Below are 115,343 nucleotides of genomic sequence, written 5' to 3' on the forward strand. Positions count from 1 at the left end.
TACAAAATGATAGATGCGGTTTATTTTTACACCACAAAGAAATTGCTTAATAATTAAAATTGAATATTAGAATTTGGAGGTTTATTGATCTCTTTTTTGTTGTGCAAAAAAATAAAAAAACCAATAATGATTAACCATAATTTTATAATTATTATTGGTTTTTTTATAAAATCATTAGAAAAGAGGATGTCTTTTTTAATGATTAAATTAATCATTTTGAGACATCCTCATCTTTTTTTATGAATTTTATTTAGCTTCAGCCTCACTCATGTTTACACGATCTTTAAGAGGCTTTGAGATAACCTTTGTAGGGCACTTTGTAGCGCAGATGCCACAGTTAGTACATTTATCAAAGTCTATTGTAGCTAAGTTATTAACCATGACAATTGCTTGCTCAGGACAAGCTCTTACGCACATTGTGCAAGCAATACATCCAACTTCGCAATTATCTTTTACTGATTTACCTTTTGATTTTGAGTTACATTCAATAAGTACTTCTTGAGAAGCTGGTACCATCTCTATTAGATCCTTAGGGCAGACCTTAACACAGGCACTACAAGCTACGCAGTTATCAGGATATACTACAGCCACTCCATCTATGATATGAAGAGCATTAAACTCACAAGCTCTTACGCAACTTGCAAAACCCATACAACCATCTATGCAAGCCTTAGGGCCACCACCAGGAGCAATGATTGCTTGACGGCAATCCATTATACCATCATATTCATACTTCTCTTTAGCAACACTGCAAGTTCCTTTACATTTAACAAAAGCAACTTGACGATTTGCTGTTTCAACACATACTCCAAGTATTTCTCCGATTGCATCTGCAGAAGCACTTCCACCAGGAGCACAAGCATTTAGTGGTGCAGTTCCTTCAACTATAGCAGCTGCATAGGCATCACAACCTGCATATCCACAGGCACCACAGTTAGCACTAGGTAATGCAGCTCTAACTAGTGGTATTTTTGGATCAACAGGTACGTAGAACTTTTTATTAGCATATCCAAGTACCACTCCAAATACAAGTCCCATACCACCGATACTTAATACTGGGTAAAGTAAGTTAGTTATATCCATTTAAATACCTCCCAATTTTAAACCACTGAAGCCTAAAAATGCGATAGCCATAAGTCCAGCTGTAACTAATGATATAGGCAATCCTTTGAAGGCTAGTGGCATCTTATCATTTTCTTCCATTCTCTCTCTTAGACCTGAAAGAAGAACAATGGCAAGCATATATCCAGCAGCAGCACCAAGGGCATTAACTAAAGATTCCACTAATGTATATTTCTCACCTATGTTTATAACAGCCATACCAAGTACAGCACAGTTAGTTGTTATTAATGGAAGAAATATTCCAAGTGCCTTGTAAAGGCTTGGTTGAGTTTTCTTTATAACCATTTCAACAAATTGAACTAATGCTGCAATAACTAGAACAAAAGCTAAAGTCGATAAGTAAGTTATATTTAAAGCAACTAAAATCTTGTAAACTATAAAAGTCATAAATGATGCTAAGAACATAACAAATACAACTGCTAGTCCCATACCTTTTGCAGTTTCAGTCTTCTTAGAAACTCCTAGAAATGAACATATTCCTAGGAATTTAGCTAATACAAAGTTATTTACTAAAAATGCACTTATAAAAATTGAAAAAAGTCTCATTTTTATCCACCTTTCTTAATAATGTTAAACAAAATTATTTTTTACAACTGTGAGCGCAAGATCCACATCCAGTACATGCACCAGTTTCTGGATCAATTTCATGGAAATGTGCAATCTTATTGTTTACTTCATTTGTTTTATTGATCGATCTTTGATTTAATATAGCCATTAAAATTCCTAGAGTGATAAAAGCTCCAGGTGCTAAAACCATAATTATAGCAGGCTCAAATGAACTTCCAAATACTTTGAATCCATATATAGAACCAGCGCCAAGTAATTCTCTTATAGCACCAAGTACTGCTAATGCTATGGTAAAACCAAGGCCCATTCCAATAGCATCAAAGATTGAAGGAATTGGTTTATTTTTCGCTGCATAAGCCTCAGCTCTTCCAAGAATTACACAGTTAACAACTATAAGTGGAATAAAAATCCCCAGTGAGTTATATAAAGCTGGAACAAAACCTTGCAATAAAAACTGTATCAATGTTACGAAGGAAGCTATTATGGTAATATAAGCTGGTATACGTACCTTATCAGGAATTACTTTTCTTAATACAGATATGAAAAGGTTTGAACCAATCAACACCACTGTTGAAGCAAGTCCCATGCCTATTCCATTTTCCACACTACTAGTAACTGCTAGGGTAGGGCACATAGCTAATACTTGTACAAATATTGGATTTTCTGTTACTATACCGTTTTTTATTCTTTCAGAAAGTATGCTCATTATTTTTTATCTCCTTTCAATGAAGAGTTATAAAAATCAACAGCATCGTTAACACCAAGAGTTACAGCTTTAGAAGTAATAGTAGAGCCAGTAATTGCTTGGATTTCAGTTTCCTTTGTAGGAGCTATTTTTACAACTTCTAATTTATTGTCTATTGGTTTGTCTTTAAATTGACCTGAAAATTCAGGTTTTGGAGCATTAGCGCCAAGACCAGGAGTTTCTGTGTGTGATAAAATTTTAATGCCAGAAACCTTGCCTTCAGTAGATATTCCAACCATTATATCTATAATTCCACCATATCCTTTTGGTGAAACCTTTATAGCATATCCTGCTATATCAGTACCAGCCATACCAATGTTAACTTCTTTGATTTTTTCATTTCCTTCTATATTTACATCAGAAACGTCGAATTTATCCGCTTTAGGTAATATTTCTTTCATAGCAGCTTGTTTATTCGCAATAACTTGCTTTTCTATAGGGGCTTTTGTTATTTCATAGGCACCTCCTATTAAAAAACCTGCAATGCCTGTAATCAAAAGTAAAATCAAACCTAGTTTTATATTTTCTTTCAATTATTTCACCTCCCCAAAAATACGTGGAGCAGTAAACTTATCTATGAATGGAACAAATAAGCTCATTATTAATATAGCGTAGGATACGCCTTCTGAATAACCACCATATAAGCGTATTATTGTAGTTAAAACTCCACAGGATAGTCCAAAAATAAGTTGTCCTTTTTTTGTCATTGGAGAAGTAGTGTAATCTGTTGCCATAAAGAAAGCACCCAGCATTAAACCACCTGCAAAAATTTCATATAGTGCATTTCCAGTCATAAAACCATCTCTGCCTAATACAAAGGTTAAAACAAATACAGTGGCAATGTAAGTAATTGGAGTGTGCCAACTTATAACTCTTTTATATAGTAAATAAGCTGCACCAATTAGTAATGCGATTACTGAAGTTTCGCCAATACAACCACCTACGTTACCAATAAAGATATTCATTAAACTTGGTAATTGACCGCCTTCTCCACCTTTAAGTACTGCAAGGGCTGTAGCAGCTGAAACACCATCAACTGTAAAGTTAGTCATATGAACTGGCCAAGAAGCAAGTAAAAATGCTCTTGCAGCTAAAGCTGGGTTCATTATGTTTTGTCCAATTCCACCGAAAAATTGTTTTACAATAATTATTGCGAAAAATCCACCAATTGCAGGTAGCCAAAGGGGAACATTTGCTGGCATATTAAATGCTATAAGTAAACCAGTTACAACTGCACTAAGATCTCCAATGGTAATTTTTCTATGTGCAAATTTTTGCCATAACGCTTCTGCTGCAATACATGATAGCACCGATACTAATGTAACTAATAATGCTTTCATTCCAAAAAAATATATTCCAGCAAAGGTAGCAGGGATTAATGCTATTATTACATCTCTCATTATGCCCTGCACAGAATCATTAGATTTTATGTGTGGGGACGAAGATACTGTATACATAAAAGTCACCTCTATCTATTTTTTTCTTCTATTAATAAGTATTGTTCTTTTGCCTTCACGGCAAGTTTGGGTTAAATGACGCTTTGCAGGGCATACGTAAGAGCAACAAGCACACTCAATACAATCCATGCCATGAATTTTCTCAAAATCTTCGTAATTGCCTCTTAAAACTAAAGAATTAAGTTTTGTAGGATTTAAAAACATAGGACAAACGCTCATGCATTTTCCACATCGTATACAACTAGATTCTTCTTCAAGTCTGGCTTGCTCTTTTGTTAAGCAAAGTACACCTGAGGTTCCTTTGAGTACAGGAGTATCTAGAGAACTTAAAGTTGTACCCATTAAAGGGCCACCTGAAATCACCTTTACTGGTGTTTCCTTAAATCCGCCAGCAGCTTCTACAACTTCATTTATTGAAGTTCCAAATTTTACTCTTAAATTCAGAGGGTTTTGAATTGCTTCGCCAGTTACAGTTAAAACTCTCTCTGTAAGTGGTTTGCCATTTACTACAGCGTTGTATATTTCAAACACAGTATCAACATTTTGAACTATGCAGGAAACATCTGCAGGAAGTTTTCCAGAAGGTAACTCTCTTCCAGTGATTGCATAAATCAACTGTTTTTCTGCTCCCTGAGGGTATTTTGTCTGAAGTGGAGTAACTTGTACATTACTTTGATTTGCTGTAGCTTTTTTCATAGCTTCAATTGCATCAGGCTTATTATGTTCTATTCCAATATAACCTTTTACGCCGGGGAACATTTGAAGAATAATTTTTAAACCTTCAGCAATTTCGTTGGATTTTTCTAGCATCATTCTGTGATCACAAGTTAAATATGGCTCACACTCTGCAGCATTTACTATAATACTGTCAATATTGGTTCCTTCTGGTGGTGTAAGTTTAATATGTGTTGGAAAACCTGCCCCGCCCATACCTACGATACCAGCTTCTTTAATGATAGCTACTAGCTCAGGTTTTGACAGTTTCTCATAATCTTTATGTGGAACCATAGTTTGTAATTCCTCATAAATGTTATCGTTTTCTACTATGATTGATGTTACCATGGTTCCATTACTGTGAAGCTTTGGTGCTACATCTAGTACTGTTCCAGATACACTTGAATATATTGGTGCAGATACAAAAGCAGGGGATTCGCCTATCTTTTGTCCTACAAGTACCCTGTCACCTTTCTTTACTAAAGGTTCGCAAGGTGCTCCTATGTGTTGTTGCATAGGAAATACTAAGTTGCCTTTTGGAAGCAAATCTTGGATTGCTTTGTGCATACTTAAATTTTTCCTGTCGCTCGGGTGAATACCTTTTTTGAAAGTCAAAAGTCCCATAATAAACCTCCTTGTAGTTCTCTCACTGGAATGCAAATTATCTTTTTTATTCCATGAGCTTTAAATTAAGTAGTTAACAACAATTAATTGAAATCTACCTTTTCAGAATTTTAGTTAAACTAATGCAAAAAGCATTAGAATATGCTTAATAATGCAAGATAAGTATAAAATTATCACTAATTTGCATATATAATGAACCAACATATATATACTACACCATTTGTGTGTATAAAAGAATGCTTTTTTAAAAAAAACTACTTAAAATATGAATAAAAATATTCCACAAAATTATATTAATATAAAATGGTAACTTTTAAAAATATTAAAATGAAAAATAATAGCTTAGTATGATATAATTAAAATGGATAAAAGAAACTATATTTACGAGAAAAAACAATTAAAAGGGTAAGGTGAATATGGAGAAGAATAGCTTAAATAATTTGGAGATTCATAGTTTAAACTTAGACATCAATGAAGATATCATAAGTAGCTTAAAAGTAGAGATTTACAAAAGAAGCAAGTTTCAATATAATTCAAATATTGTCACCTTGCCAATATATTTTTATAGATTTATAGGTATAAAAAATTATGAGGAAGAATATCAAGAAAACTTGAGTAAACTAGATAAGGAATTAAAGAAGAGTGGCTCATGGTATAAAAGATTTAGTGAGGGGCTTAATAAAAACTTTAGTATAAGACAACAAAATATATTAAATGATATTTGGATGAGTACATCTAAAATGGAAGTTATAGATGTATCCTTAATCATAAATTTAATAAGTGACAATGGACTTTTTCCTGATTTATCTAATAAGGTTCTATTGCAACAAATTAAAAATAATTTTAAGGGCTTAATGGAATATTACATCAAAAGTAATGAAATGATGGATATAAATGATATTAAAGTTATTATAAATTATATGGTCTATTGGATTAATATATATTCAAAAGAGTTATTTGAGAAGTTTGATTATATGGGTATTAATCCTAAAATATTGTTTTATGGTGACATTTCAAAAGAAGAGGTTCTTTATTTAATATTATTATCAACATTAGGTTGTGATATCCTATATTTTAATCCAAAAGATTCAGGGGCATTTCATGAAATTGATAAGTATAATACTTTTTCCAAGGAAATTGTTTATAACAGAAGAGGAGAAATAAAACCTTTCCCATGTAGTTCGGAAGACAGGATTAAGACCACAGCGTATAGTGCTAAAGAAGAACTTGATAAAACTTTGTTTGCAGATGATTCTGGGTTTTACAGGGCATGGCAATTTGCAGATTATAACTTGCAGAATGTAACACTTAATACCACTTATGAAGAAATATATATATGGATTAAGGAAAAAGCGCATATAAGAGAAGGATTTAAGATTAAGGGTTCAACAGTAATTATACCTAATATGTTCGCAAAGGTTTGTGGTACCCATGATAATGTTGATATTTATTGGGAGGAAATTGATAAGGTAATATGTCAAAGGTTTACTAAGTTTTATAAAGAACTACCTATAATGGATATTGTGCATTTAGAATATGGGAAGTTTAATGAGGTATACCCTAATAACACCTTTTCAGAATTTAATATTGATAAAATGATTAATTCATCTTGGTGGAAGTATAAGGAGCTAAGATCGGGACTTCAAAAGGTTATGGCTGAGAAAATTAAAGATTTATGTTTAAATCCTATAATAATAAATGTTGAGCAAGAGGATTTAAGAGATTTTCAAGTAGATATTTTCTCAGTACTTATAAATTTAGATGTAGCAATACTGGAACTCTTACAAGCATATGATTACCCAGAAGAGGTTCCTAAAATTATAGTTTATAATAATGAAGGAAATGGGAACCTATCTTTTGAGGATTGCATAATGTTAGCATTTATGAATTCTATGGGGGTAGATATAGTTATATATAATCCTTCAGGATATAACGACATTGAGAATTTTATAGATAATGATAAGTATGATATTCATAGATTAGAGAATGTGAGCTTTGAACTGACCTTTAAAAAGCACGTGCAAAAGAAAAAAGGATTTTTTGAAGGGTTGTTTGGTAGTTAATACTTATAGATATAATGGTAGAGATAATAAAGCTTGATTTTTATGCTATGTATAAAAATCTTAAAATAAGTTTTTATAATAGATAAGGGGAGTGCAAAACATGGAAAAAAACAATGGAATACTTATAATTCAAGATGAAAATATGGAAAATCAAAATGTAGGACAAAAGGCTTTGAGCATAAGCGAGCAGCTTAAAACTTCACCGCAAGTAATGCAAATTGCATCCAATATAAACATTAAGGATGCAAATGCAATATTAGAATTTGGAAATGAACCAGCTGCACAAATATCCAAGTTTGCTGATCAAATATTAAATTCTATTAAAAGTAACAGCATTGAAAATTCAGGAGTTATGATAAAAGAACTTACCAGTATAATGAAGAAGTTTGATAAACAAGATTTTGAAGAAAGCAAAACTAGTTTTTTTGGAAAGCTTTTTAGTAAACCAAGTAATGCTATAGATAAAATGATGGGTAAATATAAAACTATTGGTGGAGAAATAGATAAGATATATACTCAGCTTAGTGGATATAAAGTTGAAATAAATAACTCTAACCTGCAGCTTGAAAACTTATACAATCAAAATTTTGAGTACTATGGAGAATTAGAGAAATATATTGTTGCAGGAAACATGATTGTTGAAAAAAATGAAAGTCAAGAGCTACCTAGACTTGAAGCTTTAGCAGCCAATGGAGAACAAATAAATGCAATAAATTATGAAAATGCCAAAGCTACTATTGAAATGTTAAAACAAAGAATTTATGATTTAGAAATGGCTAAAATGGTATCGCTTCAAACTGCCCCTCAGATTAAAATGATTCAAAGAGGAAATTATAAGTTGATATCTAAAGTGCATTCTGCCTTTATAATAACTATACCTGTATTTAAAAATGGAATAATCCAAGCTATTGCCTTGAAAAAGCAAAAATTAGTATCAGATTCATTATCAGAACTTGATAGAACAACTAATGAATTATTAATGAAAAATGCTGAAAACATAAGAAGCCAAAGTGTTGACATTGCAAAACTTGCTGGAGGTACAAGTGTTAAAATTGAAACTTTAGAGAAGACTTGGACTACTATTATGCAAGGTATTGAAGAAACAAAGAGTATAGAAGATGAAAATAAAAAAGCAAGAGAAGCTGGAATAGTTAAACTACATGAGATGACAGAAAAACTAAAACAAAAATCTTTAAGTTAATGATCGTATAGATTATAAAGAACGAATAAGATAAGCAAAATGAAAGACCTAAAGGTGAATATATGGATATTTTTGAACTGCAACAGGAAAAAAACTTACGAAAAGATGCGCCTTTGGCTGAAAGGTTAAAACCAGAAAAGTTAGAGGACTATGTTGGTCAAGAGCATATTTTAGGCAAGGGAAAGCTTTTGCATAGAGCTATTAGTGCAGATAAGATAACATCATTAATACTCTATGGTCCACCAGGAACAGGAAAAACTAGCTTGGCTAAGGTTATTGCAAATTCCACAAAATCAAATTTTGTACGGCTTAATGCAGTAACTGATGGGTTAAAAGAGCTTAGAGAAGTGGTGGCTACGGCAAAAAATGATTTAGGTATGTACAATGTTAAAACTATATTATTTATAGATGAAATTCATAGGTTCAATAAAGCTCAGCAAGATGCATTATTGCCATTTGTGGAAAAGGGCACTGTAGTTTTAATAGGAGCAACCACTGAAAATCCATATTTTGAAGTTAACAATGCACTAATATCTAGATCTATGTTATTTAAATTGGAACCGCTAAAGGAAAATGATATTGAAAAGATAATTACTAGGGCGCTAGAAGATAAGAAGGTAGGTCTTGGTAATATAAATATTTGTATGGAAAAAGAAGCTATTAGTTATCTTGCAAATATGGCAAATGGAGATGCTAGGAGTGCACTTAATGCTTTGGAATTGTCAGTATTAACTACGGATAGAGATGAAGATGGTAAAATAAATATAACACTAGAGGTTGCACAGGAGTGTCTTCAAAAAAAACATATAAAGTATGATAAAAATAGAGATGAGCATTATGATGTGATTTCTGCATTTATTAAGAGTATGAGAGGCTCTGACCCTGATGCTACAGTGCATTACCTTGCCAGAATGATATATGCTGGGGAGGACCCTAAGTTTATTGCTAGGAGGATTGTTATAGCTGCTGCTGAGGATGTAGGAAATGCAGATCCTATTGCCCTTTTAGTTGCAAACAATGCAGCAGAGGCAGTTCATTTTGTAGGCATGCCAGAAGCAAGAATTATTTTAGCGCAAGCTGCTATTTATATAGCCTCTGCGCCTAAAAGCAATGCAGCTTATAATGCCATTAATAAAGCACTTAAAGATGTAGAAGAAAAAAATATAGGGAGTGTACCAGTGCACTTAAAGGATCAAAGCTATAGTGGTGCAAAGAAATTAGGACATGGCACAGGATACTTATATCCGCATTCTTATGAAGGAAATTATGTTAAGCAACAATACTTGCCTAGTGAACTAATTGGAACAGTATATTACGAAGTAAGTAATAATGGATATGAAAAAAAAGTTAATGAACGATTTAAGATATTAAGGGAAAAATCTAAATAGTTATATAAGGTATGTAAAAAGATATAGGATGGATAGTTATACTAAACTATCCATCCTATATTTTTAATCATACATTCAATTTTCTAGACTGCTATTTAGTTGAAAATATCTTTTTTATAATAGTTAGAATGTCTGCTATATATACTAAGTATCTTTGAAAAGATTCAGTAGCACCTAAAGCACTTGCAGTGGTTTTAACCACAACTTCAGTAACATCCTTAACATTGTCCGTTATTTCATAAAAATTGTTTAAAGTTTTTGGCAAAGAAGTTAAAACTTCGTCAATATTAGATTCATTTTTATTGATAATTAAATTTATACTTGATATAGTTTTAATAAGTTTGACAAGTGCTATTATAAGTACAATTAATAATACTATCCCAAGAATAATTAATAAAGCTTGTCCTAGGTGCCAAAAGTTTATATACATAGGTACCACCACTATTCCTTTAATATTTTTTTATTTTTTTTCTATTTCAGCTTCTACTAAAATTGAAGCCAAATCTTCATTATTAATTGTAGTATCTGATGATTCGCAAATAGTTTTTGAGGCTTTTTTGTCATTTAGGTATTCAGAGATTTTCGTTTTAGCATCTGATACATTATTTTTAGTCTCAGAAACTTTATTGTCAATTGTCCCTTTAATTTCTGCAGTCTTACTTTTAATATTATTTGTGATATCTTTAGAAGTGCTTGCAATGTCTTCTCTAGTTTCTTTGCCAGACTTTGGTGAAAAAAGTAAACCACCTAGTAAACCACTAAGACTTCCAGCTACAGTACCAACAAATATTTTTTTTGCAGTTTGAATTTTTAATTTTCTTAGTTTTTCTTTTCTTTTCTTTTCATACAACTTTGAAAGTATCATAATTTTTTCCTCCTTTAAATATAAAGAAACTTTTCTTATTATAATATACAATAATAGATTTATTGTCAATGTATGCATAAAAATGTAATAATACATATACAAATGTATGTGAATTATTATAAAAGATATATCAATTTTTTGAAATGTTTGATAAAATCAAATGTATGTTTATGTGTAGTTAATATAAAAAAATAGACTAAAATATTTGATTTGATATTTGTTTCAAATGATTTATAAAAAACTATAATGGGGGAATTTAATGATAAAGTTACTATGGTATTTGTACTTTTCAATATATTTAAGTGTATCATCACTTAGTTTAATTAAAATAAAGTTTATGCAGAAAAGGTCACCTAAAGATGCGAAAGCATATGCATATGAAAGAGCACAACACATTTCAAGATATGTTTTGAAGGTGACTAAGACTAATATGGAGGTTAGCGGTACTGAGAATATACCAAAGGAAAATTGCGTGTTTATATCAAACCACCAAGCTATCTTTGATGGATTTGCGTTAGTAGCTTATATTAATAAACCCTTTGGGTTTATTGCTAAGATTGAAATAAAAAGAATACCTTTGATTGGTAGATGGATAAGCTCTATAGGGTCAATTTATATGAATAGGCAAAACCCTAGGGAAGCAATTAAAAGCATTCAAGAAGGTGTAGAAATGATAAAAGAAGGACATTCTATTTTAATTTTTCCAGAGGGAACAAGAAGCCTTTCATCTAAAATGAATTCTTTTAAAAAAGGTAGCATGAAACTGGCAACAAACTCCAATGTTGCAATAGTTCCTATAACAATTGATGGTACTTATAACGTGTTAGAAGTTGGCAAAAAAGTAACGGGGAACAAAGTAAAAATGGTGATACACAAACCTATTTACGTAGATTTACTAAATAAAGAGGAAATACAGAATTTATCTAAAACTGTACAAGACATAATAGAGGAAGAGTTAAATAGTATATGCAAGTTAAGAGAACTATCAATGTAAATTATGTTGTAGGAGGGGAAAATGGATACAATAAATTCAAATATGTTAATGTACATTGGGTTAGCAATAATAGTTATTTTTATAATAATTTCAATTATAAAAAAAGCTGTAAAGGTATTAATATTTTTAATAATGGTATTACTCTTATTCTTTGCTTACAATGTCTTTGTTAAAGGTGCATCACCAGTTGAAGAGACTAAAGGATACATAAGTGATGTTAAGTATGCCAAGGATATTGCAGAATATTCAAGTAAGATAAATATATCTGTAAATAATATAGAGAAGGCAATTTCATCAAAAGAAAAGGGACAAAACACACTAGACTTACTAAAAGCTGAAAGTTCAAATTTGAATAAGCTTTATGTGGAAGTTAAGAATTTGGAACATAGAGAAAAATTTAATTCCTTTCATGATAAATATTGCTTATATTTGAAAGGTATAGTTGGAAGTACTGATGGGATTATAAAGCTAGGTAGTTTAACAGAGGAAAAGAATTACAAAGTAGCAGAGGATGCGGTAAAAAAAATCAGATTAAGCTTTGAAGAGTTGTCAAAAACAATAGATTTATCAAATTTAAAAGAAGTGATAATTGAATCTACGAAAAAAGATTAGGATATGGTGTTAACTATATCCCAATCTTTTTTTATATTTGATGTTGTAGATACAAAGATTATCATTAGCATGGCAGATGATGATTTAGTTGAAATTAACCACCATTTGCGCAATATTGTTTGAATGATCACCAACTCTTTCAAGATTGGTCAATAGTTCTAAATATACAGAGCTACCAGCTGGTGTACATTCTTGATTACTTAATCTAGTTATATGTTCAGTTTTAAGTTGTTTTTCCATTGTATCTATTTTGTATTCTGCATCTATAGTCTTTTGAGCAGATTCTACGCTGAAATTTTCCAAAGCTAATATAGAATTGTCAACAGCATATTTTACCGTATCAAACATATAGGTAACATCAGCAATTGCCTTTTCTGAAAAGTTAATTTTATTCTCCATCTTATATTTAGCAAGTTCGCCTAAATTGTCAGCGTGATCACCAATTCTCTCTATATCATTAACTACATGGAACAAAGAAGTAATGATTTCTGATTGGTGTTCTGATAGAGATGTATTTGAAAGAGACACCATGTAACCAGTTATTTCCCTTTCAAGATAATTTATAGTAGCTTCATGTTCAATAACTGAATTCATGCTTTTTTCGTCAGAAGTCAAGAAGGCATTCATAGCAGAAGAAAGATTCTCAGAAGAAAGTTTTCCCATTCTAGTAACTTCTTTAATAACCTGACCAACTGCTATAGAAGGTGTTTCCAGTAATCTTACATCTAAATATTCAAGGACTAAGTCAGATGATTTTGCATCCTCACCAGGCACTAATTTGTTAACAATCTTAACCAAAAGCCCAATAAACCAGACTTGAACAAATACATTTGTTAAATTAAACATTGTGTGAGCATTTGCAATTTGCCGTTGAATATCCCCACCAAACATTGGAATAATTTTCAATACTGGTTTGAAAGCTAACATAAACAGTATGGTTCCTGTAGTATTAAAAATCAAATGTATAAGAGCAGCTCTTTTGGCATTTCTTGTAGTTCCAATACTTGCTAAAAGTGCAGTAGCACAGGTTCCAATATTATCTCCGAAAAGTATAGGTAGCGCAATAGCTAGTGTTATGCTACTATTTGCAGCAAGGGCCATTAATATTCCAATTGTTGCACTACTACTTTGAACAGTTGCTGTCATACCAAGACCAACAAGAACTCCCATGAAGGGGTGTTTTCCTAAAATTAGAATAAGGTTTCTAAAGCTATCTAGTTCACTTAAAGGTCTCATAGCGCGTTCCATCATTGTCATACCAACGAATAATATACCAAAACCTAAAATAATTTCACCGATATCTCTAGTTTTTTTCTTCTTGCTAAACATTACTAAAACAGCACCTATTGCAAGAATAAATGGAGCTATGTCTGTAAGCTTAAAAGCTATAAGTTGAGCAGTCATAGTTGTACCAATATTTGCTCCCATAATAATCCCAGCAGCTTGAAATAAATTCAAAAGGCCTGCATTTACAAAACCTACAGTCATTACTGTAGTTGCACTACTACTTTGAATAATTGCGGTAACTCCTGCACCCACCAGTACAGCAAAGAATTTATTGCCAGTTAGAATTTCAAGCATTCTTTTTAATTTCTCACCAGCAGCTTTCTGAAGACCATCCCCCATAAGTTTCATTCCGTATACAAATAGTCCGAGTCCACCTAAAAGTTGAAAAATCATCTTATAATCCATTTTAACTCTCCTTTAGTAAAAAAATATTCTTTAAAAAATCTTATCATAGTAATGTTAAGCTGACGTTAAGTTTTCTATAATTTATGTTAATTATTTTATTATTTGCAATACACAAACAAAATACAACAAGAAAATATAAATATCGTCATAAATCTATAGTAAAAGATAAATAAATATACAATAATACAAAAAATATTGACAAGTTTCTGAATATTATATAATATTAGGATATATATAGTATTCAGAAAAGTACGAATACAACTATGTAGGTCATATAAGGGGGTTTAACAATGAAAAAGGCGAAAACTACCAAACCAAGATCTGGTGTAAAAATGGGAATAAAGTTCAAATTAATATCAATGTTTATCATTTTAATTACTATACCAGTGTTTATTTCAGGGGCAGCTTCTTATTTAAAGGCTACTGATATTTTGAAAGAAAATTTAAAAGTTTCTACCTTGGAAACAATCAATCAAACAAAACAATCAATAGAGAATTATGTTACTGCATTTGAGCAAAGTACTATTCAAATGTCACAGGACCCTAACGTGCAACAGGTAAGCAATCATCCTGAATACTTGCCATGGATGATGTCAGGATTTAAGGCTTTTATAGAATCACATAAAGATGTACAAGCAGTTTATCTTGGAACAAAAGATAAGAAAATGCTTATATATCCACAGCAAGACTTACCATCAGACTTTGACCCAACTTCAAGACCTTGGTATAAGTTAGCTGTAGAAAAGAATGAGGTTGTTTGGACAGAAGCATATATTGACACAGCTACAGGAAAACCCGTTATATCAGTTGCAGTTCCTGTAAAGAATAGTTTTAATAATAATGAGTTTGGTGGAGTACTAGCAATTGATATTTCATTAGAGGTGTTAGCAAAAAATACTAGTGGTATTGTTATTGGTAAGAGTGGATATGTAACTATTTTAGATGGTAAGAAAAATACATTGACCCATAAAGATAAAGAGCAAATTGGAAAGCCAATGCCAATAGAGGTAATAACTAAAGCAATTGATGAAAACAAAGAAGGAACTGTTGAATACACATGGGAAGAATCTGGCGTTAACCAAGATAAATTTGCAGCGTTTACTAAAATTGAAAAACTAGATTGGACTATAATGGCAACAATGTACATGAATGAAATTCAAGCTGATACTAAGTCAATGATAACTAGCAATTTAGTAATTGGATTTGGGTCATTAGTGATTGTTGTACTTATTTCAGTATTATTTTCTAATAGCATAATTAAACCAATAAAGGCACTACTTGATTATATGGAAAAAATTAAAAATGGCGATTTTTCCGTTAGGATCAAAATGAAATCTAAAGATGAAATAGGTGAACTTGCATCTGGATTTAATACAATGATAGAAGATGTTGGTAACTTAATTAAAAATATTCAAGTAGTATCTGACCAGGTTAATGAATCATCTGGAACATTAGCCGCTACTTCCGAAGAAACAACTGCGTCTAGCGAAAGTGTAACAAAAGCAGTTGAAGAAATTGCCATTGGTGCATCAGAGCAAGCATCTGAAGCTCAAAAGGGAGCAGGACTTACAATAAAGCTATCAGATAAGATTAATGCTCTTCAAGCTAACACAGTTAAAATGTTATCAACTACTGAAGAAGTTGATAAAGTAAATTTAAATGGTGTCAAAGTAATAAGTGAATTAAAAGGAAAAAATGAATTGAATGAGACATCTATTTTAAAAATTGAAGGTGCCATACTAGAACTAAATAATAAAGCAAAGAATATAACAAATATGCTAGGCACTATATCTTCTATTGCGGAACAAACTAATTTATTAGCCTTAAACGCATCTATTGAAGCAGCTAGAGCCGGGGAAGCTGGAAGAGGATTTGCAGTAGTAGCAGATGAGATAAGAAAGTTAGCAGAAGGCTCAAGTGATGCAACTAAAGAAATAAACGAAATCGTAAACGGTATACAAAGTGAAAGTAGTAAAACAGTTGAAATAATGAAGGAAGTAAAAGATATCTCAAATCAACAGTCATATGCTGTAGATGAAGTGAATCAGTCCTTTAAGCACATATCCTCTGCTATAAACGATATAACTGAAAATATTAAAACTTTTAGCCAGTTCGTTGATGAGGTAAATAATGATAAGGATTCTATTGTAGATGCAATAAACAATATATCCTCGGTGTCACAAGAAACAGCAGCAGCGTCGGAAGAGGTAACAGCATCAATGGAGCAACAAGGATTAGCTATGCAAGAAGTATCAAATTCAGCTGAAAAACTTAATTATCAAGTGCTTAAACTTAATGATGAGCTAGGGAAATTTAAAATATAATGTATTCGTAATTCTAATATTGCAGCAAATAAAAGACATCCATTTTTCTAGGATGTCTTTTTATTGTGATTTATAGAAAATTCTAAGATTTATTAGTTAAACATTTAAATACAAAAAAAATAAAAAGTATTATTGTGTAACATTTGTTACCGACTTTGATATTATCCTAAAGTATAATAAAGGAGGTCAAGCAATAACAAACAAATTGTTAATGCTAAAATTAATTACTTAAATAAATAATTTTAAATATATGGAAGATAGTTATAAAATTATTATCTATCCAAAAACAATAGGGGGAATATACAATGAGTATGTTTTGTTATCAATGTCAAGAAGCTTCAAAAGGAACAGGTTGTACAGTAAGAGGAGTCTGTGGTAAAACAGATGACGTAGCTAATATGCAGGATTTATTAATCTATGTTTTAAAAGGAATTTCAATTTACGCTACAAGAGCAAGAGAATTAGGAGTTGAAAATCAAGAAGTTAATAAATTTGTAGTAGATGGATTATTTATGACTATAACAAATGCTAACTTTGATAAAGCTAGATTTACAGAAAAAATAACAAAAGCATTAGAACTTCGTGAAGTAATTAAAGCAGAGTTAGTTAAAGCTGGTGGAGTAATTGATGCCAATTTGCCAGAGTGTACAACATGGGTAGGAACTGCTGATACATTTGAGGCTAAAGCAGTAGATGCTTCTATTCTTAAAACAGAAAACGAAGATGTAAGATCTTTAAGAGAACTTGTAATTTATGGTATCAAAGGAATGGCTGCTTATGCTGAGCATTCTTTTAACCTAGGATATGAAAAAAATGAAATATATGCATTTATACAAAAAGCATTAGCACAAACTACAAATGATAACTTAGAAGTTAGTGAGCTAGTTGCACTTGTACTTGAGTGTGGTAAATTTGGAGTAGATGCTATGGCATTACTAGATCAAGCAAATACTACTACTTACGGAAATCCTGAAATTTCAAAAGTAAACATAGGAGTTAGAAGTAACCCTGGTATATTAATTAGTGGACATGATTTAAAAGACATGGAAGAACTATTAAAGCAAACAGAAGGCACAGGAGTGGACGTATATACTCATAGTGAAATGTTACCAGCTAACTATTACCCTTCATTCAAGAAATATAGTAACCTTGTAGGTAACTACGGAAATGCTTGGTGGAAGCAAGATTCAGAATTTGAAAGCTTTAATGGACCAATACTAATGACTACAAACTGTATTACTCCTCCAAAAGCTTCTTATAAAGATAGAGTTTACACTACAGGAGCATCAGGATTTGATGGATTAAAGCACATAGCAGATAGAGTAGACGGAAATGTAAAAGATTTTTCAGCTATAATAGAGCATGCTAAAAAATGCGCTGCGCCAATTGAAATTGAAAGAGGAGAAATAGTTGGAGGCTTTGCTCATAATCAAGTATTTGCATTAGCTGATAAAGTTGTAGATGCTGTTAAAACTGGGGCAATCAAAAGATTCTTCGTAATGGCTGGTTGTGATGGAAGAATGAAAGGCCGTGAATATTACACTGAGTTTGCAAAAGAATTACCAAATGATACAGTTATTTTAACTGCAGGTTGTGCAAAATATAGATACAACAAGTTGGAACTAGGAGACATAGGTGGAATTCCTAGAGTTCTAGATGCAGGACAATGTAACGATTCATATTCATTAGTTGTTATTGCAATGAAACTAAAAGAAATATTTGAATTAAATGATATTAATGAATTACCGATAACATACAATATTGCATGGTATGAGCAAAAAGCTGTAATAGTATTATTAGCATTATTACACCTTGGAGTTAAAAATATTCACTTAGGACCAACATTACCAGCATTCTTATCTCCAAATGTTGTAAATGTATTAGTTGAAAACTTTGGAATAGCTGGAATCGGAACTGTAGAAGACGATATAAAAATGTTTATGGCTTAGAAACTTTTAAACACCCTAATTATTGTTAGGGTGTTTAAACTTATAACAAAATACTATAAATTAACACTAATATTAAAAATATTTTAAATATATTTTAAAAAACTATTGAATAATTTTAAAATGTGTTTTAGACTATAGAAGAGTTAATGTTTAAAGTATATTAAATGAACAATAATAGATTGTAACAATCAAATTTTAAAAACATAGTTTGTAATGTTAGGTGTGTTACTGATTAGATCAGGCATGAACCAAATAAAATGCTTTCAAAGCATATTATTAGTTCATGTCTTTTGTTTTAAAAATATTTTGTAAATAAATTGGTGATTAGAGAAAGGTAGGAAGATAAAAATGTTTAGTTTATTTAAAAAAGATAAGGAAAACACTAGTATAATTTTAAAGTCTCCAGTTGTAGGAAGATGCTTTGATATATCAGAAATACCAGATGAAGTTTTCTCTACGAAAATGTTAGGTAATGGGATAGGATTTGAATCTACAGAAGGAATATTATATGCTCCAATTGATGGCGAGGTTCTTCAAGTGTTCCCAACAAAACATGCTTTGATTTTAAAGAGTAAAGAAGGTATAGAAATACTACTTCATATAGGTGTTGATACAGTAAATATGAAGGGCGAAGGATTCGAAACTTTTGTAGAAAAGTCACAGCAAGTTAAGGTTGGAGATAAATTGATAGCTTTTAACAATGAATTAATAAAAGCTAAGGTCAAATCTAATTTAAGTGTGTTAGTACTTACAGATAATGAAATAATGAAATCAGTAAGATTTAATCTAGGTAATGTAGACAAAAACAATGAAGTAATAATAATAGAATTAAAAAAATAGGGGTGATTATATTATGATAGAAAAAAAAGCCATAGTTAAAAGTGAAACTGGAATACATGCTAGACCAGCATTGGCAGTAGTTAAAGAGGCTGCTAAGTTTAAATCAGAAGTGATTATAGTAAAAGATGGCAATGAATATAATGCGAAAAGCATAGTAGCGATTATGTGCATGGCAGCTATTAAAAATGACGAAATAATAATAAAAACTATTGGTGAAGATGAGGAAATTGCGGCAGTATCTATGGTAAAACTTATTGAAGAAGGTCTTGAGTAGTAAGAGGAAAGTAATTGATAATTATTTTCTCCACATGAAATACTACAAGGGGGTATAAACTATGTTAAAGGCAATAGGAGCATCCTTAGGAATAGCTATAGGTAGAGCATTAGTTATAAGAGAAGAAGTTCTAGAAGTTAAGAAAAGCAAGATTCAGGATTCAGAATCGGAACTAGCTAGATTTGATAATGCCTTACAAGAAGCAATAAATCAGCTTGAAAAAATAAATAAAGATGTAAAGGAAAGACTAGGAAGTGAAAAGGCGGAAATATTCGAGGCGCATTTATTTATGCTTCAAGATCCAGAACTAATAGGTTCTGTTAAAAAGAAAATTCTTGAGGAGAAGTTCAATGCTGAATATTCACTTCAAACTGTAGCAGAAGAGACAGCAACAATTTTTGAAGTTATGGGAAATGAATATATGACTGAGAGAGCAGCCGATATTAGAGATGTGAGTAAAAGGGTTCTAAATATATTAATGGGATTAAAAGTGACTTCAATTGCAGAAATTCAAGAGCAATGTATATTAATAGCTAAAGATCTTACTCCATCAGATACAGCACAACTTGATAAGTCAAAGGTATTAGCTTTTATCACTGAAATAGGCGGTAAAACATCTCATACGGCGATTATTGCACGGTCGTTAGAGTTACCGGCAGTTGTAGGTGTAGGTAGTGATATTTGTGAAGTTAAAAATGGTGATTTAATTATTGTAGATGGAGAAGAAGGACTAATTATTATTAATCCTGATGAAAAGGTTTTAGGTGACTATGAAATTCGCAGAAGAGAATTTTTTGAACTTAAAAATCAACTACTTAAATATGTATCAATGAAATCTACTACTTTAGATGGTAAGAAAATCGAGCTTGCTGCAAATATAGGGTCAGTAGAAGATTTAGAATCCGTTTTGAAAAATGGTGCAGAAGCCATAGGATTATTTAGAACAGAGTTTTTATATATGTCAAAAGATGAGCTTCCAACTGAAGAAGAACAGTTTGATGCATATAAATCAGTTCTTGAAAAGATGAGTGGAAAACCTGTTATTATAAGAACCTTAGATATTGGTGGAGATAAGGAACTTAAGTATTTACCTATGAGCAAAGAAATGAATCCATTTTTGGGATACAGGGCTATAAGAATTTGCCTTGATAGGACGGATATATTTATAACTCAATTGAGAGCTTTACTTCGTGCATCTTCCTACGGCAAGCTTAAAATTATGTTTCCTATGATATCAAATCTTCAGGAACTTAGAATGGCTAAGAAGATATTAGAGCAGTGTAAACATGATCTTAAGTCAGAGGGTGTATTATTTGATGAGAATCTAGAAGTTGGTATTATGATAGAAATACCTTCAGCTGCATTAATATCAGATATATTGGCTAAAGAGGTGGATTTCTTTAGCATAGGTACCAATGACTTAATTCAGTATACTATAGCAGTGGATAGAATGAATGAGAAGATATCATATTTATATGATTACTATCATCCAGGAGTTTTAAGACTTATTAAAACCGTAATAGATAACGGACATAGAGCAGGAATAATGGTAGGTATGTGTGGTGAAATGGCTGGAGACACAAAACTTATTCCAGTGCTACTTGGATTTGGATTAGATGAACTTAGCATGAGTGCTTCTTCAATATTAAGAGCGCGTAAAATTGTTACAAGTTCCAATTATGAAGAATGCACAAAACTATCTAAGCCAATATTAGAATTTGGGGATTCAGATGAAATAAGAGAATTTATTGAAGCTAACACTAAATAATAAGATTTACGTATTAACATAAGGAATATAATAAAAAGCAATCTGTTCTTTTATTAAGGATAGGTTGCTTTTCTGTGTTGAAGTTTTTATAATTAGTTAAGTGCAAAATATTAATTATTACTATTGAGAAAACCAAATGTAATACCTAGTATTATATTTTCGTAATATGTCTTATATAAAGGATGAGATTAAATGTCTAAATTTAAGGAGAAACTTATATTTCATATAGACGTTAATTCAGCTTTTCTTTCTTGGAGCGCTGCAGATAAACTTAAGAAAGGTGAAAACATTGACTTAAGAGACATAGCTTCCGTAATCGGAGGAGACGAGCAGTCACGAAGAGGAGTAGTGTTAGCTAAATCTATGCTAGCTAAAAAAAGTGGAATTGTAACAGGAGAAAGCTTGTTTGCTGCAAGAAAGAAATGTGCAAATCTTGTTGTAGCATCACCTGATTTTAGAATATACGAAAGATGTAGCAGAGATATGAAGAGTATTTTTATGGACTATACACCTTTTGTAGAAAAGGTTTCTATAGATGAGTGTTTTTTAGATGTGACAAGTTACAATACTTCAAGAGAAGCTGCACTATCGCTAGCATATGACATTAAGGATAGAATAAAGGCAGAACTAGGATTTACAGTGAATGTAGGAATATCGGATGTTAAACTTCTTGCTAAGATGGCATCTGATTTTGAAAAGCCAGATAAAATACATACTCTTTTTAAAAGTGAAATAAGAAAGAAATTGTGGGAACTGCCAGTGGGAGAGCTTTTCATGGTGGGGTCAAAGACTGTTCCGAGGCTTAATAATTTAAATATATTTACCATAGGAGATTTAGCTCAGTATGATGTTGAGTTTTTAAGATATCACTTTAAAAGTAGTGGCACCATGATGTGGAACTATGCTAATGGAATAGATGATAGAGAGGTAAAATCAAGCAAAGACGAGTTAAAAGGGATAAGTAATTCCACTACATTATCTGATGATATTAAAGATAAAGAGGATGCATATAAAGTGTTACTCAGCTTAGTAGAACATACCTCTACTAGATTACGGGACATTAAAAAGTGTTGTTACTGTATTTGTGTAACTATAAGAAATCATGAGTTTATTGATTACTCGCGGAGTAAGACGTTATCAAGTCCAACAGATTCCACGCAGGAAATACTAAAAACAGTAAAGCGCATATTTGACGAATCATGGAAGGGAGAGCCAATTAGACTTTTAGGGGTTTCTTTAAATAATTTATGTGAGGATAATTTTAAACAAATATCAATTTTTGATGTAGATACAGCTCGTGATAAAAAACAAAGAGCCATAGACAAAACTATGGATAGTCTCAGAGGAAGATATGGGGAAGATATAGTTATGAAATCAGTATTTCTAAAAAAATAGCCAGTGAGTATTTTTTAAGATGATAAGTTTTCAGGTAGTTTCATTGCATGTTGTTCTAAACCTTAAAGATGTGATGTAAACTAGGTAATAAGTATAATTTTAGCATGGAGATGCTGCACAGTTGCTAAGGTGACAATCTAATGGGGGTATGCCTTAAAATGGACAATAGAGCATTGATACCACTATACCTTAATGGTGATATGATAAATAATTTATTTACTATTGTAATACAAGAATTTGCCGAAATTAAAAGCGAGAATACTAAAAAGCAGTTGACGATTAGTACAAATACACCCTTATATGAACTTACTTGTGGTAAAATAATGCAAGGCGATTTAAATGTTCAACTTCTAAGTGAAGTCTCCTCACAGAGAATTGAAGAGAGAATTTCAATTGTAATAACAATACTATCAAGATTAAGAAATATATTAAAGGATCAAAGTATGCTAAAGGTTATAAATAGCGACAATGATGTAAAGAATATGAAAGAATTTGATTTTGTTCAGTTTACAGGAGAGTTGTATAAGAACCCGGTTATAGAGTATATAGAGAATATAATCAAGGTTATGGAGATGCAATTGGCCTTTTCTCCTGAAGATCCTGAGAATGGGGATGAAAGCCAAGAACATAAAGTTAAAAGGCAAGTTTTAAAAGTCCTTAAAGATGATATGGAAAATTGTAAAAGAGAAAAGTGCCTAAAATATATTAGTAGTAGTATAGGAAATAGCAACACAAAAGTTGTAGTTCCCATAGAGATAAAATATATGGCTGATAATCTGGATTATATTGAAGGTGCAAAGATCACAGTACTTGGCAAAGTAGTACGAATTTCAAAGGAAAATGAAAATAATAGTAATAGTTTATTAAGTGGAACATACTTTGATTATCTGAATGAGGAGTATTTTCAAGAATTCAAAAACAGATTTTTAAAAAACACAAACTTAATTAGAGATTACGATGAAAGTCAATTGGAAATTAATGAACCTATTATTGAAATCATACCTATAGCAATGTATATTTAGGATTAAGTTCAATGATTAATTATAATATTTGGAGGAGTTATGTTTATACCTAATGATGTAAAAGTAATATTAGATACATTAAAAAATAATGGATGTGAAGCTTATATAGTTGGAGGAAGTATACGTGATTTTATAACTGGAACATATGAGCCTAAGGATTATGATATAGCCACAAATGCCCTGCCAGAAGCAATCATTAAGTTTTTTCGGAAAACTATACCTACAGGCATAAAGCACGGTACTATTACTGTTATGATTAATGGAGAGGGGTATGAAGTTACAACTTACAGAATTGATGGTGAATACCTAGACAATAGAAGACCGGAGGATGTAACTTTTGTTTCAAACTTAAAAGAAGACTTAGCTAGAAGAGATTTTACGGTAAATGCATTAGCTTTTAATGAGGATAACGGTATCATAGATTACTTTGGCGGTATAAAAGATTTAGATAATAAAATAATAAAAGCTGTAGGGGAACCTAATAAGAGGTTTGAAGAAGATGCATTAAGAATGCTTAGAGCTATCCGATTTGCAGCATCCTTAGATTTTGAAATAGAAGAAAGAACTTTTCAGGCTATTAAAACAAATTCTAACCGTATATTGAATGTAAGCAACGAGAGAATTAGAGATGAGCTATGCAAAATGTTAGTAACTAAAAATGCTGCAAAAGCTTTGAGATTACTTGAAAAAACTAGACTGTTAGAGTTTATACTACCAGAACTTCAAAAAACCGTAGGATTCAATCAACAAAATCCTCACCATAACAAAGACATATTTGAACATACTTTAGCTGTTGTGGAAAACTGTCCACAGGAACTGAATTTAAGAATGGCAGCATTACTACATGATATTGCTAAGCCCCTTTGTTTTACTATTGATAAGAATGATATAGGTCATTTTTATGGTCATGATAAAAAAGGTGATAGACTAAGTTCTCAAATACTTAGACGTCTTAAATTTGATAATGAAAGTATAGGTGAGATTAGCCTTCTAGTAAAGGAACATATGAATGTGCTTGAAAAGCCAACAGATGCTTCTGTAAAGCGCCTTATTAATAGAGTTGGCATAGGCTTAGTACCTAACCTTTTCGCCTTACAAAGGGCAGATGCACTAGGTTCAAGCTCTCCCAAACTTCGTTTGGAAGAAATCCAAAGAGTAGAAGAAAAAACAAGGGAAATTTTAGAAGCTAAAGTTCCACTATCCATAAGTGAACTTAAAGTAAGTGGTAACGATTTAATCCAAGAGTTTTCCATTAAACCAAGTGCGGAGATAGGTAATATGCTTAAGTTTTTATTAGATAAAGTATTAGAAAATCCACAGGTTAACAGTAGAGAGAAGCTTTTAACTATAATTAATGATGAATATGAGTTTATGCAAAAATAGTTAATAATTTCAAATATGAAATAGTACAATAGAACTTTAAATAAATTATATTAATTAAGTAAATAGTATTTTTTTAAAAAAGGTATTGATTATACATAAAGTTCGGTGTATGATTATATCATAGAAATTTTTAATTGGCGTGTAATCGATTAAATTCGAGCAATAGCTGAAATGGATAATATTATTTATCCGTTTCGGCTTTTTTTATTAAAAAAATTTATTATGTATTTGAGGATACAAAAATCCTTAAAATAAATTTAAAAAATGGGGGGAACTTTATTATGATGAAGTATCTACAAAGATTAGGTAAATCCTTAATGCTTCCAGTAGCTGCATTACCTGTTGCAAGTATTTTAATGGGTATTGGTTATTGGATTGACCCTACTGGATGGGGAGCAAATAACGTAGCAGCAGCTTTCCTACTAAAAGCAGGGGGTTCACTAATTGATAACATGGGAATATTATTTGCAATTGGTGTAGCTGTTGGAATGTCAGATGATAATGACGGTACAGCTGGTCTTGCAGGTCTAGTTTCATGGCTTATGATTACAACTTTATTAGCTCCAGGTGCTGTAGCGATGTTTAAAGGCATTGATGTTAAAGAAGTAGCAGCGGCATTTAGTAAAACTCAAACACAATTTATTGGTATTTTAGCAGGTTTAATTGGTGCTTATTGTTATAACAAATTTAAAGGAACTAAATTACCGGACGCTTTAGGCTTTTTTAGTGGTAAAAGATGTGTTGCTATAGTAACAGCAGCAATGTCAATTTTAGCAGCTCTTATATTATTCTTTGTATGGCCTATTATTTATTCTGGATTGGTAACCTTCGGTAAATCTATAATAGCTACTGGTGCTATTGGATCTGGTATCTATGCATTCCTTAATAGATTATTAATACCAACAGGTCTTCACCATGCACTTAATTCTGTATTCTGGTTTGATGTAGCTGGAGTTAATGACCTCGGTAACTTCTGGTCAGGAAAAGGAGTACTAGGAGAAACAGGTATGTATATGACTGGATTCTTCCCAGTAATGATGTTTGGATTACCAGCAGCTGCACTAGCTATGTATCACACAGCTAAAGACAATAAGAAAAAAGCAGTGTATGGTTTATTATTAGCAGGAGCATTATCTTCTTTTTTCACTGGTGTTACAGAACCATTAGAATTCGCATTCATGTTCTTAGCTCCAGGATTATATTTAATTCATGCTCTTTTAACAGGACTTTCAGCAGTTATTTGTACAGTATTACCAATAAGAGCTGGATTTAACTTTAGTGCAGGTTTTGTAGACTGGTTCTTAAGTTTTAAAGCTCCTATGGCTGAAAATCCAATTATGTTAATTCTAGTTGGTTTAGCATTCGGTGTTATTTATTATGTTGTATTCCGTTTTGCAATTACAAAATTTAATTTAAAAACACCAGGTAGAGAAGATGATGATGAAAAGGCAGAAATGAATGTAAGACTTTCAAATAATGACTTTACACAAATAGCATCTATTATATTAAATGGTGTTGGTGGAAAAGAAAACGTAGTATCTATTGATAATTGTGTAACTAGATTACGTTTAGAAATTAAGGATCAGACAAAGGTAAATGAAAAAATCATTAAATCTGCAGGTGTAGCAGGTGTAATTAGACCTAGCAAAACAAGTCTACAAGTTATTGTAGGTACACAAGTACAATTTGTAGCAGATGAATTTAAAAAATTATGTAGATAAAAATTATAAAATGACATAATAATATTTTAATAACCTCCATAAGTAAATTTAGTTAAAAGCTAAAGATACTTATGGGGGTTATTTTTATGTATTAAATAAACTATAAACTGGGCATAATAAAAACGTTAAATCATCATTAAAGGAGTAGATGTGAGTATGAAAGCTAATGAAACAATTACTGTATTAAATGAATTTGGCAAGAAAATAGATTTGGAATTGATTGACTCCCTTAAAGTAGATGGAGATCAATATGTGATTGTTGGACCTAAGGATTCAAATGAGGCCTATGCTTATAAATCAGTTGTAAAAAACGGTGAAACAGAATACTTTTCCATAGGGAAAGGCGAGGAATTTAAAAGAGTATTAGATAAGTATAATCAGCAGTAATATTAATAATAGCAAATAGGAGGTTTTTTATATGAAGAACCGAGAAGAAGTTAAGAAAGAAAATCTAAAAAATTGGATTAAGAAGGATACAAAATCGCAAAACCAGCCTGCTAGGAATCAAGTCATTCAAACAATTGAAGAAAGTGCATATAATGATAGCGTCTATAGTACTCATAAAAGTGAATACTATGGAACTAAGTCAGAATAACTAGAACATAGATGCAATAACAAAAGCAGATGTTTATTATCAAAGCTATGATAATAAACACCTGCTATTTTTGTTATACTATTATTATAAGGTACTATATAAATAAGAATAACAAAAGAAAGGAATAAATATATGATAAAAGTGTTTGAAGAATTTGAAAGACACCTAATGGAAGATGATAAGCCTTCTATATATTTTGAAAAGATAGTAAATAATAAGAGTATTTTTGATGAATATCCTTTTAGATTATTAGGTAGGTTAGTAGACACTCCCCAATCTCCAATGCACCATCCAGAGGGCAGTGTATGGAACCATACGTTATTAGTTGTAGATAATGCTGCAAAATCAAAAGATTTAAGTGAAAATCCTAGGGCATTTATGTGGGGTGCATTGCTACATGATTTAGGGAAAGCCCCTACTACAAAAATTCGTAAAGGTAAAATTACATCTTATGACCATGACAAGGTGGGGGCAGAACTCTGTAGCGATTTTCTCCATGTGTTTACAGAGGACGCAGAATTTATTAAACAAGTTACTGCTTTGGTTAGGTGGCATATGCAAACTCTCTTTGTAATAAAAGATTTACCCTTTGGTGATGTAAAAAGCATGGCCTCAGAAATATCTATTAAAGAAATTGCATTGTTATCACAAGCAGATAGACTGGGTAGAGGTGAAATGAATGAAAGCAAAATAAAAGAGGAGAAGGAGAATATTAAAATTTTCATTCGCAAATGTGAAGAGTATTTATCACGTTAAAAATGATTTAAATAACAAAAAGTATATGTTGTTACAACAGCATTCACATCGCTAAGTAATTCTAAAATTTATTTTATTTACAGATACTAAAAAATGCAAACTCGCTTACGCTCAAACATGCATTTTTTTATACGTAGCTGTAAATAAAATAAATTAAGAATTACTAAGCTTGTTCAAATGCTGTTTACACAACCTATACTTTTATGAATTAAATCTCAAATTTCAAGTGACTCTTAAGTTAAATTCGTAGTATTACGAAAAGAGTAAATTCATCTTATATAAGTGATGGAGGGTTCAAAAGAGAGAACCTGTGATATAATAATAGAGTAATTAGTAAAGGGTATTTAAGCAATACAAAAGAAGCTCATAGCGTTGTGTATGGCAGTATGAGAGCGCAGGAGATGAATTATGATGAGATATGAAGGAGCAGTATATAGACCGCCCAGTGAAGCATATAGTCTTATAGTACAAGTTACTATTGGCTGTTCGCATAATGGGTGCAGTTTTTGCAATATGTACAAAGAGAAAAAGTTTAGAATACGTGATTTAAAAGATATTATGGAAGACTTAGAGCAGGCTAAATTAACCTACGGACTAGTTAAAAAGGTGTTTCTAGCGGATGGAGATGCGTTAGTATTAGAAACTAGTAAATTAAAATTAATACTATCAAAAATAAGAGAGTTATTTCCACAGTGCGAAAGAGTTGGAATTTATGCTACTCCTAAGGATATTTTAAGAAAGTCTTTAGAGGAGCTTAGGCAGTTAAAGGATTTTGGTATTGGAATTGTATACCTAGGTGTAGAATCGGGAAGTACTGATATATTAACAAGCATAAATAAGGGAGTAACAGTAAGTGAGATGATTATGGCAGGGTCTAGGATTAAGGAAAGTGGAATAAAACTATCTACTACCTTGATTTCAGGAATAGGTGGTAGAGAAAGGATTAGTGAGCATGCTATAGAGTCAGCAAAAGTCATTAGCGCTATTGATCCGGATTATGTAGGGATTTTAACCTTAATGGTAGAAAGAGCAACCCCATTATATGAAGAGGTTCAAAAGGGTGATTTTGATCTACTAACCCCGGAACAAGTAATGCAGGAGACCAAAGAGTTCTTGCAAAATATTCAGGTTACTAACTGTATTTTTAGAAGCAATCATGCTTCAAATTATATGGCACTTTCAGGAACATTGCCACAAGATAAAAATCTGTTGTTGAAAGACATTGATCTTGCATTAAAAGGTGAACATAAGTACAAACAGGAAGAATATAGAAGATTATAGGCTGTTCTTTCTAAAACCGGGTAAATCGTAAAAAGGGCGTGGATATTGTGAAAAATAAAGTTCTTAGAATACTTAAAGATAGTGGGAATGAGTTTATATCTGGAGAAAAGATTAGCGAAGATTTAGGCGTTACCCGTGCTTCAATATGGAAATATATAAATGCAATCAAAGAGGACGGCTATGAGATTGAGGCGATTTCAAGAAAAGGCTATCGAATAATATCTGCTCCAGATATACTTACCTTTGAAGAAATTGAAGAATTTTTAAATACGCAGCAAATAGGTAAGAATATTATTTATTGCGACTCCATAGGTTCGACCAACTCTAAAGCTAAGGAACTGGCGGAAGCAGGGCAAGAACATGGCACTGTTGTAATAAGTGAGGAACAAACGTCAGGGCGTGGAAGGCTGGGACGAAACTGGGTATCGCCTAAACATAAGGGCATATGGATGTCGATAATACTTAGACCAAATATAATTACAGAAAACATAGCACAGATAACCTTACTTGGAGCAGCAGCTGCTTCAAAGGCTATTATGGAAATGGGATTCAAGACTGGAATTAAGTGGCCTAATGATATAGTACTTAATAATAAAAAGGTATGTGGTATATTAACTGAAATGAGTGGTGAAATAGACCATATTAATTACATAGTAATGGGAATTGGCATAAATGTGAACTTAGAAGAAGAAGACGTACCTTTGGAACTAAAAGATATGGCTACTTCATTAAAACTTCAGAGTGGTATGCATGTGAATAGGAAGCTTTTGCTTGCAAAGGTATTGAATATATTTGAAGAACTATACAATGATTTTGTTCAGAGTGGTGATATAAAAGATATTATAGACGTTTGTAGAAAAAACTCCATACTTATAGGTAAGGAAATACAATTAATTTATAGAGGGAAAGAAACAATAGCTCAGGCGGTAGATATAAGTGATGAGGGAGAATTAGTTATCAAGAATCAGCAAGGAATAGTAGAATATATTGTTTCAGGGGAAGTCTCTATAAGAGGAATTTATGGATATTGCAAATGAAAAAATAATAAACTATGATGTATTATTATTTAGATATAATGTAAAATAACTTATGCGAATAATATTATTGAAATCTACATTTACATATAGACATATTAGCTAGATTAACGGTATAATGTGGTTATAAAGTTTGAAAGGAGAATTGTTATGGAAGAAAATAAGATTATAACAATGATTGATGAAGATGGAGAAAAGGTTGATTTTGAATTAATCGAAATCATTGAATTAGATGAAAATAAATATGCATTATTAGCTCCAATAGGAGATGAAGATGATGCTTATGTTTATAAAATCGAAGAAGTAGATGGAAAACCACAATATCTTGCAGTAGAGGATGAAGAAGAATTTGAAAGAGTACTAGAAGAGTACGAATCAACTTTTGACGAGTAAATAAAAATCAATAGATCCTTAAGCAACATATATCCTATAAAGTAGATAAAGAAGAATATCTACTTTGTAGGGTATTTTTATTCTAAATATGTAAAAGATATTATTAGTTGCAACCCATTGGATGGGAATAGCAAGATGAGATAGAGTTAGAGAGGGGATGAAGTTTTGAATTTACTAGAGGTTAATATGGAAGCACTCATGGAAACAATTTCACTTGAAGATGAGGAGTTAGGGAAAAGCTTTTTAGATACACATACAGGGGAAGTTATATATATTCCTACGGAAGTAAGTTTAGCCTTAGAAAATAAAACTTTAAAAAAAGATGATTTTGATGCTTGGCTACAAGAATTTGTTAATATAGCAATACTTATTAGTAAAGATGAGATTAATAGATATATGGCTATTCCAACTATAGATGAAGCTTTTTATGTAGGTAACATGGAAAGGTATGCTAGCGACATAATTGATAATTCAGAGCTAAAACTAGAATTACATAAAGCGTTAAATAGTACGCAGCCTATAAAAGAGTTTAAACATGTTTTATTAGAAAAACAAGATGAAATAGATCATTGGTATAAATATGAAGATAAATGTTTAGAAGAGTTTGTTATGGAGTGGCTAAAATCAAATGGTATTGAGGTAAAATATTTAAACTAAATCAATAAAAGAGCCCTTATCATATGATAAGGGCTCTTTTAGGCTAACAAATCTATCTTCTAGATTTAGCAACCTCAATATTTACTTTTCTTTTGTTTAATTTCTTACCAGAGCTATTAGTTAAGATAGCATCAACTAAGTTTTCAGGTACATCTAAGAAAGAAAACTTATCAAGGATATCAATACGGCCAAGCTCAGTCTTGTTTACATTAGCAGTTTCACATAGGAAAGTTATAATATCTTTAGTCATAACTTCATCCATTCTTCCAATTGATAAGAATAGTCTAACATTATCTGCTGTTCCTACAGAATCGTCTGCATAGTTGTAGTTAACTTCTTTATCAAAGATAATCTTTATAAGAGAAGCAGCTACGTCATCAGCACCATATTCTTTTGTAAGAGTTTTCGCTAAAGGAATAAAGTTCTCGTATAAGTTTTCTTCTAAAGTTAATTTTATAGATTTGATTATAGTTTCTGATTTTGCTGCGAAAATATCAGTTATAGTAGGTACAGTTTTTTTAGTGATTACACTTTTAGTATCACGCTCAATCTGTCTTATAGCAGATGCTTCTCGTCTTGTAATAAGACTATAAGCTGTACCTTCTTTACCAGCTCTACCAGTTCTTCCGATTCTATGTATATATGATTCGCTATCTTGTGGTAAATCATAATTTATTACATGAGTAACATCTTCAACATCAATTCCTCTTGCAGCTACGTCAGTTGCAATTAAGAAATTTAAGTTACCATCTTTGAATTTTTTTAGTGTATTCATTCTTTGGCTTTGTTTCATGTCTCCGTGCATACCTTCAACTGTATATCCTCTAGGTTGTAATGCATCTACAAGCTCATCTACGCCTTTTTTAGTTTTACAGAATAGAATACAAGTTTTAGGAGCATCAACATCAAGAATTCTACAAAGTGATTCAAATTTATTTTTTGAATTTACTTCATAATAGTGTTGGTGAATTTTAGAAACAGTCATAGATTTCTTTTCAATTGCAATAGTTTTTGTATCAGGTTTCATATATTTTTTTGATAATATCTTAATAGCTCTTGGCATAGTAGCAGAGAAAAGTAAAGTCTGTCTATCTTCGCTTAAGTTACTTAAAATACTTTCAATATCTTCAATAAAGCCCATATTTAACATTTCGTCAGCTTCATCTAAAACAAGGAACTTTGCATTTGATAATTTTAAAGTACCTTTTCTTATATGATCAAGTATACGTCCTGGAGTTCCAACTACAATGTCTACTCCTCTTTTTAAAGAAGAAATCTGTCTATCAATAGACTGGCCACCATATATTGGTAATATTTTGATTCTTTCATATTTTGCGATACGTTCTAGTTCTTCGCCAACTTGGATAGCAAGTTCTCTTGTTGGAGCTAAAATTATTGCTTGTACTTTTCCAGTTGATTTTTCCATTCTGCTTAAAATAGGTGCACCAAAAGCTAATGTTTTACCAGTACCTGTTTGAGCCTGACCTATCATATCAAAGCCTTCTAGTGAAACTGGAATACTTTTCTCTTGGATATCAGATGGGTATTCAAATTTCAAATCCTGTATGGAGTGTAGTACGCTTTCTTTTAGTCCTAGTTCTTCAAATTTAATTTTGTTCATTCAAATTCCTCTTTCTTTTCATAAAGTATCAAATACATCTCATATTAATATAGTATGTGCAGAATAATAAATATTAAATCAAAAAAGCAAATTCAAGTTGCTTTTTTTTATTATTTGAAAAAATTCCTCAAAATTGGGTTCTTTTCAATAACATAAATAAGAGGCAATCCAATTCCATAACAACAGACAAATTCTCCCCATGCAACCTGTAGCATACAAAGTGAAAGGGGCATGGTCTTAAAATATAAAACCCTTAACAATATGCCTATAATAATAGCGTTAATTATTACTGCTGGCAAAGGAGCAAGTACTCTTTTAAAGTGTAGTTTGCTTTTACCAATATAGTAAGTTGAAATCGCGGCTATAAGTGTTGCAATGGAACCGAAAACCATATCCATAATACCTAGTGGACTTATAATGTTAGAAACTATACAACCAATTACCAGACCAGGAATTGAAAAGGATGCAAAGTAAGGTAAAATAGTAAGTCCTTCAGCTATACGATATTGAACAACTCCAAAGCTGAAAAACGACAAGCTCAGAGTTAAAGCCGCATATATTGCAGCCACCATTGCTGCAAAAACAATTCTTCTTATTTTTACAGACATGTTTCCTTCATTTAATTTAATATTCATTTTGCGCCTCCGTAGTTTTATTTTGAGACAGGATGGTTACGAACTGTCTATGAGTATTCGACCCGAACCTATATAATAATATACATTAGGGGAATAGTCAAATGTATTTTGCGAATAAATTTAAAAAAACTAAATTATTAATGAGAGTATTGCTTAAGAATTAGTCTAAAATATATAAAAGTATGATATAGTTAATCTATATATAGTTTTTATTTTTTGTATTTCTAATCTAATTAAAAAACTATAAAATTTTAATAACACAGTTTTTGGTTAAAGGAGATTAATATGAGCAAAGAAATTTTTAATACAAGACAAACGGAATTAAGTAATGGTATTAAACTTATTAGTATAAAAAAAGATAGTCAAATTGCAGCACTTCATGTTGGGATTAACATAGGCTCACTTTTTGAGGAAAAAAAGGAAAAGGGAATAGCTCACTTTATTGAACATATGCTTTTTAAAGGGACTACCAATAGAAACAATGAAAAACTAAATAGTGACTTGGAAAACTTAGGTGGAGAATATAATGCTTACACAGATTTTAATTGCACAGTATATAGCGCTACAATTTTAGGCGAAGAGTTAGAAAACGCAGTAACACTACTAGGAGACATGCTCTTAAATTCAACTTTCCCAATTGAGGAAATTGAAAAAGAAAGAGGTGTTATATTAGCAGAAATTAGATCAAGTAAGGATGATATAGAAGATTTAAGCTTTAAGAGAGTTAATGAGATTGCTTTTAAACATAGCCCACTAAAAGAAGATACTATTGGAACTGAAAATATCATAAAAAAAATCAATAGAAATCAACTGGTTAATTTTTATAAAAAATATTATCTGCCCAATAATGCATTTATATCTATTGTATCTCCATTTGAACATGAGGATATAATAAATATGGTAAATAAGTATTTTGGTAATTGGACTAAGAAGGAGTTTGAAAAGAAAGAAATAGCTTATGAACATCATAGATTTGTAAAAGAAATTTCTTATAAAAAAGAAATTGAGCAAAGTACAATACTCTATCTATATACCTTTAATGGGCTATCTAAAGAGGAAGAATTAGCGCTTAGGATACTTAACCATAAGTTTGGAGAAAGCTCTAATTCCATATTGTTTAGAGAACTTCGCGAAGAACGTGGGTTATCATATGATGTTTATACTCATTTAGATACTTCCTACAATGTTAAATCCTTATATATTTATACATCGGTATCAGAAGAAAGTGTGGATGAGGCAATCCATGTAATTGATGCTGCTATTAAAGACATTGAAAATGAAAAAATAGTTTTTGATGATAGCACTATAACTCTTATGAAAAAAGTATTTAAAACTGCAATAGCGTCTACATTAGAGGATTCCACTGACCTTGGTAATTATGTAATTCACCAAGCCATGGATAATGAAGATATATATGAATTTCTTGAGGATATGAAGAACATGGAAAATGTTAAAAGTAACCACCTGTATGACATTGCTAGAAAGGTATTACAAAAACCAACAATTCACATATTTTTACCAGAAAAGAGAGTGTAGTATTGAGTAGTATAATAACAAAAATTGAAGCTCAAAAGAAAAATAAAGATAGGGTTAATATCTATATTAATAATGAATTTGCCTTTGCTTGTGGAGCAGAATTTATTTACATTCACAGTATAACAAAAGGCAAAAGCATGGAAAAATCAGATTTAGAAGATATAATATGTGAAGATAATTACCTAAAGGGAAAAAACTGCGCGCTTCATTTTTTAGAAAGGTCATTTAAGTCGTATAAGCAAGTAGTAGATAAGTTAACAGAAAAAGAATTTGATATAAAGACTATAGATAGGGTAATGGAATTTTTAAAACAGTATGATTTTATTGATGATAAGCGGTTTGTAGAACTTTTTATAAAAGAGAAAATTAGATCTAGTGGTAAAAATAAGATTAAGTTTGCACTGCTTAAAAAGGGCCTTTCAGAAGAGTTAATTAAAGAGGAGCTTAATGAAGTAACTAATGAGCAACAACTTGAGATAGCCATGAAATTAGCAGAAAAGAAAATTGGAATATTGTCTAAAAGTGAAAAGGACATAAAAAAACTTTATAAAAAAACTTCAGATTATTTAGTTCGAAACGGATATGATTTTGCGCTGGTCAGTGAGGTTTTAGGCAAAATCACTAAAGATATGGATGGTGAAGAGGATAAAGAAAAAGATTTCTCGGAGGATACTTCTAAGGATGATTACGAAAAACTATATAATCTTGCAAGTAAAAGATATAATGTACTAATTAAGTCAGAACATTTAAAAATAAAGTTGTATAAAAAGCTAGGAGACTATCTCTTAAGAAGAGGTTTTCAATGGGATCAAATTAAAAAAGTGTTAGCAGATTTAATTAGCGACGTAGAAGAAGTTTAGAAATGTAGAAAATATCAATTATACTTTTGCATTTCTGAAAATGAGGCAGGTGATAGAATTGTTCAAAGAACCAGTAACTTTGGCATTAATATTATTATTTATATATCCAATAATTAAAGGGTTTATATTCAAATTTTCATCGCAGCATCTAAAACAAGCCATTAAGGGAGTCTTAAACAGTGTTTGTTTTTTAGTCTCTTTAGGTTTTGGTATATATTACACTAAAAAGATTCTTATTCAGCATGACGAAGGCGTGTATAAAAACATATATGAAGCAATACCTTTAAAAGCTATTGAATTTGTAAATAATAACCCACTAGTGATTTATGTATTACTTATGCCTATTGTGGTATTAATAATTTATAGCATTATAACCTCTATAGTTAATGCTGTTAGTCATATTACTTTTTATCCGATGCTTGATAGTATAGATAATAGTTTAAGGAACAAGAGCAATACATTTAAAAGAATTGCAGGTGCCATATTTCAAGTACCAAAGGCAATATGCTATGTAGTTGTTATTGTGTTTATACTGAACTTTTTATCATTTCTAAAGATAACAGATGAATACAACAAGTATTTAGAAGAATCACAATTATATAGTTATATATCTAAAGAAGCAGTTATACCGTTGTCTAATTCAAAGCTTGCAAAAAAGCTACCTAATATTGTTAATAATTCCTTTAAGATTGTGGTAAAAGAAGCCACTAATTTAGATCCTAATTTAAAAAACAATAAAAGGATTACAATTTATTATAATGGTGTTACGTTAGAACAAGGAATTAAATCAAATGATGAAATTGACAAGTTCGCAATTAACATGGTAAAGGATAAAAATGAAACGAGAGAAAAAGCAAAGTTTATTTATAAATGGGTAGGTAATGCTGTAGTTTATGATGATGAAAAAGCAAATAGAGTACTAAATAATGATATGCAAGTGAAGTCTGGAGCTATACCAACTTTTTATTCTAAAAAAGGAATATGTTTCGATTATGCATGTCTATATGCAGCTATGTGTAAAGCTAATAACATAAAGGTAAGAATTATAACTGGGCAGGGATTTAACGGCAGTAATTGGGTTAATCATGCTTGGAATCAAGTATATATAGAGCAGGAAAATAAGTGGGTCAATGTAGACTCTACATTTTTAATTGGTGGGGACTATTTTGATAGTAAAAGATTTGTCTTAGATCATAAAGAAGAAGATGTAGCAGGTGAATGGTAGAATTCATCTAATATATATTAGCGGTGTAATATAGAATAGCCCCTAAGATTAGGGGGCTATTCTATAACTTTTTAATAACAAGTTAATAGCTTTTTCACAATCCTCATCTTCATTATTTAAAGACCAAGCAGTATTGAAGTAGTATAATGCTTTTGATTTATTAAGGCACATAGCATAACAATAAGCTAGGTTAAAAAAGTACTTGCTTTCCCTGCGTAAAGATATAGCTGAATGAAGTAAGGGTATTGCCTTTTCATATGCTTTTAGGTGAATAAAACAGACTGCTGTGTTATAAAGGGCACCGGCTTCGTTATCTTTCATTTCTGCAGCTTTTTTGTATAAAGCTATTGCCCTATTATAATCCTTTGTATTGTATATGTCGTTGGCTTTTTGAAAGTAATCCATGATTTTCCTCCTCATAGTTTTTTAAGAGATATAAACTTAGCAAGTTGTAATTTGTTTTGCTATTTTAAATAATCATATTACTATTTTGTATTTAATATTCCATATAAATACTATCCAAGGCTTTTAATTATATTCAATAAAAGACAAATTTTATTTATTTTTGTGTACAACTTTCCTTTCAAAAAATGCAACTGCTTCATACATGAAATAAGCCAAGATAGAAAGTATTACAATACTCATCATTACCATATCTAATTGAGAGATTTGGCCACCGAATATTATTAAAAATCCCAAGCCTTCTCTTGCCACTAAAAATTCACCCATGATTACGCCAACCCAAGAAAGTCCTACATTGATTTTAAGTGCAGAAATAAAAGCTCCAGTAGATGCAGGGATAATTAGATTAATTAGTATTTGTAGTTTAGAAGCTCCAAAGGTTTTTAAAAGTTTAATTTTATCTTTATCAACTTCTCTAAATCCATTTAGTATACTTATTATAGTTACAACTATTGATATTAAAAGAGCAATTACTATAATTGCCTTTATTCCATTGCCCACCCAAAATATAATAATAGGTGCAAGAGCTACCTTAGGCAAAGCATTTAAAACTATTAAGTATGGGTCCAAAACTTTTGAGACAAAATCGGACCACCATAGGAGGATTGCAATAAAGGCTCCGAGTAGTGTCCCAAGCAAAAAACCTATAATAGTTTCAAAACAAGTTACGAATATATGAGAAAACAAGGTACCTTCAGCGTATATCTGTTTAAAGGAATTAAACATCTTTGATGGTGTACTTGTTAAAAAAGGATCAATCCATTTAAGTCTGCCAGCTATTTCCCACAAACCAAAAAAAGCAATGAGTATTACTATTCTTGTAAAAATAACAGTGTATTTTTCCCTCTTTATATTTTTAATGTAATCTTGGTGTTCTTTACTTTGAATCAGCATTATTATTCAACTCCTTCCAAATTTCATTAAAGTAAACCCTAAAGTTTGGAGAGTCTCTACGTTTTAGAGGACAAGAAAAGTTTTCTCCAAACTCAAGGGATATATCCTTAACAACTATAGCAGGACGATTTGAAAGAATAACAACTTTATCTGACATAGAAATAGCTTCAGAAATATCGTGTGTCACCATTATAGTAGTCTTTTCTTCTTTCTTTATAATTTCAAAAACCTCATTGCTTATATTTAATCTAGTTTGGTAGTCTAAGGCTGAGAAGGGTTCATCTAAGAGAAGCACATCAGGACTTAAAGCTAAGGTGCGAATTAAAGCAACTCTTTGACGCATGCCTCCAGATAATTCCCTAGGATGATGATTTCTAAATTCCCAAAGATTATAATTTATTAAAAGATTTTTCACCATATTTTTATTTTCGTCTGTAATGCAATGGTTAATTTTAAGACCTAAAAGCACATTATCCCATATATTTAGCCAGTCAAATAATTGATCTTTTTGAAACATATAGCCTATTTTTAAAAAGCTTGAGTTATTATTAGAACGGTTAATTACTATTTTTCCACTTGATGGAGTAATTAAACCTGCTATTATATTTAATAATGTAGATTTGCCGCAGCCAGATGGGCCTACAATGCTTAGAAAACTCCCTTCTTGCACATTAAAGGATACATCCTTTAATGCAGGGGTTTCTGCAGTTAAAGAATGATAGTTCATGCATATATTATTAATCTCAACTTTAATCACTTTATCATCTCCCACATAGTTATATTTTAGTATATGAGGTTTGATGAGATATTGTTAAAGACATTTAACTTTAAAGAAAATGATTAATGATATTTTGGTGTTGTTATAGTTATCATTTATGCCTTATAAAGTAAGGAATAACCTATAAAGTAATAAGGAACACATGCATTGATATATTATATTTATTGAGTTATAATGTCATATAATTGTATGTTGATTTTCTGTAAATGTAGTTTAATATTAAATAATATATGGATAATATGTAATTGATAGAGAAGATAGAGATGGTAGTGAGGAGGGGCGTAGTAAAGAGAATAAATTTAGATTTTAAAGAATAAAGATATGATATAGATTAATATAAATATATATAATTAAAGTTTAGGATATGAATAATTAAATAAATCCAAACTTGTGGGGGAAGAGACGATAACTATGAAAAAGATATTACATGTGGGATTAGATGTAGGGTCTACTACTGTTAAAATAGTAGTGTTGGATCATCAAGAAGAAATTATATATAGTAAGTACCAAAGGCATTTTTCTGATATAAAGAGTACAATAGCTGAACTTTTATATGAGGCTTATAATAAATTTAAAGAATGCGATATTACTATAGTAGCGACGGGATCTGGTGGACTAGCTCTATCTAGGTGGCTTAACATCCCATTTATTCAAGAAGTAGTAGCTAGTACTTATGCAATAGAAAACATTATACCAGGAACTAATGTAGCTATAGAACTAGGTGGAGAAGATGCAAAGATTATATATTTTGATGGAGGAATTGATCAAAGAATGAATGGTACTTGCGCGGGTGGTACTGGTGCATTTATTGATCAGATGGCATCTCTTCTTCAAACAGATGCAACAGGGCTTAATGAACTTGCAAAGTCATACAAGACAATATACCCAATTGCAGCCAGGTGTGGGGTTTTTGCAAAAACTGATATTCAGCCTTTACTAAATGAAGGCGCTGCAAAGGAAGACATTGCTGTATCAGTTTTTCAGTCCGTAGTTAACCAAACCATTAGCGGGCTTGCTTGTGGTAGACCCATTAGAGGAAATGTTGCATTTTTAGGTGGGCCATTATATTTCTTATCCGAACTAAGGGCAAGATTCATTGAAACTTTAAATCTAAGAGAAGATCAAATTATTTTTCCAGCACAGTCTCAATTATTTGTTGCGCTAGGAGCTGCCATGTCATCAAAGGATGGCAAAGTTATAGCATTTGAAGAATTGAAAAATCAACTTCCAAAATTAAAGGAAGTGTCTAGTCAAGAAGTTCAAAGGCTTAGGCCGTTATTTATAGATGATGCGCAGTTGCAAGCTTTTAAAGAAAGACAAAGTAAGTATACTGTTGCAAGAAGAGAACTTGCGGATTTTAAAGGTAATTGTTTTTTAGGAATAGATGCTGGGTCTACAACTACTAAAGTTACATTAATAGATGAGCAGGGAGCTCTTCTATACTCCTACTATGGAAGCAATCAAGGCAATCCATTAACTTTAGTTAAAAAAGTATTAAAACACATATACACTATTTTACCAAAAGAAGCAGTTATTCTAAATTCGGCAATAACTGGATATGGTGAGAGACTAATAATGGAAGCCCTAAGGGTAGATATTGGAGAAATTGAAACTATAGCCCATTACAAGGCAGCAGAATTCTTTTTGCCAGGGGTAGACTTTATATTAGACATTGGTGGACAAGACATGAAATGTCTAAAAATTAAAGATGGCGTAATTGATAGTATAATGCTAAATGAAGCTTGTTCTTCTGGTTGTGGGTCCTTTATAGAAACCTTTGCACAATCGTTAAACATGGAAATATCAGATTTTGCAAATGTTGCATTATCTGCTAAAAACCCAGTGGATCTGGGTTCAAGATGCACTGTATTTATGAATTCAAGGGTTAAACAAGCTCAAAAGGAAGGTGCTACTGTAGGAGATATATCTGCAGGACTTTCTTACTCAGTTATAAAAAACGCATTATTAAAAGTAATTAAAATAAGAGATCCAAAGGACATGGGCAAAAAAATAATCGTCCAGGGTGGAACTTTTTATAATGATGCAGTTCTTAGAGCATTTGAAATTGTTTCGGAAAGAGAAGCAGTAAGGCCAGATATTGCGGGACTGATGGGTGCTTTTGGAGCTGCAATTATTGCAAAAGAAAGATCAGTTAAGGGGAATACTTCCACATTATTATCTTTTGAAAAGTTAACGGATTTTAAGGTGGAAACATCTATGGGTAGATGCACACAATGTGCAAATAAGTGTGTTCTTACAATTAATAAATTTGATAAGCTAAGATCTTTTATATCTGGGAATCGTTGTGAAAAAGCAATAGGAAATAGCAATAGAAAAGAAGAAATTCCAAATGTATATGATTATAAGTATAAGAGAATGTTTGATTATACCCCACTAAATAAGGAAGAAGCTTTTAGGGGTGTAATAGGTATTCCAAGAGTACTTAATATATATGAAAATTATCCATTTTGGTTTACTTTTTTTACATCCTTAGGCTTTAGAGTAGAAGTTTCTAAAAGGTCAACTAAGAAGGTATATGAGATGGGAATAGAAACTATACCCTCAGAGTCAGCTTGTTATCCTGCTAAAATAGCACATGGGCATATAATGAGTCTTATAAATGATGGAATAGATACTATCTTCTATCCTTGCATTCCATATGAGAAAAGAGAACAGCAAGAAGCTGAAAATCACTATAACTGTCCAATAGTTACTTCATATCCTGAGGTAATAAAAAATAATATGGATATTTTAAAGGAGAGAGAGATTAAGTTCTTGAACCCTTTTATATCTTTAGACAATAGAAAAGCGTTGATTACAAGGCTAACTGATGAAATGGATATTTTTAGCATTAATAAAAAAGAAATTTCCATTGCGGTTGAAAAGGCATGGGTAGAAACTGAAAAGGTAAAGTTAGATATTCAAAATAAAGGCGAAGAAGTAGTGGAATATATAAGGAGAACTGGAAAGAAGGGTATCGTTTTAGCTGGTAGGCCTTATCATATAGATCCAGAGATTAATCATGGTATACCAAGTTTAATTACGGATTATGACATGCCGGTATTAACGGAGGATTCTGTTGCTCACCTAGGAATTATTGAAAGACCATTAAAAATAGTAGATCAGTGGGTATATCATTCCAGGTTATATGCAGCTGCACATTTTGTTGCAAAAGAACCTAATATTGAACTAATTCAGCTAAACTCCTTTGGGTGTGGGCTTGATGCAGTTACCTCAGATCAAGTTCAAGATATATTAAGCCGTAATGGCAAGATATATACAACCTTAAAAATAGATGAAGGAAATAATCTAGGAGCAGCTAGAATTAGAGTTAGATCGTTAATTGCAGCCCTTAATGAGAAAGATAAACATGGAACTTTTCATAAAAGGCCTGAGGAAGAGAATTATAGTAGAGTTGTTTTTACTAAGGAAATGAGAAGGAAACACACTATTTTATCTCCGCAAATGTCACCAATGCACTTTCAATTTTTAGAAGAAGCGTTCAATTCATCTGGATATAACCTAGAAATTTTACCTTCAGTAGATACAAAAGCAGTAGATGAGGGGTTAAAGTATGTAAATAACGATGCTTGTTATCCTACAATAATTGTAATAGGACAAGTTATTGAGGCCTTAAAATCTGGCAAATATGACATTGAAAATACATCTGTTATAATATCTCAAACTGGTGGAGGTTGTAGAGCTACAAATTACATCGGCTTTCTTAGGAAAGCATTGAGGGAAGCAGGCTTTCCAAAAGTCCCTGTGGTGTCACTTAGTGCTAGTGGGCTTGAGAAAAATCCAGGCTTTAAATTCTCATATTCAATGATTAAAAAATCAATAATGTCCTTAGTATACGGTGATTTGCTTATGAGGGTGCTGTACAAGGTTAGACCATATGAAAAAGTGGAAGGATCTGCTAACTTACTCTATGAAAAATGGGTGTATAATTGCAAGAAAGCCGTAATAAGTGGGAATGTTAAGGAATTCAAAAAAAATATTTCTGAGATAGTAGCTGATTTTGATAATTTTGAAATAAAAGATATTTCAAAACCTAAGATAGGTTTAGTTGGAGAAATTTTAGTTAAGTTCCATCCCACAGCCAATAATAATATTATAGATATTATTGAAAATGAAGGTGGAGAGGCAGTTATGCCAGATTTAACTGACTTTTTCATATATTGTGCTTATGATGCTAATTTTAAACATGATTATTTAGGCAAGAGCAAGAAGAGTAAAATACTAAACAATATAGCCATTGACTATATTGAAAGCTTTAGACACCATATGAAATCAGTTTTAGATAGTAGTAAAAGATTTCATTCACCAAAGACTATACAGGAATTGGCACAAGGGGCAGCACCTATTTTATCATTGGGTAATCAAACAGGTGAAGGGTGGTTTTTAACCGCAGAAATGGTTGAACTTATTGAAAGTGGAACGAAAAATATAGTTTGTATGCAACCTTTTGCTTGTCTTCCTAACCATGTAACGGGTAAGGGAATGATTAAAGAATTAAAGAGAAGGTATCCGGGAGCAAACATTACTGCTATAGACTATGATCCAGGTGCCAGTGAAGTAAATCAAATTAATAGAATAAAACTTATGATGTCTGTTGCTTTAAAGAATCTTAAGAGCGATGTGGAGATTGAAAAGGCACATAAGGAAGTGGCTAGTGATAAAAAAATGGATTAAAAGGTATAAAATTTCTCCTGCGTGCCTTGCAAAAGAACTCTAAACTAGAAATTCCATTAAAAAGTTCTAATCTTTTGCTTATATAAAATCCTCTAGCGCTCACACTCAGCGTCCTGCTTCGGGTTCGCTAGCCTGTCGTCCTGGCAGGCTTACGAGGATTTTATATTCGCAAAAGAAGAATTTCTAAATGGAATTTAATAGTTTTATCGTTTCTTATTGCAAGTCACTTCGGAGAAATTTCATACTCCATTAGTATTGGAGGAAATCAAGGAAATTGAAAATACCTCAATACTATTTCAAATCTTTAACTACTTTTTCTGCAAAGGTGTTATTAACAACTTTATCAAAAGATGGTCTTGAAGGGAGTAGGTCTGCTTTATAGGATTGGATTATGTCCATCAGTCTGCTGAAGTCTTCTGATTTTAGTATTGGATTTGGTGAAAGAGCATCTATTTCTTTGTAGTTTTTAATTGATGATATTAAGGCACCTTGGTCTGCTCCAGGGAAGTAAGATTTAATTGAATTACATACTTCCTCGTCTGAATGGCTATTTACCCATTTTTGACCTTTATAAATGGCTCTAGTAACCTTTTCTATTATTACTGGATTTTTTTCTATATAAGATTTTGTAGCAAAAAAGCAGGTGTAAGGCATTGTTCCAGCGGAGGCTCCTATTGATGCTACGATGTAACCTGAGTTATCTTTTTTTAGCATACTAGCAGTAGGTTCAAAAAGAGCAACATAATCGCCTGTACCACCTTGGAATGCTCCAGCATTTGCTGTAAATGCTAGGTTTGTAATAAGGTTTATATTTTCACCATCTTTAATACCATGATTTCTTAAAACATACTCGAGAGCCATTTCAGGAACTCCACCAGGTCTTCCACCTATTACAGTTTTACCCTTTAAGGATTCCCAGTTGAAATTTGGTTCTTCTTTTCTTGATACTAAGAAAGAACCATCTTTTTGTGTTAGTTGTGCAAAAATTACAGGATAGTCTTCTCTTTGTTGATTGTAGATGTAGATAATTTGTTCCGGCCCGCAGAAACCAATATCTACAGCATTACTTAAAACTTGTTGCATGGTTTTGTCTGCGCCTTGTCCTGTTGAAAGATCAATTTCAATGCCTTCTTCTTTAAAGAAACCTTCAGAAATAGCTGCATACATAGGAGCATAGAAAATTGAGCGAACTACTTCATTTAATTTTACTTTTGTTAAAGTTTCATTATTGTTTTTTTGACATCCGGAAAATAAGGTTATTATTAAAGTGAAAGATAGAAGTAGAGAAAAAATCGAAATTTTTTTTAGCTTCATAGAAACCTCCATATTATTAAGTAGTTATCATTATATAGTATGAAAAATTGCGTGAATGTGACATTTTAAATTTTCTGTTTAGAGTGTCTAGGGAATGGTAAGAATATAAGTTGTCAAGATTTTCATATGGATATTAAATAAAAGTTTTGCTATAATATACCTTAGGTGGTGATAATATATGGATAAAGAAATTTTAGAAATTTTAAAGTCAATGCAGACAGATATTACATCAATAAAAACAGACATTACATCGATGCAAATAGACATTACATCTATAAAAGCAACACAGGGAGAACATACACAAATATTAAGAGCTTTAGAACATAAAACCGATGTTATTTCTGCTGAGCAAGAAAATTTAAAGCATGAAGTTGCAGAGATTAAAGGTGACGTTAAAGGCATTAGAAAAGACTTAAGTAATGTAGAGCTTATTACAGCAAGTAATTGGTCAGATATTGTAAAATTAAAAGCTGTGAAATAAATATATATATAAAGCATTCAAACTTTTGTTTTGGATGCTTTTGTTATAGAATAATTATTAAAGTTAGTATTTTAAATTTTAGGAACAAAGCATAAAATCAATCATACATATGGATTATAATAAAAAAAGAAATACCTTGACATATAAAAATCAACATGTATAATTAAGAATAAATGAAATCTCATAAAACTTTAAAGGCTTAGATGAAGAGGAGTAAAGGGAAACTAATATTAAGAGAGGAAGATCCGTAGGCTGTAAGATCTTCTATATGAAAAACCTTGAAGGTAGCTTCGGAGCTTCTTTACTGAATTTATTTAATTATAAGTAGTAGGTAAAGACGGTTTTCTTAATCGTTAAATTATCAAGAGCCTGTAGATTTGCAGGAAAAAAGGTGGTACCGCGAGTTCTTCGTCCTTTTATAGACGAAGGCTCTTTTTGTTTTTTGAAAATTGAGTAGCTTAAAAAGGATATAAATAAGGAGGAATTAGTTATGGAAGAAAATAATAATATTGCAAAAAATTATGATCCTAAAGAATTTGAAGATAGGCTTTATGCATGGTGGGAAGAAAAAGGATTTTTCACGCCAGAGGTTGATAAGGATAAAAAACCATTTACAATAGTAATGCCACCACCAAATATCACAGGACAACTACACCTAGGCCATGCCCTTGATAATACGCTACAAGATATTCTAATAAGAACTAAAAGAATGCAAGGATATAGTACTTTGTGGCTTCCAGGAGAAGATCATGCTAGTATTGCAACGGAAGTAAAGGTTGAAAATGAACTTTTAAAAAAGGGACTTAAGAAAAAGGAAATGGGAAGAGAAGCCTTCCTTGAAAAGGTTTGGGAATGGACAGGTGAATATAGAGAAAAAATAAGAGGTCAATTAAAGAAGATGGGTTGTTCTGCTGACTTTACAAGGGAAAGCTTTACTATGGATGAAAATTTAAATCATGCAGTAAGAGAAGTTTTTGTAAAGTTGTATAATGATGGCCTTATATATCAAGGAAATAGGATAACAAACTGGTGTCCTAAATGTATGACGGCAATTTCAGATGCTGAAATAGTGTTTGAAGAACAAGCAGGTCACTTTTGGCATATAAAATATCCAGTATCAGGCAGTGATGAATTCTTAGAAATAGCTACAACTAGGCCGGAAACTATGCTTGGGGATACTGCAGTAGCAGTAAATCCTAAAGATTCACGTTATGCACATTTAGTAGGAAAGACACTAATTTTACCTCTAGTAAATAGGGAAATACCAATAGTTGCAGATGATTATGTTGATTTAGAGTTTGGAACAGGAGCTGTTAAAATCACTCCAGCACATGATCCCAATGACTATCAAATAGGAAAGAGACACAACCTACCAGAGATAGTTGTTATTAATGAAAACGGAACTATATGTGAAGGATATGGAAAGTATTCAGCTCTTGATAGATATGATGCAAGAAAGCTTATCATAGAAGATTTAGATAAAGCAGGATTGCTAGTTAAGATAAAAGATCATGCTCATAATGTAGGTACTCATGATAGATGTAATACTACTGTAGAGCCAATGTTATCAAAACAATGGTATGTTAAAATGGAATCCCTAGCAAAACCAGCTATAGAGGCTGTACGTGAAAAACAAACTAAATTTGTTCCAGAGCGATTTGAAAAAACCTATTACAATTGGATGGAAAACATTCAAGATTGGTGTATATCAAGACAATTATGGTGGGGACATAGAATTCCAGTGTGGTATTGCAAGGACTGTGGAGAAATTATAGTTGCAACAAATGATCCAAGCAAATGCAATAAGTGTAATAGTACAAATATTCAGCAGGATAAAGATGTATTAGATACTTGGTTTAGCTCAGCATTATGGCCTTTTTCTACACTAGGATGGCCAAATAAAACAGAGGATTTAAGTTATTTCTACCCAACAAGTGTTTTAGTAACAGGATATGACATTATATTCTTCTGGGTTGCAAGAATGATTTTCTCAAGTATATATAATATGAAAGAAGTGCCATTTGAAACGGTATTAATGCACGGAATGGTTAGAGATGATCAAGGAAGAAAAATGTCTAAGTCCTTAGGAAATGGTACAGATCCACTTGAGGTAATAGAAAAGTACGGTGCAGATGCTTTAAGATTCTCACTTGCAACAGGAAATGCACCAGGTAGTGATATGAGATTTTATGAATCAAGAGTAGAAGCTGCTAGAAATTTTGCAAATAAAATTTGGAATGCCTCTAGGTTTGTTATGATGAACTTCAATGAAGAATTAATGATAAAATATAAAGAAGATAGAAACTATACTGTTGCTGATAGATGGGTACTATCAAGAATGAATACTGTTGCAAAAGAAGTTACAGAAAATATTGAGAAGTTTGAAATAGGTATAGCTCTTCAAAAGGTTCAAGATTTCATGTGGACAGAATTCTGTGATTGGTATATAGAACTTGTTAAACCAGTACTATATGCAGAAGATGGGCAGGCAAAGGGTATCGTTCTTAACGTACTAAACACAGTTCTTATTACAGGACTTAAGTTACTTCATCCAGTTATGCCATATATTACAGAAGAAATATTTGTTCATGTACAAAAGGAATGTGAGTCAATAACAATATCAAAATGGCCAGAATATAATGAAGAGCTTAAAGATGAGAAAGCTGAGGAAAGCATGAATTATATCATAGAAGCTATAAAAGATGTAAGAAATGCTAGAGCGGATATGGATGTACCTCCTTCAAGAAAAGCAAAAACATTTATTTATGCTACAGAAGGAAAAGAAGCTTTTGAGCAAGGATTAGTTTATTTTGAAAAACTTGCTTCTGCTAGCGAAGTAGTATTCTTAAGTTCTAAATCAGAAGCACCAGAAAATGTTGTTACAGTAGTAACTAAAGGCGCAGAGGTTTATATGCCACTACTTGAACTTGTAGATTTAGAAAAAGAATTAGATAGATTAAACAAAGAAAAAGAAAAACTAGCCAAAGAAATTGACAGGGTAGAGAAAAAGCTTTGCAATGAAAAGTTTACAGCAAAAGCTCCAATAGAGGTAGTTGAAGAAGAAAAAGCAAAAGGTGAAAAATACAAAGAAATGTACAATTCAGTTATTCAAAGTATTGAAAATTTAAAATAAATTTTAATTAATAAAAGTTACCTATGTTAAATTGAAACATAGGTGACTTTTAAGTTGAGAATAAAAAACAGTTATTAACCTTACTTATTAGTGATTTGAAAGGAAGGATAAATATGAATTATGATGAGGCTATTGCTTATATAAAAAACACAGCAAAGTTTGGCAGTAAACTTGGTCTAGAGAGAACGGAGAAGATATTAGAACTTTTGGGAAATCCACATAAAAGATTAAAATGTATACATATTGCCGGAACTAATGGAAAAGGGTCTACCACAGCTATGATTACTAAAATATTAGTTGAGGCAGGGTATAAGGTAGGTTCGTATATATCTCCATTTATAGAAGAGTTTGAGGAGCGTATGCAAATAAATAATAAGAATATCCCTAAAGAGGATTTAAGTGATATTATTACAAAGGTTTCTAGGGCTGTAGATACAGTGGTTGCATTGGGGTATAGTAATCCAACAGAGTTTGAAATAATTACCTGTGCAGGATTTTTATATTTTTATGAAAATAATGTAGATTTTGCTGTAGTTGAAGTAGGAATCGGAGGCAGGCTTGATTCAACAAATGTAATTACACCTATTTTAAGTGTTATTACATCTGTTAGCTTAGATCACACTCAAATATTAGGTGATACTATAAAGCAGATAGCTTATGAAAAGGCAGGCATAATAAAGAATGGAATTCCTGTGATTATGTTTCCACAAGAAAAGCAAAGTGAGGAAGTAATAGAAAAAGCATGTAAGGAAAGAAATTGTAAATTAATTAAAGTATCAAAGGATTCATCTTTATTTTTAGGTAAAGAAAATTTACAACAGGTAGCAATCTCCTCCATAGGTGGCGAAATATATAGCAATAACACAGCAACTCAAAAAATAAAGGTTCAAACTTTAAAAAATGATTATATTATTGAGTTAGCACTTTTGGGAAAACATCAATTATTAAACTGTTCCGTAGCAGTCCATGCTATAGAGGAGCTTATAGAGCAAGGTTTTGAAATAAGTAAGGATAATATTTTAATGGGTCTTCAAAGTGTAAAGTGGCCAGCAAGGATGGAAGTAATGAATAAGAAGCCCTTAGTTGTCATTGATGGTGCACATAACATAGATGGTATAAAGAATCTTACAGAAAGCATTGATATGTATTTTAATTATAGTAAAATCATATTAATTTTAGGGATACTAGCAGACAAGCAAGTTGAAGATATGATAAAAAGCATAGTACCAAAGGCAAGTAGAGTTATCACTGTTACTCCTCATAGTGATAGAGCAGAACTTTCAGAGGAATTAAAAGTGCAAGTAGAAAAATATACTACAAACTGTGAAGCAATTGAAGATTATGAAGAGGCTTATAAAAAAGCTTTGAGCTATTGTAGCGAAGAAGATTTATTATTAGTGGCTGGCTCATTATATATGGCTGGAGATATGAGAAAAATAATAAGACACATACACAATAATTAATAGCTTAAAATACTAAAAAGGCATATATTACGTGGTAATGCTATCACGTAATATATGCCTTTAAGATTTAACGACATTTCAGAAGGATATTTACCCCTTCTATAAAGGGTAAATATCCTTCTGAAGTCGTTAATATTGCAGCACCCCAGGTGATGATTTGACTAAGAATTAACAACTAAGGATTCAAGTGCCAGAGCAAATTGATCTGGGCAAGAAGTGCTTTTATCTCCACAGCTAATTCCCTTTAGTCTTTTTATAGCCTCTTGAACTTCCATTCCTTTAACTAGTGTTGAGACTCCAAGCAAGTTTCCAGGGCAGCCTCCTGTAAAAATAACCTCTGATATCTTATTGTCTTCTATTTTAAAATCTATTTTTCTAGTACAAACATTTTTAGGTGTATAACTATACATTTTGTGTTCCTCCATTCCCCGTGATTTTCTAATCACAAAGGTTATTATATAGTATTGGGTACCTAAAGTTCAAGGGGAAATTTCCATTAAAACATTATTAGCATATTATCACTATTTTCATATTATGGTTATGAGGAGGTGGGGGATTTGAGTAAGTTATATGTATGTAATACTTCAGCCGATTGCATATCAAAAGTCAACTTGGATTTATTTGTAGAAGAAGAAAAGATATATCTAGATAAAAATAATCAGAGGAAAATTGGTCCTCATGGTATATATGTTTATAAAGATAAGTTATTGACAGCAAATAGCTATGATAATAGTATTTCTATGGTTAATATTGATAATTATGAAACTGAAAGTTACTTTATAGGAATGCACTGCAATGATTTATCAGTTTACGATAATAAAGTTTATGTTATTTGTGGAGATTCTGATGACATAATAGTTTTTGATTTAGAAAAGAAAAGCATTGTAGAAGCAATTCCATGCGGAAACTTGCCACACAGCATTTATATTTGTAAAAAAAAGAATCTCATTGTAGTAGCAAATATGAATAGTGACAGTATAACAATAATTGATTGTGCATTAAACGGAGCCATTAAAAATATTAGAGTGGGTGCATATCCCACTAAAGCTGTAATTACTACGGATGGAAATTACATTTTAGTTTGTGAGAGTAATATAGGAATGGATAGCAAAGGAAGTATAAGTATTATTTCATTAAAAAACTATAATGTTATTTACAAGATACCTGTTGGTAATTCTCCTGTAGATATGTATTGTAATGAAAAGTATTGCTATGTATCAAATTTTGGAGATGGTACGATAAGTGTATTAGACGTAAATAATTATAAAGAGGTAAAAAAAATTAAAGTTGGAGGTATGCCTAGAGGTATACTAGAAGATGAAAGATATTTGTATGTAGGTGACAATTATAACAATTTACTATTTAGAATTGATAAAATTACTGAAAATAAAAAGGCCATTTCTATTGGCAAAGAGCCTACAGCAATGACACTTCTATAAAAATCGATTATTAATATTGCAGCTTCGAAAAAGATGATTAATCATCAATAAGAAGATTGATAATCTTAGTATAAAGCTCAGAAGGGTTATCTTTCCACTTAGCACACAGGCTCTGAGCTCGCTTGTTAGATGGAACGCTAAGCTTAATATCTATTAGTGTAAAGCTATCTTCTGAAGCAGTTAGGTTAACTAAATAATTATTATTGTTTTCTATTGTGTAATCAGCGCTAACCCTTAGCTCCTTTTTAATATTATCAAGACGAGTTTCTAAGTAGTCATCAATAAGTTGCATCTTGTTTTCAGAAATTCTTTCTTTAAATAAGGATAGAACATTATCACCCTTTTGTGTAATTACCAATCTGCGTTTTCCCTTTTGCTCAGTAGGCTTAAGTAGATTAGATGCAACTAGTTCTGTCATGTATTGTTGCAAAGTAAAGTAATTTATAAAATTATTTTCTAAAATAATTTGTGTTATTTGAATGTTAGAAATAGGAAGCTTTATTTTATAAAATATATAAAGTAAAAGAAGCTTATTTTCAGCGAGTTCTAAAGCATCTTCAAACATATATCTTCCTCCTTGTAATCCGTTTATTATAAAAATAATTAAGAGTTATTTTGATTTATGTAAAATTAGATATAAACATTATAACATAAAAGCATGGAAATGAATCTATGCTTTTAATTTTTAATAATATTAAATAAGTTTTAGATTAATCAAGATTTCTATAAAAATATATTTTGTAAATATAATTACACATATAAATTAATTTATAGAATATAAATTTAAAGAATAAACATATAAGAATACAAAATAGGAAGAAAAGATTGCTTGCTACTATAGGTTATAAAGCAATTCAGAGTTATATAAGGAGGCAGGGGTTTATGGAGTATATAAAAAAGAAGTTAATGGTAATTTTTGTGCTTTTAATTGGAATTCTAGCAACTGTTAGTATTTATAGTTGGAATATCAAGGGGGTATTTTTAGGACAAGAGCGTAAGTTACCAATTTATTGTGTGGATACGAAGGAAAAAAAGATTTCAATCTCTATTGATGTAAGTTGGGGCGTTGATAGGACAGATGAAATATTGAAAGTACTAGATAAGTACAATGTAAAAGCAACATTTTTTATAGTTGGAGCTTGGATAGACCAGAACCCAGATAAATTGAAAGCTATGTACGACAAAGGGCACGAAATAGGAAATCATTCTAATAGACATCCTATAATGACTACGTCATCTAAGGAACAAATAATTAGAGAAATAAGTATTGTAGATGCAAAAATAAGGGCTATAACGGGCCAAGGAACAACACTTTTTAGGTGTCCTTCTGGAGATTACAATAATCTAGTTATTGAAGCAGTAGAAGCTACAAATCATTATTGTATTCAGTGGGATGTTGATAGTATAGATTGGAAAGAGCAAGGAGCGGAAATTGAGTATAACAGAATAATAAAGAATACAAAGCCAGGATCCATACTTTTATTTCATAATAATGCAAAATACACTCCTGAAAACTTGTCTAAAATTCTTGAATTTTTAACGAAGCAAGACTATAAGTTTGTAAAAGTTTCAGATTTAATATATAAAAGTGACTATTATATTGATCACTCAGGAAAACAAATACAAAAATAAAAATAAATGTGTTGAAATTTACCAAGCATCTGTATTATAATGGGAGTACCAATTTGTATTAGTTTTGGTAAAATAGGTATGGGTAAAATTATCTGAATTTTAGGTATATTACTTAGAAAAGCCGAATACTTATATTCTAAAGAAAGTTTATTAAAAAAACTAAGGGAAAGAGGGGTTATGATGGATAATGTTATGTTAAATAACAAGATTTATTTGGAAGGGAAGGTAGTGTCTGAATTAAAGTTTAGTCATGAAATGTATGGGGAAGGGTTTTATGTATTTGATTTTGAAGTTTGGAGACTTAGTGAAACAACAGACATCTTAACTATAACAATTTCTGAAAGATTAATTGCGGGTATGAATATCAACATAGGAAATGAATTTATAGTTGAAGGCCAGCTTAGATCTTATAATAAATTTGTTGATGGGTCAAATAGATTGATATTAACGGTATTTGCTAGGGATATTAAGATTTGTGAAGAGCGCAGTAAAAATCCAAATCAAATTTTTTTAGATGGATATATCTGCAAGAGTCCAGTATATAGAACAACTCCTTTTGGTAGAGAGATTGCGGACATGCTACTCGCAGTTAATAGATTATACAATAAATCAGATTATATACCTACCATCGCTTGGGGGCGAAATTCTAGATTTTGCAAAAGTCTTGAAGTAGGTGACAATATAAGAATTTGGGGAAGACTTCAGAGTAGAGAATATCAAAAGAAATTATCAGAGGATGAAGTTATAAGAAAAGTGGCATATGAAGTTTCTATATCAAAGATGGAAAAGGTTAATCAAGATGGAGAGAACATATTACAGTCAGATATGATGATGGATGAAGAGCACGATTTTGATGCTCTAGACGTTATCTAGGATAATTTTTTACATTGAATTTGTATACGTGTTAAAAGAGCGCTTATTACGTAAAATGCATTCGAACAAGCTTTAGTAATTCAACTAATTTTAATGGGAGATACGTTAAGAAAAGTGTATGTCTGAGCGTTAGCGAGTTTACACTTTTTAGTATCTTTCATTAAAATTAGTTAGAATTACTTAGCGAAGCGAGATGCAGTTGTAGTAATAAGCGCTCTTTTTCTCTTTATTTTCTTAAATCATCAAGTAGTTTAGTTTTTTCTTTAGTGCCATCATCCACAGTTTTTATTATTTTCGCTGGAGTACCAGCAACTACAACATTTTCAGGAACATCACTAACAACTACTGCTCCAGCTGCCACTACTGAATTCTTTCCGATTTTGACTCCTTCTAAGATAACAGCATTTGCTCCGATTAGTACGTTATCTCCAATTTCACAGGGGCTTTTACTTGGTGGTTCAAGTACTCCTGCAACAACTGCACCTGCACCTAAATGAACTCTCTTACCAAGTTTTCCTCTTGCTCCAACTACTGCATTCATATCAATCATGGTTTCATCACCAATTTCAGCACCTATATTAATTACAGCACCCATCATTATTACTGCGTTTTTGCCTATGGTAACTCTATCTCTTATAATTGCACCCGGTTCAATCCGAGCATCTATATTTTTTAGGTCTATTAAAGGAATGGCAGAATTCCTCCTATCTTGTTCAAGTTTGGATTTTTTAATTTTATCTCTATACTTTATTAAAAAATCTGATATTTCCGCACTTTCTCCAAAAAGAATATAAAAATTACCACTACCGAAGTTTTCTATGTTTCCAAACTGGCATTCAGATAAGTCTCCATCAATATAAAGTTTGATTGGAGTAGTTTTTTTAGCTTCTTTTATGTACCTTGCAATTTCATAAGGGTCTGTTAAGTCATAGTTCATATTTACACTCCTTTCGTATTATAAGTATTAAGTCAAGTTCTTGTTTTTATACATTTTATTAAGGATAAACTTTAAATATTGTATCCATAATAAGATAAAATGTAAATTAGTTATTATATTTTAAAGAAAATACATGTAAGGAAAAACAAAACCTAACATAAAACTCTGTACTATATAAATGATATAGTAAAATCTACTTTATATAAACAAAAATATTAACGTTATCCTATAAAAATTTAGAAACTACTGATTTTTAATTTTTTATATAGTAAAATATTTATAACTAAATGTTTGAAAAGGGTGATTTTATGAATAATGTATTTTCAAATAATGTAAGCCAAGTAGAGATTTCTGGAATTAGAAAATTTTTTAATGAGGTTTCCAAAGTTAAGGGAGCTATTTCATTAACTCTTGGCCAACCTGATTTTTCAGTGCCTAAAAATATAAAAAAGGCCATGGCTAGGGCTATTGATGAAGATAAAACTGGATACACAGCTAATGGAGGAATTCCGGAGCTTAGAAATGAGATTTCTAATTTTTTGCACAGTATGGATATTAACTATCTAGCCGACGAAATAGCAGTTACCGTTGGTGGTAGTGAGGCATTGCTATGCATATTTGCAGCTTTTTTAAATTCTGGAGATAAGGTGCTTATACCAACGCCAGCTTACCCGGCTTATGAAAGCTGCGTGAAGATTTTTGGAGGAGAAGAGATTAACTACAATCTTAACAATGACTTCACTATTAACTTTGAAACACTAGAAAGACTCATTAATGAAGAAAAGCCTAAGCTTTTAGTAGTATCTTATCCTTCTAACCCAACTGGAGCAGTATTATCCATAGAAGAAAAAGATAAGCTTTTTAAAATTTTAAAAGAAAAAGATATTTATATAATAAGTGATGAGATGTATAGTTCATTGTGCTACGAAAAATACTATTCTTTAGCTCAAATTAGTGAATTAAGAAATAGAATAATTTTGGTGGGTGGATTTTCTAAGATGTTTTCTATGACTGGACTTAGAGTAGGGTATCTCTGTGCTAGCAAATATATTATGGACAATATAATGAAAGTACATCAGTATAATGTTTCTTGTGCAAACTCAATAGCTCAATGGGGGGCATATGAGGGTTTGCTTTCCTGCGCCAGTGATGTTGATAAAATGAAACGGCATTTTCAGGAGAGAAAGGACTATGTGTATAAAAGATTAAAGGGATTTGGCATGGATGTAACCCTTCCTAGGGGCGCATTTTATATATTTCCATCTATAGCTAGGTTTTCTATGACCAGTGAGGAGTTTTGCCATAGACTTCTATATGAAGGGAAGGTTGCTGTTGTACCTGGGTCAGCTTTTGGCACTGGAGGCGAGGGGTTCATAAGAATTTCATATTCTTATAGCCTTGAGGTGTTAAAGGAAGGATTAGATAGAATGGAAGAATGGATTAATACGTTAAACCTAAATTAGAAGTTTTAAGGGGAAATTAATGATTTGAAAAATATTAAAGAAGAGGCGCAATCTGCTAAGTATTTTATATCTTAGAGGTCGCGCCTTTATTTTAATCCTTTTGTGTATAGAAAGAAATTTATATAGTAACTACATCATCCATACTGTATAAACCTTTCTCTTTTCCGTATACATATTCACAGGCTTTAAGTGCTCCTACTGCAAAGACTTCCCTTGATATTGCTGTATGCTTAATTTCAATGCATTCTCCCTTTCCAGCAAATATGATTTCATGATCACCTATAATATTTCCGCCACGCAAAGCATGAATTCCTATTTCATTAGGTTGCCTCTTGCTTATACCTTGGCGGCCATTAACCAAGATAGTTTCTTCATCAATGGAATTCTTAATTGTGTTTGCAAGAAATAATGCGGTTCCACTAGGAGAATCTACCTTTTGATTATGATGTTTTTCAATTATCTCAATGTCAAAATCCTTGTATAGCATATTACTTATGCTTTTGAGAATATTATTAACTACATTTACACCTATAGACATATTTGCAGAGTGAAACACTGGAATTTCCTCGCTAAGGGAGTGGATTTTACTTAACTGATCTACGGTGTAACCAGTAGTACAAAACACAATGGGAATATTTTTCTCTTTAGAATATTGACATAAGGAATCTAAAGCTTCTGGTCTTGAAAAATCTAAAATTATATCTATGGGGGTTTCGCATTCAGCTATATTGTTGTAGCAGGGATAATCCAGATTAGAAGAGTTTTTATCTACACCAGCAGCTATTGAAACTGTTTTAGATTCTTTTGCCATTTCAGAGATAACTCTACCCATCTTTCCGTTACAACCGTTTATAAGGATTTTAATCATTTAACTTCCTCCTTCACAGTCAGATTATATGATTTTAACTCTTTTTTTAGAATTTGCAAATTAGCCGGCTCCATTTCACATAGGGGTAATCTTAAAAAGCCTACGTCCATTCCCATAAGGTTCATTGCTGTTTTCACAGGGATAGGATTAGTTTCTATAAATAAAGCATAATTAAGAGGGAGAAATCCTAGTTGGATTTTTAGAGCTTTTGCATGCTCGCCCTTAAAGTATAATTCGCACATATCATGAACCTTTCTAGGAATAACATTTGCAATAACAGAGATAACTCCAATAGCGCCTAAAGAGAGTAGAGGAATAACTTGATCATCGTTGCCAGAATATATATCTAATCTATCCCCACAGAGGGATTTAATTTGAGCTATTTGGCTTATATCGCCACTTGCTTCTTTAACCGCTACAATATTTTGTACCTCACATAATTTTAAAAGAGTGCTAGGAGTTATATTAAGGCCTGTTCTTGAAGGAACGTTATATATTATTATTGGCGAAGTTACACTGTTTGCAATTGCTTTGAAGTGTTCAACTAAGCCTTTCTGAGTAGTTTTATTGTAGTAAGGTGTAATTACGAGTAATCCATCTACACCTATCTTCTCTGCCCATTTACTCATACTTATTGCAGCAGCGGTATTGTTACTTCCTGTACCTGCGATTACTGGAATTCTCTTATTAACCACATCAACTACAAATTTTATAGTTTCTTTCCTCTCCTGTTCTGTCATAGTAGAAGCCTCACCTGTAGTGCCACATACTATAATAGCATCTGTTTTAGAATTAATGTGCCATTCTATTAATTCCTCTAGTTTTTTCATGTCTACTCCTCTTTCGTTAAATGGAGTGACTATTGCAACACCGGAACCTTTAAAAATACTCATAAATTGCCTCCTCGTAGTTTTATGGAAAATGAAAATTATTAATTACTGTTTCTTATAGAAATATTTATTTCGTTACTATATAGCTTAGTAAACTATAGTGTGTTTAGTGTAACATTTCGCTATTATTATTGATACTAAGTTAAATAAGAGAAATAATCACTAATAAAATATGTTTTCTCTTTACAATATATTATATATCGCTTCAACTAAAAAATATATATTTTTTAGTTGAAGCCAGAAATGTAAAACTTGCAAGAAAATATTCACAGTACATTATTCAAAAATAGCATGAATGAGTTAATATAAATCATATTATATTAACTTTAGTATAAAAATGCATAAAATATTATCATAATACATAATATATAACGACAGATTAGTTTGACAACTTATAAAAGCTATGCTAATATAATAGAAAAATGATGATAAATGCTTAGAAAGTTTGAAGTTCTTGTTAATTCATTACAATTTATCACAATAAATGTAATAAGTTAAACCTAAAGAAAAGGTTTTCATAATTTCTTTTAAATAGTCAAAATGCTTTTATTTATAGTTTAAATAGGCAGAATCTTTTTTATTGACTATAGTTTCTGAAAGTTTCCATGCGCAGACGGCTAAAACTAGAATTAAAAGCAGTCTAAATATGCTATTTCTAAAACAAAAATATCTTATTCTAAAAGATTCCATCCAAAAAATTATATTGATTTACAATTTAAAGTGGTATATGATGTAACATAAATCGAAATAAAAACAGTTTTCAAATAAAATTTTAATATGGTGCTAAACACGATTTAAACTAACTAAGTTATTAGTTCAGAATTATATTATAGCTTAAATTCAAAATTTGCAGAATATTTACAATGTAAGTATTTTTGCAATTAGGTAAACTAAATAAGTTATATATTTTTGTTTTATAATAATAAATTGTATGTGGACATGCTTTTTATTGGTATCAAATGAAATTATAAGAATAGAAAGAGTTACTTAAGTTTAAACTGTAATTTAATGATGAAACAAAATAAAATTAAATTAGCTTTTAAAAATTAATGATGGGGGGATTTTAGAAAAATGTTTAAATTTATACTTAAGAGAATAGGGTATATGTTTGTGACTCTTTGGATAGTAGCAACGATCACCTTTATGTTGATACACGCTATTCCAGGAGACCCATTAGCAGGAATGGCAAGAAAATTGCCGGAACAAATAAGAATGAATTTCTATGCAAAATACGGTTTAGATCAACCGGTTACAGTGCAATACGGTAGGTTTATGAAAAATATTGTACTTCATGGAGATTTAGGAGAATCGCTTACTTATCAAGGAAGAAAAGTTACTGATGTTATAAAGCTACATGCACCAGTATCAGCAAGACTAGGAATACAAGCGGTAGGAATGGGATTTTTCATAGGGGTAAGTCTTGGAATATTAGCTGCCTTTAATAGAGGGAGGTGGCCAGATTATATAGTTATGTTTATAGCAATATTAGGTGTTTCTGTACCAAACTTTGTTATGGCGTCTCTATTGCAATACTTCTTTACCGTTCAAAATATGTGGCTTCCATCCACAGGATGGGGAGGATTTCAATACACTATATTGCCAAGCATAGCTTTAAGTTTTGGTTCTATAGCTACTTATGCAAGGTATATGAGAGCGAATACTCTTGATATAATAGGTCAAGATTATATATTAACTGCAAAATCTAAAGGTATCTCAAAACTTAGCTTAGTATGGAAACATGTTGTTAGAAACGCCATACTTCCAGCCATCACAATACTCGGACCACAACTGGCTAATATATTTATAGGGTCTTTTGTTATAGAAAATATATTTGCTATTCCAGGGTTTGGTTTTAATTTTGTAACTTCTGTAACAGATAGAGATTACACTATGGTCATGGGACAAACAGTTTTCCTTTGTGCAATGGTAATAGTTGCATATGTTCTAGTGGATATAATATATGGATTGATTGACCCAAGAATAAGATTAACTGGAGAAAAGAGATAGGAGGGGAAAATATGGCACAGTTATCGAAAGAAAAGTTTGAAATAATTGGATGTGAAAATGTTAATGCTGATCAAATATTAAGACCTAGTATGACCTATTGGCAAGATGCCTGGAGACGATTAAAACAAAATAAAGTGGCTACTGCCTCATTAATAATATTAATTTTAATATCATTAATGACTGTTGTGGGACAATATATTAATGGTTTTGAATTTCAACTTAATAACAATGATTTATTAAATATGAAGCCTAATGGAACACATTGGTTTGGGACAGATAACCTTGGACGGGATATATTTTCAAGAGTCTGGGCTGGAGGAAGAGTTTCTATAATAATAGGACTTCTAGGAGCTTTTGTAGATACTGTAGTAGGTAGTATCTATGGAGGAATAGCTGGTTTCTTCGGTGGATTTATTGATGATATTATGATGAGGATAGTTGAGATACTTGCAAGTATTCCTTATCTAGTAGTTGTTATATTAGTTTCACTGATATTCTCAAAAGGTATTGGAGCTATTATTATTGCCATGACTATAACAGGCTGGGTTGGAATGGCAAGACTTGTGCGGGGACAGTTATTACAAATAAAAGAACAAGAATATGTACTGGCGGCAACAGCATTGGGTGCTAGTCCTTCAAGAATCATTGCAAAGCACTTGCTTCCAAATACTTTAGGAATAATGATTGTAGCTATTACTTTTGATATTCCAAGCTTTATATTTGGAGAGGCTTTCTTAAGTTATTTAGGGCAAGGAATCCAATCACCAAACACAAGTTGGGGAGCATTAGCGTCAGCAGCGCAACCAAACCTAATGTTTTATCCTTATCAATTATTCTTCCCAGCACTATTTATTAGTTTAACTATGTTATCATTTACACTGCTTGGTGATGGCTTAAGAGATGCCCTGGATCCAAGATTACGCCAATAGGGAGGAAGAATTATGGAAAAAATATTAGAAGTAAAAGACTTAAGAGTTTCATTTCATACGTATGCTGGTGAGGTACAAGCAGTGAGAGGTATTTCTTTTTACTTAAAAAAGGGAGAGACGTTAGCTGTAGTTGGAGAATCTGGATGTGGTAAAACTGTTACGTCAAAATCTTTAATGAGATTAATTCCAGAACCACCAGGTGAAATTAAGGAAGGTTCGCAAATATTATTTGATGGCAAGAATGTTAGTACTATGTCAGATAGGGAACTTAGAGAACTTAGAGGTTCGGATATATCAATGATATTCCAAGATCCTATGACTTCTTTAAATCCAACTATGACTATTGGAAAACAAATAGCAGAAAGTTTGATTGTACACAGAGGCATGAGTAAAACTGAAGCTATGAATGAAGCGATAAAGATGTTAGATTTAGTTAACATTCCTGATGCAGATAAAAGGGCTCATCAGTATCCACATGAATTTTCAGGTGGAATGAGACAAAGAGCTATGATAGCTATAGCACTTGCTTGTAATCCTAAAATACTTATAGCAGATGAACCAACAACGGCGCTGGATGTTACAATACAATCTCAAATAATGGAACTTATTGCAGACCTTCAAGAAAAACTTGGAACTGCAGTTATTCTTGTAACTCATGATTTGGGAGTTGTAGCAGACGTTGCAGATAGAATACAAGTAATGTATGCAGGACAAATAATAGAGCATGGAACAATAGATGAAATATTTAAAAATCCGCAGCATCCATATACTTGGGCACTACTTCAATCAGTTCCAAGGTTGGATACAAAGAACAAAGGTAAGCTTTATTCATTAAAAGGAACGCCACCGGATTTACTTAAACCACCAGTAGGATGTTCCTTTGCAGCAAGATGTGAATATTGTATGCAAATATGTAGGGAAGAAATGCCAGAAGTTACAACCTTAAGTGAAAACCATGAAGTTTGCTGTTGGTTAAAACATTCTATGGCACCAAAGGTTGATATTCCTGAAGCGTTAAGAGGTGGCAAATAATGGGTAACAATAATGAAATTTTAATTGAAGTTAAAAATCTAAAAAAGTATTTTCAAGTTGGCAAAAATGCTACATTAAAAGCAGTTGATGATGTTAGTTTTTTTATAAGAAAAGGTGAAACATTAGGACTTGTTGGAGAATCTGGTTGCGGAAAAACTACCTGTGGAAGAACAGTAATGGGTATGTATAGTGCAACTGCTGGAGATGTTCTATTTGATGGAATTGATGTTCATAAATTAGATAAGAAGGCGAAAAAAGATTTTGCAAGAAGAGCACAAATAATATTCCAAGACCCTTATGCTTCATTAAACCCAAGAATGACTGTTGGGGATATAATTGGTGAGGGTATAGATATTCATAATATTTATACTGGACAAAAAAGAACCAATAGAATATATGAACTCTTACAATTAGTAGGACTTAATAAAGAGCATGGATCAAGATTTCCACATGAATTCTCAGGTGGACAAAGACAAAGAATAGGAATAGCAAGAGCACTAGCTATAGAACCAGAATTTATAGTATGTGATGAGCCCATTTCAGCTCTTGACGTTTCGATACAAGCACAAATTGTTAATTTACTTATACAACTTCAACAGGAATTAGGCTTAACTTATTTATTTATAGCTCATGACTTATCCATGGTTAAGCACATATCAGATAGGGTAGGAGTAATGTATCTTGGATCAATGGTAGAACTTGCAAGTAGTCACGACCTTTATGAAAAACCACTGCATCCATATACACAAGCGCTGTTATCAGCAATACCTGTACCGGACCCAGAAGTTGAAAGAAACAAAACAAGAATTAAATTAGAAGGTGAAGTTCCGAGTCCTATAAACCCAAAACCAGGCTGTAGATTTGCGCCTAGATGTAGATATGCAAAGCCTATTTGTAGTGAACAAACACCAATTCTTAAAGAAGTAGAAAAAGAGCATTATGTTGCTTGTCATTTATTTTAAGAAATTTACTTGTATAAAATACAGGGAAGGTTCAAAATATTTAGTAAGATAACTTTAAGTTTAACTGTAATTTCTATATTCAGAAAGTTACACTTGATTTTCTGAAATATATAGTATATTATGAATATATGAATTTTAGTAGTTTCTAAAGCAAAAGTATTCTGAATATATCAAATATAAAAAACAAACTGAACATGATGTATTTGATGTAACAAAGCTAGATAGGTTATATTATCAATTTATTTTAGTAAAAATTATATTGATAATAAATATATACTTATTGTTAAGTTTGACAGTAGGAGTTTAGACATTCTTATTATGAACTAACATATTAAAGGGGGGTTTTTTCGTGAAAACAAAAAGATTAATGGCCACTTTATTAACACTTTCACTAACAGCTTCAGTTGCACTTGTAGGTTGTGGAAAAAAAGCTGAAGAACCAAAAACTACAACACCAGGCACAGCAGTTGAATCTAAAATGGACAAAGATCAATTTTTAAATGGCGTTATGAACGCTGAACCAAAATCACTTGACGCATCAATTGCAACTGATTTATACGCATCAGAAACTTTAGTTAACTGTATGGAAGGTTTAACTAGAATTGAGCAAGATGACACTGGTAAAGATGTTATAAAAGAAGCAGGAGCAGAAAAGTGGGAAACTAATGCAGATAAAACTGTATGGACATTCCATTTAAGAGATTATAAGTGGAGTGATGATAAAGCAGTAACCGCTAAGGATTTTGAATTTGCAATTAAAAGAGCTCTTGATCCAAAAGTTGGTTCAACATATGCATTTATTTTATTCCCTATAAAAAATGCTCAAGCATATAATTCTTCAAAGGCTAAGCCTGAAGAAGTAGGAGTAAAAGCATTAGATGATAAGACATTAGAATTTACATTAGAAAAAGCATGTCCATACTTCTTAGATTTAACTTACTTTAAAGTTATGTATCCACAAAGAGAAGACATAGTTAAAGCTAGTGGAGATAAATATGGTACAGAAGCAAACACACTTGTATTTAATGGACCATTTATATTAAAAAATTGGGCTCATCAAAGTAAAATGGAATTCGAAAAGAATCCAACTTATTGGGATAAAGATTCTGTTAAACTTGAGAAGTTAACTCTTAATATTATAAAAGATGAAACAGCAAGAATGAACTCATTATTTAATGGTACAATAGACAGTGCTGGAGTTAGTAAGCAAGAATGGATAGAAAAATTTACTGCAACAGGTAAGTTTGATGTATTGAAAAAGAATGATCCTTCTGCAAATTATACTCACTTCAACCAAAAGGATAAGTATTTTAAAAATGTTAAGATACGTCAGGCCTTCAGTTTAGCTATAGATAGAGAAGAAACATTAAAGGTAATATATAGAGGTCTTGGTCAACCAGCTTATGGATGGTGCCCACCAACACTTCAAATAGGCGGAAAAGACTTTAGAGAAACAGTTGGTGTAGAACCACTTAAGAAATTTAAAGATGAGCATCCAGATGCTAAGGCATTGTTAATTGAAGGATTAAAAGAAATTGGAGCAGATCCAGATCCAGCAAAAATGGATGTTACTGCATTACAAACAGGAACAGATGCTAGAAATAGAGAAATAGCAGAGTATTCTCAACAAGAGGTTAAGAAAGTTTTAGGTGTAAACTTAAAAGCAGAATATGTTGAGTTTGCAATATTCCAAAAGAGAACTGATGCTTATGATTATCAAATGGGTAGTTTAGCATGGAGTGGAGATTACAACGATCCAAATACATTCTTTGATATGTTTGTAACTGGAGCTAATATTGTTTCAACTGGTTGGTCAAATCCAAAGTATGATGATTTAGTTAAACAAGCTGCTAATACAACTGATCCAGAAAAGCGAACAGAATTCTTTAAACAAGCAGAACAAATATTGGTAGTAGATGATGCTGTAATAGCTCCAATCTATTACAGAATGAAAAATACTTTTAGAGCTAAATTCCTAAAAAGAGTTATGTCACCATTATTTGGTGCTAATGACTATAAATATTCTTATACTGAGGGAAGAAAATAGTATAATTTAAACTATAAATAAATTATAACAGTATTTTGGAAATCGGTTAAAGAGTAAAATAATTTATCTAAGATAATGAGTATGGAATACATGAGTTATATGTATTCTATGCTCATTATTTTTTTATTATGTATAAAAAAACTGCTAATTGTAAAAAATATAAGTAATATAGTAAAAAATATATCTCATATTATAATTTTTACAAATGGGAGGATACAATGGGAAAAACACCTTTAAAAAAAGTTATAAAAGCAAAGTTAAGAACAAATAAAGAGCTAACCAAAAATGAAATGCTAAGAGAAGCGTTAAAATACGAAATAGCAGAAGAATTAGGACTCATAGATAAAATAGATGATTGTGGATGGAGTGGATTAACAGCTGAGGAGACAGGAAGAATTGGAGGACTAATGACAAAGAGAAAGAAGATTATAAATCTTCCTAAAAACAAAGATTTTTAAACTAACAGGTAAATACTTTGGACAATAGTTGGTGTATAGGTTAAAATGTTATATACCATTATTGTTTTAACGACATTTCAGAAGGAAAGAATCCACTTTCTACAAAATGAAGTTATATCCAATAACAAAGTGAAAACTTTATGGGAAGTCTAAATCTCCTTCTGAAGTCTTTAATATGCAAGCTTCGAAGAAGATGATTTAAAGGGGAAGTGTAATATGGATTGTTACAAAGATTTTGCACAGATATATGATGAATTAATTAATTCGGATATTGATTATAAAGCATGGGCTTCAAACATTTTATTTATCTGCAAAGAAAATAACATTGACATGGAGAACTATCTGGATTTGGCCTGTGGCACGGGAAATCTTACTGTACAAATAGCAAGTGAATTTAAAAATGCATTTGCAGTAGATTTATCTCCTGAAATGTTAAGTCAAGCTGAAATGAAGATAAGGAATGCTCAGATAAAAGTAAGATTAGTATGCCAAGATATTTGTGAATTGAATTTGAACAATGACTTTAACCTCATAACTTGTTGCTTAGATTCTAGCAACTATATATTGGAGAAAGAAAATTTCAAGAAATATTTAGTAGGTGTCTATAGTTTGTTGAAAAAGGATGGTTTATTTATCTTTGATATTAATTCTTATTATAAACTTACCACTATACTTGGAAATAACACATATAATTATGATAATGATGATGTTGTGTATATTTGGGAAAATTATTTAGAAAATGATGTAGTGGATATGAGCCTAACCTTTTTTGTAAAAGATGGACAAGTATATAGAAGGTTTGACGAGCAACATTCGCAAAGGGCTTACACTGAAGAATATATAGAAGGGTTGCTAGATGAAATAGGATTTGGGATAGTTAAAAAAATGGATAAGTATGAAGATAAAACAGTAAGTGATAAAACAGAACGAATATGTTATGTATTGAAAAAATAAGATAAATAAGGGCGATGATTACACTGCCCAGGTTATAGGAGGAATAGTATATGGATAAATTAGTTAGAGCTACTGCGAAAGAAGGTCAGGTTAGGATTATTGCGGCCATAACTACTGAGCTAGTAAATGAGGGAGTTACAATGCATCAATGTGCACCTACGGGAGCAGCTGCCTTTGGTAGAATGTTAACAGCGGGTACTCTTATGGGAACTTTGCTAAAGTCAAGTCAAGATAGCTTAACAATGCAGATAGATGGTGGAGGAGAAGCTAAGGGAGTGCTTGTAACTGCACATGCAGATTCAAGTGTAAAAGGGTACATAGGGAATCCTAATGTAGATTTACCTGCAAATAGCAAGGGTAAGCTTGATGTAAGTGGTGCTATAGGTAAAGATGGTTACTTGCGAGTTATACGAGACATGGGACTAAGGGAACCATACATAGGTCAAGTTCCAATTTACACAGGGGAAATTGGAGATGACTTAGCTTACTACTTTACTGTCTCAGAACAAACACCTTCAGCTGTAGGTCTTGGAGTTTTAGTTGATATAGATATGAGCATTAAAGCAGCGGGAGGGTTTATAATCCAAATGATGCCTGGTGCAGATGAATTTTTAGCTGATATAATAACATACAGACTTGAAGAAATTCCATCTATTACTGAATTTATATCAAAGGGTATGACTATTGAAGAAATTTTGGAGTTTATCTTTGAAGATATGGGACTTAAAATACACGAAGAGGTTAAACCAACCTATAAATGTGATTGTACTAGAGAAAGAGTTGAGAAGGCATTAATAAGCATAGGCAAAAAAGACTTAGAAGAATTATATAATGATGGAAAAACAGAAGAAATTAAATGTCATTTTTGCAATAAGAACTATGAATTTAATCATGAAGACATCGGACAATTACTGGAAAGTGTTAATTCATAGATAAAAATTTATTTTTAACGACATCCTCATATATATTTCAGAACATATATGAGGATGTTGTATATATTATAATGTGTAGGAAAATAAAGCAAACTCGACAATTGAAGAGTATAATCGAAACAATTAGATATACTCACTATATTTATTGTTGACAATCGTAAGGAAATTTTGTAATATATAAATGTACTCAGCAGCTAAGAAGAGAATATCAAAATAGTAAAACAGTTTACATACAAAGATGTTGACAAGTTTTATAAAATGATGTACTATATAGTAGTTGAATAAATATATGTGGGAGCATAGCTCAGCTGGGAGAGCATCTGCCTTACAAGCAGAGGGTCACAGGTTCGAACCCTGTTGTTCCCACCACATATGGCCCAGTGGCTCAGTTGGTTAGAGTGCCGCCCTGTCACGGCGGAGGTCGACGGTTCGAGTCCGTTCTGGGTCGCCATTTAAATTTAATAATTTAAAAAAGTAATAGGGCTGGATAGCTCAGTCGGTAGAGCAGAGGACTGAAAATCCTCGTGTCCCTGGTTCGATTCCTGGTCTAGCCACCAAATGTTGCGGGAGTGGCTCAGTGGTAGAGCGTCACCTTGCCAAGGTGAACGTCGCGAGTTCGAATCTCGTCTTCCGCTCCAATTACATTAATGGCGCTATAGCCAAGTGGTAAGGTCAAGGTCTGCAAAACCTTTATTCCCCGGTTCAAATCCGGGTGGCGCCTCCAAAATAATAAGAAGTAGTCTAAATGCTGATATTTCAGTAGATAGGCTATTTTTTTATTTATACTCATTTCAGATATGGATTTATGTGGAACTAATGTTGTACCTTTGATATAATTGAATGTAGGTTAATCTATAATTGTAAGTTATTGCACATTAAAGGGGGGATACAATTGATTTCTAGTAGAAAGGTTAATTATATTATTCCCATGTATGCTATTTGTTGTATTATAATCGCTTTAATAATTGCATGGACTAATGTTAGGTTTTTTGAAGCTGAGCTAAAAGAACAGGATATAAAGGTGTTCTCTAAGATTAAAGAGTTTAACAAGAATAAGGGTGAAATCAATAGTAGTTACATGAATCGAGTTGAAGAAATAGTCCTCGAGGATGATTTGGTAATTATATATGATTATGAGAATAATAAAGTAATTGATAGTATTAATGTTGTTGTTGGTGGGCAATTTGAAGAGCAAGTTCATAAATCAATAGAAATTAATAGTAAGAGGATAAGATTAGATAGTGGTAAGTTGGAGTTAAATAAAAACACATATATTCAGAATATAAATTTAAAAATTGATGATATATCTTGTGATAATGTGGGAGATGGATACCTCCTTTATTACATACCAAAATGGATGGTTAGAGAGAATTATATGCTTAAAAGATTACTACAGGCCATTTCTATAAGTTGTTTTTTTTCAGCAATGACTATATGGTTATTTGATAAGCAAATTAAGAAACTGACTAATATAAGCAAGAGTAGTTAGGAAAAAATTTAGCGTATAATGTTCTTAACTTGTATAGCTGGTTTATTGGCTTAGCCTATGATCATTTATGTTTATAGTATCCTCTCTATAAACTGATAAGCTAAAATCTCGAAGCGGTTTATATCTTCTAAAATAATAATTGCTTTTTAAACTAACGATTTTTCATATATTATGCTAACAAAAGTATATGTTGAGCAGAATGCATTTGAACAAGCCTTAGCAATTCTTAATTTATTTTATTTTCAGCCGCGTTAAGAAAAATATATGTTTGAGCGATAGCGAGTTTATATTTTTTAGCAGCTGCAAATAAAATAAATTTTAGAATTGCTTGGCGCAGTGAAAGCATTCCAGCAACATATTCTTTTCGTTATAGCATAATATATGAAAAAACTCTTAGATTAGAATATCGCGTACCCTAGACTCTAAAGATGCTCCCCCTATCAACCAGCTTCCCATTTCTTAAAAATACAGGTTCTACCTTGTGTTTCTTTAAAAACTTCAAAACTTCTTTTCCGTATAAATAATAATCTAAATGACCATAGAAAGCTAAGACGTTATCGCAAAGAAGGCCTGTAGCACCGCCGATAAAGCCATAATTAAGTCCAGGAAGAAGAATATCACCAGGAGGAACTAATAGGATATCTATTCCCTCTACAATTAGTGCCTTAGCAATAGATATGTCACTGGTAATAGCTGCATGATTATTTACAATACAGGTAGAACACTTTGTGTAACCTTGTTTTATATTTACTAATTTTTTGCTTTTTACTAAGGATAAAAGGTTAGTATCAGTGAATTTAATTGAGTGGACAAAAAGGTTGCCCATACTTAATGAATTAAGAAATATATTGTAAGGATATTTGATCTGTAAAGCTGAAGTAGATTTATAAACCACATAATTTAATAATTCTAAGTTCTTTATAAATTCACTGTTCATATTTTTGTGTACTATAATATTGTTGCCTGTAATATGCATTAGCATATCAGGATGACCACATACAGCATCGTATAGAAGATTGCTAGGTGGACATATAAGCAAGTGATATCCCATTGAAACTAAAGATTCTGTTTCTTCGTTATGAATTCTAAAATCAACAATAACACTCTTCATGTAAACACTCCTATTTTGAATATATATTTATAAATTTATAATTTGTTTTATAACATAAAGCTATTCCAAATTGCAATATGTCGATAATTGTTTAATTGATTTTTGCATATACATTATTATTACACACATACTATCTTATGAGAAAGGGGTGAATCACTGCAATTAAAAAAAATTATAAGTGTAGACATACATGACAATATATAGATATAAGGAGATGATAATTATGAATACATATAAACCACACGAATTTGCAGATATGATAGGAATATCAGTTAAGACACTTCAAAGATGGGATAATGATGGTAAATTAATCGCTATTAGAAATCCTTCTAATAGAAGATATCATACTCATAATCAATATGTTGAATATATGGGAAAAATAATTCAAGATTTAATAAATATCATTCATGTGTTTAGTTGTAGAATTTATGGACTAATGAAATATAAGAAAAAAATAGAGGAAGATGAAGAAGTATGCTCAAAGGATTTAAAACAGAAATTAAAGTCGAAGAAAAACACATAAATAAGATTAATCAATCCATTGGAATATGTAGATATTTATACAATTCATACCTAGCTAAGAACTTAGAGTTATATCAACAATTTAAAGATGGTTTGATTGATAAAAAACAAGCTTTTATGAGTGCCAATGATTTTGATAAATATATTAATAATGAAGTCAAAATACAAGAAGAATTTAAGTGGATTGATAATTGTGATTCTAAAGCTAGAAAGAAAGCTATATGTAATTCTGAAACTGCTTTTAAAAGATTCTTTAAAGGACAAGGTAAGTTTCCGAAATTTAAGAAGAAGAATAAGTCTGATGTTAAATTATATTTTCCTAAAAATAACAAAACAGATTGGGAAGTAGAAAGAAATAAAATCAATATACCTTCTCTAAAATGTATTCATTTAAAAGAAAAAGGATATATTCCTACAAACGCAAAAGTTGTAAGTGGTACGGTTTCTAAAAAAGCTGAAAGATATTATGTTTCTGTATTGTGTGAAGTCGAGGAGAATAATAATAATTATTCTGCTTCAACAAACGAAGGGCTAGGAATTGATTTAGGCATTAAAGATTTAGCTATAGTTAGTAATATTGATAAGCCTTTTAAAAATATTAATAAAACATCTAAAGTTAGAAAATTAGAAAAGAAACTTAAAAGGAAACAAAGACAAGTATCTAGAAAATATGAAATGAATAAACAAGGTAAGAAATTTATTAAAACAAATAATATTATCAAATTAGAAAATCAAACAATAAAAATAAATGATAAATTAGCAAATATAAGAAATAACTATGCAAATAATATTACAAGTCAGTTAGTAAAGCAAAAACCAAGCTTTATTACAATTGAAGATTTAAATGTAAGTGGAATGATGAAAAATCGTCATCTATCTAAAGCAATAACTAAACAGTGTTTCTTTGAATTTAGAAGACAATTAACTTATAAATGTGAATGGAATAATATTGAATTAAGAGTTGTAGATAGATTTTATCCATCTTCAAAAACATGTAATTGTTGTGGATATATAAATAAAGACTTAAAATTATCTGATAGAGAATTTATTTGTTTAGAATGTGGGGTTATTGAAGATAGAGATAAAAATGCTAGTTACAATTTAAGAGATGCTAAAATATACAAAATCGCATAAATTTGATAAATAAATAAGAAAGGAAGGAAATGCTACGAACCTATAATAATCATTATTTAAAAAGATTTTATAGGTATGTACCGATGGTTAGTCGGGAATTTACGCCTTTGGAGTGTTATATCAAATGTGAGTAGATTGCTTAGGCAATTAAAAATAGACACGTTGAAAAAGGAATTATCTTGGTGTGGGTATGTTTGTCCGCATTTTAAGTAGCAGAGTGCTAAATGCTTTTATTAACTGTTGTATATAATAACAGTATGGAATTTATTACTGATGAAGTCAATAACATTAAAAAGTGTTTTGAACACAAAGGTATAATTTTAGGCATAGTTGAAAGTATAGCAAATAATACTCATTTCATAAAATTTTTTTGTGGTGATGACAATATAAGTGATAGTAATATTAAAGCATTTAATTTACATATTGCAAATCTATTATATAAAATAGTAGCAAGGGAATTTTTTAAAAGAGAAATGAATAACTTTTTAACTGAAACTTACTTTTTTCTTAGATGTGATGAACTAAAACAAGTAAGGCCTAAGATAGAAGAAGCATTAATTTGTGAAGGGGAAATATCTGGACCTAATATGGTATATTATATAAATAGAAAAAATATTATTATTGATAAAATTGCCAAATGTATAGAGGAAAATAATGAGCTTAACATAAGAGGTTTTTTAACCTTTAGGACAAAAGAGTTAAAAGGTGATTTAGAATGTATAGTTGATAAGGCTGTAGAAGAATACATGGTTGAAAAAGAATATAATGAGTTTATTAAATTACTTAAATACTTTGTTGAAGTGCAAGAAAGTAAAGTATATGAAGTTAATCTTTTAATTGAAAAGAATGGAAATTATAAATTAAGAGATGAAGAGGGGAATGACTTATTGGGAAATATGATAATGGAGTTACCTAAGGTTAAGTTTGACCCCAAGGAAAATCAAGAAGAGCTTATAATTAGCACCTTGATAACTAATGCTCCTCAAAAAGTAATTATACATTGCGTAGAGTATTTTAAAAATAAAGAGTTAATACAAACTATAAGTAAAGTGTTTGAAAATAAGGTTTATTATTGTGATAAGTGTGCAGAATGTAAAAAGAATAAAAAAGACAGAATGTAAAAAGAATAAAAAAGAGTTGACAAGTAAAGATTAAGATAGTATACTTCTAATTGTTGTGAATAAAAATGTAGAAATACTTTAATTAAATAAAGTTTTGTTTTACAAGAAGAAACAGCCGTTTCTCACCTAACAGTAATGCTAGTTAGGTTAATTAGTAATTTAAATTTGTTACTATAAAGGACGGCATTTGTCGTCCTTTTATTTATTTTAATATTATAAAAAGTAATTAAAACAATTTGGAGGTGAAAAGCTATTAGTAAAAACAAAGATTTCATGATGAATGAAGAAATAAGAGACAAAGAAATAAGAGTTATAGGATTTGATGGAGCTGCGTTAGGTATTTTAAATACTAAAGATGCGTTACAGCTTGCAGAGGAAAAGGAATTAGATTTAGTTATGATGTCACCTACTGCAAAACCACCAGTATGTAGGATAATGGATTTCGGTAAGTTTATCTATGAACAGCAGAAAAAAGAAAAAGAAGCTAAAAAGAAGCAAAAGGTTGTAAATCTTAAAGAAATACGATTAAACCCAACAACAGAAGAACATGATATCGCAATTAAGGCTAGTCATGCTAAAAAATTCTTGTTAGATGAAGATAAGGTTAAAGTAACTATAAGATTTAAAGGAAGACAAATTGAAAATACAAAAGTTGGATATACCATATTAAACTCTTTTGTAGAAAAAATCGGTGATATTTATATTGTTGAAAAAGCAGCAAGACAAGAGGGAAGAAATATGATAATGATTTTGGCTCCTAAAAGAGCGTAACCGAGAGGAGGAATTTTATTATGCCTAAAATGAAAACACATAGAGGCGCGGCAAAAAGATTTAAGAAAACAGGTTCAGGTAAATTAAAAAGAGCAAAAGCTTTCAAAAGCCATATATTAACAAAAAAGAGTTCAAAAAGAAAAAGAAATCTTAGAAAAACTGGATATGTTTCAACAACTCAAATAAAAGCAATGAAAAAATTGTTACCATACTTATAATTGAATGGTGCTTAGGAGGTATATTAAATGGCAAGAATTAAGAGAGCAGTTCACGCTCGTAAAAACCATAAAAAGATATTAAAGCTTGCAAAAGGCTACTATGGTGGAAAGAGTAAGTTATTTAAAACAGCAAATGAATCAGTAATGAGAGCATTTAGAAATGCTTACATTGGAAGAAAGTTAAAGAAAAGAGATTTTAGAAAACTTTGGATAGCTAGAATAAACGCGGCTACAAGATTGAATGATCTTTCATATTCAAGATTTATGAATGGAATGAAACTTGCAGGAATAGAAATTAACAGAAAGATGCTTTCTGAGATTGCTATAAATGATCCAAAAGCTTTTGCTGAATTAGTAGAAGTTGCAAAGAAACAATTACAAGCTTAAAATTATTTATTTGCAAATGTAGCCTAAGGGCTACATTTTTTATTGCATTTTTGACAAAGATATGTTAAGTGATATAATGGAATACATATGATAATCTAATATTATTAATTGGAAAGAAGAGAGAGTGAATACTTTGGAATCAAGCATTAAACCTTTTAAGAGAAAAAACATTTATACTCCTGTTCAGATACTTTCAATGGGGTTTGCTATAGTTATATTTAGTGGTGCAATGCTCCTAAGTTTGCCTATATCTTCTCAAAGTGGAGAATTTACACCATTCATAGATTGTATATTTACATCTACCTCTGCTGTTTGTGTTACGGGACTTGTAACCGTAGATACGGGAACCTATTGGACTTACTTTGGTAAAACAGTAATAATAACACTTATACAAATAGGTGGACTTGGATTTATGTCTGTTGCTACACTGGTTTTTTTAATTTTGGGTAAAAGAATAACATTAAAAGAGAGATTAGTAATACAAGAATCCATGAATGTAAATTCATTACAGGGAGTAGTGAAAATGATTAAGTACGTATTGATATTTACATTTTCAGTGGAAGCCATTGGGGCAGTTTTATTCTCAACACAGTTTATTCCAAGGTTTGGTATTGCTAAAGGTCTTTATTACAGTTGTTTTCATGCCATTTCAGCCTTCTGCAATGCTGGATTTGATTTGATGGGAGGATTCACAAGTGTTACAGCCTATGCTAATAATTCTGTAATAATATTAACGATTTCAGCCTTAATAGCGGTAGGTGGATTAGGATTTTTCGTTTGGGTGGAAATCTATAATTGTTGGGGGGTTAAAAGACTATCGCTACATTCTAGAGTAGTTATTTATACTACGCTAGTGTTAATTTTTGGAGGGGCAATCCTTATGTTTATTTTTGAGATGAACAATCCTTATACTATGGGAGGAATGTCTTTTAAGGGTAAGATCCTATCTTCAATTTTTGCATCTGTTTCACCAAGAACTGCTGGCTTTAACTCTATTCCATTAGAAAAAATGACTACAGCGGGAATCTTTTTAACAATAATCTTAATGTTTATTGGTGGGTCTCCTGGGTCAACAGCTGGAGGTCTAAAAACCACTACTGCGGTGCTACTTCTTATGACTGTAGTATCTGTAGTTCGCGGGCGTGAAGAGACTGAAATATTTCAAAAGCGTATAGACAAGGAGCTTGTGTATAAAGCCTTTGCGATAGCTGTTATTTCCATGGCACTTGTTATAATAGTTACTATGATATTATCTATTACTGAGAAGCCAGATATTCCTTTTGAATATTTTTTATATGAGGCCACTTCTGCATTTGCTACAGTTGGATTAACGTTAGGGTTAACTACAGAATTATCCTTTGTAGGTAAGATAGTAATAAGTCTTACTATGTATGCTGGGAGAGTGGGATTACTTACTATAATATTGGCATTAACTAAAAATAAAAATTCTAAATCTGGAACCATTAGATATCCAGAAGATAAGATTTTAATTGGATAGGGGTGAATTTAATGAGTAAAAAGCAGTTTATCGTTATAGGTCTAGGAAGGTTTGGATCATCTGTTGCTGAAACTTTATATTCTTTAGGGAATGATGTATTAGCAGTAGATAATGATGAAGATGTAGTTCAAAACATTTCAGATAAAGTAACCCATGCGGTTCAAATTGATGCAAATGACGAGAATAGCTTAAGAGCACTTGGTATTCGTAATTTTGATTGTGCAGTTGTTAGTATAGGTTCTGATATTCAATCTAGTATTTTAGCAACACTGTTAGTTAAAGAGTTAGGAGTAAAACATGTAGTAGCAAAAGCGACCAATGCATTACATGCTAAGGTGTTATATAAAATAGGTGCAAACAGAGTAGTTTTTCCAGAACGAGATATGGGCGTAAGGGTTGCACATAATTTAGTATCCTCAAACATATTAGATTATATAGAATTATCTCCTGATTATAGTATAGCTGAAGTTGTTAGCCCAGAAGAATGGCATAATAATACATTGAGAGATTTAAATGTACGTGCAAGGTATGGGATAAACGTAATGGCTATAAAAAGAAATAATGATATTGATGTTTCTCCTGAAGCAGATAGTATCATTGAACCGGGAGATATAATTGTTGCTATAGGTGGTATTCAAGAATTAAATACATTAGAAAATCTAGTTAAATAAGGAGAATTACTTTGGAAAACATTCAAAGCAAGGAAAATTTATTGATTAAGGATATTAAAAAGCTAAAAGAAAAAAAATATAGAAAAGATTGTAATATGTTTTTAGTTGAGGGCTTTAGATTTGTAGAAGAAGCTTTAGATTCCGATTTCGAAGTTGTGAATATTTTTATAAGTACTAGGGGAGAGTCTAAGTATGAAGATTCTCAGGTGAAAAATAAGTTGCAAGAAGATACTAAGGTTTATAGTATTAATGATAGTATATTCAAAAGTATTTGTGATACAGAAAACCCACAAGGGATTATTGCTACAGTTAAAAATAAACTTGTAGAGATTAAATATAATCAAGGGTTCTATGTTCTGGCTGACAAGATTCAAGATCCAGGTAATATGGGAACTATAATTAGAACTGCTCATGCAGCGGGAGCATTAGGTGTTATAATTACAAAAGGAACCGTGGATATATATAATGAAAAAACCCTAAGAGCTACAATGGGGTCTATATTTAAAGTTCCTGTTATATTTGATGAAGACTTATCACTAGTAACAAAACTTAGGGATTCTGGGTTTAAACTCATTACTAGCTCATTAGATACTGATGAAAATTTCTATGAGGTAGATTTAAAGGGAAAAGTTATTATATCTGTTGGAAATGAAGGAAATGGTGTAAGTGATGAGGTTTATGGCATATGTGATTTAAAAGTCAAAATTCCTATGCCTGGTGGTGCAGAATCTTTGAATGTGGCCGTGGCAGCATCAATTATGATGTATGAGGTGGTAAGACAAAAAAACATTAGAGGATTTTAAAATACATAGTTGAAGTTTTTTGAAGTTGTGGTTATAATGTTTTATATACTTTAATAATTAAATGATGATGGAGAGAGTACATATAAGAAACTTACAGGGAAAAGAAGCCTTAGATTGAGAGCTTTTTTAAGAATTTTTTATATCGAAGTTCACTCAGGAGTTCAAGCAGTGAAACTAAGTAGCTGCTTGCGGGTAGAACCGATAAATTTATCTAAGAGGACTATTTTTAGTCAATTAGGGTGGTACCGCGGATTTTCCGTCCCTTCACTTGGGATGGTTTTTTTTGTTTTATAGAAAATTATAATATAAAAATTATAAAATATAAAAGTCACATAAATATGAAAGGAGCATTTATTATGAAAGAAAAATTAGAAATCATAAAAACAGCAGCTTTGGAAGAGTTAAAAGGAATTGTTAATAAAGTAGAATTAGAAAATATTAGAGTTAAGTATTTAGGGAAAAAAGGTGAACTTACACAAATATTAAGGGGAATGGGTCAACTTTCAAATGAGGAAAGGCCCATTGTAGGCAAGATAGCAAATGAAGTTCGTGAGGATATAGAGACGCTTATAACTAAGTCTTCAGACATATTAAGAAACAATGAAAAAGAAATGAAGTTAAAAAGTGAAGTTATAGATATATCTATGCCAGGGAAAAAACAAATATTAGGCAAAAGACATCCACTAGAATTAACACTTGAAAAAGTAAATGAAATATTTCTATCTATGGGATTTGCCATTGAAGAAGGTCCTGAAGTAGAGAAAGATTATTATAATTTTGAGGCATTAAATATTCCTAAAGATCATCCTGCAAGAGGGGAACAAGATACTTTTTATATAAATGATAATATAGTTTTGAGAACTCAAACTTCACCAGTACAAATAAGAACTATGGAAATTCAAAAGCCACCTATAAAAATGATTTCGCCAGGTAAAGTTTATAGATCGGACGCAGTAGATGCTACTCATTCACCAATTTTTTATCAAATTGAAGGACTTATAGTTGATAAAGGAATTACCTTTGCTGATTTAAAAGGAACCTTAGAACTATTTACCCATAAGATGTTTGGAGATAAAATGAAAACAAAATTCAGACCACACCATTTTCCGTTCACTGAGCCTTCAGCAGAGATGGATGCTACATGCTTTGTGTGTAATGGTGAAGGGTGTAAGGTTTGTCACGGAAGTGGATGGATAGAACTTCTAGGTTGTGGAATGGTTCATCCTGATGTTTTAAGAAACTGTGGAATTGATCCGGAAATATACAGTGGATTTGCTTTTGGATTCGGACTTGATCGAATTACAATGCTTAAATATGGAATAGATGACATTAGGGCGCTTTATGAAAGTGATATGAGGTTTTTAAAACAATTCTAAAATATAAGTCGATGATTATTTGTTGTAAATAAAGAGCATTAAGACTAAACAGTGAAAAATTGTTTAATAGCATAAAAATGTTAGGAGGATATAAGATGAAAATTCCGGTTAAATGGCTTGAGGATTATGTAGATATAAATATTTCACCAAAGGAGCTGGGTGACAAATTAACTATGACTGGTTCAAAAGTGGAATCAGTTATAATTTCAGGGGCTGAAATCGAAAATGTTGTTACGGGGAAAATAATTAAAATTGAAAAACACCCAGATGCGGATGCATTAGTTGTATGTCAGGTAAATATAGGACTTGATGAACCAATACAAATAGTTACTGCAGCTACAAATATGAAAGAGCAAGATATTATTCCAGTGGCACTTCATGGGTCAAGTTTACATGGTGGATTAAAAATAAAAAAAGGTAAGCTTCGTGGTATAACTTCAAATGGAATGTTCTGCTCTGAGGAAGAACTTGGTATTGCAGGGGATGAACCTGTTCATGGACTGATGATACTTCCAGAGGATACGATTATTGGGAAAGATATAAAAGAAGTTTTAAACCTTCAAAGTGTGTTAATAGATTTTGAGATAACTTCAAACAGGGCAGATTGCATGAGTGTTCTAGGAATTGCTAGAGAAACTGCTGCAACTTTAGGCACAGAATTTAGGAAGCCAGCCCTTGATTATAAAGCTACTTGTAGCGAGAATGTGGAGGATATTTATAAGGTTCATATTAAAGATGAACTTTGCAGAAGATATATGTTAAAAGGTATAAAAAATGTAAAGATAGAGCCCTCTCCGCAATGGATGCAGGAAAGATTATTAGAAGCTGAGATTAGGCCTATAAATAATATAGTTGATATTACAAACTTTGTTATGTTAGAACTTGGTCAGCCAATGCACGCATTTGATGCAAGACAAATTAGCACTAATAATATAGTGGTTGAAAGAGCTCATGATAAAGAAAAATTTACTACCTTAGATGAGGTAGAAAGAGATTTAGATGAAACTATGTTAAATATTAAAGATGGAGATAGAACTATAGGACTTGCAGGTATAATGGGAGGCTTAAATTCCGAGATCAAAGACGACAGTACTAGCATAGTATTTGAGAGTGCAAACTTTGATGGAGTTAATATAAGACTATCTTCTAAAAAATTACGTTTAAGAACTGAGGCATCTTCAAAGTTTGAAAAAGATCTAGACCCTAATCTAGCTGAAATGGCAATAAGTAGAGCATGTCATTTAGTAGAGGAGTTAGGTGCAGGTGAAATAATGGAAGGATGTATAGATGTATATCCAATTAAGAGGCAGTCTCATACTTTAACAGTAGATGCAAATTGGATTAATAGTTTTCTAGGAACTGAAATATCCAAGGGTGATATGAAAAAATACCTTGATAGATTAGAATTGTCTACAGAGATAAAAGGCGATGATTTACTTATACAAGTGCCTACATTTAGAAGTGATATGAACATCAGAGAAGATGTGGCAGAAGAAATAGCTAGAATATATGGCTATGATAATATACCATCTACTACGCCTAAATGTGAAACTTCAAAAAGTGGGAAAAGTGATAAACAAAAGTTAGACGATAAAGTAGTGCTTTCTTTAACTTCCAATGCTCTTAATCAATCTATTAGCTATTCATTTGTAAGTCCTAAAGTATTTGATAAGATTTTAGTACCAGAAGATAGTAGTCTTAGGAAGGTAGTGACAATAAGGAATCCTTTGGGAGAAGATTACAGTATAATGAGAACTACCACTATATCCTCTATGATGGAATCTTTATCAAGGAATTATTCAAGAAGTAATGAAGAAGCTAGATTATTTGAAATAGGGAAGGTTTATATACCAAATGAGGATGAGAATAAGCTTCCAGAAGAAAGAAATATAGTAACCATAGGAATGTATGGAAATGTTGATTACTTGGATTTAAAAGGTGTTGTGGAAAATGTATTAGATATTTTAGGAATAACAAATTCATCATTTAGAAGAGAGAATGAAAATCCAACTTATCATCCTGGAAAAACTTCAAGTCTATATATAAAACGAGACTTTATAGGCACAGTTGGAGAAATTCATCCTAGCGTTTCTGAGAACTATGGTGTAGAACAAAGATGTTATATAGCAGAGCTAAACTTAGATATGTTATATAAATATGCAGAATTAAATAAAAAATACAAAGCACTTCCGAGGTTTCCAGCTGTAACTAGAGATATTGCCCTGATAGTTGAAGATGCAATTTTAGTGCAGGACATTGAAGATATAATTGTGAAGCAAGGTGGTAATATTGTAGAAAGTGCTAAGCTATTTGATGTATATAAAGGTTCGCAAATAGCTGAAGGTAAAAAGAATGTGGCTTATGCTATAGTATATAGACGTGAAGATAGAACATTAAAGGACGAAGAAGTAAATAAAGTACATGATAAAATATTAAGATCGCTGGAACATAAGTTAGGTGCAGAACTTAGATAAAAGCTTTAAACTAAGCTCCTTTAGAAATAAGGGAGCTTAGTTATATAAGGAATTAGTTTAAATAGGTAATGGGAAAGTATACTATTTATTTTATTTCCTATATAATTTGGAAGTATTGGTTTTATTAAAAGCCATATTGTGGTACAATGATGATAACTAATCTGTCTAAGAGGGTGTTTTAGATGAACGTTGTAACAATAAAGATAAACGGTATTGAATATAATTTAAAAGGTGAAGAAAGAGAAGAATACTTACATATGGTAGCTAGTTATGTTGATAAGAAGATAAAGAACATAATGGGCAATAATGAGAAACTCAGCACTTCTTCAGCAGCAATTTTGACAGCTTTAAATTTAGGAGATGATATGTTCAAAAGCAATTCCATTGCAAAGACGCTTTCAAGTAAGGTTGAATCCTTAGAAAAACGTGATAAAGAATTGACTGAGCAATTGGAAGGTTTAAAAAAGCAGTTAAATAATATGGAAGCATATAACCAAGAACTACTCTCTAAGTGTAAAAACATAGAAAATAGTGAGTATGCAAAAACCTTAGAAAAAGAAAATGTAAAGATAAAAGAAGAATTATATGCTATTCAAGAATCTACAAAGGCTTCTATCGAAGAAAATAAGGTTATAAAGATAGAAAATAAAGAAATGAAATTTAAGCTTCAGTCTTCAAAGTACAAAATAATTGATTTGCAAAACAAGTTAATAGAATATCAAATTAGTTTAACAAAGCAGAAGAAGATGAATAATGCACTTTTAACTTCAGATAAGAAATAAAAATTATTTTATAAAGCACAACTAAAAAGTCGCCTAAAGGCGATTTTTTTAATTGAAATAATATGTTGATTTCACAATAGTTTATGCATTATTATGCATAAACATGAGCTGTTCTAAAAAATGCATTAAATACTTAATTTAACTATAATGATTAGAAAACGTTTGCAATGCAAGCTTAAAGAAAATATATAAAAAAACACTCGAAAATATTACAAAAAAGTATTGCATGATTATGCAAAAAGATGTATTATAATAGCAGTAATATATACGAGGAGGAATAAAAAATGAAAAGTAATAATAGTAAAAAAATAATTAGTATAATAATGACTGGTTTAATAGCAATAGGACTATCGGGATGCTCAGGAACTAAGACAGAAAACGTATCAGCTAAGGTTTCAATGGTGGACAAACTCAAGGAAAAAGGAAAAATAGTTATAGGCACATGTGCAGATTATCCACCCTATGAATTTCATAAATCAATTGATGGTAAGGACACAATTGTGGGATTTGACATAGATATAGCAAAAGAAATTGCAAAAGACCTAGGTGTTGAGATTGAAATAAAGGATATGAAGTTTGACGGATTAACTGCAGCACTTGAAACAGGAAATATAGACCTTATTGCAGCAGGAATGAATCCTACAGAGGAAAGAAAAAAGAATGTAGATTTTTCTAAAATTTATTATACAGCAGTTCAATGTGTTGTTGTAAGAGCTGGGGATGAAGCTACAATTAAATCCTTAGAAGATTTAAAAGGTAAAAAGGTAGGAGTTCAGAAAGGTACAGTTCAAGAGGAATTAGCAACTGAGCAACTTGCAACTTCAGAAATAAAACCACTTGGAAAAGTATCAGACCTTATGCTTTCTTTAAGTACTAAAAAGGTAGATGCAGTAATTGTTGAATTACCTGTTGCTAAGGCATACGTGGCGCAAAATTCAGATTTAGCATTAACAAAAGCGCAGATTAAAGCTAAAGAAGAAGGCTCGGCTCTAGCAGTTAAAAAAGGAAATGAAGATTTAATAAAATTCTTAAATACTAGCATAGATAGATTGATCAATGAAAAAACTATTGATAAATTTGTTGCAGATGCAAATAACATTACAGAGTAGGATAATTTAAAATTAAACTAGTATAGTGAATAGATATTTTAAAGATACTAAAGACAATAAAATCATTTAAGTTATAGGGAGAATAGAGTATGGATTTTTCATTTTTAAGCCAATATTACATGTTTTTTATAAATGGTGCTAAGTTTACGTTAATAATTGCATTTTTCTCAGTACTTTTAGGAGTTATAGGTGGGACTATTTTTGCATTAATGAAAATATCCAGAAATGTGATTTTAAACATGATTGCATCAACATATGTTGAAATTATTAGGGGAACTCCACTTCTGGTTCAATTATATATTATTTTTTATGGGTTACCTTATATCGGAATAGAACTACCGGATATGGCAGCAGGTATTTTTGCACTTTCTATTAATAGTTCAGCTTATGTAGCTGAAATTATCCGTGGTGGTATAAATGCTATTGATAAGGGACAAATGGAAGCTGCTAGGTCGCTAGGTATGTCATATAATAGGGCTATGCTAAATATTATAATTCCTCAGGCAGTTAAGAATATAATACCTGTGCTAGGAAATGAATTTATAGTAATCATTAAGGAGTCTTCTATAGTTTCGGTAATAGGAATTCATGAGTTATCTTATAATGCAGATACGGTAAGAGGAAATATATTCAAACCTTTTGAACCATTACTAGTTTCAGCTTTTATATACTTTATTATGACATTTACACTTTCAAAGTTTATGAAACGTGTTGAAGAGAGGATGAATATTAATGATTAAAGTTTGCAACTTAAAAAAAAGTTTTGGGAAATTAGAAGTGCTTAAAGGCATTGATCTTCATGTGGAAAAAGGAGAAGTTATGGTAGTTATTGGACCTAGTGGTTCTGGTAAAAGCACATTTTTAAGGTGCCTTAACTTACTTGAACAGCCTACTTCTGGTGAAATATATTTTCAAGAGGTTTCAATAACGAGTAAACATAATAATATTGATGCACAAAGGCAAAAGATGGGCATGGTATTTCAGCAATTTAATTTATTTCCACATATGACAATATTAGAAAATATAACCTTTTCACCAATAAAGGTTAAAAAAATCTCAAAAGAAACTGCAGAAAAACTAGCTTTTGAACTTCTTAAAAAGGTTGGACTTAGCGATAAAGCTGATAGTTACCCAGCGCAATTATCAGGAGGACAGAAACAAAGGATTGCAATTATAAGAGCTCTTGCAATGAAACCAGATGTAATGCTTTTTGATGAACCAACCTCTGCTTTAGATCCTGAAATGGTAGGAGAAGTGCTTGAAGTTATGAAGGACTTAGCTATGGAAGGGATGACTATGATAGTTGTAACTCATGAAATGGGATTTGCTAAAGAAGTAGGAAGCAGAGTAATATTTATGGATGATGGAGCTATTTTAGAAGACGGAACCCCTAAAGAAGTCTTTAATAACCCCACTAATCAGCGAACAAAGGAATTTTTAGCAAAAGTTTTATAAAAACTATATATATAATTAAAAAGGTGACCTCTGCATTGTTGGCAGAGGTCATTTTTTATATTACTTTGGTATCTAAATTTAATTTGCGAACATTAATAATGTAGCACCTATCTTAAGAAAAAACTTAATCATTTACTTAGTATAATTTCCTGTAGTATTATAGAGTTACAACTATTGATTAATTTGTGAGAATCATAATAATATCAGTTGATAAGGGGGAAATATATGAGAAAACAATCTTTTAAAAAGGTGAACAAGTTTCAAAGAGTATTAAGCATATTCTTAATATTGTTATTTCTAAATCCTATATATACAAAAGTACAAGCCCAGCCTAGTATACTTGAAGAAGGTAGGATAGTTTTAAAAAACAATTACGTAAACACAGTGTCAGACTATGTATTAGGTGCAACAGATTTAAATGAAATGATTAAGAGGCTTAATGACCCTTATTCAGATTATTTTACAAAGCAGGAGTATTCAGAGTTTATAGATAGTATAAACAATACATTTTATGGAATAGGTGTTGGTATTGATATAGTTCCACAAGGTGTTAGGGTAACTAAGGTTTTTGAGAATTCTCCAGCATTTGAGGCTGAACTTAAACCGGGAGATATTATTGTACAAGCAGCTAACAAGAACTTAGCCGGTCTTTCTTCTGAGGAGGCAACAAAATATATAAAGGGTGAAGCTGGTAGCTATGTGAAAATAGTAGTGCATAGAAATACGGAAATACTTGATTTTAATATTCAACGTAGAGAAATAAAAGTGGCAACAGTGACAAGTGAAATGCAAGCAGGGAAAGCAGCATATATATCTATTTCATCTTTTGGAGGGGAGACTTCTGATTTGTTTTCTGCAGAATTAAAGAAAATGGAGGGATTAGGAGCTAATAGCTACATTATAGATCTTAGAAATAATGGTGGTGGATATATGAGTGCAGCGTTAGATATAGCGGGTCATTTTATCGGCAATTCTACTGCGATTACCGTGGAGGATAAATCACAAAGTAAGTTAAAATATAAAGCTGTTGATCATGGAAAAGTAATAGATAAACCTGTTATATTTTTGATAAATGAGTATTCTGCTAGTGCATCAGAAATATTAGCAGCTGCTGTTAAGGACTATAATAAAGCTGTTTTTGTAGGCACAACAACCTATGGAAAGGGTGTTGCACAACAAATGTTCTCATTGTCTGATGGTAGCTTCCTTAAGATTACCACTGAGAAATTTTTCTCGCCATATGGAAATATAATCCATAAGACTGGTGTATTTCCCGATTTTGAAGTTAAGGATAAAGGAATTGACTCCTTGAAGGTCGCTAACCTGCTTTTGAGTGGTACAAGCTTACAGGAAGATAAAAGAGGATATATGAGAATTGACCTAGATGGAAGAGAATTTTATATTAATCTTGAAGTGGCTAGAAGTGAGGAATATTGGAATACATATACTTACATACTGAGTAAAAGTATTACTGATAATGCCTACTTAGGAACTAATCAGGGATGGAGAAAAGCAACTAAAGAAGAGTTAACTAATGGGAGAATTCATCTCTTTTATAATTACAAGGTTTTAAGTGATTTAAAAAAGGATATAAATGCAGATAAACATTTTAAGATTAACTTTAACGGACCTGTGGATTTGTCAAGTATAAGGTCACAAGGAATTGAACTTATAGCTGAGGATACTGGAAAAAGGATTGCAATAAAATTAGAGGTTAATAATAATACAGTTATTGCAACGCCAATAGAGCAACTAGAAAAAGGGCGAACATACTATGTAGTAGTTAATGATAATATATGCAATGCAAATGGAAATAAAATAAAACAAGGCACTTTAATTAAGTATTTAGTACCATAAAGTAACAAGTTATCGTTAAAAGTTTTATTAAATTCTAAAATTTAAAAAAAATATATAAAGCTAAATATCTAAATATGAAAGACACACAATTTTTTTTGAAATTGTGTGTCTTTTTTTATTAGTCAGGAGACAGCTTGTGGATGTGGATAAAATCTATATGCGCTAGAGGTTGTCACTTTTGCCACGTGCCACGTGGGTGGCACTTAAACCTAAAATAAAAATTAAATGCATAACGGTAAGAGTTCAGAATATTATAAGAATGCTCATAATTCTACAAAACACTAAAAAATCAGAAGGAAATAGAAGTCGAAGAAAAAATATTGCAATATGTAGAATAAATACTATAATTTAGTCAAGGTGCAATAATGTTGAATTATATAATTAGTGAAACATATAATTATATAGAAGACTTATATTCAAGCCTCAAAAGTACTTATAAAATAAAAGGGGGAAAAAACATTGAAAAGAAAAATTACTGGTTTTTTAAGTTTAGCTATGTCAATGACTCTACTATTTTCGGGGTGTGGTAAAGGCGGTCTTGGTGAAGGAAATAAGGATTTAAAAGCATCAGAAGTTATAGCTTCTGTAAGTCCAGAAAAAGTACCAAATACAGCAAAGAATAGAAAAGATACTTTGATTATTGGATTTACGGCACCAGAGGGAAAATTCAATCCTATATATTCAAGTTCAGTAGATGATAGCTATGTTACTGACTTAGTATTTGAAGGGTTAATGTCAAATGATGTACAAGGTAATCCTATAGGGCTTGTAGCTAAGAAATGGAGTATTTCAGAGGATAATAAAACATATACTTTCACTTTAAACAAAGGTATTAAATTTAGTAATGGAGAAGAATTAACTGCAAAGGATGTGGAATTTTCTTATACAGCTATCTGTGACCCAAAATATGATGGATCAAGAGCAGATTCAGTAGATAAATTGGTTGGGTACGCGGAATATAACAAAGGCGATGCTAAAACTGTTGAAGGCATAAAGGTTATAGATGACTATACAATTTCATTTACATTAACGGAAGTTAAAGCTCCGGCACTGGGTGCTGATTTTGGATATGGAATCATGTGTAAGAACTATTATGGATTTGAAAAAGGTGATACAAAAAAATTAAAAGATTTATTTTTAAAACCAATGGGCGCGGGTCCATATATTTTCAAGGATTACAAGGCAGGTCAAGAAGCTGACTTTGAGAAAAACCCTAATTATTGGGCTGGGGAACCTAAAATTAATAAACTAATACTTAAGGTTACTAATGCTCAGACAGCTATCCAATCTTTATCCGCTGGTGAAGTAGATATTGATAGAATTGCAACATCACCAGAGAATATTCAAATGTTAAAAACTGCTGGATTTATAGACATGCAACTTTATCCAGGGAATGGATATGGATATATGGGCTTAAACATTAAGGATGAAAAGTTTAAAGATGTGAAAGTACGCCAAGCACTTACTTATGGATTAAATAGAAAAGGATTTATAGATGCTAGATATAAAGGATATGCTGAGATTTGCAATGCTCCAGTGTCACAAGTCTCTTGGGCATATACAGATGATATAAAGAAATATGAATATAGTCCTGAAAAAGCAAATCAATTATTAGAAGAAGCAGGATGGCTTAAAAAAGATGATGGCTTTAGATATAAAGATGGTAAGAAATTTGAAATTCATTGGATGACTTATCAAGGAAGTAAATACGTTGAAATGTTAATTCCAATAGTAAAAGAGAATTGGAAGGCTATAGGAATAGATGTTATTCCTGAATTAATGGAATTCAACACTTTATGTACAAAAGTTTATGATGAGCAAAAATTTGAAATGTTTAATATGTCTTGGAGTTTAAGTATTGATCCGGACCCATCAGGAATATTCTCAGCTAAACAAGCAGAACTTGGTGGATATAATCCAGGAAATTGGACAAATCCAGAAAGTGAAAAATTAATGGCAGATGCTCTTAAGACTACAGATCAGAAAGAAAGAAAGAAGTTATATGATCAGTGGTTTAAACTTTTCACAGAGGAAGTTCCATATGTTTTATTAGATCAAAGTAAAGAGATGTGGGCTGTAAGCTCAAGGGTTAAAGGGATAAGCTTATCACCATATATTAAGTTTACTCAACAAATTGTAAAGGCAGAATTAACTGAACCTAAGGCTAAATAGGTAAACAAAACTTAAATTATATTAATATATTTTACTATGCTTGGCTATGCCAAGCGTAGTTTATAAAGGGGGATTATCATGAGGCAGTATATAACTAGAAGATTGCTGCAAATGATACCAGTTTTAATAGGGGTATCTATACTAATATTTTTTATAGTGCAGTTAGCGCCAGGTGATGCATTAACAGGCAAAATGGATAAAGGATTAACGCCAGCAAGAAAACAAGAATTAAGACACCAAATGGGTCTAGATCTACCAATGCCACAGCAATACCTTAGATGGGCAGGTGGAGTTCTTAAGGGGGATTTTGGCGAATCCACTAACTTTAAGCAACCAGTAGGAAAGGTTATGAACACGTATATGTGGAATTCCTTTTACCTAGCTATACTTTCATTAATACTAAGTGTATTAATTTCTATACCCATCGGAGTAATTTCTGCTACTAAACAGTATTCAAGATTTGATGGATTTTTTACCGTATTTGCCCTGATAGGCATTTCAATGCCCTCTTTCTTTTTTGGAATGCTTCTCATAAAAATATTTGCGGTAGATTTGCAAGTATTGCCAGTTACCGGCATGACAACGGCAGGAAGTGTAGCAACAGGTCTTTCCTATGGACTAGATGTAGCTCGTCATATGATACTACCGCTAATTGTGCTTACTTTAGGCAGCGTGGCAGGTCTTATGAGATATACAAGATCTAGCATGCTAGAGGTAATAAGGCAGGATTACATAAGAACTGCTAGGGCTAAGGGGCTTAAGGAAAAAGTAGTGATATATAAACATGCTCTTAGAAACGGAATGATTCCTGTTATTACATTACTTGGATTTTGGCTTCCTGGATTATTTTCTGGAGCTTTCATTACGGAAAGCATCTTTGGTTGGCCTGGTATAGGACCCATAGGAATTGCAGCAGTAAGTGGACGAGATTACCCGCTGCTCATGGGAATAAATATCTTATTTGCAGTGTTAACCTTAGTTGGAAACTTAATTGCAGATGTTACTTATGCCGTAGTTGATCCGAGAATAAGGCTAAAATAGGAGGTGTAAAAATGGAACTAGAAGTAAAACCAAATGTGAAGAAGGTTAAAAGAGAAGAGATTTTGAGTCCTTGGAAGATAATAAGAAAAAGATTAAAGAAAAATAAACTAGCTATGTTTGGAATGTATATACTTCTGTTTATGGTACTGATGGCTGCGTTTGGTCCAATAATATCACCTTATAAAATGGAAACCATAGACCTACTTAATGTATCAGCATCTCCATCTTTTAAACATATTTTGGGCACAGATGATATAGGAAGAGATGTCTTAACAAGGGTTATGTATGGAGGGAGAATATCTCTTACAGTGGGAGTACTAGCTGTACTTGTAGAAGTGTTAATTGGAAGTATATTAGGTGGGATAGCAGGATTCTATGGTGGAATAGTAGATAGCATAATAATGAGAGTAGTTGATATATTTCTATCTTTTCCGGGGCTTCCACTACTTATAATGCTAGCAGCAGTAATGTCAGATTTAAAGGTACCTCCACAGTATAGGATGTACGTAGTTATGTTTATCATAGGTATACTTGGATGGCCGGGTCTTTGCCGTATTGTTCGAGGACAAATACTATCTCTTAGGGAGCAGGAATTTATGCAGGCGGCAGAAGCTTTAGGTCTTAAAGATAGTCGAAAAATATTTAGTCATTTACTACCAAATACTTACGCGTCTATAATAGTTTCAGCTACTTTAGGTATAGGTGGTGCAATCCTAACAGAATCAGCATTGAGTTTTTTAGGGCTAGGAGTTACTCCGCCTACACCATCTTGGGGTCAAATGGTTCAGTCAGTTAACAATGCATATATATTACAATTCCAACCTTGGATTTGGGCGCCTCCTGGAATATGCATTTTCTTAACGGTAATGGGCATAAATTTATTTGGTGATGGACTTCGCGATGCCATTGATCCAAAACTAAAGGTTTAGGAGGCATAATATGAGCAAAAATTTAGTTGAAATAAAAAATTTAAAAACCCATTTTTATACAGAGGATGGAGTTGTAAAAGCTGTTGATGATGTAAGTTTTAACATTAAACATGGTGAAATAATAGGTGTTGTAGGAGAATCAGGTTGCGGTAAAAGTGTTACAGCTATGTCCATAATGAGATTAATTCCGTCACCACCAGGGAAAATAATTGCTGGTGAAATTCTATTTGAAGATAAAAATGTATTAGAACTCAAGGATGAGGAAATGAGAGCCATAAGAGGTAATGATATTGCTGTAATATTTCAAGAGCCTATGACCTCCTTAAACCCTATATTTACTATAGGGTACCAAATAGAAGAAGTAATTTTGCTACATCAAAAATCAAGTAAGGATGAAGCTAAGAAAAAGGCAGTAGAGATGTTAAAGTTAGTTGGGGTACCAAGAGCAGAAGAGATAGTGGAATGTTATCCACATGAGCTTAGTGGAGGGATGAGGCAAAGAGCAATGATTGCAATGGCAGTGTCTTGTAATCCAAAGCTTTTAATAGCAGATGAGCCAACTACAGCACTGGATGTAACAATTCAAGCTCAAATACTTGATATTATGAAGGATTTAAAGAAAAAGCTTAATACTTCAATAATGCTTATAACTCATGACCTTGGAGTAATAGCTGAGATGGCAGAATATGTAGTGGTCATGTACGCTGGTAAGGTTATTGAGGAAGCACCTGTAATTGAGATATTTAAGAATCCTATGCATCCATATACTGAAGGTTTAATGAAGTCTAAACCATCACTAGATAAAGATGTGGATAGATTGTACTCAATACCTGGACAAGTTCCAAACCCAATTAATATGCCAGAAGAATGTTATTTTTGTGCAAGGTGCTCAAAGGCTATGGATATTTGTAGAAAGCAGCAACCAACTATTAGAGAGATAAAACCAGGACATAAGGTAGCTTGCTTTTTATATGAGGAGGGGAAATAAGTGGGTGATGCAATAGTTAGAGCCGAGAATTTAAAAACATATTTTCCTATTAGAGGTGGAATACTTCAAAAGACTGTAGGTTATGTTAAAGCTGTAGATGGAGTATCTTTATCTATAAATAAGGGAGAAACATTGGGCTTGGTTGGTGAATCGGGATGTGGTAAAACTACAGTTGGTAGAACACTTCTAAGACTTTTAAATAAAACAGAAGGTGATGTATATTTTAAAGATCAAAATGTATTTGATTTATCAAAAAAGGATTTAAGAAAGATAAGACCTCAAATGCAGATAATTTTTCAAGATCCATATAGCTCTCTTAATCCAAGACTTACTATAGGACAAATAGTTGGAGAGGCACTTTTAGACCATGATTTATTACCTAAGAGTGAAATCGCTGCTAGAGTTCAACAGGTGCTGGAGATTTGTGGTCTTGCGTCTTATCATATAAGAAGATATCCACATGAATTCTCAGGTGGACAAAGGCAGAGAATAGGAATAGCAAGAGCCCTTATATTAAATCCTGAATTTATAGTTGCAGATGAGCCAGTATCAGCACTAGATGTGTCAATTCAATCTCAAATAGTAAATTTAATGTGTGATCTTCAAGAGAAAATGGGATTTTCATATTTATTTATTTCACATGATTTAAGTGTAGTAAAGCATATTAGTCATAGAATAGGGGTTATGTACCTGGGATCTTTGGTGGAACTGGCACCAAAAAATGAATTGTATAATAATCCTCTTCATCCATATACAAAGGCATTATTATCTGCTGTACCATTACCAGATCCCACATTAAAGCGAGAACGGATTATTTTGCAGGGAGATATTCCAAGCCCTGCAAATCCACCACCTGGCTGTAAGTTTCATACTAGGTGCCAATATGCTATGGAAAGGTGCCAAAATGAATGTCCGCAGTATAAAGATGTAGGCGGAGAACATTTTGTAGCTTGTCACCTTGTATAGGATAATGATTTAGGTATATGAAAATAGAATAATAAATACAGTAATTTGTTATTCTATTTATATGAATCTGGCGAAAGGGGATAAATATGGGGAAAAGGAAAGGATTAGAAATCATAAAATCTAAGAATGTGCAGTGTGATGAAGCAGTGGGTTTTAAGGATATTGTAGCTATTACTATAGCTCAATTTCAAATACTAATGCCTATAATGATTGGAGCCGCTGTAGTTATGGGTTTATTGTTATTCATTATAATGAAGATATGGATTGTAAATTGATAATAACTAATTAATAATAATAAAGAACGCTAGAATTTGCTAGGGTTCTTTATTAATTTTAACAACATCAAAGATGATGATTTAACTATCCCTTATCTACTTATTTGGGTATAATTAAGGTGTAGTGTTATTACACAAAAAGGATGGTATATATATGAATTTGTTAACGATAGAAGAAGTGAGTAAAAGCTATAGTGAGAAAATACTCATTAATAAGGTATCACTAGGTATAAGTGAAGGAGATAAAATTGGATTGCTTGGAGTTAATGGTACAGGGAAATCCACTTTTTTAAAAATAATAGCTGGTCTTGAAGTTCCGGATGAGGGAAGAATTTTAAAGGGCAGCATGGTAAATATAGAATATCTACCTCAGAACCCAGAGTTTGATCCAGATGCTACAGTACTAGAGCAGATTTTTAAAAGTGATACTGACATTATGAAGGTTATAAGAGAATATGAAGCTGTTATAGAAGATTTGCATGAAAATCCAGAAGATGAAATGCTTCAAAAGTCCTTAATGCACCTTAATAATAAAATGGATGCAATTAACGGATGGCAAGTTCAAAGTGAAGCTAAAACTATACTGACCAGGCTTGGTATAACAAATTTCAAGGAGAAGGTAGGAAACCTTTCTGGTGGACAAAGAAAGAGAGTAGCGCTGTGTAGTGCATTAATAACACCTTCTGATTTGTTAATTTTAGATGAGCCTACAAACCATATGGATAATAAAATAATAGATTGGTTAGAGAACTTTATAAAAAATAGAAAAGGCGCTGTGCTCATGGTTACACATGACAGATATTTTCTTGATAGGATAACCAATAAGATTCTTGAACTTGATGGGGGTAATTTATATAGCTATCAAGGTAACTATAGCACATTCTTAGAAAAAAAAGTTGAAAGAATGGCATTAGTGGATGCACTTGAGAGGAAGAGGCAGAGCTTATTTAAAAAGGAACTGGCATGGATAAGGCGGGGAGCAAAAGCTAGAACTACAAAGCAAAAGGCCAGAATTGACCGCTTTGAGGAGCTTCAAGAGAGTAAAGTTGACATTTCAAAGGAAAAGTTAGAGTTATCATCAGTATCTACAAGACTTGGCAAAAAGGTTATTAATGTGGATAAAATTTATAAAGCTTTTGGTGAGAAAAAATTAATTTCAGACTTTAGTCATGTGTTTACTAAGGGTGACAAAGTGGGTATTATAGGGCCTAATGGTATTGGAAAGTCTACACTTATGAATATCTTAAGTGGAAGTATAAGCCAAGATGAGGGGCTTATAGAATGGGGAGAAACAGTAAAACTCGGCTATTTTAATCAAGAAAACGGTGCTATGGATGAAAATATGAGGGCTATTGATTATATTAAAGAAGGAGCAGAATATATATCAACAGGAAATGGGGAAAAGATTACGGCTTCCCAAATGCTAGAGCGATTCTTATTCGATGGAACTACCCAGTGGTCCTTTATTTCTAAATTATCTGGAGGAGAAAAAAGAAGATTATACCTGCTAAGAATTCTTATGGAAGCTCCAAATGTACTATTTTTAGATGAGCCAACCAATGATTTTGATATTGAAACCTTAGCAGTACTGGAGGATTATTTAGATGAATTTAATGGGGTGGTTATAACTGTATCACATGATAGATACTTTTTAGATAGAGTTTCGGAAAAAATATTTAGTTTTGAGGGAAATGAAAAAATAATTCAACATGTAGGAAATTATTCTGAGTATAAGGAGTATATAGAAAAAAACTTAGATATATTAAGTGATGTAAGCGTAGATATTAAAGATGATAAAACAAGCAATAACGAAAATAAAAAGGGTAAAAGTGACAATGAAGATAAAAAGAATAAGCCGCTAAAATTTACTTATAAGGAACAAAAGGAACATGAAGAAATTGATGGTGTAATCGAGAAAAAAGAAATAGAACTTCAAGAAATCGACAAAAAGATTAATGCTGGAAGTAGTGATTTTGAATACCTACAAAAGCTAGTGGAAGAGCAGAAGAATGTTCAAGATGAAATAGAACATCTAATGGAGCGCTGGGCATATTTAAATGAATTAGAAGAACAAATTATGATGCAGAGAAGTAACTAAATTTTATGTACTACAATTCCATTTAGTCACATGAAAATAAATAGACCAGGTACAATTTTGTTATTTTCATGTGACTTATCAAAAGAGGTAAACTTATGGGGAAAAATAAAGATATAAAAATATCTGTGCGTAACTTGGTTGAATTTGTACTTCGCTCTGGGGACTTGGATATGAGATTTATGGGAAGTAATAGAGCAGTAGAAGGTACTAAAGCGCATCAGAAGTTGCAAAAGGAAAACAGAGAGAGGTATTCTATAATATTTGGAGAGGAATACTTATCTGAAGTAAGCTTAAGACATAAAGTAGAGCAAAATGGAGGCACAATTGTAATCGAGGGTCGTGCTGATGGCATTCTAATAAAAGATAAAGTGGTCACAATAGATGAAATAAAAACAGTTACTAAGGATTTAGAGCTGCTTTGTGAGGATTATAATAGCCTTCACTGGGCTCAAGCCAAATGCTATGCATATATATATGGGGTACAAAATAATCTTAAACAGGTTAATGTTCAATTGACTTACTACGAGATAAGTACTGAAAAGGTTAAGCAGTTCATTAAGGTTTTTTCTATTGAGCAGCTTCAAGATTTTTTTGACGAAATTATTTTTAGTTATTTCACATGGGCAAATATTACTAAAGAGTGGAATGAAGAGAGAGATGATACCATAAAAGACTTGAAATTTCCTTTTGACAATTATAGAGCCGGGCAAAGAGAACTTGCAGTTTCTGTATACAAGACTGTGGAAAAGCAAAAGAAAATATTTGTGCAAGCACCCACTGGAATAGGTAAAACTATATCTACCTTGTTTCCTACAATTAAAGCTCTGGGAGAGGGATATACTTCTAAAATCTTTTACCTAACAGCTAAAACTATAACAAGACAAGTTGCAGAGGATGCTTTTGAAAAAATGAAAGAAGCTGGACTTAAATTTAAGACTATAACAATAACAGCAAAGGATAAAGTATGTTTTAGTAAAGGGAGTGCCTGTAACCCGGAACAATGTAAATTTGCAAAAGGACATTTCGACAGGGTTAATGAAGCTTTACTCGATGTCTTAAAAAATGAAACTACATTTAGTAGGGAAATAATTGAAACTTATTCTAATAAGTATAATATATGTCCATTTGAATTTTCCTTGGATTTAACTTTATGGTCTGACTGTGTTATATGTGATTATAATTATGCATTTGATCCTAGGGTTTATTTAAAGAGGTTCTTTGTGGATAACAGTGGGGACTACACCTTCTTGGTAGACGAAGCTCATAATTTGGTAGACAGAGCTAGGGAAATGTTTTCTGCGCAGATTCATAAAAAACCACTTTTGCAATTGAAAAGAGATATAAAAGGCAAGGATGATAAAATATACAAAGCTATAAGTAAACTAAACACCTTTATGGTTAATATGAAAAAGATGTGTAGCGAAGATGGATACTATAAACAGAATTTAGATCCCAAAGATATATATAGTATTCTTAATAATGTTACTAAATTATTAGAAGTATGGCTCACTAAAAATGAAAAGTCAGAGATATATGATAATTTTTTAGAATTGTACTTTAATTCTTTGAGTTTTATGCGAATAGCTGAGTTTTATGACGATAAATATGTAACCTATGTAGAAAGTATAGAAGATGACGTTGTGTTAAAAATATTTTGCCTGGACCCATCTAAGCTTTTAAAAGAAGCATCCCAAAGAGCCAAGTCTGTTGTGTATTTCTCTGCAACGTTACTACCATTATTGTACTTCAAAGAAATTTTGGGTGGGGAGAAGGAAGATTATCACTTAACCTTAGAGTCGCCATTTGACACAAAGAATCTTAATCTAATGATAGCTAATGATATTTCTACTAAATACAAATATAGAGAGAATAGCTATGAAAAGATAGTGGAGTACGTATATTCTGTAGTAAGCAGTAAGAAGGGGAACTATATGGTGTTTTTTCCTTCCTATAAGTACATGAATGAAGTTTGTAATTTGTTTGTGTGTAAATACCCACACATTAAATTAAGTATTCAAACTAATTTTATGACAGAAGAGGATAGGGAAGCTTTTTTACAAAGTTTTAATGATGACCAAAATAATGACGTTTTAGGTTTTGGAGTTCTAGGTGGCATATTTTCAGAAGGCATTGATTTAAAAGGTGACAAATTGATTGGTGTAATAATAATTGGTGTAGGACTTCCTATGATTTGCTTTGAAAGGGAAATTATTAAAGAATACTATGATAATAAAAGCAATTGTGGTTATGAGTATTCTTATATGTACCCAGGTATGAATAAAGTACTACAGGCTGCAGGGAGAGTGATTAGAACCGAGGAGGATAGAGGGACTGTACTCTTAATAGATGATAGATTTCTTCACCAAAGATACAAAAGGCTATTCCCGAGGGCTTGGGATTACTACGAAAAAGTAAATAATCATACTGAGGCAAAAAAACGGGTTTGGGAATTTTTCAAATAATAGATTATAAATATAAACAATATTAAAAACCTTGAGCAATTGCTCAAGGTTTTATATTTAAGTAATTAAAATCTAGCTATAGAATACTTTTGGGGGGGATAAAGGAAAGGAAACTAATTATTTTTAATTGCTACGAATACATCTATATCGATTTCTGCATATACAAGTACAATAAATTTTATTTTTACTAGTACATATGTTGCAACTGATAATCATGAATATTACTAAAAATATAAGATATAAGTAGTTTCCTTTTTATCTTTTGTTTTTGGGACAATATAATCTTTATTAGATTATGTCGAAATAAGTTTAATCTTTTGTGATGGTTTCGATAATGTGTTTCGACTTATTTCTTAATATAATAATAACAACAATAACACAAATAGTCAATAGAATTTTTTAAATTTTAATATAAATATGAACTAAAATGAAAAAATAAAGAGTTTCGACAAAAGAGGGCAAATATGGAATGAACATTCTGCAATTTATGCAATTGGCTAAATAATTTAAAAAGATAAGTATGTATTTTTACAAATAAAAAAATAACTCCTAGTTTAGACTAGGAGTTATTTTTTTATTTCTGATAAAGAAAGCAATGCTACCAATGAATCTAAAGAAAGCTGAAGAACATAAAGCAAAATAAATACTTGTGTGACTAAGAATAAAATCTCCTAGGGTGGGTGCTAAAAATAATGTAATGCTCGTTAAAGTTACATGAACCCCAATATATAAGATTCTATTTTTGGATGGTGTTACTTCTAAAAGTAATGTAAGTAATGCAGTGATAGTGCCAGAAGTAAAAAATCCTGTAATTAACCCTGTTACTGTAATTATGTATAGATTTGGAGACAATGCGAAAAGTATTGGAGTTGCTGCCATTCCAAGGGTAGCAGTAGACATAACAAAGGAGTTACCCTTTTTATGAATTAGTCTTTTCCAGTAACCAAAACTGAAAAACATTACTATAGCAGAGGTTATACTAAGGATTGTAAGCCACCATTCATCTGCACCTAAGTATTTTATTTGATAAATATTAAATAATGGCCACCCCATTTGCCAGCCAAAATGAAAAAGCAACGAGCAAACAAGAAAAATTTTAAATTGCTTATTTGAAAATATCTCTGAAAATGATTCCTTTAAGTTTATATTTAATTTAGTAGAACAAGAGGTTTCCTTAATTTTGCTAAAGGTATATATTTCAAACAAGCCAATAATAAAGGCTAATACAAAAAATATTTGATATACCTTAATAATGTTATCCCCTGAACTTCCAAAGTTTTTAAGTACTATACCTATTATGTATGCACTAATAATCTGAGCTAATGTAGAGAATTTATTTCTAGCCGATATTGCTGTAGGCTGAATATCGCTTGGAAAGATATCACCGGAAAAACTTTGTAGTGCTGTTGCTGATACAGATTCAGGAAAATTCATTAAACTAGATAGAATTACAAAAGACATAGGTTGCATTGCACTTGGTAAGAGGGGAATAAAGGCAAAGGATAAGACAAATAGCCTACTACCTAAAAAAAACCTCATCATATTCCTTTTCTTATCACTTGTATTGCTCATCATAATTAGACCAGGTATTGTAACAAATACAGCTATTAGACCAGGTAGGGAGGTGGATAGAGAGACATGTGATTCAGTTCCACCTAGCCTAAATATAAATTTGGCGGCAAACGGCTTGTACAAATTTACTACTATGTTAAACAGTATTCCATTTAAAACATAGTACCTAATATTATGCTCTTGAATGGAAAGTTCCCGCCTATTACTAAAAAGTCCCCTTAATACATCTATCATGATTACACCTCTAAATTCATATATAGTTGTTAATATTGCAGTATCGCAGGTGATGATTTAATTATCACCAGAACAAAATGAAGAATTATATACTACGTCTAAATATTTAATGAATTCTATTCTATCATTAGAATCTATTGATTTTAATGCTTCATTCACAAATTTACATCTTTCATCTAGCACCTTATCAATAATATCGTAACCCTTTTTTAAAACACTTACCCTAACTACTCTTCTATCTTTAATATCTCGTGTTCGCTCTACAAGTCCACTACTTTCCATTCTATCGACTAAATCAGTTATAGTACTAGGAGCTTGGAAAAGTTTTAAACTAAGATCACTTATTGTTAATTCTCCATTGTGTATTAGATATTGAAGAGCGTCAAATTGTGGAGGAGTAATTTTATAATCATCAAGAATTGTTCTACCCCTTTTTTTAATACCAAAACATACCTTTCTTAATAAAAATTCAATTTTTACTATATGTTCATCATAATCTTTATTATTATCCATATTTTAGCCCACTTTCAGTTAGTTTTAGTACAAAATAATTAGTAATTATTTTGTTACTTATAACGAAAATTATATATTTCGTCTCACGAATAATTATATACTCTAATGTTTAGCAAGTCAATTAAATAAATACTTATATGTATTTATTATGTAGAGTTATTTTGAGTATGTTTTACAGAAAGTTAATAATGATTTAAGCTTTATCATGCTAGAATATGATATAAGATTAAAAGGATACTTAAATAGTAATAATTGATTTCTAGCTAGGAAGTAATAGGAGGAATTGCATAAATGTATGGTAAATTTTCTAGAATATTTTATGGGTGGGATAGATTTTCAAAAACAACAATAATCCTAGGGATGTTATTTTTAATAACTGGGTATGCATGGGCGTTAGGCGTAGCACTTATCATTTATTCAATTTTGAGAAACAAATCAACAAATGTAAGAGGGCGAGATAACCAAAAGTTTGTTTTTGAAAATATGGAGAGAAATTTTTATTATAAAATCAGTGATTTTAAGCAAAGGTTGAAATTAAATAATATTAAAATTACAAAGAGTAAGTTTTTTAAAAAATTAAATGAAAAAAGAAAGTATATAGTTACTAATTGCCCTAAATGTTCGCAAAAGTTAAGATTGCCAAGGGGAAAGGGTAAAATTATTGTAACTTGCTCAAAATGTTGCAGTGAATTTAGATTAAGGACATAAAAACAAATAAAATGGATATCCTATATATAGGATATCCATTTTATTTGTTTTTGCATACTACAGTTTGCAAAAACAAAATCTTTTTATTTATTTACCTGAACCTAATTCAGCAAGACAGTCTTTACAAATATTTTTACCTTTGTAATTTACAACGTCTCTTGCGTTTTGGCAGAAAATACAAGCTGGCTCGTATTTCTTAAGGATTATTTGCTCACCATCTACATAAATTTCTAAAGCATCTTTGATATCTATATCCAAAGTTCTTCTCAATTCTATTGGAATAACAATTCTTCCAAGTTCGTCCACTTTTCTTACAATACCTGTTGATTTCATTTAATTTCCTCCTCGAACATCTTTCGACTTATTTATAATTAAATTGTAGCAAAAGTAACATAATAAGTCAATAGGTTTATTAAAAAATTTAATAAAAATAATAAATGTTAACAATTTTTTACGTATTATGCAAAAAGGATATTAAGAAATGTCACTTTTCATAGCATTATAATTGACATTTATAGCATGCAGCATTTATTAAATAACATAATATCTATAATGCTGTGTAAATAGTGTAAGATGTTAAGGACTGAAAATATAGTTGATTGTATAGTGCAAAGTACGAATTAATAATAACAAAAAAAGGTTAGTACATTAAAAACTGTACTAACACTTAGTTGTGTAACTATCTATAATTAGTAAATTGTAGAGGGATATCAAAATCTTTTGATTTTACTAAAGCCATTACTTGTTGCAAATCATCAAGATCTTTACCCGTAACCCTTAGTTGGTTATCCATAATCTGAGCCTGAACTTTAATTTTACTAGCCTTAATCTCTGCAATTATTTTTTTAGCTTTTTCTGTAGAAATACCTTTTACAATTTTAGCTGTTTGCCTTGCAGCTCCTAAGGTAGCAGGTTCTTGTTTACCTAAGTCCAATGATTTTCCTGATATACCTCTTTTAATTAATTTACTTGTAAGAACCTCTATAACTGACTTTAATTTAAAATCATCATCCGATACTATTTTAATATCTTCTTTAACTAAGGTGATTTCAGTAATAGTGTTTTTAAAGTCGTATCTTTGTTTAATTTCCTTTAATGCTTGGTTTATTGCATTGTCTACTTCTTGTAGATCTACATCTGAGACTATGTCAAATGAATGAGCAGCTGCCATAATTTAAAACCTCCTTTATAGTTTAAGCATATCAAAAAAAATAATAGGTTATTAAATAAACTATTTTTTATATGCCAAATAAAATTCTCTTAATTAATAGTAGAGTAATAATATGAAAATGTCCAGTAGTTAATGGTAAATATTATAATTTTAGATTAAATAGATTACTTTATCTATTATTAGTAGAAGTGTATAAAAGTTTATTGATAACTAAAAATAAAGTACTTTTTTTACTAAGGTATACAAAAAATTCAACGATATATTACTAAAGGTAAAAAATGAATATTTTAAATATCTATTACATGCATAATAATCTGTGCATAAATGTTTTAAAGGAGAGAAAATTTGAAATTAAATAAAAAAAATAAATTAAATAATATAAAGGTTAAAAAAGAATCTAAGCAAATAAATTACATTGATCAACATTTCTTGTTTAATACTTTAAATAGTATATTATCACTTTGTAGAGATGATTCTGAAAAGGCTAGGAAGGTTGTATTAGAACTTAGTAGTTACTTGAGATTTAACTTTAATGTAGCAGATGAAGGTGTATTTCTATATGAAGAAATCGAGTGTATAAAAGCATATTTATATATTCAAGAGATTAGGTTTGGAGAAAGATTAAAGGTTAGATATGATATCCAAGAAGATATAAACTTCTTAATTCCCCAAAATTCACTATACAATTTAATAGATAACGCAGTTAATCATGGAATTCTAAAAAAGAATCAAGGAGGAACAGTAACTTTTATTGTTATGAGGGATGGAGAAGAGATAGCTATAAAAATTCAGGATGATGGCGTAGGAATGGAAGAAAATCAAATAATGCAAATACTAAATGATAAAAATTATGGATCATTTGCGACCTCAAAGGTTCAATTTAATGATTTATATAATGCAAAGGTAGAAGTAATTAGTAAATTGCACAAGGGGACTTGTATAATGCTACATATACCAATAGAAAATATAAAATGTGAATAGCTTTTTAAATATCAAACTTATTTCCTATGAAGTTAGAATTATACATTAAATTGACAAGATTTACATGGTGAAGTAGAATTGTAATGTAAAAGTTACATATAAAAAATAATGAGCAAATAATATAGTATATTTTGCTTTTATTATTAAGATGAAATTTAAATATGGGTGGGGTTTGTATGTTAAGGGTGGTCTTAGTAGATGATGAAAAGTTATCTTTAGATGAGTTAAGCTTTATTTTAAGCAAAAATAGTGAAGTAGAAATCATAGGGAAGTATTTAGATCCCTTAGCTGCATTAGAATTTATAAAACAATCAAAACCAGAAGTGGTGTTTTTAGATATAGAAATGACAGAGCTTGATGGGTTTACCCTAGCAGAAGAAATATGTAAGATGGATTTTCCGGTGAGCATTGTGTTTGCAACAGTATTTGATAAATATGCTATAAAGGCTTTTGAAATGAATGCCATTGATTATGTTTTAAAACCATTTTCAGAGGTAAGGCTAGAACTTACAATGGATAAAATATATGAAAGATATAATTCAAATAAAAATATATCTTCTTATTGTTATAATAATGTGCTTCCAGAACAAGCAGCAATTAAGGGTATAAAAAAGTTACCACTTTGGAAAGAGGAATGCATTTTTCTCGTTCACCCAAATGATATATTGTATTGCACGGTGTTAAACAAAGAGGTATTTGTATTAACTAAAGAAGCTACTTTTACAACACAATATACATTAAGCCAATTGGGAAATAAATTGATTAATCATAATTTTTTTAGGAGTCATAAAAGTTATTTAGTTAATTTAGATAAAATTTATAAAATAGTCCCATGGTTTAACAGCACTTTCGTGCTCAAAATTGAAGACTGGAAAGAAGAAGTGCCTGTAAGTAGACATTATGTTAAAGATTTTAAAAAAGTACTTAACATGTAATATTAACAACTATGAAAATATTAAATCAGCGTTACATTTAAAGCTGTTTTAATAAGTTGTCTTGCAAATTATTATAGATTAGAACGAGGGGTATAGATGAAAAGTATACTAATAGTGGATGATGAAGTTAATAATAGGTTATTGTTAGAGGAAATATTAGAAGGATTTAAAGAGCAGGGAGTAGAAATACTTTTGGCAGAAGATGGAGCACAAGCTTTGGACATAATAGTAAGCAAAAAACCTAATTTGGTATTCTTAGATATTATGATGCCTGAAATTAATGGGTATCAGGTATGTAATATAGTTAAAGGGGATTTTAAACTTTCAGATATTTATATAGTACTATTAACAGCTAGGGGACAGGAGAAGGATAAAAATAGAGGACTAGAAGCTTTGTGTGATAAGTACATTACGAAACCTTTTTCATTTAAAGAGGTTTTAACCACAGCTGAAAATGTATTAGAATTAAAAAATTGCTAAGTTTCCTTAGGTATGTTTGAAAACAATAAAACACTATATTTTACATAAGTTACTTTATAGGTTTAATCCTTTATCTTATAGCTCGCTTTAGGATAAAGGACTGAATCTTTTTTATTTTATTTAAAATGGAAGTATGTTTTAAATATCATAAAATTGACCAAAATAAATAATGGATTAAAGGCATAAAGGGAATTCTGTGTCAGTCAAAAAAACAGACCATCCTCTGACTTGTTATTTATTTAAATGCGCCTTATACTATTATAAGGAATTATTCCGTATAAGAGAGGTAAATATATGTTATGTGAAGCACAAGAAAAATTAAAAAAACATTTTGGATATGATAACTTTAGAAAAGGGCAAGAGAATGTAATAGAGAGTATAACACGTGGGATAGATACTTTTGCTATAATGCCTACGGGGGCAGGGAAATCACTTTGCTATCAGATACCTGCTCTAATGTTTGAAGGGGTAACCCTTGTAATATCTCCGCTTATATCTCTAATGAAGGATCAAGTAGATACCTTAAATAGTGTAGGGATAGCTGCTGCATATATAAATAGCTCCTTAAGTGCAAGTGAGGTTAGCGAAAGAATAGATCAGGCTTCAAAGGGAGAGTTTAAACTTCTTTATGTTGCACCAGAAAGATTAGAATCAGAAGTCTTTTGTAGTATGTTAAATAGATTAACAATACCACTTGTAGCAGTGGATGAGGCTCATTGTGTATCTCAATGGGGGCATAATTTTAGACCTAGTTATTCAGCAATTTCTAGTTTCATAAAAAGGCTAACCAAAACACCAATTGTAGCAGCTTTTACTGCCACAGCAACTCAAGTGGTAAAGGAAGATGTTATAAAATTATTAAAATTAAGAACCCCAGATGTTTATGTAACAGGCTTTAATAGGGAAAACCTGAATTTTAATGTTATTCGTGGAGAAAACAAAAGAGATTTCGTATTAAAATACGTTGAAGATAATAAGGACTCAGTAGGAATAATTTACACAGCCACAAGAAAAGAAAGTGAAAATCTTTATGAACTTTTGCGTAAGAAAGGATATAAAGCTGGAAAGTATCATGCGGGGCTTAGTGATGAAGAGCGACGAGAAAATCAAGAAAAGTTTTTGTATGATGATATAAGTATTATAATAGCTACAAATGCTTTTGGAATGGGAATAGATAAATCAAATGTTAGATACGTAATTCATTATAATTTGCCAAAAAGCATGGAATCTTATTATCAGGAGGCAGGCCGTGCAGGCAGAGATGGCGAGCCTAGTGAATGCATATTGCTGTTTTCTGCAGCAGACGTTTTGCTTCAAAAGTTCCTTATGGAACAAAGTGTGGATTCGCCTGAAAGAAAGTTAAATGAATATAAAAAGCTCCAAGCTATGGTGGATTATTCACACACATCTAGATGTCTTAGGCAGTATATTTTAGAATACTTTGGTGAAGAAAATGTCCAAGATAAATGTGACAATTGTAGCACTTGTAATGATGAAAGTGAACTTGTAGATATAACTATTGAAGCACAAAAAATATTTTCTTGTATATTTAGGATGAAGGAAAGATACGGTACATCATTAATTGCAGAAGTGCTTCGCGGATCAAAAAATAAAAAGGTTTTAGACCTTGGTTTTGACAAGTTATCCACCTATGGAATAATAAAACAGTACACTGTTAAGGAGATAAGAGATCTTATAAACGTGCTTACTGCAGAAGATTATCTTTTGCTTTCAGAGGGGCAGTTCCCAGTGGTTCGTTTAAAAGATAAAGCAGTGGCGGTTTTGAAAAATAAGGAAAAGGTATATCAAAAGATTGAGAAAAAGAAAACCAAGGCAATTAAGGATTCTGGATTATTTGAAATTCTAAGGGCTCTTAGAAAAGAGATTTCAGAGAGGGAAAAGGTACCACCATATATTGTGTTTACAGATAGTACACTAAGAGAGATGAGCGAATACTTTCCAGTAGATGAGAAAGAAATGATTAATATCAAAGGTGTAGGAGAATCTAAGCTTAATAAATATGGGGGAGAATTTATTGAGGCTATTAAAAACTATATGAAAGAAAATAATATAGAACTTAAGTCAGAAATACTATATAATGAAGAAACATATGGGGATGAAAAAGTAGAATGTGCGATTATGCAAGAAAGCGAAGAAAATGATAAGGTTCCTAGCCATGTTATTACCTATAACATGTATAAACAAGGGAAAACTATAGAAGAGATAATCAGCGAAAGAGAATTAAAAAGCGTTACAGTACAAGACCACATTTTAAAATGTGCTTATGAAGGCTTTGATGTTAACTTAGATGATTTTATTCCAAAAGATCACGAAGCACTTATTGTTGAAGTCATAGAAAAAATTGGAGCTTCAAAATTAAAACCTATTAAAGATGCATTGCCAAAGGCAATAGATTATTTAGCTATAAAAGTAGCTATATTTAAGCACTATAACAATAAAATTTCTTAGGAAAAAGGAGAAAGTATGGAAAAAATATTTAGTGAATTAGGATTACAAGAAAACCTTATTGAAGGTTTGAAAAAGCAGGGGATTGAAAGCCCTACAGAAATACAAATAAAAGCTATTCCACTGGGACTTGCAAACAAAGACATTATAGGAGAATCGGAAACTGGTACAGGTAAAACACTAGCTTACCTATTGCCTATATTCCAAAGGATAGATGTTACATCCAAGGATATTCAAGCAATTATACTTGCACCTACTCATGAGCTTGCAATGCAAATACATAAGCAAGTAGAATTGTTATCGGAGAACTCAGCTTCTTTGGTAAAATCAACTAGTATAATAGGCAATGTTAACATCAAAAGACAACTAGAAGCTCTTAAGGAAAAACCACATATAGTTGTTGGGTCTGCTGGAAGGATTTTAGAACTTATTACCATGAAGAAACTTAAATCTCACGGGGTAAAAACCATAGTAATAGATGAAGGCGATAGAATGATTGATGAGGATAATATAGAAGGTGTAAGGTCTATAATAAAAACTACTCTTAGAGATAGACAACTTATGTTATTTTCAGCTACAGTATCACTTAAAACAGTAGAGATTGCTAAAACTTTAATGAATGACCCAGAAGTAATAAAAGTAGGTTCAAAAAGCCTTGTGAACCAAAACATAGAACATATATATTTTGTAGTGGAAAAGAGGGATAAGTTACTTCTTTTAAGGAAACTTATAAGTGCTACAAATCCTGAAAAAGCAATAATATTTATAAACAAAAGCGATGAAGTGGAGATTACAACCTCAAAGCTTAGCTATCATGGATTAAAGGTGGAAGGGATTCATGGAACCTCTGAAAAAGTTAATAGGAAAAAAGCTATTGAGGATTTCAATGCAGGGAAAATCCAACTTTTAGTGGCTTCTGATTTAGCAGCTAGAGGGCTTCAAATAGATGGAGTATCACACATATTCAATCTTGATATACCAGAAAACTCAAAGGATTACTTACATAGAGTAGGTAGAACAGGCAGAATGGGTGAATCAGGCCTTGCTCTATCTATAGCAGTAGAAAGAGAACTGGACCTTATTAAAAGCTATGAAAAGGATTTTAATATAGAAATCCACCAAAAGGATATTTCTAGAGGGAAAATTATTGATTGCAATAATAAATTGTATTAGCCTACTTTCATTCCTTGTGGTATAATGGTCGGGTAGTTTCGATTACAATGGATTATTTAGTATATGGAGGTATTTATAAATATATGATTAGTACAAGCAATGTAAGTTTAAGATATGGTGCACGTAAGTTATTTGATAATGTTAATATAAAATTTACACCAGGTAATTGTTATGGATTAATTGGAGCTAATGGTTCTGGTAAATCAACATTTCTTAAAATATTATCAGGTGAACTTGAACCAAATACAGGAGAAGTAATCATTACACCAGGGGAAAGATTAGCAGTTTTAAAGCAGGACCATTTTGAGTTTGATGAACATGAAGTTATTAAAACTGTAATGATGGGACATGTGAGACTGTTTGAAATAATGAAAGAAAAAGATGACTTATATGCAAAAGCAGATTTTACTGATGAAGATGGGATTAGAGCTTCAGAATTAGAAGGTGAATTTGCAGAACTTAATGGATGGGAAGCTGAATCAGAAGCTTCAACTCTTTTAATGGGACTTGGAATAAAAGATGACCTTCAAAGTAAAAAAATGAAGGAACTAACAGGATCAGAAAAAATTAAGGTATTGCTAGCTCAAGCTTTATTTGGTAAACCAGATATTCTATTACTGGATGAGCCTACAAACCATTTAGATGTAAAATCTAAAACTTGGCTTGAAAATTTCTTATTAAATTTTGAAAGTACTGTTATAGTTGTTTCACATGATAGACATTTTTTAAATAAAATATGTACTCATGTTGCAGACATAGACTTTAGTAAAATCCAATTATTTGTTGGAAACTATGATTTTTGGTATGAATCTAGTCAGCTAGCTCTTCAAATGGCTAAAGATCAAAATAAGAAAAAAGAAGAAAAAATCGCTGATTTACAAAACTTTATTGCTAGATTTAGTTCTAATGCTTCTAAAGCAAAACAGGCTACTTCTCGTAAAAAGCAATTAGATAAATTGACTTTAGATGATATAAAACCTTCTTCTCGTAAATATCCTTTTGTTGGATTCAAGCCAGAAAGAGAAGCAGGAAATGATTTATTAAGAGTTGAAAATCTTAGCAAAACTGTGGATGGAGTAAAACTTCTCGATAATGTAACTTTTATAGTTAATAAAGGGGATAAGATTGCTTTCACAGGCACAGATCAATTAGCTAAAACTACATTATTTAAGATATTAATGGGCGAAATGGAAGCAGATAGTGGTGAGTTTAAATGGGGTATTACTACATCTCAAGCTTATTTACCAAATGACAACTCAGAATATTTTAACGATGTAGATTGCAGCTTAGTTGATTGGCTTAGACAATTTTCAGAAGAAAAGGCAGAAAGCTTTATTAGAGGCTTCTTAGGTAGAATGCTTTTCTCAGGAGAAGAAGCTCTTAAGCAAGCTAGCGTTCTGTCAGGTGGAGAAAAGGTTAGATGTATGCTTTCTAAAATGATGCTTAGCAATGCTAATGTATTAATATTAGATGAACCTACTAACCATTTAGACTTAGAATCTATTACAGCTATAAACAATGGATTAACTAATTTCACTGGAACCATGTTATTTACATCTCATGACCATCAACTAGTTGATACTGTTGCAAATAGAATAATTGAAATTACACCTAAGGGAGTAATGGATAAAGTAATGTCATATGATGAATTCATGGAAAGTAGTGAAATTCAAAACGAATTAGAACTCATGTACAAATAAATATAAAGCACTTCTAATAAAAATTTTATTAGAAGTGCTTTTTTTAATTAGTTAAAAGCCAAAGCCGCCGAAACCGCCACGACCACCACAATTGCCACCAAAGCCGCCACTGCCTAAAAGTAAGAGAATTAACCAAAGACTATTACCATTTCCGCCGTTATTACCACAACTATTGTCACATCTATTTTCGCAGCAAGAAACTGGTTTGCAGCAACAATTATTATTACAACATGAGTGTCTATGTCTATGACTCATATAAATAACCCCCTTTTATATTAAGGAACATCCAAAGAAGCTTTGAGCTAGTTTTATTTGAATATTCCTAAGTAAAGGTTTGAAAATACACTCAAGTTGTTAATATTTCAGCATTACGGATGATGATTTAATTAAGAAAGTTCTAGCTGATACTTTAATATATTCTATATTTCATTAAGTGTGAGTATAAAAGAGCTTTTACTAAAATACCTCCTTTTTAAAACTGCCAATTAATGATAATATAAAATAAAGTGAAATATAAGTTAAACTATGAAAATACTTAGGAGGAATTATTTATGTTATGTTTAGTGATTATAGTATAGATAGTAAACACTAATATAACTATTAAGAATAGTAGTGATATAGAGGTATTAGAGAGTATAGATAGGTAAGATAAAAGAGAGAGTAAGTACCATACTTAAAGTAGATATTAGTAAGAATATATTACCATTAATAAAAGTAGCTAAGATTACTTATACTAACGATATAAACTTATTAGACATATAAAATAAGTATGGAGGTACAAAAAAAGTGGAATTAAGTATAGTACAGAGCAAAGGAAAAAATATAATTCTTTTATTAGACGATAGAATGAGAATAGTTAAACCTGTATATGATTACTTGAAATATCTAAGATTAAAAGATAGAGCCTTAAATACATTAAAGGCTAATGGAACAGATTTAAAAATATATTGGGATTTCTTAAATAAAAAAGGTTATGAATATAATGAGGTAACACCCAATATTATAGGTGAGTTTTTAGAGTACCTTAGAGAGCCTAATGATACCGACAACGTAGTTGCATTGTACGTAGAAAGCCAAAGGACAGCGAGAACCGTAAATAGAATATTGAGTACAGTATATAACTTCTATAAGTATTGTGGAATGGTAAAAGAAATTAATAATCCTATTATAATGGAAGATGTAAATAGACCATTTGATATGTTTAAAAGCCTTTTACATCATGCAAGGAGCAATAATAAAACTAAACAATCTATATTTAAGGTTAAGGAAAGTAAAAGAACCTTTAAACTTGTTTCAGATGATGAAGCAGAAACATTTTTAAATGCCCTTCCAACGTGGAGAGATAAATTAATATTTAAAATAATGTATCTTACAGGAGCAAGAGTTGTAGAGGTTTTAGACCTTCAAATTGAGGATATACCATATCCCGACATATCTAAGGAACTTGGAATATTAGAGAATATAAAATCTAAGGGCAAAAGAAGAAATCTATATATTCCAATGGCTTTACTTGAAGAAATAGATAGATTCATTATGGAAGAAAGAAATTATATTGATACCGAACATAGTTATATCTTTATATCTCAACAAAAGCAACATTTAGGTAAACCACTAACTTATAGAGGTATCTATGAGGTTTTTGATACGGTAAAGAAGAAAACTGGAATATCATTTAATTTCCATGACCTAAGACATACTTATATAACTCATTTGGTTGAGAATGGTATGGATATTAGTGTTGTAAGGATAATTGCAGGGCATGAACATGTAACCACCACCCAACAATATACTCATATATCCAATAAGTATCTTGAAGATAGTTTAAGTAAATATTGGAGCAAGAGTATTCTGATTGGAGGTGGCTTAAGTGACAACTAATATGCCTAAAGGTGATGCGTGGGAATTAATAGATAATGACAGGAACTCACAGAACGATGGGAGAAAGTTTAAATTTGATTTTTCTTATATAAAAAGTGGAAGTATTAAAAATGTTGTAAAGGCTTATATTTGGAGAAATTATAGAGAAAGAAATAAAGCTCTATCTAAACTTTATGAAGATAATAATAAATTTAGAATATTTAATGGTTTTGCAATTACAAATAATATAATGAATTTAAAGGATTTAGATAATAACCACATAGATATGTTTATATCTTGTCTAAAAGCTACTATTTCCAATAAAACTAATAAGCCGTTAGCATATGGAACTCAAAAATCACATTTAGATAAAGTTAAATCAATTATCCATTGGGGACAATTATATATGCCTAATGAAGTGCCTAAAACAGAGATATTTACAGGCAGTGAATATATAGGAGTTAATAACAAACTTAAAATAGATTTTATTCCTGATGAAGTATTAAGTCAGATAAATAAAGCGTTAAAAAATGAACAAAATCCTTATGTTAAATACGGGATAATCATTCTTCAATCAACAGGAATGAGGATTGGAGATATGCTTAAATTAACTACAGATTGCATTAAACCACATTTAATTAGTGGATATACATTAACTTGGTACGACCATAAAAATAGAAAAGAAAGACAGCCTATGCCAATTCCTAATGAATGTGCTATTGCAGTTGGAAAGTTAATAGAGCATACAAAAGAATTAAGAGAACAGACTGATAATAAGATTAAGGATTATTTGTTTTTACATCAAGTTGATAAAGGTCATGTAATCGGTGTAACTATACCAACTCAAATGACATTTAAGAATTGGCTTAATGACTTTATTAAAAACAATGATATTAGAGATGCCAATGGTGAATTATACAAACTTACAGCACACCAGTTTAGAAGAACGCTTGCTACTGATATGTTATCAAAAGGAACTGATATAACTGTTATAAGAGACGTATTAGGACATTCATCATCCGAAACAACAAAACAAAGTTATGCCGATGTTAAAGATAAAGAAAGAGCCGAAGTATTTAAGAATATAGGTATTATCGGTAACATCAACAAAATTGATGAAATGATTATACAGGATAAACAGGAATTTCAATGGTTTAATGAAAACAAGGATAAAGGAGCAAGGATGGAGGATGGATATTGCACTAAACCTTGTTCGGATGGTCAGATTTGCGATAGATTACTTAAAAGACAGAAGTGTTACACGTGTGGTAGATATGTAACTACTCCAGAATATTTACAGGCTCATAAGAGCCATTTAGAAGAGTTAGAAAAACAATTAGAAGGTAATATATATGGCGACCATTATGCAGAGCATTTCTTACCTACTATTGAGATTTTAAGAGAGATTGTAAAGAGATTGGAGGAGTTACAAGATGGCAATAGAGAAGTTGCAACTACAAGTAATAAATAACGCTACAGATTATAGCAATATAACCATTGGAACTTCTAAATTTACTGATGACACATGGGATTTATCACCTTTTATAACTGCTAAAACAACTAAAGATAGTCAAAAGAAAATAAACTTTAGTTATATAAAAAGTGATGATATGAAACTTACTGCTAAACTTTACTCTTATCATAAATTAGGTCAGATAAAGCCACAAACAGTAAGAGACTACATTAATGGTTCACTCCATTCATTTATTGAATATTGCAACTTAAATAATATAAATAATTTCAGTGAAGTAAATAAAGAAATATTTTTAGATTTTGCTATGTGGCTCAAAGATGATAAAAAAATAAGTGCAGGATATGTAAACTGTTTTATAGTTGAAGAAATCATTAAATTAGGTCAAATAAAAGGTTGGAATGTACCTAAAACTAATTTATTTGTTGATATGGGTTCATTTGATTTATGGCAACCTCAAAAGTCAGTTAAAGAAAATAAGACTAAACCTATACCCGAAGAAATAGTTGATAAAATACTTTACTACGCAGTTAATAAAGAAACTAATGTATTAACTAAGGCAGGAATAATAATTCAAAGTCAGACAGGATTAAGAATTAATGAGATTTTATCTATAAAAAAAGGCTGTATTCATACAACAAGTGATGGATATGACTATATGGAAGTTACTTTAGGTAAAACTGAAAAAGGTGAACCTATAATTCATAAAGTGTTTATAAATGAATTAGTTAAAAATGTAGTTAAAGAACTTGAAGAATACACAGAAGAATTAAGGAAAGAAAGTGATTTAAAAGAATTGTTTTTAACAAAAGTTAAGTCCAAAAACAATTTAATTGATGTATTGAACATAGGAAATTTTTCAGATAAAAGATTACCAAAGTTTATTAAAAAGTGGGATATACGAGATAGTAAAGGTAATTTATATCCTTTGAAATCTCACCAATTCAGAGCAACATTTGTTAGAGAACTTATTAAAGTCAGAGTGCCAATTGCACATATTATGAAGCAATTTGCACATGTATCTATTGAAATGACCACCCACTACCTTGAATTAAAGAACGAAGAGGTTAAGGAAATATATTCTGATATGATATTAAGCCCCACTTCAAAGATTGCAGGATTAAGAGCCAAAGAGATTAAAGGTAAATTAGACGAACAATTCAAAGGTAAAACAGAAGAAGAAATTGATGATATTGTTTATAATTTGTCAAAATCAATGAGTTTTAATCCATTACCGACAGGGGTATGTTTATATGACTTTAGGAGGGGTAATTGCTCTGATGGTGATGGCTGTTTCTTTTATAATTGCCCTAACTATATAACCGAGATTAAGTTTTATCCTATCTTAAAACAAGAATTAGACCTTATGGAAAAGGAAATGGCAAGGTTTAAAGAGTTAGGTAGAGAAAGAGATTGGCAAAGACAATATGTTAAGCATCAATATTTAAAGCCACTTGTAGATAGTTTGGAGGTGCAAATTAATGGTAAAGAAGCCTAATAGGAATACCGAAGGTTTAAAAGAATTTGCAGAAAAGAAAAACCAAGAAACTATCGAAAAGGTTAATAAGGCAATAGATAAGTTAAAACGTTCAAAAACTAAATCAATTAACTTTAAAACTGTTGCTGAAGAGGCAGGAGTATCAAAGGCTACATTATATAATAATGACGTTTTAAAAGAGCGTATATTTAGCTTGAGAGCAATTAAGAAAGGTGTATCTGATGGTGATATAGTAGTAACTCCAAAAGATAAACTACAGACTAAAGACGATAAAATAAAGCAACGCTATGAAGAAATTAAGAAATTAAAAGAAGATAAGCAAAATCTAATTGTTCAATTGGTTGATATGGAAGAATTGAAAGCGGAGAATAAAAGGCTAAAAGAACAGTTGGATAAGATTAAAAATATGAATAAGTAACGTATTCGTGAATTAATGAAAAGGTTGTAACGAAATCGTGAATTGCAAAGGAGTGTTAAAATCCTTGAAAAATACAGTTTCAGAACAGGTTAGGTTTATTCCAGACAACCAGTTGATTAATGAAGTAATTACACTTCAAGAGGCTTCTGAAATACTTGATTGTGATGATAGCACATTAAGGAAACAAGTATTAAATGGTAAATTTAAAGATGGTGAATATAGAAAAGCAAAGGGAGTAATTTTATTCAATAAGAATGTAATTTTACAACTGAAAGAAAGGAAGTGAACTATATCTTTATGACACAGTTGTAGAAAAGATTGAATAAAGATAATTATATAATATCAATAAGGAAAGGAGTTAATTATGTGGGAATATACGACACAAACGTTTAATAGTGTTCTTGATACTGAGAAAAGCTTAAAGAAAAAAAGTAATCAAGTGCTTGAACAACATGGAAAAGAAGGTTGGGAACTTGTTAATTTTCAATGTGCGGGCGGATT

The 115,343-nt window shown here is 31.3% G+C and carries 104 protein-coding genes, 5 tRNA genes and 3 other annotated features (1 of these 112 running past the window's edge); of the genes, 83 read left to right on the top strand and 26 right to left on the bottom strand.

Going from position 1 to position 115,343, the window contains the following annotated elements; all coding sequences use genetic code 11:
• Positions 1-246 precede the first annotated feature (246 nt).
• Genes LGK97_RS07190 through rsxC form a run of 6 tightly spaced genes read right to left on the bottom strand, consistent with a single transcriptional unit; the run spans position 247 to position 5,229 of the window.
• Positions 247-1,077, bottom strand: coding sequence for an RnfABCDGE type electron transport complex subunit B (locus tag LGK97_RS07190; protein WP_413228424.1), 831 nt, complete (start codon positions 1,075-1,077; stop codon positions 247-249).
• Between the two features lie 6 nt (positions 1,078-1,083).
• On the bottom strand, positions 1,084-1,668 hold the full coding sequence (locus LGK97_RS07195) for an electron transport complex protein RnfA (protein WP_226259081.1): 585 nt from the start codon (positions 1,666-1,668) through the stop codon (positions 1,084-1,086).
• 34 nt (positions 1,669-1,702) lie between these two features.
• Positions 1,703-2,395 (bottom strand): electron transport complex subunit RsxE, encoded by a 693-nt coding sequence (rsxE, locus tag LGK97_RS07200; protein ID WP_226259082.1) that lies wholly within the window; start codon positions 2,393-2,395, stop codon positions 1,703-1,705.
• The gene (locus LGK97_RS07205) at positions 2,395-2,967 is read right to left on the bottom strand and encodes an RnfABCDGE type electron transport complex subunit G (RefSeq protein ID WP_226259083.1); all 573 of its coding nucleotides are present in this window, start codon (positions 2,965-2,967) and stop codon (positions 2,395-2,397) included. Before LGK97_RS07205 ends, rsxE begins: the two co-directional genes overlap by 1 nt.
• Positions 2,968-3,891: an RnfABCDGE type electron transport complex subunit D gene (locus LGK97_RS07210; protein WP_226259084.1), complete on the bottom strand. Its 924-nt coding sequence runs from the start codon at positions 3,889-3,891 to the stop codon at positions 2,968-2,970.
• A gap of 15 nt (positions 3,892-3,906) precedes the next feature.
• Positions 3,907-5,229, bottom strand: coding sequence for an electron transport complex subunit RsxC (gene rsxC / locus LGK97_RS07215; RefSeq protein ID WP_226259085.1), 1,323 nt, complete (start codon positions 5,227-5,229; stop codon positions 3,907-3,909).
• A gap of 416 nt (positions 5,230-5,645) precedes the next feature.
• Between rsxC and LGK97_RS07220 the strand changes: the two genes are divergently transcribed.
• From LGK97_RS07220 to LGK97_RS07230, 3 genes are all read left to right on the top strand, one after another.
• A complete protein-coding gene (locus tag LGK97_RS07220; RefSeq protein ID WP_226259086.1) occupies positions 5,646-7,292 on the top strand; it encodes a YceG family protein in 1,647 nt (548 codons plus the stop codon).
• A 100-nt stretch (positions 7,293-7,392) separates the two neighbouring features.
• Positions 7,393-8,493: a toxic anion resistance protein gene (locus LGK97_RS07225; protein ID WP_226259087.1), complete on the top strand. Its 1,101-nt coding sequence runs from the start codon at positions 7,393-7,395 to the stop codon at positions 8,491-8,493.
• A gap of 62 nt (positions 8,494-8,555) precedes the next feature.
• A complete protein-coding gene (locus LGK97_RS07230) occupies positions 8,556-9,881 on the top strand; it encodes a replication-associated recombination protein A (protein ID WP_226259088.1) in 1,326 nt (441 codons plus the stop codon).
• Between the two features lie 91 nt (positions 9,882-9,972).
• On the opposite strand, the gene LGK97_RS07235 is transcribed toward LGK97_RS07230, so the two are convergent.
• Complete coding sequence (locus LGK97_RS07235) at positions 9,973-10,311, bottom strand: hypothetical protein (RefSeq protein WP_226259089.1); 339 nt, start codon at positions 10,309-10,311, stop codon at positions 9,973-9,975.
• Between the two features lie 30 nt (positions 10,312-10,341).
• Positions 10,342-10,746: a YtxH domain-containing protein gene (locus tag LGK97_RS07240; protein WP_226259090.1), complete on the bottom strand. Its 405-nt coding sequence runs from the start codon at positions 10,744-10,746 to the stop codon at positions 10,342-10,344.
• A 259-nt stretch (positions 10,747-11,005) separates the two neighbouring features.
• Between LGK97_RS07240 and LGK97_RS07245 the strand changes: the two genes are divergently transcribed.
• On the top strand, positions 11,006-11,740 hold the full coding sequence (locus LGK97_RS07245) for a lysophospholipid acyltransferase family protein (protein WP_226259091.1): 735 nt from the start codon (positions 11,006-11,008) through the stop codon (positions 11,738-11,740).
• 21 nt (positions 11,741-11,761) lie between these two features.
• Positions 11,762-12,352 carry a hypothetical protein gene (locus LGK97_RS07250; protein ID WP_226259092.1) on the top strand — a complete coding sequence of 197 codons (591 nt, stop codon included), beginning with the start codon at positions 11,762-11,764 and terminating at the stop codon, positions 12,350-12,352.
• An 84-nt stretch (positions 12,353-12,436) separates the two neighbouring features.
• Here LGK97_RS07250 and LGK97_RS07255 read toward each other — a convergent pair whose 3' ends face one another.
• Positions 12,437-14,044 (bottom strand): Na/Pi cotransporter family protein, encoded by a 1,608-nt coding sequence (locus tag LGK97_RS07255; RefSeq protein WP_226259093.1) that lies wholly within the window; start codon positions 14,042-14,044, stop codon positions 12,437-12,439.
• A 290-nt stretch (positions 14,045-14,334) separates the two neighbouring features.
• Here LGK97_RS07255 and LGK97_RS07260 point away from each other — a divergent pair, with 290 nt between their 5' ends.
• The 16 genes from LGK97_RS07260 (at position 14,335) to LGK97_RS07335 (ending at position 31,436) form a co-directional block, all read left to right on the top strand.
• Complete coding sequence (locus LGK97_RS07260; protein WP_226259094.1) at positions 14,335-16,368, top strand: methyl-accepting chemotaxis protein; 2,034 nt, start codon at positions 14,335-14,337, stop codon at positions 16,366-16,368.
• A gap of 305 nt (positions 16,369-16,673) precedes the next feature.
• Entirely contained in the window at positions 16,674-18,317 is a 1,644-nt protein-coding gene (hcp, locus tag LGK97_RS07265) for a hydroxylamine reductase (protein WP_226259095.1), read from the top strand.
• Between the two features lie 348 nt (positions 18,318-18,665).
• On the top strand, positions 18,666-19,157 hold the full coding sequence (locus LGK97_RS07270) for a PTS glucose transporter subunit IIA (RefSeq protein ID WP_226259096.1): 492 nt from the start codon (positions 18,666-18,668) through the stop codon (positions 19,155-19,157).
• Between the two features lie 13 nt (positions 19,158-19,170).
• Positions 19,171-19,431, top strand: coding sequence for an HPr family phosphocarrier protein (locus LGK97_RS07275; protein ID WP_226259097.1), 261 nt, complete (start codon positions 19,171-19,173; stop codon positions 19,429-19,431).
• A 61-nt stretch (positions 19,432-19,492) separates the two neighbouring features.
• Positions 19,493-21,199, top strand: a complete 1,707-nt coding sequence (gene ptsP, locus LGK97_RS07280; protein WP_226259098.1) for a phosphoenolpyruvate--protein phosphotransferase — start codon at positions 19,493-19,495, stop codon at positions 21,197-21,199.
• 192 nt (positions 21,200-21,391) lie between these two features.
• On the top strand, positions 21,392-22,594 hold the full coding sequence (locus tag LGK97_RS07285) for a DNA polymerase IV (protein WP_226259099.1): 1,203 nt from the start codon (positions 21,392-21,394) through the stop codon (positions 22,592-22,594).
• Positions 22,595-22,752: 158 nt separating this feature from the next.
• A complete protein-coding gene (locus tag LGK97_RS07290) occupies positions 22,753-23,616 on the top strand; it encodes a hypothetical protein (protein ID WP_226259100.1) in 864 nt (287 codons plus the stop codon).
• Between the two features lie 39 nt (positions 23,617-23,655).
• Complete coding sequence (locus tag LGK97_RS07295; RefSeq protein ID WP_226259101.1) at positions 23,656-24,999, top strand: CCA tRNA nucleotidyltransferase; 1,344 nt, start codon at positions 23,656-23,658, stop codon at positions 24,997-24,999.
• A gap of 281 nt (positions 25,000-25,280) precedes the next feature.
• Positions 25,281-26,720, top strand: a complete 1,440-nt coding sequence (gene nagE, locus LGK97_RS07300; RefSeq protein ID WP_226259102.1) for an N-acetylglucosamine-specific PTS transporter subunit IIBC — start codon at positions 25,281-25,283, stop codon at positions 26,718-26,720.
• A gap of 156 nt (positions 26,721-26,876) precedes the next feature.
• Entirely contained in the window at positions 26,877-27,107 is a 231-nt protein-coding gene (locus LGK97_RS07305; protein ID WP_226259103.1) for a DUF1292 domain-containing protein, read from the top strand.
• A 31-nt stretch (positions 27,108-27,138) separates the two neighbouring features.
• Entirely contained in the window at positions 27,139-27,315 is a 177-nt protein-coding gene (locus tag LGK97_RS07310; RefSeq protein ID WP_226259104.1) for a hypothetical protein, read from the top strand.
• Between the two features lie 132 nt (positions 27,316-27,447).
• Positions 27,448-28,071 carry an HD domain-containing protein gene (locus LGK97_RS07315; RefSeq protein WP_226259105.1) on the top strand — a complete coding sequence of 208 codons (624 nt, stop codon included), beginning with the start codon at positions 27,448-27,450 and terminating at the stop codon, positions 28,069-28,071.
• A 411-nt stretch (positions 28,072-28,482) separates the two neighbouring features.
• The gene (locus LGK97_RS07320; RefSeq protein WP_226259221.1) at positions 28,483-29,352 is read left to right on the top strand and encodes a radical SAM protein; all 870 of its coding nucleotides are present in this window, start codon (positions 28,483-28,485) and stop codon (positions 29,350-29,352) included.
• A 47-nt stretch (positions 29,353-29,399) separates the two neighbouring features.
• Complete coding sequence (locus LGK97_RS07325) at positions 29,400-30,389, top strand: biotin--[acetyl-CoA-carboxylase] ligase (RefSeq protein ID WP_226259106.1); 990 nt, start codon at positions 29,400-29,402, stop codon at positions 30,387-30,389.
• Positions 30,390-30,536: 147 nt separating this feature from the next.
• Positions 30,537-30,779, top strand: coding sequence for a DUF1292 domain-containing protein (locus tag LGK97_RS07330; protein ID WP_226259107.1), 243 nt, complete (start codon positions 30,537-30,539; stop codon positions 30,777-30,779).
• A 165-nt stretch (positions 30,780-30,944) separates the two neighbouring features.
• A complete protein-coding gene (locus LGK97_RS07335) occupies positions 30,945-31,436 on the top strand; it encodes a UPF0158 family protein (protein WP_226259108.1) in 492 nt (163 codons plus the stop codon).
• Positions 31,437-31,488: 52 nt separating this feature from the next.
• Here LGK97_RS07335 and LGK97_RS07340 read toward each other — a convergent pair whose 3' ends face one another.
• Together LGK97_RS07340 and LGK97_RS07345 are read right to left on the bottom strand one after the other, a co-directional pair.
• Positions 31,489-33,057, bottom strand: a complete 1,569-nt coding sequence (locus LGK97_RS07340; protein WP_226259109.1) for a DEAD/DEAH box helicase — start codon at positions 33,055-33,057, stop codon at positions 31,489-31,491.
• A 110-nt stretch (positions 33,058-33,167) separates the two neighbouring features.
• Positions 33,168-33,692: a QueT transporter family protein gene (locus LGK97_RS07345; protein WP_226259110.1), complete on the bottom strand. Its 525-nt coding sequence runs from the start codon at positions 33,690-33,692 to the stop codon at positions 33,168-33,170.
• A 285-nt stretch (positions 33,693-33,977) separates the two neighbouring features.
• Here LGK97_RS07345 and LGK97_RS07350 point away from each other — a divergent pair, with 285 nt between their 5' ends.
• Genes LGK97_RS07350 through LGK97_RS07360 form a run of 3 tightly spaced genes read left to right on the top strand, consistent with a single transcriptional unit; the run spans position 33,978 to position 37,313 of the window.
• Positions 33,978-35,228 carry a M16 family metallopeptidase gene (locus LGK97_RS07350; RefSeq protein WP_226259111.1) on the top strand — a complete coding sequence of 417 codons (1,251 nt, stop codon included), beginning with the start codon at positions 33,978-33,980 and terminating at the stop codon, positions 35,226-35,228.
• Positions 35,229-35,230: 2 nt separating this feature from the next.
• Positions 35,231-36,088, top strand: a complete 858-nt coding sequence (gene recX, locus LGK97_RS07355; protein ID WP_226259112.1) for a recombination regulator RecX — start codon at positions 35,231-35,233, stop codon at positions 36,086-36,088.
• A gap of 58 nt (positions 36,089-36,146) precedes the next feature.
• Positions 36,147-37,313, top strand: coding sequence for a transglutaminase-like domain-containing protein (locus LGK97_RS07360; RefSeq protein WP_226259113.1), 1,167 nt, complete (start codon positions 36,147-36,149; stop codon positions 37,311-37,313).
• Positions 37,314-37,361: 48 nt separating this feature from the next.
• Here LGK97_RS07360 and LGK97_RS07365 read toward each other — a convergent pair whose 3' ends face one another.
• The 3 genes from LGK97_RS07365 to LGK97_RS07375 all read right to left on the bottom strand — a co-directional run bounded on the left by LGK97_RS07365 (position 37,362) and on the right by LGK97_RS07375 (position 39,396).
• Positions 37,362-37,718, bottom strand: a complete 357-nt coding sequence (locus LGK97_RS07365; RefSeq protein WP_226259114.1) for a tetratricopeptide repeat protein — start codon at positions 37,716-37,718, stop codon at positions 37,362-37,364.
• 150 nt (positions 37,719-37,868) lie between these two features.
• Complete coding sequence (locus LGK97_RS07370) at positions 37,869-38,669, bottom strand: ABC transporter permease (protein WP_226259115.1); 801 nt, start codon at positions 38,667-38,669, stop codon at positions 37,869-37,871.
• Complete coding sequence (locus LGK97_RS07375) at positions 38,653-39,396, bottom strand: ABC transporter ATP-binding protein (protein WP_264174990.1); 744 nt, start codon at positions 39,394-39,396, stop codon at positions 38,653-38,655. The genes LGK97_RS07370 and LGK97_RS07375 overlap by 17 nt, the downstream gene beginning before the upstream one ends.
• Positions 39,397-39,858: 462 nt before the next feature.
• On the opposite strand from LGK97_RS07375, the gene LGK97_RS07380 reads away from it, so the two are divergent.
• Complete coding sequence (locus LGK97_RS07380) at positions 39,859-44,142, top strand: 2-hydroxyacyl-CoA dehydratase (protein ID WP_226259117.1); 4,284 nt, start codon at positions 39,859-39,861, stop codon at positions 44,140-44,142.
• A gap of 291 nt (positions 44,143-44,433) precedes the next feature.
• Here LGK97_RS07380 and LGK97_RS07385 read toward each other — a convergent pair whose 3' ends face one another.
• Positions 44,434-45,456 (bottom strand): ABC transporter substrate-binding protein, encoded by a 1,023-nt coding sequence (locus tag LGK97_RS07385; RefSeq protein ID WP_226259118.1) that lies wholly within the window; start codon positions 45,454-45,456, stop codon positions 44,434-44,436.
• Between the two features lie 178 nt (positions 45,457-45,634).
• Between LGK97_RS07385 and LGK97_RS07390 the strand changes: the two genes are divergently transcribed.
• From LGK97_RS07390 to LGK97_RS07400, 3 genes are all read left to right on the top strand, one after another.
• Entirely contained in the window at positions 45,635-45,937 is a 303-nt protein-coding gene (locus tag LGK97_RS07390; RefSeq protein ID WP_226259119.1) for a hypothetical protein, read from the top strand.
• Between the two features lie 191 nt (positions 45,938-46,128).
• Positions 46,129-46,356 (top strand) — a binding site (T-box leader).
• A gap of 71 nt (positions 46,357-46,427) precedes the next feature.
• Positions 46,428-49,070 carry a valine--tRNA ligase gene (locus LGK97_RS07395; protein WP_226259120.1) on the top strand — a complete coding sequence of 881 codons (2,643 nt, stop codon included), beginning with the start codon at positions 46,428-46,430 and terminating at the stop codon, positions 49,068-49,070.
• 113 nt (positions 49,071-49,183) lie between these two features.
• Positions 49,184-50,533 carry a bifunctional folylpolyglutamate synthase/dihydrofolate synthase gene (locus tag LGK97_RS07400; RefSeq protein ID WP_226259121.1) on the top strand — a complete coding sequence of 450 codons (1,350 nt, stop codon included), beginning with the start codon at positions 49,184-49,186 and terminating at the stop codon, positions 50,531-50,533.
• A gap of 161 nt (positions 50,534-50,694) precedes the next feature.
• Here LGK97_RS07400 and LGK97_RS07405 read toward each other — a convergent pair whose 3' ends face one another.
• On the bottom strand, positions 50,695-50,943 hold the full coding sequence (locus LGK97_RS07405; protein ID WP_226259122.1) for a TIGR03905 family TSCPD domain-containing protein: 249 nt from the start codon (positions 50,941-50,943) through the stop codon (positions 50,695-50,697).
• A 147-nt stretch (positions 50,944-51,090) separates the two neighbouring features.
• On the opposite strand from LGK97_RS07405, the gene LGK97_RS07410 reads away from it, so the two are divergent.
• Entirely contained in the window at positions 51,091-51,972 is an 882-nt protein-coding gene (locus LGK97_RS07410; protein WP_226259123.1) for a YncE family protein, read from the top strand.
• A gap of 37 nt (positions 51,973-52,009) precedes the next feature.
• Here the strand turns inward: LGK97_RS07410 and LGK97_RS07415 are convergent, their stop codons facing one another.
• Positions 52,010-52,537 carry a DUF4364 family protein gene (locus tag LGK97_RS07415; RefSeq protein ID WP_226259124.1) on the bottom strand — a complete coding sequence of 176 codons (528 nt, stop codon included), beginning with the start codon at positions 52,535-52,537 and terminating at the stop codon, positions 52,010-52,012.
• A 317-nt stretch (positions 52,538-52,854) separates the two neighbouring features.
• Between LGK97_RS07415 and LGK97_RS07420 the strand changes: the two genes are divergently transcribed.
• Positions 52,855-53,604: a polysaccharide deacetylase family protein gene (locus LGK97_RS07420; protein WP_226259125.1), complete on the top strand. Its 750-nt coding sequence runs from the start codon at positions 52,855-52,857 to the stop codon at positions 53,602-53,604.
• 180 nt (positions 53,605-53,784) lie between these two features.
• Complete coding sequence (locus LGK97_RS07425) at positions 53,785-54,477, top strand: single-stranded DNA-binding protein (protein ID WP_226259126.1); 693 nt, start codon at positions 53,785-53,787, stop codon at positions 54,475-54,477.
• Positions 54,478-54,703: 226 nt separating this feature from the next.
• On the opposite strand, the gene dapD is transcribed toward LGK97_RS07425, so the two are convergent.
• Positions 54,704-55,414 carry a 2,3,4,5-tetrahydropyridine-2,6-dicarboxylate N-acetyltransferase gene (gene dapD, locus LGK97_RS07430; protein WP_226259127.1) on the bottom strand — a complete coding sequence of 237 codons (711 nt, stop codon included), beginning with the start codon at positions 55,412-55,414 and terminating at the stop codon, positions 54,704-54,706.
• 308 nt (positions 55,415-55,722) lie between these two features.
• On the opposite strand from dapD, the gene LGK97_RS07435 reads away from it, so the two are divergent.
• Positions 55,723-56,877, top strand: a complete 1,155-nt coding sequence (locus LGK97_RS07435) for a pyridoxal phosphate-dependent aminotransferase (protein ID WP_226259128.1) — start codon at positions 55,723-55,725, stop codon at positions 56,875-56,877.
• Positions 56,878-56,995: 118 nt separating this feature from the next.
• Here LGK97_RS07435 and dapB read toward each other — a convergent pair whose 3' ends face one another.
• Entirely contained in the window at positions 56,996-57,745 is a 750-nt protein-coding gene (gene dapB, locus LGK97_RS07440) for a 4-hydroxy-tetrahydrodipicolinate reductase (protein WP_226259129.1), read from the bottom strand.
• Entirely contained in the window at positions 57,742-58,638 is an 897-nt protein-coding gene (gene dapA / locus LGK97_RS07445) for a 4-hydroxy-tetrahydrodipicolinate synthase (protein ID WP_226259130.1), read from the bottom strand. Before dapA ends, dapB begins: the two co-directional genes overlap by 4 nt.
• A 1,068-nt stretch (positions 58,639-59,706) precedes the next feature.
• Between dapA and LGK97_RS07450 the strand changes: the two genes are divergently transcribed.
• From LGK97_RS07450 to LGK97_RS07515, 14 genes are all read left to right on the top strand, one after another.
• Positions 59,707-60,642 (top strand): ABC transporter permease, encoded by a 936-nt coding sequence (locus LGK97_RS07450; protein ID WP_226259131.1) that lies wholly within the window; start codon positions 59,707-59,709, stop codon positions 60,640-60,642.
• An 11-nt stretch (positions 60,643-60,653) separates the two neighbouring features.
• Positions 60,654-61,571 carry an ABC transporter permease gene (locus tag LGK97_RS07455; protein ID WP_226259132.1) on the top strand — a complete coding sequence of 306 codons (918 nt, stop codon included), beginning with the start codon at positions 60,654-60,656 and terminating at the stop codon, positions 61,569-61,571.
• Between the two features lie 12 nt (positions 61,572-61,583).
• A complete protein-coding gene (locus LGK97_RS07460; RefSeq protein ID WP_226259133.1) occupies positions 61,584-62,603 on the top strand; it encodes an ABC transporter ATP-binding protein in 1,020 nt (339 codons plus the stop codon).
• Positions 62,603-63,565, top strand: coding sequence for an ABC transporter ATP-binding protein (locus LGK97_RS07465; RefSeq protein WP_226259134.1), 963 nt, complete (start codon positions 62,603-62,605; stop codon positions 63,563-63,565). The genes LGK97_RS07460 and LGK97_RS07465 overlap by 1 nt, the downstream gene beginning before the upstream one ends.
• Before the next feature lie 349 nt (positions 63,566-63,914).
• Positions 63,915-65,612: a peptide ABC transporter substrate-binding protein gene (locus LGK97_RS07470; RefSeq protein ID WP_226259135.1), complete on the top strand. Its 1,698-nt coding sequence runs from the start codon at positions 63,915-63,917 to the stop codon at positions 65,610-65,612.
• Positions 65,613-65,830: 218 nt separating this feature from the next.
• A complete protein-coding gene (locus LGK97_RS07475) occupies positions 65,831-66,070 on the top strand; it encodes a small, acid-soluble spore protein, alpha/beta type (RefSeq protein ID WP_226259136.1) in 240 nt (79 codons plus the stop codon).
• Between the two features lie 216 nt (positions 66,071-66,286).
• Positions 66,287-67,024 (top strand): class I SAM-dependent DNA methyltransferase, encoded by a 738-nt coding sequence (locus LGK97_RS07480; RefSeq protein WP_226259137.1) that lies wholly within the window; start codon positions 66,287-66,289, stop codon positions 67,022-67,024.
• Between the two features lie 50 nt (positions 67,025-67,074).
• The gene (gene hslO, locus LGK97_RS07485; protein ID WP_226259138.1) at positions 67,075-67,956 is read left to right on the top strand and encodes an Hsp33 family molecular chaperone HslO; all 882 of its coding nucleotides are present in this window, start codon (positions 67,075-67,077) and stop codon (positions 67,954-67,956) included.
• A gap of 293 nt (positions 67,957-68,249) precedes the next feature.
• Positions 68,250-68,325: transfer RNA gene (locus LGK97_RS07490), tRNA-Val, on the top strand.
• A 5-nt stretch (positions 68,326-68,330) separates the two neighbouring features.
• Positions 68,331-68,407, top strand: a tRNA-Asp gene (locus LGK97_RS07495).
• A gap of 30 nt (positions 68,408-68,437) precedes the next feature.
• Positions 68,438-68,513 (top strand) — tRNA-Phe (locus LGK97_RS07500).
• A gap of 6 nt (positions 68,514-68,519) precedes the next feature.
• Positions 68,520-68,594: transfer RNA gene (locus LGK97_RS07505), tRNA-Gly, on the top strand.
• A gap of 11 nt (positions 68,595-68,605) precedes the next feature.
• Positions 68,606-68,680, top strand: a tRNA-Cys gene (locus LGK97_RS07510).
• Between the two features lie 168 nt (positions 68,681-68,848).
• Entirely contained in the window at positions 68,849-69,445 is a 597-nt protein-coding gene (locus tag LGK97_RS07515) for a hypothetical protein (protein WP_226259139.1), read from the top strand.
• A 415-nt stretch (positions 69,446-69,860) separates the two neighbouring features.
• Here LGK97_RS07515 and LGK97_RS07520 read toward each other — a convergent pair whose 3' ends face one another.
• Entirely contained in the window at positions 69,861-70,556 is a 696-nt protein-coding gene (locus LGK97_RS07520) for a DUF6873 family GME fold protein (protein WP_226259140.1), read from the bottom strand.
• Positions 70,557-70,779: 223 nt separating this feature from the next.
• Here LGK97_RS07520 and LGK97_RS07525 point away from each other — a divergent pair, with 223 nt between their 5' ends.
• The 24 genes from LGK97_RS07525 to LGK97_RS07640 all read left to right on the top strand — a co-directional run bounded on the left by LGK97_RS07525 (position 70,780) and on the right by LGK97_RS07640 (position 97,665).
• The gene (locus LGK97_RS07525) at positions 70,780-71,079 is read left to right on the top strand and encodes a MerR family transcriptional regulator (protein ID WP_226259141.1); all 300 of its coding nucleotides are present in this window, start codon (positions 70,780-70,782) and stop codon (positions 71,077-71,079) included.
• A complete protein-coding gene (locus LGK97_RS07530; RefSeq protein ID WP_226259142.1) occupies positions 71,031-72,212 on the top strand; it encodes an RNA-guided endonuclease InsQ/TnpB family protein in 1,182 nt (393 codons plus the stop codon). The genes LGK97_RS07525 and LGK97_RS07530 overlap by 49 nt, the downstream gene beginning before the upstream one ends.
• 224 nt (positions 72,213-72,436) lie before the next feature.
• Entirely contained in the window at positions 72,437-73,333 is an 897-nt protein-coding gene (ytxC, locus tag LGK97_RS07535; RefSeq protein ID WP_226259143.1) for a putative sporulation protein YtxC, read from the top strand.
• A 97-nt stretch (positions 73,334-73,430) separates the two neighbouring features.
• Positions 73,431-73,541 (top strand) — a sequence feature (ribosomal protein L20 leader region).
• A 65-nt stretch (positions 73,542-73,606) separates the two neighbouring features.
• The gene (gene infC / locus LGK97_RS07540) at positions 73,607-74,104 is read left to right on the top strand and encodes a translation initiation factor IF-3 (RefSeq protein ID WP_226259144.1); all 498 of its coding nucleotides are present in this window, start codon (positions 73,607-73,609) and stop codon (positions 74,102-74,104) included.
• A 20-nt stretch (positions 74,105-74,124) separates the two neighbouring features.
• Positions 74,125-74,322, top strand: a complete 198-nt coding sequence (gene rpmI / locus LGK97_RS07545; protein ID WP_226259145.1) for a 50S ribosomal protein L35 — start codon at positions 74,125-74,127, stop codon at positions 74,320-74,322.
• 27 nt (positions 74,323-74,349) lie between these two features.
• On the top strand, positions 74,350-74,709 hold the full coding sequence (rplT, locus tag LGK97_RS07550; RefSeq protein ID WP_226259146.1) for a 50S ribosomal protein L20: 360 nt from the start codon (positions 74,350-74,352) through the stop codon (positions 74,707-74,709).
• Positions 74,710-74,842: 133 nt separating this feature from the next.
• On the top strand, positions 74,843-76,207 hold the full coding sequence (locus LGK97_RS07555) for a TrkH family potassium uptake protein (RefSeq protein ID WP_226259147.1): 1,365 nt from the start codon (positions 74,843-74,845) through the stop codon (positions 76,205-76,207).
• Between the two features lie 11 nt (positions 76,208-76,218).
• Positions 76,219-76,878, top strand: coding sequence for a potassium channel family protein (locus tag LGK97_RS07560; RefSeq protein WP_226259148.1), 660 nt, complete (start codon positions 76,219-76,221; stop codon positions 76,876-76,878).
• 11 nt (positions 76,879-76,889) lie between these two features.
• Positions 76,890-77,681: a TrmH family RNA methyltransferase gene (locus LGK97_RS07565; RefSeq protein WP_226259149.1), complete on the top strand. Its 792-nt coding sequence runs from the start codon at positions 76,890-76,892 to the stop codon at positions 77,679-77,681.
• A gap of 55 nt (positions 77,682-77,736) precedes the next feature.
• Positions 77,737-77,948 (top strand) — a binding site (T-box leader).
• An 89-nt stretch (positions 77,949-78,037) separates the two neighbouring features.
• Positions 78,038-79,057: a phenylalanine--tRNA ligase subunit alpha gene (gene pheS, locus LGK97_RS07570; RefSeq protein WP_226259150.1), complete on the top strand. Its 1,020-nt coding sequence runs from the start codon at positions 78,038-78,040 to the stop codon at positions 79,055-79,057.
• Between the two features lie 95 nt (positions 79,058-79,152).
• Positions 79,153-81,531: a phenylalanine--tRNA ligase subunit beta gene (gene pheT / locus LGK97_RS07575; protein ID WP_226259151.1), complete on the top strand. Its 2,379-nt coding sequence runs from the start codon at positions 79,153-79,155 to the stop codon at positions 81,529-81,531.
• A 182-nt stretch (positions 81,532-81,713) separates the two neighbouring features.
• Positions 81,714-82,313, top strand: coding sequence for a cell division protein ZapA (locus LGK97_RS07580; protein ID WP_226259152.1), 600 nt, complete (start codon positions 81,714-81,716; stop codon positions 82,311-82,313).
• 284 nt (positions 82,314-82,597) lie between these two features.
• Complete coding sequence (locus tag LGK97_RS07585) at positions 82,598-83,422, top strand: transporter substrate-binding domain-containing protein (protein WP_226259153.1); 825 nt, start codon at positions 82,598-82,600, stop codon at positions 83,420-83,422.
• An 89-nt stretch (positions 83,423-83,511) separates the two neighbouring features.
• The gene (locus LGK97_RS07590) at positions 83,512-84,162 is read left to right on the top strand and encodes an amino acid ABC transporter permease (protein WP_226259154.1); all 651 of its coding nucleotides are present in this window, start codon (positions 83,512-83,514) and stop codon (positions 84,160-84,162) included.
• Positions 84,155-84,877 carry an amino acid ABC transporter ATP-binding protein gene (locus LGK97_RS07595; protein WP_226259155.1) on the top strand — a complete coding sequence of 241 codons (723 nt, stop codon included), beginning with the start codon at positions 84,155-84,157 and terminating at the stop codon, positions 84,875-84,877. The genes LGK97_RS07590 and LGK97_RS07595 overlap by 8 nt, the downstream gene beginning before the upstream one ends.
• Before the next feature lie 225 nt (positions 84,878-85,102).
• Positions 85,103-86,734 carry a S41 family peptidase gene (locus LGK97_RS07600; protein ID WP_226259156.1) on the top strand — a complete coding sequence of 544 codons (1,632 nt, stop codon included), beginning with the start codon at positions 85,103-85,105 and terminating at the stop codon, positions 86,732-86,734.
• 459 nt (positions 86,735-87,193) lie between these two features.
• Complete coding sequence (locus tag LGK97_RS07605; RefSeq protein ID WP_226259157.1) at positions 87,194-88,906, top strand: ABC transporter substrate-binding protein; 1,713 nt, start codon at positions 87,194-87,196, stop codon at positions 88,904-88,906.
• Positions 88,907-88,984: 78 nt separating this feature from the next.
• Positions 88,985-89,947, top strand: coding sequence for an ABC transporter permease (locus tag LGK97_RS07610; protein ID WP_226259158.1), 963 nt, complete (start codon positions 88,985-88,987; stop codon positions 89,945-89,947).
• A gap of 11 nt (positions 89,948-89,958) precedes the next feature.
• The gene (gene opp4C, locus LGK97_RS07615) at positions 89,959-90,876 is read left to right on the top strand and encodes an oligopeptide ABC transporter permease (RefSeq protein ID WP_226259159.1); all 918 of its coding nucleotides are present in this window, start codon (positions 89,959-89,961) and stop codon (positions 90,874-90,876) included.
• A 10-nt stretch (positions 90,877-90,886) separates the two neighbouring features.
• A complete protein-coding gene (locus LGK97_RS07620; protein WP_226259160.1) occupies positions 90,887-91,864 on the top strand; it encodes an ABC transporter ATP-binding protein in 978 nt (325 codons plus the stop codon).
• Entirely contained in the window at positions 91,865-92,830 is a 966-nt protein-coding gene (locus LGK97_RS07625; RefSeq protein WP_226259161.1) for an ABC transporter ATP-binding protein, read from the top strand.
• Positions 92,831-92,916: 86 nt separating this feature from the next.
• Positions 92,917-93,105: a hypothetical protein gene (locus LGK97_RS07630; RefSeq protein ID WP_226259162.1), complete on the top strand. Its 189-nt coding sequence runs from the start codon at positions 92,917-92,919 to the stop codon at positions 93,103-93,105.
• Between the two features lie 154 nt (positions 93,106-93,259).
• Positions 93,260-95,203 (top strand): ABC-F family ATP-binding cassette domain-containing protein, encoded by a 1,944-nt coding sequence (locus LGK97_RS07635; protein WP_226259163.1) that lies wholly within the window; start codon positions 93,260-93,262, stop codon positions 95,201-95,203.
• A 95-nt stretch (positions 95,204-95,298) separates the two neighbouring features.
• Positions 95,299-97,665, top strand: coding sequence for an ATP-dependent DNA helicase (locus LGK97_RS07640; RefSeq protein WP_226259164.1), 2,367 nt, complete (start codon positions 95,299-95,301; stop codon positions 97,663-97,665).
• Between the two features lie 549 nt (positions 97,666-98,214).
• On the opposite strand, the gene LGK97_RS07645 is transcribed toward LGK97_RS07640, so the two are convergent.
• Both LGK97_RS07645 and LGK97_RS07650 read right to left on the bottom strand, forming a co-directional pair.
• A complete protein-coding gene (locus LGK97_RS07645; RefSeq protein WP_226259165.1) occupies positions 98,215-99,471 on the bottom strand; it encodes an MFS transporter in 1,257 nt (418 codons plus the stop codon).
• A gap of 57 nt (positions 99,472-99,528) precedes the next feature.
• Positions 99,529-99,984, bottom strand: coding sequence for a MarR family winged helix-turn-helix transcriptional regulator (locus LGK97_RS07650; RefSeq protein ID WP_226259166.1), 456 nt, complete (start codon positions 99,982-99,984; stop codon positions 99,529-99,531).
• A 291-nt stretch (positions 99,985-100,275) separates the two neighbouring features.
• On the opposite strand from LGK97_RS07650, the gene LGK97_RS07655 reads away from it, so the two are divergent.
• On the top strand, positions 100,276-100,692 hold the full coding sequence (locus LGK97_RS07655; RefSeq protein WP_226259167.1) for a hypothetical protein: 417 nt from the start codon (positions 100,276-100,278) through the stop codon (positions 100,690-100,692).
• Positions 100,693-100,779: 87 nt separating this feature from the next.
• Here the strand turns inward: LGK97_RS07655 and LGK97_RS07660 are convergent, their stop codons facing one another.
• On the bottom strand, positions 100,780-101,025 hold the full coding sequence (locus LGK97_RS07660) for an AbrB/MazE/SpoVT family DNA-binding domain-containing protein (protein WP_125004371.1): 246 nt from the start codon (positions 101,023-101,025) through the stop codon (positions 100,780-100,782).
• 346 nt (positions 101,026-101,371) lie between these two features.
• On the bottom strand, positions 101,372-101,863 hold the full coding sequence (locus LGK97_RS07665) for a YajQ family cyclic di-GMP-binding protein (RefSeq protein ID WP_226259168.1): 492 nt from the start codon (positions 101,861-101,863) through the stop codon (positions 101,372-101,374).
• 345 nt (positions 101,864-102,208) lie between these two features.
• Here LGK97_RS07665 and LGK97_RS07670 point away from each other — a divergent pair, with 345 nt between their 5' ends.
• From LGK97_RS07670 to LGK97_RS07695, 6 genes are all read left to right on the top strand, one after another.
• Positions 102,209-102,844: a sensor histidine kinase gene (locus tag LGK97_RS07670; protein WP_226259169.1), complete on the top strand. Its 636-nt coding sequence runs from the start codon at positions 102,209-102,211 to the stop codon at positions 102,842-102,844.
• Positions 102,845-103,020: 176 nt separating this feature from the next.
• Positions 103,021-103,779, top strand: coding sequence for a LytR/AlgR family response regulator transcription factor (locus LGK97_RS07675; RefSeq protein WP_226259170.1), 759 nt, complete (start codon positions 103,021-103,023; stop codon positions 103,777-103,779).
• Positions 103,780-103,875: 96 nt separating this feature from the next.
• Positions 103,876-104,259 (top strand): two-component system response regulator, encoded by a 384-nt coding sequence (locus LGK97_RS07680; protein ID WP_226259171.1) that lies wholly within the window; start codon positions 103,876-103,878, stop codon positions 104,257-104,259.
• Between the two features lie 294 nt (positions 104,260-104,553).
• Positions 104,554-106,728 carry a DNA helicase RecQ gene (recQ, locus tag LGK97_RS07685; protein WP_226259172.1) on the top strand — a complete coding sequence of 725 codons (2,175 nt, stop codon included), beginning with the start codon at positions 104,554-104,556 and terminating at the stop codon, positions 106,726-106,728.
• 15 nt (positions 106,729-106,743) lie between these two features.
• Positions 106,744-107,898 (top strand): DEAD/DEAH box helicase, encoded by a 1,155-nt coding sequence (locus tag LGK97_RS07690; RefSeq protein WP_226259173.1) that lies wholly within the window; start codon positions 106,744-106,746, stop codon positions 107,896-107,898.
• A gap of 83 nt (positions 107,899-107,981) precedes the next feature.
• Complete coding sequence (locus LGK97_RS07695; protein WP_226259174.1) at positions 107,982-109,598, top strand: ABC-F family ATP-binding cassette domain-containing protein; 1,617 nt, start codon at positions 107,982-107,984, stop codon at positions 109,596-109,598.
• A 51-nt stretch (positions 109,599-109,649) separates the two neighbouring features.
• On the opposite strand, the gene LGK97_RS07700 is transcribed toward LGK97_RS07695, so the two are convergent.
• Positions 109,650-109,853 (bottom strand): hypothetical protein, encoded by a 204-nt coding sequence (locus LGK97_RS07700; RefSeq protein ID WP_226259175.1) that lies wholly within the window; start codon positions 109,851-109,853, stop codon positions 109,650-109,652.
• Positions 109,854-110,384: 531 nt separating this feature from the next.
• On the opposite strand from LGK97_RS07700, the gene LGK97_RS07705 reads away from it, so the two are divergent.
• The 6 genes from LGK97_RS07705 to LGK97_RS07730 form a co-directional block, all read left to right on the top strand.
• Positions 110,385-111,476 (top strand): tyrosine-type recombinase/integrase, encoded by a 1,092-nt coding sequence (locus LGK97_RS07705; RefSeq protein ID WP_226259176.1) that lies wholly within the window; start codon positions 110,385-110,387, stop codon positions 111,474-111,476.
• On the top strand, positions 111,466-112,926 hold the full coding sequence (locus tag LGK97_RS07710) for a tyrosine-type recombinase/integrase (RefSeq protein ID WP_226259177.1): 1,461 nt from the start codon (positions 111,466-111,468) through the stop codon (positions 112,924-112,926). Before LGK97_RS07705 ends, LGK97_RS07710 begins: the two co-directional genes overlap by 11 nt.
• On the top strand, positions 112,889-114,424 hold the full coding sequence (locus tag LGK97_RS07715; RefSeq protein ID WP_226259178.1) for a tyrosine-type recombinase/integrase: 1,536 nt from the start codon (positions 112,889-112,891) through the stop codon (positions 114,422-114,424). The genes LGK97_RS07710 and LGK97_RS07715 overlap by 38 nt, the downstream gene beginning before the upstream one ends.
• Positions 114,408-114,842, top strand: coding sequence for a DUF6262 family protein (locus tag LGK97_RS07720; RefSeq protein ID WP_226259179.1), 435 nt, complete (start codon positions 114,408-114,410; stop codon positions 114,840-114,842). Before LGK97_RS07715 ends, LGK97_RS07720 begins: the two co-directional genes overlap by 17 nt.
• Before the next feature lie 64 nt (positions 114,843-114,906).
• Complete coding sequence (locus tag LGK97_RS07725; RefSeq protein ID WP_226259180.1) at positions 114,907-115,128, top strand: helix-turn-helix domain-containing protein; 222 nt, start codon at positions 114,907-114,909, stop codon at positions 115,126-115,128.
• A gap of 78 nt (positions 115,129-115,206) precedes the next feature.
• Positions 115,207-115,343 carry the 5' portion of a DUF4177 domain-containing protein gene (locus LGK97_RS07730; protein ID WP_226259181.1) on the top strand. It continues 43 nt past the right edge of the window, so 137 of the gene's 180 nt are visible here — the first part of the coding sequence; the start codon lies at positions 115,207-115,209; its stop codon lies beyond the right edge, outside the window.

It is taken from the genome of Clostridium sp. CS001 (assembly GCF_020443565.1).
Taxonomy (GTDB): Bacteria; Bacillota; Clostridia; order Clostridiales; family Clostridiaceae; genus Clostridium_AD.

Coding starts and splice junctions, on each gene's coding strand:
- LGK97_RS07195 (WP_226259081.1), bottom strand. CDS start 1,668: ATGAGACTTTTTTCAATTTTTATAAGTGCATTTTTAGTAAATAACTTT.
- rsxE (WP_226259082.1), bottom strand. CDS start 2,395: ATGAGCATACTTTCTGAAAGAATAAAAAACGGTATAGTAACAGAAAAT.
- LGK97_RS07210 (WP_226259084.1), bottom strand. CDS start 3,891: ATGTATACAGTATCTTCGTCCCCACACATAAAATCTAATGATTCTGTG.
- rsxC (WP_226259085.1), bottom strand. CDS start 5,229: ATGGGACTTTTGACTTTCAAAAAAGGTATTCACCCGAGCGACAGGAAA.
- LGK97_RS07220 (WP_226259086.1), top strand. CDS start 5,646: ATGGAGAAGAATAGCTTAAATAATTTGGAGATTCATAGTTTAAACTTA.
- LGK97_RS07225 (WP_226259087.1), top strand. CDS start 7,393: ATGGAAAAAAACAATGGAATACTTATAATTCAAGATGAAAATATGGAA.
- LGK97_RS07230 (WP_226259088.1), top strand. CDS start 8,556: ATGGATATTTTTGAACTGCAACAGGAAAAAAACTTACGAAAAGATGCG.
- LGK97_RS07235 (WP_226259089.1), bottom strand. CDS start 10,311: ATGTATATAAACTTTTGGCACCTAGGACAAGCTTTATTAATTATTCTT.
- LGK97_RS07240 (WP_226259090.1), bottom strand. CDS start 10,746: ATGATACTTTCAAAGTTGTATGAAAAGAAAAGAAAAGAAAAACTAAGA.
- LGK97_RS07245 (WP_226259091.1), top strand. CDS start 11,006: ATGATAAAGTTACTATGGTATTTGTACTTTTCAATATATTTAAGTGTA.
- LGK97_RS07250 (WP_226259092.1), top strand. CDS start 11,762: ATGGATACAATAAATTCAAATATGTTAATGTACATTGGGTTAGCAATA.
- LGK97_RS07255 (WP_226259093.1), bottom strand. CDS start 14,044: ATGGATTATAAGATGATTTTTCAACTTTTAGGTGGACTCGGACTATTT.
- LGK97_RS07260 (WP_226259094.1), top strand. CDS start 14,335: ATGAAAAAGGCGAAAACTACCAAACCAAGATCTGGTGTAAAAATGGGA.
- hcp (WP_226259095.1), top strand. CDS start 16,674: ATGAGTATGTTTTGTTATCAATGTCAAGAAGCTTCAAAAGGAACAGGT.
- LGK97_RS07270 (WP_226259096.1), top strand. CDS start 18,666: ATGTTTAGTTTATTTAAAAAAGATAAGGAAAACACTAGTATAATTTTA.
- LGK97_RS07275 (WP_226259097.1), top strand. CDS start 19,171: ATGATAGAAAAAAAAGCCATAGTTAAAAGTGAAACTGGAATACATGCT.
- ptsP (WP_226259098.1), top strand. CDS start 19,493: ATGTTAAAGGCAATAGGAGCATCCTTAGGAATAGCTATAGGTAGAGCA.
- LGK97_RS07285 (WP_226259099.1), top strand. CDS start 21,392: ATGTCTAAATTTAAGGAGAAACTTATATTTCATATAGACGTTAATTCA.
- LGK97_RS07290 (WP_226259100.1), top strand. CDS start 22,753: ATGGACAATAGAGCATTGATACCACTATACCTTAATGGTGATATGATA.
- LGK97_RS07295 (WP_226259101.1), top strand. CDS start 23,656: ATGTTTATACCTAATGATGTAAAAGTAATATTAGATACATTAAAAAAT.
- nagE (WP_226259102.1), top strand. CDS start 25,281: ATGATGAAGTATCTACAAAGATTAGGTAAATCCTTAATGCTTCCAGTA.
- LGK97_RS07305 (WP_226259103.1), top strand. CDS start 26,877: ATGAAAGCTAATGAAACAATTACTGTATTAAATGAATTTGGCAAGAAA.
- LGK97_RS07310 (WP_226259104.1), top strand. CDS start 27,139: ATGAAGAACCGAGAAGAAGTTAAGAAAGAAAATCTAAAAAATTGGATT.
- LGK97_RS07315 (WP_226259105.1), top strand. CDS start 27,448: ATGATAAAAGTGTTTGAAGAATTTGAAAGACACCTAATGGAAGATGAT.
- LGK97_RS07320 (WP_226259221.1), top strand. CDS start 28,483: ATGAGATATGAAGGAGCAGTATATAGACCGCCCAGTGAAGCATATAGT.
- LGK97_RS07330 (WP_226259107.1), top strand. CDS start 30,537: ATGGAAGAAAATAAGATTATAACAATGATTGATGAAGATGGAGAAAAG.
- LGK97_RS07340 (WP_226259109.1), bottom strand. CDS start 33,057: ATGAACAAAATTAAATTTGAAGAACTAGGACTAAAAGAAAGCGTACTA.
- LGK97_RS07345 (WP_226259110.1), bottom strand. CDS start 33,692: ATGAATATTAAATTAAATGAAGGAAACATGTCTGTAAAAATAAGAAGA.
- LGK97_RS07350 (WP_226259111.1), top strand. CDS start 33,978: ATGAGCAAAGAAATTTTTAATACAAGACAAACGGAATTAAGTAATGGT.
- LGK97_RS07365 (WP_226259114.1), bottom strand. CDS start 37,718: ATGGATTACTTTCAAAAAGCCAACGACATATACAATACAAAGGATTAT.
- LGK97_RS07370 (WP_226259115.1), bottom strand. CDS start 38,669: ATGCTGATTCAAAGTAAAGAACACCAAGATTACATTAAAAATATAAAG.
- LGK97_RS07375 (WP_264174990.1), bottom strand. CDS start 39,396: ATGAACTATCATTCTTTAACTGCAGAAACCCCTGCATTAAAGGATGTA.
- LGK97_RS07380 (WP_226259117.1), top strand. CDS start 39,859: ATGAAAAAGATATTACATGTGGGATTAGATGTAGGGTCTACTACTGTT.
- LGK97_RS07385 (WP_226259118.1), bottom strand. CDS start 45,456: ATGAAGCTAAAAAAAATTTCGATTTTTTCTCTACTTCTATCTTTCACT.
- LGK97_RS07390 (WP_226259119.1), top strand. CDS start 45,635: ATGGATAAAGAAATTTTAGAAATTTTAAAGTCAATGCAGACAGATATT.
- LGK97_RS07395 (WP_226259120.1), top strand. CDS start 46,428: ATGGAAGAAAATAATAATATTGCAAAAAATTATGATCCTAAAGAATTT.
- LGK97_RS07400 (WP_226259121.1), top strand. CDS start 49,184: ATGAATTATGATGAGGCTATTGCTTATATAAAAAACACAGCAAAGTTT.
- LGK97_RS07405 (WP_226259122.1), bottom strand. CDS start 50,943: ATGTATAGTTATACACCTAAAAATGTTTGTACTAGAAAAATAGATTTT.
- LGK97_RS07415 (WP_226259124.1), bottom strand. CDS start 52,537: ATGTTTGAAGATGCTTTAGAACTCGCTGAAAATAAGCTTCTTTTACTT.
- LGK97_RS07420 (WP_226259125.1), top strand. CDS start 52,855: ATGGAGTATATAAAAAAGAAGTTAATGGTAATTTTTGTGCTTTTAATT.
- LGK97_RS07425 (WP_226259126.1), top strand. CDS start 53,785: ATGGATAATGTTATGTTAAATAACAAGATTTATTTGGAAGGGAAGGTA.
- dapD (WP_226259127.1), bottom strand. CDS start 55,414: ATGAACTATGACTTAACAGACCCTTATGAAATTGCAAGGTACATAAAA.
- LGK97_RS07435 (WP_226259128.1), top strand. CDS start 55,723: ATGAATAATGTATTTTCAAATAATGTAAGCCAAGTAGAGATTTCTGGA.
- dapB (WP_226259129.1), bottom strand. CDS start 57,745: ATGATTAAAATCCTTATAAACGGTTGTAACGGAAAGATGGGTAGAGTT.
- dapA (WP_226259130.1), bottom strand. CDS start 58,638: ATGAGTATTTTTAAAGGTTCCGGTGTTGCAATAGTCACTCCATTTAAC.
- LGK97_RS07450 (WP_226259131.1), top strand. CDS start 59,707: ATGTTTAAATTTATACTTAAGAGAATAGGGTATATGTTTGTGACTCTT.
- LGK97_RS07455 (WP_226259132.1), top strand. CDS start 60,654: ATGGCACAGTTATCGAAAGAAAAGTTTGAAATAATTGGATGTGAAAAT.
- LGK97_RS07460 (WP_226259133.1), top strand. CDS start 61,584: ATGGAAAAAATATTAGAAGTAAAAGACTTAAGAGTTTCATTTCATACG.
- LGK97_RS07465 (WP_226259134.1), top strand. CDS start 62,603: ATGGGTAACAATAATGAAATTTTAATTGAAGTTAAAAATCTAAAAAAG.
- LGK97_RS07475 (WP_226259136.1), top strand. CDS start 65,831: ATGGGAAAAACACCTTTAAAAAAAGTTATAAAAGCAAAGTTAAGAACA.
- LGK97_RS07480 (WP_226259137.1), top strand. CDS start 66,287: ATGGATTGTTACAAAGATTTTGCACAGATATATGATGAATTAATTAAT.
- hslO (WP_226259138.1), top strand. CDS start 67,075: ATGGATAAATTAGTTAGAGCTACTGCGAAAGAAGGTCAGGTTAGGATT.
- LGK97_RS07520 (WP_226259140.1), bottom strand. CDS start 70,556: ATGAAGAGTGTTATTGTTGATTTTAGAATTCATAACGAAGAAACAGAA.
- LGK97_RS07525 (WP_226259141.1), top strand. CDS start 70,780: ATGAATACATATAAACCACACGAATTTGCAGATATGATAGGAATATCA.
- LGK97_RS07530 (WP_226259142.1), top strand. CDS start 71,031: ATGCTCAAAGGATTTAAAACAGAAATTAAAGTCGAAGAAAAACACATA.
- ytxC (WP_226259143.1), top strand. CDS start 72,437: ATGCTTTTATTAACTGTTGTATATAATAACAGTATGGAATTTATTACT.
- infC (WP_226259144.1), top strand. CDS start 73,607: ATGATGAATGAAGAAATAAGAGACAAAGAAATAAGAGTTATAGGATTT.
- rpmI (WP_226259145.1), top strand. CDS start 74,125: ATGCCTAAAATGAAAACACATAGAGGCGCGGCAAAAAGATTTAAGAAA.
- rplT (WP_226259146.1), top strand. CDS start 74,350: ATGGCAAGAATTAAGAGAGCAGTTCACGCTCGTAAAAACCATAAAAAG.
- LGK97_RS07560 (WP_226259148.1), top strand. CDS start 76,219: ATGAGTAAAAAGCAGTTTATCGTTATAGGTCTAGGAAGGTTTGGATCA.
- pheS (WP_226259150.1), top strand. CDS start 78,038: ATGAAAGAAAAATTAGAAATCATAAAAACAGCAGCTTTGGAAGAGTTA.
- pheT (WP_226259151.1), top strand. CDS start 79,153: ATGAAAATTCCGGTTAAATGGCTTGAGGATTATGTAGATATAAATATT.
- LGK97_RS07580 (WP_226259152.1), top strand. CDS start 81,714: ATGAACGTTGTAACAATAAAGATAAACGGTATTGAATATAATTTAAAA.
- LGK97_RS07585 (WP_226259153.1), top strand. CDS start 82,598: ATGAAAAGTAATAATAGTAAAAAAATAATTAGTATAATAATGACTGGT.
- LGK97_RS07590 (WP_226259154.1), top strand. CDS start 83,512: ATGGATTTTTCATTTTTAAGCCAATATTACATGTTTTTTATAAATGGT.
- LGK97_RS07595 (WP_226259155.1), top strand. CDS start 84,155: ATGATTAAAGTTTGCAACTTAAAAAAAAGTTTTGGGAAATTAGAAGTG.
- LGK97_RS07600 (WP_226259156.1), top strand. CDS start 85,103: ATGAGAAAACAATCTTTTAAAAAGGTGAACAAGTTTCAAAGAGTATTA.
- LGK97_RS07610 (WP_226259158.1), top strand. CDS start 88,985: ATGAGGCAGTATATAACTAGAAGATTGCTGCAAATGATACCAGTTTTA.
- opp4C (WP_226259159.1), top strand. CDS start 89,959: ATGGAACTAGAAGTAAAACCAAATGTGAAGAAGGTTAAAAGAGAAGAG.
- LGK97_RS07620 (WP_226259160.1), top strand. CDS start 90,887: ATGAGCAAAAATTTAGTTGAAATAAAAAATTTAAAAACCCATTTTTAT.
- LGK97_RS07630 (WP_226259162.1), top strand. CDS start 92,917: ATGGGGAAAAGGAAAGGATTAGAAATCATAAAATCTAAGAATGTGCAG.
- LGK97_RS07635 (WP_226259163.1), top strand. CDS start 93,260: ATGAATTTGTTAACGATAGAAGAAGTGAGTAAAAGCTATAGTGAGAAA.
- LGK97_RS07640 (WP_226259164.1), top strand. CDS start 95,299: ATGGGGAAAAATAAAGATATAAAAATATCTGTGCGTAACTTGGTTGAA.
- LGK97_RS07645 (WP_226259165.1), bottom strand. CDS start 99,471: ATGATAGATGTATTAAGGGGACTTTTTAGTAATAGGCGGGAACTTTCC.
- LGK97_RS07650 (WP_226259166.1), bottom strand. CDS start 99,984: ATGGATAATAATAAAGATTATGATGAACATATAGTAAAAATTGAATTT.
- LGK97_RS07655 (WP_226259167.1), top strand. CDS start 100,276: ATGTATGGTAAATTTTCTAGAATATTTTATGGGTGGGATAGATTTTCA.
- LGK97_RS07660 (WP_125004371.1), bottom strand. CDS start 101,025: ATGAAATCAACAGGTATTGTAAGAAAAGTGGACGAACTTGGAAGAATT.
- LGK97_RS07665 (WP_226259168.1), bottom strand. CDS start 101,863: ATGGCAGCTGCTCATTCATTTGACATAGTCTCAGATGTAGATCTACAA.
- LGK97_RS07675 (WP_226259170.1), top strand. CDS start 103,021: ATGTTAAGGGTGGTCTTAGTAGATGATGAAAAGTTATCTTTAGATGAG.
- LGK97_RS07680 (WP_226259171.1), top strand. CDS start 103,876: ATGAAAAGTATACTAATAGTGGATGATGAAGTTAATAATAGGTTATTG.
- recQ (WP_226259172.1), top strand. CDS start 104,554: ATGTTATGTGAAGCACAAGAAAAATTAAAAAAACATTTTGGATATGAT.
- LGK97_RS07690 (WP_226259173.1), top strand. CDS start 106,744: ATGGAAAAAATATTTAGTGAATTAGGATTACAAGAAAACCTTATTGAA.
- LGK97_RS07695 (WP_226259174.1), top strand. CDS start 107,982: ATGATTAGTACAAGCAATGTAAGTTTAAGATATGGTGCACGTAAGTTA.
- LGK97_RS07700 (WP_226259175.1), bottom strand. CDS start 109,853: ATGAGTCATAGACATAGACACTCATGTTGTAATAATAATTGTTGCTGC.
- LGK97_RS07715 (WP_226259178.1), top strand. CDS start 112,889: ATGGCAATAGAGAAGTTGCAACTACAAGTAATAAATAACGCTACAGAT.
- LGK97_RS07720 (WP_226259179.1), top strand. CDS start 114,408: ATGGTAAAGAAGCCTAATAGGAATACCGAAGGTTTAAAAGAATTTGCA.